This is a genomic window from Micromonospora endolithica, from assembly GCF_003626595.1.
In the GTDB taxonomy this organism is placed as follows: domain Bacteria; phylum Actinomycetota; class Actinomycetes; order Mycobacteriales; family Micromonosporaceae; genus Micromonospora; species Micromonospora endolithica.
This window is the reverse complement of sequence record NZ_RBAK01000019.1, coordinates 1-94934: the sequence shown is the minus strand read 5'-3', so window position 1 is coordinate 94934 and position 94934 is coordinate 1. Positions and strand designations below refer to the sequence as shown.

Genomic DNA, 94934 nt, shown 5'->3' with positions numbered 1-94934 from the left:
CGGATGGCCTTCGGATTCCACTCAGCAGACGCCCTCATCGCCCTGGCCATGCTCAGCCTCGGCGGCCACCGACCCCAACTCCCCGGAAGATGATCACCACCGACCCACGAATCAAGCAGAAGACCCACTTTTTTGACATGTGCAGCATGGGGACGATGGTCGACTCGGTGGCCGCACTACCGCAATGCGAAGCCGAATCCTGCGGCCGACCCTTTCTGGTGGCCGACCGTCACGGCAAGGAGGTTCGATCCGCGACGGCGCGAGCGGGTGTGGTCCGCCGGTCATGACGGCCAGTGCGACGGCGTGAAGGTCGGTTAGTCGTCGTGAAACACCGTGCGGTCCGAACGGCGGACTCCGAAGCCCTCAGCGTTGGCAGTCTCCTGCCGCCGGCGCGCCGTCGACTTCGGCGGCACCACGCTCAGCGAGGAGGGCCGTCAGTCCACCGCGTCCACGTCTGGTGCGACCGCCGGCTGTCCGCCGCCGCCCGCTGCGCCCTGCCCGCTGCCCACCCCGGACGCTGCGCCCCCGAGATGCGGCGTTAACAGGGGGCCCTTCCTCTACCGCAGGCGTTAATAGGGTGCCCTTCCTTGCACCTCAGCTGGTGATGTCTTTGCGGGTGAAGCGGTAGTAGGCCAGGCTCCAGAAGAGGGTCGCGTAGGCGACCGCGGAGATGGTGCCGCGGACCACGTCGTCGGTCTGGATCGGGGTGGAGAGCAGACCCAGCCAGGCGGTGCTGAAGTGGGTCGGCAGGAACGCCCGGATGGCACCGAGCGCGGTGATCTGGTCCAGGATGCTGGACAGGATCCAGAGCAGCACGGCGCCGCCGACCGCGCCGAGCGCGGCGTCCGTCGTCACCGACAGCAGGAACGCCAGGCCGGCCACCACCAGCAGGACGACCGCCAGGTAGCCGAGCACCATCAGCAGCCGCAGCAGCCCCTCCCCCGGCTCCAGTTGGGCGGCGACGGTGCTGCGCAACGGCTCCCAGCCGTACCGCAGGGTGCCGATGAGCAGGGCGGTGCCGGCGAGCAGCAGCAGGGCCAACGCCGAGTACGCGAGCGCGACCAGCAGCTTCACCGTGAGCAGCCGGGCCCGGGGCACCGGCACGGCCAGCAGGTAGCGCAGGCTCCCCCAGCTCGCCTCGCTGGCGACCGTGTCACCGCAGAACAGCGCCACGACCACGACCAGCAGGAAGGACGCCGAGACGAAGATGGTGAACAGGGTGAAGTTCAGCCCGCCGCTGGTGGCGAACTCGATCAGGCTGCCGAACTCGCCGCGCCCGTTGTCGTCGTCGTCACCGGTGTCGAACTGGAAAGCGATCAGGATGATCAGCGGCAGCAGCACCATGAACCCGAGCGCGAGCTGGGTACGCCGCCGGGACGCCTGCCGGCGGAACTCCGCGACGAACGGCATGGTCGCCGAGGGCCGGTAGCCGGCCGCCGCGCCGGACGGGTGCGCCGGCCCGGCCGGCCCGCCACCGGTGCCCGGTGCGGTCTCCTCGCGCGTCGATCCCGCCATCACCGGTCCCCGCTTCCCCGAGAGTTCTCGCCCACCAGGGCGAGGAACGCGTCCTCCAGGCGGCGCCGGGGCACCACCCGGTCCACCCCGATGCCGGCCCGCACCAGCTCGGCCACCACCTCGCTGCGCGCCGTGCCGTTGGTGTCCACCACGAGCTGGCCGTCGGTGTCGGGCAGCACCCGGACCCCGTCCAGGCCGTCCAGCAGCGTCCGGGCCGCGGCCGGGTCGCTGACCTCGAAGAGCACGCTCGGCGACTCGCCGACGATGTCCTCGACCGGGCCGGAGGCGACGATCCGGCCCTTGTTGACCACCACCGCGTGGGTGCAGGTCTGCTCCACCTCGGCCAGCAGGTGGCTGGACACCAGCACCGCCCGGCCGTCGGTGGCGTACCGCTGGAGCACCCGGCGCATCTCGGCGATCTGCGGCGGGTCCAGGCCGTCGGTGGGTTCGTCGAGGACCAGCAGTTCGGGCAGGCCGAGCATCGCCTGCGCGATGGCCAGCCGCTGCCGCATCCCGTGGCTGTAGTTCTTCGTCCGGCGGTGCACCGAGTCGCCCAGGCCGGCGATCTCCAGCGCCTCGTCGAAGTGCGCGTCCGCCCACGGCCGGCCGGTGGCCCGCCAGTACGCCTTCAGGTTGTCCAGCCCGGACAGGTGCGGCAGGAAACCGGGCCCCTCGACGAGCGCGCCGATCCGGGACAGCACCGGCGAGCCGGGCACCAGCCGGTGCCCGAAGACGTAGATCTCACCGGCGGTGGGCTGGGTCAGCCCCATCAGCACCCGCAGGGTGGTGGTCTTGCCGGCGCCGTTCGGGCCGAGCAGGCCGACGACCTGACCGGGGTGCACGTCGAAGTCGACGTTCGACACGGCGACGAAGCCGTCGGCGTACTCCTTGCGCAGCTCGCGCACGGCCAGCGGGGTGCCCGCGTACGCCGGGTGGATCGAGGTGTCCTGGCGACGGTTCCGGCGGCGGGCGACGGCGACGACCACGACGAGCCCGACCACGATCGCGGCGAGCAGGCCGGCGAGGACCCAGCGCCAGACGACGGCGGCGGTGGGGATCGGCTCGCCGTCGACGGTGGGCAGGCCGACCACACCGTCGGCCAGCGCCACCGTGTGCACGGCCGGCTCCACCGGGGTCGCGTACGCCTGGTCGGAGGTGGCCACCACGACGCGCAGCCGGTGGCCGGCCTCGATCCGGCGGACGATGCCCGGCAGGGTGACGGTGACCGGCTGCGCGGCGTCGATCTCGCGCGGCAGCCCGGTCAGCCGGACCGGCGCGACCAGCCCGTTGGGCAGCGTGGCCGCGCCGTTGGGGTCGACGTCGTAGAGCTTGACGAACAGCACCGCCTCGCCGGTCGCGGAGGCGGCCCGGATGCGGACCGTCGGCGCGCCCACCACGTCGACCGCGTCGGGCAGCGGCGCGGACTCGAACCGGGCGTGCTGCCCGGGTATGTCGCCGGCGACGCCGCCCAGCAACGACGAGAGTTCACCGGCGAAGGGCACCGAGGAGATCGCGGCCGGGTTGCCGGCCGGCGGGTTGGCGACCGGCTGCGGCGGTCCGGCGACGACCACGTCACGGCGGCCGGTGCCGGCGGTGCCCGGATAGTCGGTGGTGCGGTATCCGGTGGCCACCAGACCCCGGTCGAGGGCGTCGAAGCCGGCGATCCGCGACCAGGTGAAGTCGTCACCGGGTGCGTCGCCCTCGCCCTTGACGTAGTGGTCGAGCCACTGGACGGTCAGGAACTTCACCCGGTCGGAGTCGGTCTGCGGCCCCTCGCCGCCGTCGTGGCCGCCGGTGAACCAGGCGACCCGCACCGGCGTGCCGTTCGCGGCGATGCCGCGCGCGTTGGCGTCCGCCTCGGTGAGCGGGAAGAGGGTGTCCGCCTCGCCCTGGACCAGCAGGGTCGGTGCCTTGATCCGGTCGAGCACCCCGGCCGGGCTGGACCGGCGCAGCAGGTCCACCGCGGCCTGGTCGGCGCGGCCGGTGGTGGCGATGCGCAGGTAGGCGGCGCAGACGTCGGCGGCGAACCGCCCGCACGACGGGTCGGCCGCCCGGGCCGGGGCGGCCCCCGGACCGGTGCCCGGACCGCCGCCCGGGCCCGGGCTGGGCGGCCCGGCCGACTCGGGTGCGCCCTCCGGCTGGGCTCCGGTCGCACCGGAGATGCCGGCCGGACCGGTGCCCACGCTGCCGCCACCACCGAAGAAGAGACCGGCCCAGCCGGACTTGAACACGCCCTGGGTGGCGTCCTTGCCGGTGCTCTCCGGCAGGAACGCCCGGGACAGGTCGTTCCAGGTGATCATCGGGACGATCGCGTCGACCCGCTGGTCCCGCGCGGCGAGCAGCAGGGCGAGCCCGCCGCCGTACGAACCGCCGACGACGCCCACCGCCGGGTCACCGGCGGCGTCGGTACGGATCTCCGGCCGGGCGGCGAGCCAGTCCAGCAGCCGCTCGGCGTCGCGCACCTCGTGGTCGGGGTCGTCCAGGTGGATCTGCCCGCCACTGCGGCCGAAGCCCCGGGCGGTCCAGGTCAGTACGGCGTACCCGCGACCGGCGAACTCCTCGGCGTCGGACCGCACCGACTCCTTGGTGCCGCCGAAGCCGTGGGCGAGCAGCACCGCCGGGACCTTGTTGCCGTCGGAGGCGTCCGCCGGCAGGTAGAGCGTGGTGTCCAGGTCGACCGGCTCGTCGCCGGTCGGCCCGGAGCGGACGGTGAGCATCGCCGAGGAGGTGCGGACGTCCGGCCCCTGGGGTCGTACCGCCCAGACCACCGCCCCCACCAGCAGCACGGCGACCGCCGCGGTGGCCACGGCGCGCCGACGGGTGGGCAGGGCACGCCGGATCCACGCGGCCGGCGAGGGCGATCTCATGCGACACACGCTACGGTCCCGATCCTGAGCGTTGGCTGAGATCCTCCGTACGTCCGTCCGGTTGCTCCGATCGGCGGCCGGACCGGTGCGACCGCAGAAGGTCCAGACCCATCCCACCAGCATGAGTTCGGATCACGTGAATTCCGATCTACGGTGGAAATCGTCTTCGATCCATACATGTCGCGCCGAGGAATCACACGGACGGTATCCGCCCGGTCCACCGCAGGTGACCTCGTCCGAACTGACGCAAAACTGACTCACCGACGGCGCGAACGCCCCTCGCGGCTTCGGTTAGTTTCCGGTCCGGTGCATGGGACCCGATCGGCGAGCACCGACCCGCACCATTTCCGCACCCCCGCCGGAGGAGACCGACCATGACCGTCCCCGCGCCGCGGGTCCGCCGGCGACCGTCCGCAGCCGGTCGCGCGCTGCCGCTGCTGCTGGTGGTGGCCCTGCTCGCGCCGCTGGCCCTCCTCTTCGTCCAGACCTGGCGGCTCACCGGCGACGACCGGGACCTGGTGGTGTCCGAACGCCTCGGTGTCGAGTACCTGCGCGCCCTGGGGCCGGTGACCGACGCGCTGGTGGAGGCCCAGTCGGCCGCGGTCGCCGGCCAGCCGGTGTCCGCCGACGCGCTGACCCGGGCGGTGGAGAACGCCGCCTCGGTCGACGCCCGGATCGGCGCCGAACTGCGCAGCCAGGAGCGCTGGGCCGGGCTGCGGGCGAAGCTGGAGGCGCTGTCCGAGCGGGGAGCGGGCAACCCGGAGGCCGCCTTCGCCGCGTACGGCGAGACCACCGACCTGCTGTTGGCCCTGCACCGGAAGGTCCGGGAGACCTCCGGCCTGGTCCGCGATCCGGCGTCGGACTCCTTCTTCCTCCAGGACGGCGTCGGCAAGGACCTGCCAGAGGCCATGATCGCCGCCGGCCGGCTCGCCGACCTCACCCTCCTCGCCGCCCGCCGGCCCGCCGCCCAGCAGGCCCGCACCGTGGCCGAACTCGCCGCCGTCCGGGTCGCCGCGCTCGCCCCGGCCACCGACATGGTCACCGACCTGCGTGCCGCGGTGGACAGCTCGGAGAGCACCAACCTGGGCGCCAACGTGCTCACCCCGCTGGACACCTACCAGCGGGCGGTGGAGGCGCTGGCCGCGTACTCGGCGCCCGCGCCGGGTACCGGTCAGGTGGACCCGAGCCAGCTCGGCGGCGCCCGGAACGCCGTCCAGGCCGCCGGCAAGCAGCTCCAGCCGGTCATCCTCGGCGAGCTCGACGCGCTGCTCGCCGACCGCCTCGACCAACTGGACCGGGACCGGCGGCTCGCGGTGGCCGCCACCGCCGTCGCGGTCCTGCTGCTGGGCGCGCTCGTCGCGATCCTCGTCGCCGCCGCGCGGCGGGCCCGCCGCAACGCGGTCGAGGCCCGGCACGTGGCGGAGGACTCCGGTCCGATACCGGCCGTCGCGTGGCAGCCGCCGGCCGGCCGGTCACTCCAACCGGCCGGGGTGGGTCCCGAGCCGGCCACCTCGCAGTGGGGACCCTTCGATGCTGCTCGGTAGGCTCCGGATCCGCGGAAAGCTGGCCCTGCTGGTGGTGATGCCGCTGCTCAGCATGGTCGGCCTCGCCGTGCCGGTGGTGCTCGACCGGGTGGCCGCCGCGCAACGGGCCGACGACATCGCCGACCGGGTCCGGGTCGCCAGCCGGATCGGCACCCTCGTGCAGGACCTGCAACAGGAACGGATCCTCTCCGTCGGCCTGCTGCTCGGCCGGGTCACCCGGGCCGAACTGGTGCAGAAGTCGGCCACCGTGGACGACCGGGTCGCCGACCTCCGGGCCACCCCGGACGGCCAGTTGCCCGCCGAGGTCCGGCGCGCCCTGGAGGGCGTACGCGACCTGACCGACCTGCGGGCCGCGGTACTCGCCGGAGCCGCCACCCCGGACCAGATCATGGCCGCGTACGGGCCGGTCAACATGGGACTGATCGAGGCGCTGCGGCTGCCCTTCACGGTGGACACCAACACCTCGGCCGGGCAGCAGGTCCTCGCCCTGGACGGGTTGCTGCGCGCCGACGAGGGGCTGGGCGCCTGCGCGACGCTGATCGTGCTGGTCAAGGCGACCAAGGCGCCCACGGCGGTGACCGCGTACGTGGCCTGCATGTCCGCGCTCCAGGTCGACAACCAGCGGTTCCGCAGCCTGATCACGCCGGAGCAGTTCAAGCTGGCGATGCTCAACGACGCGGCGGTGCAGGCCCGGACCACGCCGGACTTCCTCACCGCGAGCGTGATCGACCCGGTCGGGGCGGTCGAGGGCGTGCCGCTGGACGCGCTCTTCCCGTCCTCCCGCTCGATGATCACACTCGGCCAGTTCGTCGAGAAGAAGATCGTCGCCGACGTCATCGCCGAGGTGACCGCCGAACAGCGGGCGGCGCTCACCGCCGCGTACCTGGTCGGCGGGGTGACCGTCCTGATCCTCGCGGTGGTGGTGCTGCTGAGCGTGGCGGTCGCCCGGACGGTGGCCCGCCCGCTGACCCGCCTCACCCGGTCCGCCGACCGGGTCGCCCGGGTGGCCGAGACGGAACTGACCCGGGTCGCCGACGACGAGTCCGAGGCACCGCAGCCGGTCCGTCTCGACTCGGTCGACGTCCGGGCCCGCGACGAGATCGGCGACCTGGCGCGGGCCTTCGAACGGGTGCAGACCACGGCGGCCCGGCTGGTCGAGCGGCAGGTGGCCGGCCGGCGCAACGTGGCGCAGATGTTCGGTCACGTCGGCCGGCGTACGCAGAACCTCGTCGGCCGGCAGATCGCGCTGATCGACCGGCTGGAACGCCAGGAGGCCGACCCCGGGCGGCTGGAGGACCTGTACCGGCTGGACCACATCTCCAGCCGGCTGCGCCGCAACGCGGGCAGCCTGGTGGTGCTCTCCGGCTCGGCCGGCGACGACGCGAACGTCGCACCGGTGCCGCTGGCCGACGTGGTGCGGCTGGCCCTGGGCGAGATCGAGGACTACACCCGGGTGGACGTGCAGGTCCCGCCGGGCGTCTCGGCGGCACCCGGCACGGTCGGCGACCTGGTCCTGGCGCTCGCCGAGCTGATGGAGAACGCGACGGTCTTCTCCCCGCCGCACACCCGGGTCACGGTCGCCGGCGAGACCACCGGCATCGGCGTCCGGCTCACCGTGATCGACCACGGCATCGGCATGACCGAGGAACGGCTGGCCGAGGAGAACGCCCGGCTGACCCGGCGGGAACGACTCGACCTGGCCCCGACCGAGGTGCTCGGCCTGTTCGTCGTCGGCCGGCTCGCCCGCCGGCACGGCTGGGCCGTCGGCCTGGTGCCGACCGCCGGCGGCGGGTTGACCGCCCACCTGGAGATCCCGCAGTCGGCGCTGGTGATCCGCCGCGCGGACCGGGCCGGCGCGACCGTCGCCCGGGCCACCGTGCCGGGGCGGGAGCGGCGCTCCCCGGGCATCCTGGACGCGACCCGCGGCGGACGCACGCTGGCCGCCGTCGGTGCCGCACCGGAGACACCGCCGGCCGGCGGGCCGGACCTGTCGCCGCTCGGCGGGTTCGACCCGGCGCTGCTCAGCCGGGCCACCCGCAGCATGGAGTCCGGCCCGTCCTGGGACGCCTTCGGTTCCGGTGGCGCCCCCGATCCACACCCGCCGGCCGCCCCCACCGGCGGCACCGCCTTCCTGGACATCAGCGTGCCGGGCCCGGCCCCCGAGGTCACCCGGGACCTTCCGGTGGCCGGCCGGCCACCGGCCGACCTCGGCCTGGCACCCCCGCGCACGGCGGGTGGGCCGCCGGCGGCCTTCGCCCCGGCGGGCGTGCGGCAGCGGGTGCCGGGCGCCAACCTGCCGTCGAGCCGACCGCCGGTGGGTCCGGTGGACGCCACCCACGCCGACCCGGCCGCCGCGCGCGCCCTGGTCGAGGCCTTCGAGTCCGGGGTACGCCGGGCCGAACTGACCCGTCCGGCGGGAAGCGCGACGACCGCCCGGCCGACGACGCCGGACCGGCCCCGGCTGACCCGCCGGGTCCCCGGGGCCAACCTGACCGTCGCCCCGCCCCGCCCACCGACCGTCCAGGATCCCGGCGACCCCGCCGAGGTCCGCGACCTCATCACCGAGTTCGAGGCGGGCGTCGCCCGGGCTCTGCGTGAGGTCAGTCCACACCGCCGCAACGAAGAGGGATCGACACGGTGACCAGCCCCTTCCTGCACGACAACATCGATCACCAGGCCCAGTCGGGCGCGGGCGGGGACCTCAGCCCGGAGGCGCGCACCTTCAACTGGCTGCTGGACTCCTTCACCTCCAGCACGGCCGGGGTGCTGGAGGCGATCGCCGTCTCGTCGGACGGGCTGCTGATGGCCATGTCCTCGATCAAGGACCGATCCAACGCCGAGCGGCTGGCGGCCGTGGTGTCGGGCATGACGAGCCTCGCCGGCGGCGCCGCCAGTTGGTACGCGCTGGGCGGGCTGAACCGGGTGATCGTCGACATGGCCGAGGGCTACCTGCTGATCAGCGCGATCAGCAGCGGCTCGGTGCTGGGTGTGGTCGCCGACCGCTCGGCGAACCTGGGCACCGTCGCGTACGAGATGACGCTCTTCGCCGGCCGGGCCGGCGGCGCCCTCACCCCACGCCTGATCGCCGAGTTGAAGAACGCCGTCCAGCAGTGACCGGAGACGTCGCCGGCGAGGGACCGGATCCGGAGAGCGGCTTCCGGATCCGTCCCTACCTGCGCTCACCCGTGCCGGCCGGCCAGCCGGGCACGGTGGGCCTGCCGGCGGCGTCGGCCAGCACCGAGCCGGATCCGGAGCGACCCGCCGGACCCCGCCCGTTCGTGCTCACCGCCGGCCGGGTCGCCGGCGCGGACCCGGCGATCGGGCTGGAGACCCAGGTGACGGCGCGCCCGGCAGGCTCCTGGACGACACCGCCGACCCGGCTCGCCCCGGAACTTCAGGCGATCGTGGCGCTCTGCGCCGAGCCGATCTCGGTCGCGGAGATCTCGGCGACGATGCGGATGCACTTCGGCGTGACCCGCGTCCTGGTCGGCGACCTGCGGGCCGCCGGGCACCTGGACGTGCACGTCGGCGTCGCCGACGAGGCTCTCGACCCCGACATCATCCTGCGAGTGATTGATGGACTCCGTGCGATCTCCTGACTGGTCGGTCGCCCCGCTGGGCGGCCTCGCCGCCAACAGCGCCGCCGCCCGCTACGGCACACCGTCGGGCGGTCACCCGCCGGCCGCGCGGGGCCCGGCCACGCCGCCTCCGCCGTACCGGCCGCCGGGCCCGGTGCCGGACACCGGCTTCGCCGCCCGGCCGGCCGGCGAGTCGCCCGCCGCCCCGCCCATCCCGGTGAAGCTCCTGGTCGCCGGTGGCTTCGGAGTGGGCAAGACCACCACGGTCGGCGCGATCTCCGAGATCGCCCCGCTGACCACCGAGGCCGAGATGACCAGCGCCGCGCTGGGACTCGACGACCCGGGCGTACGGTCGGCTAAGACCACCACCACGGTGGCGATGGACTTCGGCTGCGTGACCATCGACCGCAGCCTGAAGCTCTACCTGTTCGGCACGCCGGGCCAGGCCCGCTTCGGCTTCATGTGGGACGACCTGGCTCGCGGCGCGCTCGGGGCGCTCGTCGTGGTGGACAGCGCCCGGTTGGACGACTGCTACCCGGCGATCGACTTCTTCGAGCGGGCCGGGCTGCCCTTCGTGGTCGGCGTCAACGCCTTCAACGGCCGGGTGGCACACGACCTGACGGCGATCCGGTGGGCGCTGGCGATCGGCGACCACGTACCCCTCGTGCAGTTCGACGCCCGGGACCGGCTCTCGGTGCGGGACGCGCTCCTGGTCGTCCTGGACCGCGCGTTGGACCGGGCCACCCGGGAGCGAGAGACCTGATCCGAACGGCGGGCAGACCCGTTTCATGGAAAGGGGTGGTCGTGGTGAGAGGTGGGCTGGACGAGACGTTGGCCCGGATGGCGCGGCGCGAGGAGGCGCTGCGGCGGCGGGCGGCCGAGGAGGAGACCGCCGCGCCGCCCGGTGCCGCCGGGGCGCCGGACCCGGCGGCCACCGCCACCGGCGGCGTACCGACCGTCGGCGCGGCCCCGGGCACCGGCCGGAACGCCGGACCGGGCTGGGCGGACGGCCGCCCGGTCGAGCCGGCCCGGCAGCCGGCCGATCCCGGGCACCTCGCCGACCCCGCCGGGCCGGCCGCGGGCCTGCACCGGGCCGACGACACCCGGTGGCGGGACCCGGTCGAGCAGGTGGCCGAGGTGGTCCGCCGGGTGGTCGCGGAGCACCCGGGAATGGCGGTCAGCGTGCGGATCGAGCAGGACGGGCAGGCCTACCCACTGCGGGTCTCCTGGTCGGGAGGGATCGTCATGGTCACCGCGCCGGAGGCCACCGCCCCGCCGCCGGTGTGGCCGATGTCGGTGAAGACCGTGTCGGCGTGGACGCCCCGGGACGGGTCGGACGCGGACCCGGCGGCGCGGCTGGCGGAGATGATCCGCCAGGACCCCTCGCTGCTCGCCGGCGAGCAGGGCGGCTGACGTCCCGGTAACCACCCGACGGGACAGCGGGGGCTAGGGTCGGGCGGTGGCGGTACCCGAACTGACCCTGACCGCGAGCCTGCGGCCGGCGGCGCTGGACGCCCGGCGCGGCATCGTCCGGCTGCACCCGGAAGTGCTCACCGCGCTCGGCCTGCGCCCGGGCGATCCGGTCCGGCTGGCCGGCCGGCGGGTGAGCGCCGGTGTCGTGGCACCGGCCGAGCCGGACGCCGGCACCGCGCTGCTCTACGCCGACGACCTGGTGCTGGGCAACCTCGGCATCCGCGACGGCGGCGCGGTGACGGTGACCCCGGTGCCGGTCACCGCGGCCCGCCGGGTGGTCCTGGCCGGGCCGCCGTCGGTGGTGGCGGTGGTGTCGCCGGAGATGCTGCGACTGGCGCTGCTCGGCAAGATGGTCACCGCCGGTGACGACGTGTCGCTGCTGCCGCAGGACGTGCTGCCGGACGCGTCGGTGCGCAGCCTGGTCGAGGCGGCGCGGCGCAGCCTGTCCAACCGGGTCGGGTACGCCTGGACGAGCACCCTGCTCACCGTGGCCGCCGCCGAGCCGGACACCGCCGCTCTGGTCACCATGGACACCGTGGTGGGTTGGCAGCACGGCGCGGTCACCCACGGCTCCGGCGGTGCGGCGACGGACCACCGCACCGGCGGCGGGACGATCCGGTCCGACGACGCGACCGGCCGGCCGCACGGCGAACCTGTCCGGTCCGGTGCCGGCGCGGCCACCGCGGTCCGGCCGGCCGGCCGGGGCCCGGCGGACGCCGAGGCGGGCGGGACCGCGCTGCCGGACGCGCCCTCGGTGGACGAACTGCCCGGGCTGCGGGCCCAGGCCGAGGAACTGACCGAGCTGCTCGACCTCGGCTTCCACCACCGGGAGGTGTTGGGCCGGCTCGGCACCACGGTGTCGCTCGGCGTCCTGGTCGAGGGCCCGGCCGGCTCCGGCAAGTCGGCACTGGTCCGCGCGGTCGCGGCCCGGGTCGGCGCACGGGTACGCCCGCTCTGGGCACCCGAACTGGCCGCGTTGAACAACCAGGCGGCGGCCGAGCGCCTGCGCGACGCCGCCGCGGCCGTACGCGCCGACGGGCCGGCGGTCCTGCTGGTCACCGACGTGGAGGCGCTGGCCCCGGCGGACGACCCCGGCCCGGTGGCCACGGTCTTCCGTCAGGTGCTCGCCGAGACACTCCGGGCCGGGGCGGCGGTGGTCTGCACCACCGGCCGCCCCGAGGCGGTGGACCCGGCGCTGCGGGCGCCGGACCTGCTGTCGCTGCGGATCGGCGTACCCCTGCCGGACGCGGTGCTGCGCCGGGAACAGTTGACCGTGCTGACCCGGCAGGTGCCGCTGGCCGAGGACGTCCGGCTGGACGAGGTCGCCGGCCGTACGCCCGGTTTCGTCGCCGCCGACCTGGCCGCGCTGGTGCGCGAGGCCGGCGTGCGCGCGGCGCTGCGGCAGAAGTCCGCCGAGCGGCCGACGGTGACGATGGCCGACTTCACCGCCGCGCTGGAGGTGGTCCGGCCGACCACGATGGCGTCGTCCACCCTGGAGCTGGCCCGGGTGACCCTGGACGACGTGGGTGACCTGGTCGAGGTGAAGCAGACGCTGACCGAGTCGGTGCTGTGGCCGCTGACCTACCCGGACACGTTCGCCCGGCTCGGCGTGCAGCCGCCCCGGGGTGTGCTGCTGTACGGGCCGCCGGGCTGCGGCAAGACCTACCTGGTGACCGCCCTCGCCGGCTCCGGCCGGGCGAACGTGCTGTCGGTCAAGGGCGCGGAGCTGCTGTCGAAGTGGGTGGGCGAGAGCGAGCGCGCGGTACGCGAGCTGTTCCGCCGGGCCCGGGAGGCCGCTCCCACGCTGATCTTCCTGGACGAGGTGGACGCCCTGGCGCCGGTACGCGGTCAGGCCACCGACGGCGGCACCACCGACCGGGTGGTCGCGGCGCTGCTCACCGAGCTGGACGGGGTGGAGACGCTGCGCAACGTGGTGGTGGTCGGCGCGACGAACCGGCCGGACCTGGTCGACCCGGCGCTGCTGCGGCCGGGCCGGCTGGAGCGCCTGGTGTACGTGCCGCCGCCGGACGGCCCGGCCCGGACGGAGATCCTGCGTGCCGCGTCCCGGAACGTGCCGCTCACCGACGAGGTGGACCTGGCCGCGCTCGGCGGGGAGTTGGACGGATTCTCGGCGGCGGACTGCGCGGCGCTGGTCCGGGAGGCCGCGCTCGCCGCGATGCGGGAGTCGCTGGCCGCCACCTCGATCACCGTCGGGCACGTCGCCACCGCCCGCGCCCGGGTCCGCCCGTCGCTGGATCCGGCGCAGGTCGCCTGGCTGGCCGCGTACGCCGAGGGCCGCCAGGGGTGATCCTCAGTCGGTGGGCAGCAGGGGGCCGAGCGGACCGAGGTCGATGTTCAGATCCTCGGGTGACAGCCCGAAGTGGTCACGGAGCAGCGCCATCTGCTCCTCCAACGCCATCAGCGTGGTGCCGATCCCCTCGATCTGCTCCTCGGTGAGGTCACCCAGGTCGACCCGGCGCAGCGCCTGCCGTTCCATCAGCTGTCGCAGCAGCTCGACCACGGTCAGCACCAGGCTGGCCAGGCCCCGCTCGACGGAGTCCCGGTCGACGGCGACCCGCCGGTCCAGCGGCGTCACCCGCAGCGCCTGCCACGCCGGCGCGCCGAGCGCGGCGACCAGATCCGCCGCCTCGTCCCGGCCGGTCACGCCGGCCGTCCCTTGATCGCACCGGGCCGCTCGGGCTGCCCGGCGGTCAGCTCGGGTGCGGTGGGAAGCGTGGGCAGCTCGGGCGCGGCCAGCGCGCCGACCGAGGCGACCAGGGCGCGCAGCGAGACGCGTACCAGGTCGACGTCCGCGATCGACAGGGTGATGTCGCCGGAGATCACCACGCCGGTGGCGAGCACCCGGTCGAGCAGGTCGACCAGGGACACCGGCCGGGCCGCCAGCGGGTCGTCCGCGCTGCTCGGCGCGAGCGCGGTCACCGCCACGCCGGCCCCCGCGCCGCGTCCGCGGCCGGCTCCCGGACCGGATGCGCCGGCTCCGTCGTGGGTTCCTCCGCCACGAAGGAGTACGCGGGCCACGGGCCGGTCGGCTCCAGCCGGATCTCCGGGTGCCGGTCGCCGAGCGTACGCAGCAGGGCGGCGAAGCCGTCCACGCCGGTGGAGTCGAGCAGGTACGCGCCGTTGAGCACCATCGCGGTCGCCGCGCCGGAGAGCCGGCGGTCCTGCGGCGCGTGCCGGCGGGCGGCCACGGCGTACCCGGTCAGCGCGTCGTGCACGGCGGCGGCGGCCTCGGCGGCGACCCGCTGCCCCTCGTCGCGGGCGGTCAACTGGGCCCGTCGTCGCCGCAGGTACGCCGCACCGGCCCCGCCGCCCCCGCTCGGCGCGGCCTCGGCGCGGGGCGTCGCGCCGGGCACCAGGTAGCCCTTGACACCCCACTCCTCGCGGCCGTCGAGCCGGTCCAGGGTGGCGGTCAGCTCGGCACACCGTTCGACCAGCACCCGGGCGAGATGGTCGTCGTCCCGGTGCACGGTGGCCAGCCGGGCCGGCACCACCGCACCGGCGCGGGACAGCCCGTCGACCACCGCGTGGTGCACCCGCGCGGTCCGCTCCAGCCACGCCAGGTCCTCCAGGTTGCGGCGCATCGCCTCCTCGCCGTACCCGCTCAGCGACACGCCACTGACGACGGCGGCCAGGCCGGCGGCGCGCACCACGCGGACCGGTACGCCGTCCAGGCCGGCCGTCACGGCCAACGCCGCCGGCGTCACCTCCCGGACCACGCCGTGCAGCCAGGCACCCGTACCCGGGTCGCCGCCGGTGGTCCGAGGTTCAGCCGTCGCACTCATCCCACTCCTCCCTCGCGGCGGCCCGCCGGGCCACCCGGGGCCGGCGCTCCGCCTCCACCTGCTCGGGGTCCCGGGGCCCCGGCTCCACCGGCGGGCGGGCCCGGGAGCTGAGCCACGGGTCGTGCTCCCACCAGTCGATGCCGATCTGCCGTGCGGTGTCCACCGAGGCGATGACCAACCGCAGCTTGAGCGTCAGCAGCTCGATGTCGAGCAGGCTCACCCGGATGTCCCCGGCGATCACGATGCCCCGGTCGAGCACCCGCTCCAGGATGTCGCCGAGGTTCGCCGGCTCGTGTCCGGCGGGTAGCACCTGCCCGGAGTTCTGCACCACCGACGGCTGCGCCGACACCTCAACCCACCTCGCCCTTCCCGCGTTGGTAGCGGCGCACCCGGCGGTAGCCGAGCAGCCCGCCCTCGACGTCCAGCTCCACCTCGTACAGCCCGAGCAGGTCGGTGGAGGCGGGGATGCGGTGGTCCTCGACCAGCTCCACCCCGACCACCCAGCCGTCCCGCACCGAGGTCAGCGAGGTGGTGCCCACCGGGTCCCGGCCGGTCAGCTCGACGAGCTGCCGCAACCCGGCCCGGGCCGCCTCGGCCGCCGACACCGGCTCCAGGTACTCGTCCTCGTCGTCGTACCGGTCGTCGTCCCCTCCGTCGGGGCGCGGCTCAGCGCCGCCGCGGCTCAGCTCCGCCACCTGGCCCACCTCCCCCCGCACCGGTCAGCCGGTCCAGCACCCGCTGCTGGCCGCGGTCCCGCTCGGCGGGGCTGATCTCGCCGGCCGCCGCCGCGGCGTCCAGTTCCTCCAGCTCCCGGCGGACCGTGGCCGGGTCCAGCTGCCGCGACTCGGCCTCCCGGGCGACCACCTTGACCACCGCGGTCAGCCCCCGCACCGGCGCGTACGGCAGGGTCAGCAGCGCCCACAGGAGATCCACCGCTCAGCCCGCCAGTTGGTGGGCGCTGACGAAGTCGTACGGGGCCAGCGGGCCGAGCAGGCGGAGCCGCATCAGACCGATCCGCTGCCGGGCGAACTCCTCCGCCGCGTCGACGAACTCGTCCTCCCGGTCGCCGTCCACCAGGAACGCGACGTGCACCGAGTCCAGCTCGCTGCTCGGCGGGCGTACCGCGTTCGCCACCGACGTGCCGGCCAGCGCGTCCACCAGCTCCCGGTTCTCCGTCTCGCGACGCAGCTCCACCGCCTGGCTGATGATCTCGCCCAGCCGGATCCGCTGTTCCCGGCTCGCCTGCTCCGGACGTCCCCGCACCTGCCCGGCCAGCTCGGCGGCGGCCGGGTTGTCGGCGAGCACCGCGCGGATCAAAGCCTGCTCGTCGAAGCGGCCGTGCAGGGTGTACTGGAGCCGGCCCTCGTACTCGTCGAGGGCCTCGGCGAACCGGTCGTGGTGCGCGTCGAGCAGGTCGGCCACCGCGTCCGGCCCGGTGACCACCGTCCCGAACCGCACCGGCAGCACCGGCGCGACCGCCGCCGTGCCGTCCAGCAGTTCCTGGTACGCGGTCAGGTCCGCCGGCCGTCCCAGCGGCTCCCCCAGCCCCACCTCGCTGACCAGTGCGGCGAGGTCACCCCGCCGGACGACGGTCACCTCGGCCGGCGGGTCGCCGACCCCCTCGGCGTCGGAGGTCGGCTCCACGTCGGACGGCACGATGCCGTACACGAACAGTCCGTTGTCGGCCATCTCAGCGCTCCCGTCGGCGGGGTCGGTCCCGGACCGCCCCGGTCGCGTCGTCCACCACGTCACCGGTGGTCCGTCCCAGCTCCCGGGCGGTGCCACCCACCTGGCGGGTGGCACCCCCCACCGTGTCGCCGAGGCCGGCGGTGACCTCCCGGGCCGCGCCGGTCACCTCACCGACCAACCCGGCCAGTCCCCCTTCCGCGTCGGCCGAGAGGTCCAGCCGGTCGGTCATCTCGGCGAACTTCAGGTACGTCTCGATGCTCGACACCACCACCCGGGCGTTGATCTCGACCAGCGGAATGCCGACCACGCCGACGGTGACCTGGGCGTCGATCACCACGCCCTTGTCCAGGACCGTTTCCACCACGTCGGCGAGCCCGGACGTGGCGCCACCGCGCTCCAGGGCCCCGCCGTCGGCCGGACCCGCGTTCGCCGCGACGCTCATTCCTCGCGGTCCTCCCGTCGACGGCGCACCACCGGGCGGCGGGGCGCGTCCGGAGCGCGACGGACCGCCGGGCGGGGGCGCTGCGACTCCTCGCGGGGCTCCCGCTCCGGACGTTGCTCCCGCTCGGGGCGGGGCTGGGGACGGCGGGCCCGCTCCGGGGCACGGCGGCGCGGCGGCGGAGGCGGCTCCTCCTCGAACTCCTCCTCGTCGTACCCCTCGTCGAAGTCCTCGCCGTCGTGGTAGGCGTCGTACTCCTCCTCCTCGGGAGGACGGCGGCGGGTGGGTGGCCGGCGGCGCCCGCCCCCGGCGGACTCCTCGGCCGGTTCCTCGCGCTCCCCGGCCTCCCGCTCCTCGCGGACGGCGGTGTCGTGGTCCTTGACCACCTGCGAGTCCTCGATCTCGCCGCGCCAGCCCTCGACCGACTCGGGGTCGAGCACGGTCGTGGTCATCACGTGCCGCACGAAGTGCTTCAGCTCCAGCCGCACCCGCCGTCCCTGGGCACGCCACAGGTTGCCGGTGTGCTCGAAAAGTCCCTGCGGGTGGTACTCCAGCACGACCAGGATTCGGGTGAGGTCCGGCGTCAGCTCGTGGAAGCTGACCGTGCCGTCGACCGAGCCCTTCTCGCCCTTGGACCGCCAGTGGATCAACCGGTCCGGGATCTGCCGGACGATCGTCGACTCCCAGGTCCGGTGCGACCAGAGGACCTGCGCCTTCCAGGTCATTTTCTCGTCCGAGTCGTTCTCGGCCTGTTCGACCTTCTTCATGAAGCTCGGGAAGTCACCGAACTGGGTCCACTGGTTGTACGCGACCCGGACCGGAACGCCGACCTCGATCGTCTCCACGATGTTGGTGACCTTCATCTTCTTGCCACCGCCGCCGCTCTTGCCGCCCCTGCCGCTCTTGCCGCCGCCGAAGGCCGCCATCACCCTCTCCTTACCGCCGGCCACTCCGGCATGGAACATCGCCTTCATCGGTGAGCCACCCTCGGCGAGCTTCTGCGCGCCGGTCGCCGCGGAGATCAACCCGGGTCCACCGCCCTGCTTGGCGTACTCACTGAGCCGCCCGGTGGCGCCGGTGATCCGGTCGGTCACCGCCTGGACGGCGCGTTCGCCGATCGCCTCGGCCAGGTTGCGCACCTCGCCGGCGAGCTGCGTGCGGACCTTTCCACCGAGGCCACCCGTCTCCGGTGCCATGCTCACCGCCCCCGCCGCTGGTCGCCGTTCGCAGGCCGGCCGCCGTTCGACCGGCTGCCTTCCGGCTGGTCGTTGGTTGCCTGGTCGTCGTCTGCCTGGTCGTTGTCGGGGTGATCGTCGTCGGGCCGGTCCGGGGACCGGCCCGATCCGCCCCGGCGGCGTAGCGAGTCCGCGGAGCCGCGCAGCCTGCCGCTCACCGCGTCGATCCCGCTGCCGGCGGCGGCGGTGGCGGCGTTCTTCGAGGCCGACACCAGGGGCCCACCGAGCCGGCTGAGGTTGCTCAACTGCGGCGACGACTGCAACAGCCGTGACCCCAGGCCGGTCAGCCCGCCCGGGTTCTGGCTGGCCCGACCGGCCGCGACGGCGGCAGCGAGCACCAGTGCCTTCCGCAGCTTGCGCCGGCGTCCGAGCAGGTAGCCGACACCCACCGCGACCCCGATCCGTGCTCCGCTGTTCATCGGTTCTCCTTCGCTCCCCGGGGCAGTCGGCACCCGACCGGCGCGGGGCCGGAAAAGAACAGCCACCGGGGAATCGCAGAAATGGCCCGCGTTCAGGTGCCCATGTGAGCGGACCCGGCAGGCAGTACCCGACGGAATATGCACGAAACATGCCCCGGGAACTGCGACCAGGAATTCATCGAACCGGTCCGGACAGCGGAGATTCGGACACCATGGCCTCCCTGAACAGCGATAACACCAGAAGGCGGTTTACGTCAGGAATCGCTCAGAGTGCCGGAGGCGTCGAGTCGAGGGAGATTTCGGCGCGCACCTTGCCGTCGTTCTCGAGCAATTTGGCGCCGCACTTTTCGAGCACCTTGAGGGCCCCGAAATTGTCCTCGGTGGTTTCCGCGACGACCAGTCGCATGCCGGCCCCGGCCGCCTGGATCAGCAACGCGCGCAGGGCGGCGAGGCCGATGCCCTGCCCCCGGGCGGACCGGCCGAGCCACATCCCGGTCTCCACCGTTCCCGGCTCGTCGCACCGGGTCATCCTGATCATGCCGACCACCTCGCCGCCGGACAGGATCGCGAACATCAGGGTCCGGCTCGGCCCGTCCAGGCCGCCGAAGCTCGCGCGGTGGAACTCCCGGAACGCCTCCCGGCGGGCGAGCGACCACCCGGCCGGAGCCTCCACCGGCGGCATCACGTCGCCGGGCTCCGCCTCGGCCGCCGCTACGGAGAGCAACGGCTCCAGGTTCTCCTCGTCCACCGGCTGCAACCGGACCACACTCGCCACGTGCCGCAGTCTGCCGTGCCCACCGGGTCGAGTCCACCCCAACGACGGGTGACTGGCGGTCCGGCGGCGGGTACGGGCCGGTCGGCCGGCAGCCGTGTTCCGCCTCACGCTCCGCTGTCGCCGAACTCGCAGAGGACCACCGAGGCGTCGTCGGCGGACTTGTACCGGCGCAGCCGGTCGGCATGGTCCCGTTCGGCGGCGCGGACCCGCCCGACCAGTGCCTGCGGGCCCTCGACGGTGGCCACGTCCAGCAATCCCGCCCAGTCGAGAAGCCCGAACTGGTCGACCACGGCCGACACGCCGTCACTGAGCAGCGCGGCCCGCCGGAGCGCGCCGGGTCCGCGCAGGGGCACCGTCCCGGTCAACGCGTGGTACGCCGCATCCGGGTCCGCCGCCGCCACCCAGTAGCCGTGGGTCCGGTTCATCCGCTGCCGCTGAAGATTCACCGCGTGCCGGAACCGGGTGGTCGGGTCCCCCGCGCCGACCGGGATCTCCTCGACCGTCGCGCGCAGGTCGGCCATCGCGGCGTCCAGCCGGTCGTCGGTCACCACCGTGACCTGGTCCCCGGTGTCCAGCACCAGCGGACTGTCGCAGAGCACCAACCAGTCCACCTGGTCGCCGCCGTCCCGCAGGAGGCAGACCGTGCTCGACAGGGCACCCGGATGCGCCAGGTCGCACCCACCGCCGTGGTCGGCGCGGACCGCCAGGATCGCCGCGGCCAGGTTGCTGACCAGGGTGGCCGCGGGGCGGGTCGCCTCCGCCACCGCGAGCCGGGCGGCGAGGTGCCGCACGTACCACGACGGACTGTGCACGCAGCCGGTGTCGAATCCCTCCGGAACCGTCGCCCCGTCGAGCACCCCCACCAGCGGGCCGACCTGGAAGACGAGGTCCTCGTTGAGCGTGCGGTCTCCGGCCGGCGCCGAGGCCGAGCGGACCCGCATGGTCCGCACCTGCGCCGAGTGTCGGGGCTCGTCCACCGCCTCCGCCACGCGGTAGCCCACCCGCGACCCGGCCGGGTCGGTCACTCCCATCGCCCGCACTCCTTCCGGCCCGACCGCCTCCGCGGCCACCGAGCCGACTCGTCGCCGGTCGGCGAAACCTGCCTACCCGTGGCCGTGCCGCTGATGCATCGCTGGTTGGCGAACAGCGGGATTCCCACCCGTGACGGACGGTAGCGTCAACGGCGACGGCCCGCGGGCCGACCGTCGCGACAGGGGGATCGCAGATGTTGCAGCGCTTGCACGAGGCCGGGCTCAAGGCGGACCACGCGTACGTGGCCGGGTTCGTCAGCATCGGACTGTCGTTCACCAGCTGGTTCCTCTCCAAGCACCTGGAGAGAGCGGGCGTGGCACGGGCCGACCGGTGGGGCATCTTCATCGGTGAGTGGGCGCCGACGTTCTTCGCCATCGGCAACGGCCTGCGGACGTACGAGAAGCACTGAGCCGTCAGCGACGGCGGTTACGGGCCCGGGAGGAGCGCAGCCGACGCAGCCGGCCGATCAGCAACGGCTCGGCGGCCAGCGCCGCCGGGTTGTCGAGAAGCCCGTTGAGCAGTTGGTAGTACCGGGTCGCGGAAAGGTTGAACCGGTCCCGGACGGCCTGCTCCTTGGCACCGGCGTGCCGCCACCACTGCCGCTCGAAGGCGAGGATGTCGCGCTCCCGTTCGGTCAGCCCGACCGTCGTGCCGTCCGACGCGACCGAACCGGGCACCGCCGCGCCTTCGGCGGCGGTCGGTTCCGGCATCGTGCTTGCCGACCCCGGTCCGGCCTCCGTCGCGGTCGCCGGGTCCAGTGCGGTCGTCGTCTCCGCCCCGGTCGTCCCCGGCGCGGTCGTCGTCTCCGACCCGGTCATGGTTTCCGGGGCGGTCGCCACGTCCGGCGCGGTCGCGGGGGCCGGCGCGGTCGCGGGGGCCGGCGCGGTCGCCTGCTCGGGTGCCGAGCGCGGCGGTGGGACCTTACGACGAGCCCGCTCCGCCTCCTTCGCGCCGGGCGTCCCCAGGGTGTCGGCGGCCCGGGCGGAGACCTCACTGCTCCCGGAGGTGCCGGCTGCCGCGGAGGTGTCGCCGCTTCCGGACGGCTCGGTGCGGGCCGGGGCGGCCTCGGGCTGCATGGCGCTCCTCGCGGGGGCGGACGGCGGCAAGCGGTGCCGCCGACCTTGGGGGATCCTCAGCCTAACCAGGGCCGATCCCGACCGCATCCGCCGATCGCGCCGCACCCACCGTGGCGTTGCTCCGGCACCGAGGCACCCGGCAGTCCCCGATACGGCAACGACAGCTCCCGCTATCCGGGATCCACGCTTGATCCACTCGCCTTCAGTGAAGCCGGGGCATCGAAGTCCGCTGGATACCCCGACTTCACCGAAAGCGAGTGGACCCTGGCCGGCCGACCGGGGCCGGGTGGGGAGTGGGCGGGGTGTCCGGAGACCCGGGAGGGCGTCCGGACACCCCGCGCGCGGTCAGGCGACGTCGCGTCGGCGCATCGCCCAGAGGGCCGCCACGAGGAGCACCGCCATGCCGACCCCCAGCAGCACCGACGACTGCTGCCAGGTGATCACGAGCTTCTCCGGTTCACACGAGCCGAAGTAGGTCGCCTCGCACGACTCCCAGTTCTCCAGGGTGACCGTCTTGCGCATCCACGCCGCACCGTACGTCGGCAGCAGCCACGCCTCGGCGAACTTCACCCCGGCCAGGTCCAGCAGGATGGCCAGGCCGAACTGGCCGACCACCATGAGGGCGACGACGCCGCCGAGGGCCATCGCGGTGTGTCGTCCGAGTGAGGCGAGCGCGAAGCCCACGACGGTGGCGACCACCGCCAGCGCGACGCCGCGCAGGCCGGTCAGGGCGAAGGACTGCCAGACGCCGGAGGTCACCTTCGCGGTGCTGCCGCGCAGGGTGGCGACCAGCCAGAAACTGCCGAACCAGAGCGCCGTCGTGGTCACCGCCAGCGCGAGCAGGCCGGTGAGCAGCGCCGCCAGCTTGGTCAGGAGTACGGTGAGCCGCTTCGGCCGCCACAGCAGCAGGTTCATCATGCCGCCGGTGTTCCACTCCGCACCGACGAACGAGGCACCGACGATGAACCCGACGAGGGCCAGGATCGCGGCCAACGGCAGCAGTGTGTCGCCGAAGCTCTCGCGGAAGTCGAAGGTGGCGGGCATGAACCACGCCGCCGCGATGGCCTCCCGCGGCGGCGGGGTGATGGCCGAGCAGTCCTCGGGGAACTGTTTCGGGTCGTCCGTGCCGCCGGCCTTCACGCGTTCGCACTCGGCCCGGTACTGCTCGGCGCTCTGGACGTCCCGCTGCCACTGCGCCTCGGCGGATCGCTCGGCCTGAGCGCGGGCGGCGGCGTCGATCTTCTGGTTGGTGAAGAAGACACCCGCCACCACCGCGGCCAGCACGAGCAGGCCGAGGACCGTGGTCCAGCGGGTGAAGCGCCGCTTGACCAGCCGGCGCAGTTCCGTACGGTAGAGACTCACGCGCCCCAACCTCCCCCGGTGGTGCCGGGCTGACCCGCCCCACCGACCTTCGTGGACTGGTCGACCTGCCGGTGCTGGCCGGGTACCGGCGCGGTGGCGGTCAGTTCGAGGAAGACGCTCTCCAGGTCGACAGCGATCGGGGCCAGCTCGCTGACGTACAGGCCCTGCTCGGCGAGGAGCCGCGTCACGGTGGCCGGCTTGTCGACGCCGGCGAGCATCAGGTGGTCCGGCTGCCCGGTGACCCGGATGCCGGCCCGGGTGAGCGCCTCGGCGGCGGTCGGCAGGTCGGTGACCGCCTCCAGGCGTACCCGGACCGCGCCGGAGGAGTGCTGCGCGAGCACCTCCTCGACCGGGCCGAACGCGACCCGCCGGCCGAGCGAGATGATCGTGACCGAGTCGCAGATCAGCTGGATCTCGCCGAGGATGTGGCTGGACAGCACGACCGTCATGCCGGACTCGGCGAGGTCGCGCATCAGCGACCGCATCTCCCGGATGCCACCCGGGTCGAGGCCGTTGGCCGGCTCGTCGAGGATCAGCAGCCTCGGGTTCTTCAGCAGCGCCGACGCGACCGCCAGGCGTTGCTTCATGCCGAGCGAGTAGGTCTTGACCCGCTCGCCGGCCCGGTCGCGCAGCCCGACCAGTTCCAGCACCTCGTCGACCCGGGTGGCGGGCACCTCACCGGCACCGGCCAACAGGGACAGCGTGTCCCGGGCGGTGAAGTGCGGGAAGAACTGCGGGCTCTCCACGATGGCGCCGATCTGACCGGCGACTTCGGGCAGCGCGGCCGGCACCTCGTGGCCGAGGATCGTCATCCGCCCGCCGTCCGGCCGGATCAGGCCGAGCAGGGTCCGCAGGGTGGTCGTCTTGCCCGATCCGTTGGGGCCGAGGAACCCGTGCACCTGTCCGGCCTCGACCCGCATGTCGAAGCCGTCGAGCGCGTTGCGGGTGCCGCGCCTACGGCTCTTGTAGGTCTTCCGCAGACCTTCGATCTCCAGGACAGCCGGCACGGCTGCACCTCCCCCGATGTTATGGGTGACGACGGACACCATACGCGGTATACAACCGAGCGCAATACCCGGTATGCATCGACACGCCGGGGTCGGTTGTTAAGAGGGGGCCCTTCCTCTACCGCAGGCGTTAAGAAGGGGCCCTTCCTTACACCTCAGGCGCAGATGACGTGGACGCCGGCGGCGCGGAACGCCTCGACCACCTCGGGGGCGGCGCCGGCGTCGGTGATGAGGGTCTCCACCCGGTCGACCGGACAGATCCGGGCGAACGCGTGCCCGCCCAGCTTCGACGAGTCGGCGATGATGACCACCCGCTTGGCGCGGGCCACCATCAGGTTGTTCATCGCGGCCTCGCCCTCGTGGTGCGCGGCGGCACCGAGCTGCGGGTCGATCGCGTCCACGCCGAGCAGGGCGACGTCCAGGGTGACCTCGCGCAGCAGGGCCCCGCCCAGCGGGCCGACCAGCTCGAAGGACTTCGGTCGGACCACCCCGCCGGCCACCACCACCTTCATCCGCGAGCGGACCAGCAGCTCGTTGGCGATGTTCAGGGCGTTGGTGACCACGGTGAGCTGCGCGCCCTCGGCACTGGTGTTGAGGTCGGGGCGTACCGCCAGGGCACGGGCGACCTCGGTGCTGGTGGTGCCGCCGTTGAGGCCGACCACGGTGCCCGGGGACACCAGCGCGGCGGCGGCGGCCCCGATCCGTTGCTTCTCCGCCGAGTGCTTGGCGGTCTTGTAGCGCAGCGGCAGGTCGTACGACACGCCGTTGGCGACCGCGCCGCCCCGGGTCCGGGTGATCATCTGCTGCTGGGCGAGCTGGTCGAAGTCACGCCGGATGGTGGCCTGGGAGACGTCCAGCCGCGAGGCGGCCTCCTCGACGCTGACCCGGCCGTTGTCGGTCAGCATTTCGAGCAGGGCGTTCCATCTGGCGTAACGGTCCACCCGGGCCCTCCAGGTACTGCACGGTAGGTGATTGAATGCGTGCACAGTAGTGCGCGAAACTACGAGCGCGCAAAACCCTGACCTGCGCGGTCGCGGGCCCGGTTGCCACCGAGCCGGGGTATCGCGCAGAATAGCGCGCGAAAGACGGGTCAAACGAGCCGTATTGCGCAGCGCTCCCCTGCGGAGGAGAGTTTCTCATGTCGTACGTCGACGCGGAGATCGCCAGTCAGCCCGACTGTTGGCGGGAGGCGGCGCTACTGGCCGGCGCCGTCGCCGACGACCTCCCCCGCCCGGGCGAGCGGGTCGCCGTCGTGGGTTGCGGCACGTCGTGGTTCATGGCGATGGCGTACGCGGCCCGCCGGGAGGCCGCCGGCCAGGGCGAGACCGACGCCTTCCAGGCGTCCGAGTTCCCCGTCGGACGCCGGTACGACCGACTGGTCGCAATCACCCGCTCCGGCACCACCACCGAGGTCACCGAACTGCTCGCCACGCTGCGCGACCGGGTGCCGACCACCGTGCTGGTCGGCGATCCCGCCTCGCCCGCCGTGGAGCTGGCCGACGCCGCGGTCACCATGCCGTTCGCCGACGAGCGCTCGGTGGTGCAGACCCGCTTCGCGACGACCGCGCTGGCGCTGCTCCGCGCCCACCTCGGCGACAACATCGGCGCGCTCTCCGCCGACGCCGAGGTGGCTGTCCGCGCCCCACTGCCGATCGACCCGACCCGCGTCGAGCAGGTCACCTTCCTCGGTCGGGGGTGGACGGTCGGGCTGGCCCACGAGGCGGCGCTGAAGTGCCGCGAGGCGGCCACCTTCTGGGCCGAGGCGTACCCGGCGATGGACTACCGGCACGGCCCGATCTCGGTGGCCGCTCCGGGCCGGCTGGTCTGGGCGTTCGGCGAGCTGCCCGACGGCCTGCCGGAGGACGTGGCCGCCACCGGTGCGGCGTTCGTGCACAGCCGCACCCACGGCACCCGCACGGTGCTCGGTAGCTGGGCCGCCGGGCGTACGCCGGTGGACCCGATGGCAGATCTGATCCTCGCCCAGCGGTTCGCCGTCGCACTGGCCACCAGCTGCGGCCTCGACCCGGACGCCCCCCGACACCTGACCCGCTCCGTGGTCCTCACGTGACCGATCTCGTCGTCGCGCTCGACGTCGGCGGCACCGGCATGAAGTGCGCCCTGGTCCGGCCGGACGGCACCGCCGTACACACCGAACGGCACCCCACCGGTGCCGGACGCGGCCCGGCGGCGGTGGTCGACACGATCCTGGCGGTCGCCGAGGGGCTGGCCGACCGGGCCCGCACCGAGGGGCACACTCCGGTGGCGGTCGGCATCGCGGTCCCGGGGGTGGTGGACGAGGCCGCCGGGGTCGCGGTCTGGTCGGCGAACGTCGGCTTCCGGGACGTACCCCTGCGGGACCTCGCGGCCGCGCGGCTCGGCGTGCCGGCGGCGCTCGGCCACGACGTGCGGGCCGGCGGTCTCGCCGAGGCCCGGCTGGGGGCCGGGCGCGACGCCGGGCACGTGCTCTTCGTCGCGATCGGCACCGGCATCGCCGCCGCGCACATCGTCGGTGGATCGGCCGCCACCGGCGCGCACGGTGCCGCCGGGGAGATCGGCCACATCCTGGTACGTCCCGACGGCCCGCGCTGCGGCTGCGGCCGCCCCGGCTGCCTGGAGGCGGTCGCGTCGGCCGCCGCGATCGGCCGCCGCTACACCGAACTGGCCGCCGCCGCGTCGCTCGACGGTGGACGGCTCAACGGTGGACCGGCCGGCGGTGCGGTGACCGCCGCCGAGGTGGCCGCGCGGGCGGCGGCCGGCGAGGAGCTGGCCGGGCGGGTGTGGCGGGAGGCGATCGAGGCGATCGCCGACGGGCTCGCCACCGGCCAGGCCCTGTTCGACGTGGAGACGGTCGTCGTGGGCGGTGGACTCGCCCAGGCCGGCACCCAGTTGCTCGACCCGCTCCGTGCGACGCTGCACGAGCGGATGACGTTCCATCGGGAGCCCCGCCTGGTCGCGGCCGCCCTCGGCGACGAGGCGGGCTGCCTGGGAGCGGCCCTGCTCGCCCTCGACGGCATGCCCGCCCTCAACAGTTAAGGAGACGTGATGGCCCTCCGGGTGAACGGCAAGGTGGTGACCCCGACCGGTGTGATCCGGCAGGGCTGCGTCGAGGTGGACGGGGACCGGATCAGCGCGGTCGCCGAGTACCCGTCGGTGCGCGACGGGCACTGGATCCTGCCCGGCTTCGTGGACATCCACACCCACGGCGGCGGCGGGCACACCTTCACCACCGGTGACGCCGACTCCGCCCGCGCGGCGGCCGCCTTCCACCTGCGGCACGGCAGCACCACCCTGCTGGCCAGCCTGGTCAGCTCCCCGTTCCCGCTGATGCGCGACGCCACCGCCGCGTACGCGCCGCTGGTCGGCGAGGGCGTGCTCGCCGGCATCCACTTCGAAGGGCCGTACCTGTCGGCGGCCCGCTGCGGCGCGCAGAACCCGGAGTTCCTCCGGGACCCGTCGACCGACGAGCTGACCGAGCTGATCGAGCTGGGTGCGGGGGCGGTCCGGATGGTCACCCTCGCCCCGGAACGGGACGGCGCGCTGGAGGCGATCAAGCTGCTGGCCGGCCGCGGAGTGGTCGCCGCGGTGGGGCACACCGACGCCACGTACGACCAGGCCCACGCGGCGGTGGCGGCGGGCGCGAGCGTCGGCACCCACCTGTTCAACGGGATGCGCCCGGTGCACCACCGCGAGCCCGGCCCGGCCGTGGCGCTGCTGTCCGCCCCGAACGTGGTGTGCGAACTGGTCGCCGACGGGGTGCACCTGCACGACGGCATGCTCGCCTTCACCACCGCGACGGCCGGGCCGGAGCGGACCGCGCTGATCACCGACGCGATGGCCGCCGCCGGCATGCCCGACGGGGAGTACGAGCTGGGCGGCCAGGCCGTCACCGTCGCCGACGGGGTGGCCCGGCTGGCCCGGGACGGCGCGATCGCCGGCAGCACCCTCACCATGGACGCCGCCCTGCGGCACGCGGTGGGCGCCGGCATCCCGATCGCGGACGTCGCCCGGATGGTGGCGACCACCCCGGCCCGGGCGATCGGGCTCGGCGACCGGCTCGGTGCCCTCCAGATCGGGCTCCGCGCCGACCTGGTCGTCCTGGACGACGAGCTGAACGTCGTGCGGGTTATGCGCGGCGGCTCCTGGGTGGAGTGAGCCGGAGCGACCGGCCCCGCCGGGGAGGACCACCCTCGGGTGCGCCCCTTTCGAGCTGATGTCGTCGATGACTCAGCCGCGGCCACACCCGCCTCGCCCGCAACGCACGGACGCGAGTTGTCCACGACATCAGCGCGAAAGGGGCCGCGGCGACCCGGCGCGTGGTCCGAGTCGTTCACGACATCAGCCCGAAAGGGCACGCGACGACCCCGCGCCCGGACCGAGCCGTTCACGACATCAGCGCGAAAGGGCACGCGACGACCCGGCGCACGGCCCGAGCCGTTCACGACATCAGCGCGAAAGGGGCCGCGACGACCCGGCGACCGCCCCAGGCGGCCGGACGCCGCCGCGCCCGACCGACGCCCGCCGGGCGCGCCCGGGTCACGCCGGGTCAGCCGGCGGTGAGCGTGGGGACGTCCACCCCGAGGACGGCCTGCTCGTCCGGGCGGTGGGCGAGGACGTTCGACAGGTAGGACTGGACCGCTGGCGCCATCCCCACGTCCCGGCCGGCCTGCTCGGAGAGCAGCCACTTGTGCTCGATGATCTGCGCGAAGATCTCCTGCGGCTCCAGCTTGCGGCGCAGGTTGGCCGGGACCGCCCGGACGACCGGCTCGAAGACCTCGGTCAGCCAGCGGTGCGCGGCCTGCTGCTCGTCGGTCAGATCGCTCTCCGCCCGGTACGCGTCGAGGTCGTTGAGCAACCGCCGGGCCTGGTTCTCCTCGGCGTCCAGTCCGGTCAGCCGGAGCAGCCGCCGGGTGTGGTAGCCGGCGTCGACCACCTTCGGCCGGACCAGGTAGCGCCCGTCGTCGATGGTCGACATGGCCACCTCGGCGACGTCGAAGCCCAGCTCGTTGAGGCGACGGATCCGGCCCTCGATGTCGTGCCGGGCCTCCCGCTCGACCTGCTGCTCGTAGGTGATCTCGTGCCAGAGCCGCTCGTAGCGCTGCACGACCTCCTCGCAGACCACCTCGGGGTCGATCGACTCGTGCAGCAGCCCGGCGGCCTGGAGGTCGAGCGCCTCACCGAAGATGTTGACCCGGGCGATCTCCAGGTCCTCGGCTCGTTGCCCCTTCGACAGCGAGCTGTGCAGGGCGCCGGTCTCCGCGTCGACCAGATACGCGGCGAAGGCGCCCGCGTCCCGGCGGAACAGCGTGTTCGACAGCGAGCAGTCGCCCCAGAAGAAGCCGGTCAGGTGCATCCGCACGATCAGCGCGGCGAGCGCGTCGAGCAGTCGGCCCATCGTCTCCGGCCGCAGGGTGTGCGAGAAGAGCGCCCGGTACGGCAGCGAGAACTGGAGGTGCCGGGTGATCAGCACCGACTCCAGGGGTTCCCCGTCCTCGGTCTGCCGGTCGGCGACGATCGCCACCGCCTCCACCGACGGGAAATCGATCCGCTCCAGCGCCCGGAGCAGGTCGTACTCCCGCTCGGCGATCCGCTCGCGGGTCTCCTTGAACGCGTACACGAACTCGCCGAGCCGGACGAACCGCACGATGTGCCGGGAGATGCCCTGCGGCAGCGCGACCAGGTGGTGCGCCGGCCACTCCTCCAGCGGCGTCGACCACGGAAGGTCGAGCAGCGCAGGGTCGACGAGGGCCGAGGTGATCCGCACGGGACAAGTGTGACGGCTGTCCCCGCCGAACGCCGCTTTTCGTGGCTGGGCCCACAGGCACGCCGGCCCGTCCCGGTCCGGCACCGGGAGCGGCCGGTAGCGTGGGCGCGTGCGGGAAACCACGACGGTACGGCCGAAGCCGCTGCTCCGGCCGGTCCGCCCGGCCGGCTGGTGGTTCGACGCCCTGCTGCTCGCCGTGTTCGTGGCGCTGACCGGGGCGCTCGCCGGCGGGCTGCTGCTCGACCTGGACCTCACGGTCAGCGCCTGGGCGTTCGACCACGACCCGGCACCGCTGTACTGGACGGCCCGGGTGTTCAACCTGCTCGGCCAGGGCGGCTGGCTGCTGATGCCGGTCTCCGGGGCGCTGGCCCTGGCGGTGGCGTGGCGGCGGCACTCGGTCCGCCCGCTGCTGTTCGTGGCCGGCGCGTTCCTGCTCACCACCCTGACCATCGGGCCGCTGAAACTCTGGACCGACCGGGCCGCGCCCACCGCCAGCGTCAAGGAGCCGTTCCTGGCGCCCGAGGAGGCGGTGGAGATCTTCAACCGGTTGCCCGCCGGGGCGTACTCGATGTCCTACCCGTCCGGGCACGTGGCCAACGCGATCGTCTGGTACGGCGTCATCGCCGCCCTGCTCGTGGCGTTCACCGCGGGGCGGCTGCCGGTAGCCGCGTACCGGCTGGTGCGGTTCGCGCCGCCGGCGATCCTGCTGGTCACCACGACGTACCTGAACTTCCACTGGCTCACCGACGGGCTGGCGGCCCTGGCGCTGGGCCTCCTGCTGGACCGGATCCTGCACCGGGTGCGGTGGGACGACGTCCCGCTGCCCGGGTGGCTGCGGGAATGGGACCGGCCGTTCACCTCGTACCCCTAGGTTGTCTCCTCGTGGACCGACTGGCGCGCCGGCTGGGCGTACGCGATGCGGTGGTGATCGGTCTCGGCGCGATGCTCGGCGCGGGCGTCTTCGTGGTGTTCGCCCCGGCCGCGGCGGCGGCCGGGGGTGTCGGGCTGTTGGTGGCGTTGGCGCTGGCCGGCTTCGTCGCCTTCTGCAACGCGACCAGTTCGGCGCGGCTCGCCGCCCGCTACCCGGAGTCCGGCGGCACCTACGTCTACGGCCGGGAGCGCCTCGGCCCGTTCGCCGGGTTCCTCGCCGGCTGGGGGTTCGTGGTCGGCAAGACGGCGAGCTGCGCGGCGATGGCGCTGACCATCGGGGCGTACCTCTGGCCGGGGCAGGCCCGGGTGGTCGCGGTCGGCGCGGTCCTGGCGGTGACCGCGGTGAACCTGCGGGGCGTCGCGAAGACCGCGACAGCGACGAAGGTCCTGGTGGTGGTCGTCCTGACCGTCCTGGGGGTGGTCGCGGTGGTCGGCGCGACCGACGTCTCCGCCGGCCGGCTCGCCGCCGACGGCGGCGTCGACCGGGGGGTGCTCACCGCCGCCGGGTTGCTGTTCTTCGCGTTCGCCGGGTACGCGCGGGTGGCCACCCTCGGTGAGGAGGTACGCGACCCGGAGCGGACCATCCCCCGCGCGGTGCCCATGGCGCTCGGCGCGGTGCTGGCGATCTACCTGGTGCTCGCGGTGGTCACACTCGGCGTGCTCGGCGCCGACCGGCTGGCCGCGTCCACCGCGCCGCTGGCCGACGTGGTGACCGCCATCGGGCTGCCCGGCCTGGCCTGGGTGGTGCGGGCCGGCGCGGCCGTGGCGGTGATCGGGGTGCTGCTCTCCCTGCTCGCCGGGGTCGGTCGGACCACCCTGGCGATGGCCCGCCGCCGCGACCTGCCCGGCGCGCTGGACGCGGTGCACCCGGTGCACCGGGTGCCGCACCGGGCCGAGCTGGCGGTGGCCGGCGTGGTGATCCTGATCGTGCTGCTCGGCGACGTCCGGAACGCGATCGGCTTCTCCAGCGTCACCGTGCTGGTGTACTACGCGATCACCAACGCGGCGGCGCTCACCCTCGGCCCGGACCCGCACCGGAAGCTGCCGGTCCGGGCGCTCGCCGCACTCGGACTGGCCGGGTGCCTGCTGCTCGCGGTCAACCTGCCACCGGCGAGCGTGGTGACCGGCTTCGCGGTGCTGGCCGTCGGCGCGACCTGGTACGCCCTCCGCCGGCGATCCTGACGGTCAGTCCTCCACCTCGCGGGGCGCCGGTGCGCCGGCCGGCGGAACGGGCGCCGCCGGCTGCGGCGGGGCGGCCTCGCGGAGCAGGGCGTTCAGGCCGGCGCGCCGGGCCACCACGGTCAACCGGTCACCCGCGACGACGACCAACCGGTGGTCGGGCGACCAGTCGTACCGCTGCCCGGCGCGCGCGTGGGCGAGCAGTCGGACGCTCTCCGGTCGGTCGACCACGGCGAGCGCCCGGCCGTCCAGCGCCGAGCCGGCGGCCACCGGGACCTCGGTGACCAGGAGCGCGTGCCGGCCCACCGGGATGGTGGCGAGTACCGCGCGGTCCAGCAGGGCCGCCACGAACGAGGGCGCGGCCAGGTACGACACGCTGCGCGAGATGCCGATGCCGAAGGCCCGTTGGACGCGTTCGGCGAAGTCGCCGTCGAAGAGCCGCAGCACCACCCGCAGTTCGTCGTTGAGGATCCGCCCGTTGAGGGCCGCCCGCAGGTTCGCCCCGTCGTCGGTGGACACCACCACCAGCGCCTGGCAGGTGGCGACCGACGCGACCCGCAGCGTCTCCTCCAGCGCCGCGTCCCCGACCACCACCGGTACGCCGAGCCGCCGGGCCAGCGGTACACCGCGCGCGTTCGGGTTCTTGTCGATGGCCACCACCTCGACGCCGAAGTCGTGCAGCTGCGCCATCACCCGCATGCCGATGTTGCCCAGCCCGACGACCACCACGTGACCGGTCCGCTCGGGCAGGATCCGGCCGGTGTGCAGGGCGAGCCGGGCGTTGACGATGCCGTCCACGACCACCGCCGTGATCAGCGGGATCAGCGCCAGCCCGGCCAGGTTGAGGACGACCTGCATCACCTGCTGCGGGACCGGCTTGGCCGGGTCCGGATCCTGCCCGCTCAACGTGGTGACCAGCGTCAGGTAGAGCGCCTGGCCCCAGCTCACGTGCGCGGTGCCCGCGTACAGGCCGCCGAGGGCGGCGATCACCGCGAGCAGCACCAGCACCGCGATGCCGATCTTGCGGGTGGCGAAGCTGCGCACCGCGCGGACCAACATCGCCACCGGTCGGCGTCGCCGCCGGGCCCGGCGCAGCCGGCGCGCGGCCAGCTCGGTGCCCGGGGGCGCGCCGGTCGCCTCGGCGAGCACCACGTCGGCGTCGGCGTCGCCGGCCGGGAGCACCCGGACCGCCTGCGGGTCCCGGGTGTCGGCCACCCCGCACACCACGTCCTCGGGGCGTACGTCGTCGCGCTCGGCGACGTAGAGGGTGCGCCCGCCGTGCCGGAAGTGGGTCGGGGCCACCTCACCGAGGGCGGCGGCGACGAACGCCGGAGCGGCCATCGACGCGTCGGACAGCACCGCCGAGTCGGGGAAGATCTGCCGGACCCCGTTCGCCAGGCCGGTGGTGAACATCCGCACCACCAGGCGCAGCCGCGGCTCCACCTCCTGGGCGCAGAGCGCCGCGTGCATGTTGCCCACGTCGTCCTGGTGCAGCAGCGCCAGCCCGTCCGCGCCGACCAGCCCGGCCCGGCGGAACGTCGCCTCGTCCAGCCGGTCGGCGCGGATCACGTCGACACCCTCGATGTCCCGGCCGTCCGGGCCCTCCGACCGGCGGCGCTCCGGGACGACGAGGGTGATCCGCAGTCGCCCGGCCGGTACCTCGGTGGCGAGCAGCGCCCGCACCACCCAGTAGGCGAGCGGGTCCTGGCCGCAGATCACATAGTGCGTCCGGACGTCCGGACCGACCCAGCGCCGGCCGGCCCGCCGCGCACGATCGAGCAGGGGCTCCGCCATGCGCCGCATGGTAGTCAACCGGTCGCGACGAGCGCTGCCCGTGATCATGAAGATTGCCGGTCCGGTCGGCGGGTAGACCCCCGGCATGCAGACGTTCCTCCCGTACCCGGACTTCCTGGCCAGCGCCCGGACGCTGGACCAGAAGCGGCTGGGCAAGCAGCGGGTGGAGACCATCCAGGTGCTGCGCGGGCTGACCCGCCCGACGTACGGGTGGCGCAACCATCCGGCGGTGAAGATGTGGGCCGGCTACGAGGAGGCGCTGACCCGGTACGGGCTGGACATGTGCGCGGTGTGGACCGAACCGGGTCGGGCGGACACCTGCGCGGCGACCATGGTCACCGACCTCGCCGCCGCCTGCGGCCTGACCCTGGTGCGCACCCAGGGCGAGCTGGCCGACGCCGGGGAACTGCCACCCTGGCTGGGCCGCGCCGACCTGCACCTGAGCCACCGCTCGTCGCTGCTGCGCAAGGACCCGGAGCACTACCGACCGCTGTTCGGCGACGACGTGCCGCCCGACCTGGAGTACGTCTGGCCGCCCTCCGACCGCGAACGCCGCTGCCTCGGGTGAAAGGAAGGGCCCCCTATTAACGCCTGCGGTAGAGGAAGGGCCCCTTCTTAACACCGCAGCCCCCCGACCCGCCCCCGAGCGCACCGGACCAGTGTTAACAAGGGGCCCTTTTACAACGCCAGGCGTTAAGAAGGGTCCCTTCCTTGCACATCGGGCAGACTGGGGACCTCGTCTTGGAGAGGGTGCACATGGCGCTGTCGCAGGTGTTCGGTCGGCTCATCGGCGTACGCGAGCACGAGGTCGACCCGGGCGGTGGCGGCGCCGACCGCGTACCGCAACCGGTCACCGCGGTCGTGGTGGGCGGCGGGATCGCCGGCATGTCGGCCGCGGTGGTGCTCGCCGAGCGCGGCGTCGACGTGACCGTGCTGGAGGCCGCGCCGACTCTCGGTGGACGCCTGGGCGCCTGGCCCGAGGCCCTGCCCGACGGGGTGCAGCAGAACGAGCACGGTTTCCACGCGTTCTTCCGGCAGTACTACAACTGGCGGTCCATCCTGCGCCGCGTCGACCCGGACCTGGCGTTCCTCAAGCCGATCCCGGGTTACCCGATCCTCAGTGAGCGGTGGCCGACCGAGGAGTTCGGCAAGCTGCCGCCGGCCCCGCCGGCGAACCTGCTCGCGCTGCTGCTGCGCAGCCCCAGCCTGCGCCTCGGCGACCTGCGCGGGATGGACCGGGACGCCGCCCTGCCGCTGCTCACCTACGATCCGGTGCGCACCTACGCGGAGTTCGACGACACCACCGCCGATGAGCTGCTCTCCTCGCTGAAGCTGCCGGACCGGGCGCGGGCGATGTTGTTCGAGGTCTTCTCCCACTCGTTCTTCAACCACGAGGCGGAGATGTCGGCCGCCGAGATGATCGCCCAGTTCCACTTCTACCTGCTCGGCAACCCGGAGGGGCTGGCCTTCGACTGCCCCGACGAGGACTACGCGACCGCGATCTGGCAGCCGCTGACCCGCCACGTGGAGAAGCACGGCGGCCGGGTGGTCACCGGCGCGCCGGTCACCACGGTGAGCCGCGACGCCGACGGGTGGCGGGTGGCCACCGCGGACGGCACGTCGTACCCGGCCGGGCACGTCGTGCTCGCCGTCGACCCGCCCGCGCTCGCCGCGCTGGTCGCGGCCTCCCCCACGCTCGCCGAGGTCGCTCCGGAGCTGGCGGCGCGGATGCCCGCGTTCGGCCAGGCCGGTCCGCCGTACGCGGTGGCGCGCTACTGGTGCGACGGGGACGTCGACCCGGGCCGGGCCGTGTTCAGCGGGGTGTCCCGGCAGCCCACCCTGGACTCGGTGACGCTCTACCACCGGCTGGAGAACGAGTCCCGCCGCTGGGCCGAGCGCACCGGCGGCTCGGTGGTCGAGCTGCACGCGTACGCCTGCGAGCCGGGCGTGCCCGCCGAGGAGCTGGCCGAGCGGATGCGCGCCGAGCTGATCGCGCTCTGGCCGGAGGCGGCCCGGCTGCGGGTCCGGGAGCTGCGCGCCCGGGTGGAGGCGCAGGCGCCGGCCTTCACCCCGGGCAGTCACGCCTGGCGGCCCGGCGTACGCACCGACGCCGAGGGGCTCTACCTGGCCGGGGACGGCATCTCCACGGAGTTCCCCAGCGCGCTGATGGAACGCTCGGCGGCCACCGGCATCCTCGCCGCGAACCACATCCTGCGGGCCACCGGCGGCGCGGCGGAGCCGGTGCGCTCGATCCGTCCGCGCGGGCTGCTGGCGGGACGCGGCTGAGCCGCATCGAAATCCGTTGCCGGCCCTCCGGGCCCGCCCTACCGTGATCACGCAAGGTCAACCACCGCTCCGGGAGCCCCGCATGTCGAGGTCGTACGACACCTTCGTGGCGTCGACGCTGCCCGGCGCCGGTTGGCGGAGCGAACACCACGGGGGCGGTCGGCCCGGCTGACACGTACGACGGACCACGTCGAGCCGCCCGCTCCCCGCCGGACCGGGCGGCTCCTGCGTGCCCGGCCACCTGTCGACGTCACCGGCATTCCGCCACGGCGGGAGCCGGTGCCGCCGACCTGGGTGGCGCCGGCGAGGCGGTGACCGGACCGGGGCCGGCGGGAACGGGGGGCCGCGCAGGGCTACGCCCGAGGGCGGCACCCGCCGGCCCCCTCCGTCCACACCGTGGGGCCGGACGGGTCAGGGTCGGTTCTCCTTGACCCGGGGGACCGGTCGCTCGTCGGCGCACCGCACGGTGACCACGCTGCGGTTGCCGGTGGACACCAGTTCCACCCGCACCTCCCGGGCCGGGCCGGGGGCGTACGTGTCGATCTGGTAGCCGGCGACGGGGACGACGGCCACGATCTCGGCCATCTTGTCGGCGCAGCGCACCGACACCCGGCCGCCGCGCGCCGCGACGTCGACGGCGGATTGTCCACCGGTCGAGGCGCTCGGGGTCGGGGAACCGCTGGTCGGGGCCGCGCCGGAGGGTGTCGCACCGGCGCTCGGCTGCTCCGGGGCGGACGACCTCGGGGTGGGGGACCGGCCGGCCGACGGTCCCTCGGCTGCGATCCGGGTGGACGTGCCGGAAGGCCGGGGCCGGTCGCCGGGCACCGGCTGCCCGACGGTGGCCGCGTCGCCACTGCCGAATCCGGTGTCCGGTCGTTCGGCGGCGTCGGGCGGCCGGAACGGTGGCTCGCCGAGCGTGCCGGCGAGCGCCACCACACCGACGATCGCCGCGCCGATCGCCACCGTCGCCCGGGACCCGAAGCGGACCCGGCGCGCCCCGGCCGACGGGGCGACCCGGCGCGGGCTGGCCGGCGACCGCACCGTCGGGCCGGCCGGGTACGGCGTCCCGGGGCCCGGCGGTGGCATGCTCGCCGGCACGGTCGGTTCGCCGTTCTCGGGCACCCTGGCGAGGGCGCCGGTGAGGATCCGGGCCACCTCGGCGGCGCTCGGCCGGTCGGCCGGATCCTTCGCCAGGCACCAGCGGTGCAGGCGGACGACCTCCGGTGGCACTCCGGCGAGGTCGGGCAGCCGCCCCGGCTCCTCGTACGCGTGGGCGCGCAGCATCCCGGTCCGCGTCTCCCGCCGCCAGGGCAGCCGGCCGGTCAGTTGCCGGTGCAGCAGCAGGCCCAGCGCGTAGACGTCGGAGGCCGGCAGCACCTCGCCCGCGCCCAGCCGTTCCGGCGCGAAGTACGCCGGGGTGCCGAGCAGCCGCCCCTCGGGGTCGATCTCCGGTGTGCCGGCGATCGCCGCGATGCCGAAGTCGACGACCTTCGCCCCGGTCCGGGTCAGCATCACGTTCTCGGGTTTGACGTCCCGGTGCACCAGCCCCTCGTCATGGGCGGCGGCGAGCGCGGCAGCCACCTCGGCGCAGATCCGCAGCGCCTCCCTCGGCGGCAGCGGTCCCTCGGTGAGACGCTCCGCCAGGGTGGTGCCGGTCAGCAGTTCCATGACGACGAAGGGAACCGGCTCACCGGCGAGCGGGGACTCCCCGTAGTCGTAGACGTTGGTCACGTTGGGGTGCGACAGCCGGGCGGCCGCCTTGGCCTCGGCCCGGATCCGCCACCGGGCACCCGGGTCGGTCGCGACGAGCACCTTGACCGCCACGTCGCGTTCCAGCACCTCGTCGTGGGCCCGCCAGACCACGGACATGCCACCTCGGCCGAGACGCTCGTTCAACCGGTAACGGCCGGCGAGCAAATGGTGACGCTCCACAGCGGACAGCCTGCCGTACCGCACCGGCCCGGCACCACCCGGGCATCGGATTTCGCCGATCGAGCGGGTCTACTGGCGGCTCTCCTTGATCTTCGGCACCGGCCGGCCGCGCTCGCACTTCACCTTGATCTCGCTCTCGTTGTCCGCCGAGAGCAGGACCACCTGCACCTCGTCGGCCGGGCCCGGGTCGTAGTCCTTCACCTCGTAGCCCGGTCTTGGGACCAGGCTGACGACGGTGGCGAGTTTCCCGACGCAGAGAACGGTGACCACGCCGCCGAGGGCGGTGATCGGGCTGCCGGCGGTCGGGTCGGGGGATCGCGGTGCGGCGGGCGTCGGGGAGGCGGCCCGGGTCGGTGCGGGGCCCGCCCCGCCGGAGGGTCCGGCACCGCTCCGTGGCGACGTGGTCGGTCCCGCCCCCGACGGCGCCGGCACCGGTACGCCGGACGGCGCGGGACCGGGCCCGACGGTTCCCGCGCCGATGCCCGTCGGTCCGGGACCGCCGGTGGCGGCCGGCCCGGGTTCGCCGCCGCCGGCCGGTCCGGGACCACCGGTGCCGGTCGGTGCCGCCGGGTCGGACCCGGTCGGGGACGGGCCGGCCGTCCGATCCCCGGTGCGGCCGTCACCCAGCGGGTCGGTCAGCGCGGCGGTGACCGCCAGGACGGCCGCCGCGACGCCGGCCACCACCAGCGCCCGGCGACGGGATCGGGGCCGCTCCGGCGGCACCGCCGGATCCGGCCCGCCCGCGCCGGCCGGTCCCACGTGCCCGGCCGGTCCCGTGGCCCCGGTCAGCCCGGCCGCGTCGACCAGGACGCGCTCCGCCTCGGTCGCCGACGGCCGGTCCGCCGGGTCCTTCGCCAGGCACCGCCGGCACAGGTCCCGGACCGCCTCCGGCAGTCCGTCGACGTGGGGCAGGTCCGCCGGCTCGACGTAGACATGGGCCTTGAGCATCTGCGTGGTGGTCTCGGAGTGCCAGGGCAGCCGGGCGGTGAGCACCCGGTGCAGGAGGAGCCCGAGGGCGTACACGTCGGAGGCGGGCACGACCTCGCCGGCGGTGAGGCGTTCCGGAGCGAGGTAGGCGGGTGTCCCCATCAACCTGCCGTCCGGGTCGATCTCCGGTGCGCCGACGGCGGCGGCGATGCCGAAGTCGAGCACCTTCGCCCCGGTCGGGGTCAACATCACGTTCGACGGCTTGATGTCGCGGTGCACCAGCCCCTGCGCGTGGGCGGCGGCCAGCGCACCGGCCACCTCGGCGCAGGCCCGTAACCCGGCGTGGGGCGGCAGCGGCCCGGCGGCGAGCCGCCGGGCGAGCGTCTGGCCGGACAGTAGTTCCATCACGACGTACGGCACCGCGCCGGTGGGCGACGCGGACTCGCCGTAGTCGTAAACGTTGGTGACGTTGGGGTGCGACAGGCGGGCCGCCGCCCGCGCCTCGGCCCGGATCCGACCCCGGTCGGCGGCGTCGGTGCCGGCCAGCAACTTGACCGCCACGTCCCGGCCGAGCACCTCGTCGTGTCCACGGTGGACAACCGACATGCCGCCGCGCCCGAGGACCTCCCCGAGCACGTACCGACCGCCGAGCGTCTGTTGGCTCTGCACCGTCCCAGCCTGCCAGAGCGGACGGCGGTCGGCACGACGGACCCGTCGACCGGGGTCGATCCGGCTCAGACGTCCGCGCGTAGCGCCGCCACCAGGGTCGGCAGCACGATCGCCACGTGGAAGGGGAGCACCAGGGCCCCCGCGACCAGCCCGGCCCCCGGCGCGGGAAGGTCGATCTGCGTCCAGAGCAGCACCACCGCCAGGCCGAGGACGAGCAGGCCGGACCCGACCTTGTACGCGGTCGCGTACACCTCGCCGCGTACCTGCGCCTGCCGCTCGTCGAGGACCTCACCGGTCAGTTCCTCGACGCCCCGGGTGGACGCCTTGAGCGCCCCGAGGAGCAGCACGAAGGCCACGACGACGACCGCCATGCCGACGGCCGCTCCGACCGGCGAGACGTCCATCAGCAGGAACAGGCCGGCCTCCACCACCAGCAGGGCGATCAGCCCGGCGGCCAGCCGGCGGCGGGCCACCGGGTTGCGGAACTTCTCGAAGCGCGGGTCGTCCAGTCGCGCAGCCCGTCGCTCCTGGTATGTCGTGCCGGTCATGCCATCTCCTTCCGTTCGCCGTAGACCTGCTCCGACAGGGGTCGGAACGGTTCCAGCGAGAACACCGCTTCCACCGGGAGCCCGAAGACCGCCGCGATCCGCATCGCCAGCACCACGCTGGGGCGGTATTCGCCGCGTTCCAGGTAGCCGATGGTCTGGTAGTGCACACCGACGGCGTCCGCGAGCTCCTTGCGGCTCATCCCGCGTTCGGCCCGGAGCAGTCCGATCCGGGTGTACAGCTCGGGCTCGCCTTTGTTGTCCGTCAACCTCGGCATGTAGCAAATGTACTACATGCCGATGCGTGAAGGCTAACTGGCGGAAGGGGTGGAGGGTGGGTCAGGCCGGATGCCGGCGGAGGAACTCACGAGCCAGCCGCTCGTCCCGTCGGGTCGCCACCAGGCCCAGCACACCGACGATCCCGAGGACCGCCGCCATGACCGACCAGAAGGGGGCCCACTGGAGGAACGCCTGCCCGAACTGGGTCACGATCAGCCCGGCGAACGGAACGAAGTGCGCCCGTTGGCCGGCCATCTGCTCGGCGACCTCACGCAGCAGGGGACGGTCCTCGTCCCGCACCGGAGCCTTCCCCTTGACCTGCCGACCCAGACTCCATCGGCGAGACCAACTCAACGCCCAGAGCGGGCTCTGGGCGTTGCGCTTGTACCGGCCGCTGCGCAGCAGCCAGACGAAGCCGCCGAACACCACCACGAGACCGACCGCGAGCAGCACCAGGCCGACGATCCGGGCCCAACCGGGCGGGTCTCCCTCGAACAGCGAGGAGTCGGTGTCGAAGAGGTTCAGCAGGCCCGCCACGAACCCGCCCAACAGGCCGACGGCGATCACCGCCATCGCCGCCAGCAGGAATCTCCGGCGCCCCCGCCGGACTCCATCCCGTTCCGTCGTCGCACCGTCCATCATGGAGCCCCCGTTCGCCGTGGTCGACGGCTGCCGTCGTACCCGTCGACGGGGGTCGGGTAAACGCGGTCAGCGACCGGCCGGCGGCACCCAGCCGAAGCGCGGCGGCCGGCGCTCGTGGAAGGCCGCGACCCCCTCGCGGGCCTCGCCGCTGGCCCGCACCTGGCCGTGCCACCAGGCGACCCGGTCGGCGTCGGCGCGACCGTCCACGATCTCCTTCGCCGCCGCGACGGTGAGCTGCGAGCGGGCGGTGATCGCGGCGGTCAGCTCGTCCACCCGGCCGGCGAGCGCGTCGCCGGACAGGACCTCGTCGACCAGGCCGACCCGCAGCGCCCGCCCGGCGTCGACCAGCTCCGCGGTGAACAGCAGGTGCTTGGCCGCCGCCGGGCCGACCAGCCGGGCCAGCCGGCGGGTGGTCGGCGCCGGGTAGACCAGACCCAACCGCGCCGGGGGTACGCCGAACCGGGCGTCCTCGGCGGCGATCCGGAGGTCACAGGCGACCGCCAACTGGCAGCCGCCTCCCACGCAGGCACCCTGGACGGCGGCGACGGTCGGCTTGGCGAACCCGGCCAGCCGCTCCTCGGCGGCGACCGCGATGCTGCCGTCACCGGCGTCCAGCAGCTCGTCCAGGTCACCCAGGTCGGCGCCCGCGCAGAACGTGCCGTCCGCCCCGGTCAGCACCAGCACCCGGACCGCCGGGTCGGCCTCCAGGTCGTCCAGCAGTCGCGGCAGACGCCGCCACATCGCCGTGGTCATCGCGTTGCGCCGCGCCGGGTTGTGGATCACCACCGTGGCGACCGCACCGGTCACCTCGACGAGCAGGTCCGCGTCCGCCACCGCCACTCCCCCTCCACCCGGCCGCCCGGCAGCGATCGGTGCGGCCGGGTGCGGCGGCCGTCCACGCCGCCGGTCCGGCGACGGTCCACGCCGCGATTGCGGCCACGATCCACGTCGCCCGTGCGGCGACCATAACGGCGCTGGCCGGAAGGGGCGGCGGCGGGTGCCCGGGGTAAACCTGTCGCGGCTGTGTGATTCGCCTATTGGCCGGCCGCCGCCGCGCGAGCCAGCATGGAGCCCATGACACGTGCCCTCATCGCGCTGACCAGCCACCGCCAGCTCGGCAACACGGGCAAGGAGACCGGCTTCTACGTGGGCGAGGCCGCGGAGCCGTGGGAGGTGTTCCGCGCCGCCGGATGGGACGTCGACCTGGCGTCGGTAGCCGGCGGCGAGCCCCCGCTGGACGGCCGGGACGAGAACGACAAGACCCAGAACGACTTCCTGGCCACCGCCGGCGTGCAGCACACGCCCCGGGCCGCCGAGGTCGACCCCTCCCGGTACGACGTGATCGTCTTCGCGGGCGGCCACGGCACCATGTGGGACTTCCCCGACAATCCGGACCTCGCCCGCATCGCCGCCTCGATCTACGAGCGCGGCGGCGTGGTGGCCGCCGTCTGCCACGGCCCGTCGGCCCTGGTGAACCTGAAGCTCTCCGACGGCTCCCACCTGGTCGCCGGCAAGCGGGTGGCCGGCTTCACCAACGACGAGGAGCGCGCCGTCGGCCTCGCCGACGAGGTGCCGTTCCTGCTCGCCGACAAGCTCACCGAGGCCGGCGCCGTCCACGTACCGGCCCCCGACTTCACCGAGCACGTGGTCACCGACGGTCGCCTGGTCACCGGCCAGAATCCCCAGTCCGCCCGCGCCCTGGCCGACGCCGTGGTGCAGGCGGTCCGCGCCGCCTGACCGCACGCTTCATGATCGTGCTCGATCCACGAAGTAGTGGCCTCGCCCGCCCAGCGAGGCCACTACTTCCGTGTTCGGGCGCGATCACGTGCCGGCTACGCGCGGTCGTCGGGTGCCGGCCACCGCTCACACTTGGTACTCGGGTGGCAGGCCGGTTCCCCGCAACTCCGCCGGCAGGTGGGCCGCGTCGTTGAAGGCGACCAGCCGGGGCGGCAGGCCGTCGGTGTAGCGGATCACGGTCAGCCCGCAGTTCAGCGGGTTGAGCCCCAGCCACCGTGGCTCCGGCGCGTCCAGGGCGTCGCGAACCAGCCACCCGACGAGGAACGCGTGCGTCACCACCAGCTCGGTGACGTCCCCGGCGTCGGGCGGACGACCGAAGTGCCGCGCCGCCGCCGCCGTCACGCGCGGCCCGTCGACCCGCTCGGCCTCGGTGAGACCATCCAGGAACCGGGCGTACGCGGACGGCAGGCCGGCCGGATCCGTACGGTGCGGCAGGTGGTCGCCGGCCAGGTCGGTGGCGTGCACCGGCACCCCGGGCAGTGAGCGGGCGACCAGCGCGGCGGTCTCGGCGGCCCGGGGCAGCGGACCGTGGTGGACGGCCGCCAGCGGCACCCGGGACAGCCGCTCGCCGAGCAGCACCGCCTGCCGCCGGCCCCGCTCGGAGAGCCCCGCCCCGTCCTGCTCCTGCTCGCCGTGGCGGGCCAGGAGCAGCAGTCGGGTCGGCACGACGCAGAGGGTATCCGCCCGGGGATCAGCCGCGGGGGAACATCTGACCGATGCGGATCCTGTTGCCGAACGGGTCCCGGATCCCGAAGTCGATCCCGTACGGGCGCTCCATCGGCTCGTCGGTGATCTCCACGCCCTTGCCGACCAGGTCCTCGTACGTCTTGTGCGCGTCGTCGGTGGTCATGAAGAGGTAGCCGCCCAGCGCGCCCTTGGTGAGCAGCTCACGGACCTGCTCGGCGGTGGCCGGGTCGAGGGCCGGCGGACCCGGCTTCTCCAGCAGGATCTCCCGCTCCGGGTCGCCGGGCAGGTTCACCGTCAGCCAGCGCATGAAGCCGAGGTCCTGGTCGGTGTTGACCTCCAGGCCGAGCTTGCCGACGTAGAAGTCGAGCGCCTGGTCCTGGTCGAGGACGTAGATCTGGGAGCGGGAAATCGCGTTCATCGTCATGCCGGAAACGCTAGACCCCCACCCTGACCTGCGCTTATCCGAAACTGCTCGGTCTGGTCCAGGCTTTGGTGAAGCAGCTCGGCACGGCGACGGAGGGAGCCCTGCGCCTCCGGTACTCCGTCGGCGACTCCCCGACGATCTGCTTGAACGTGCGGCTGAACGTGCCGAGGCTGCCGAAGCCCACCGCGTAGCAGACGTCGGTGACGTCCCGGTCGGTCTGCACCAGCAGGTACATAGCCCGCTCCACCCGACGGCGCTGGAGGTAGCGGTGCGGGGTCTCCCCGAAGGTCGCCCGGAACGTGCGGATGAAGTGCGCCTCGGAGACGTGCGCGATCCGGGCCAGGGCGGGGACGTCCAGCGGCTGTGCGTACGCCCGGTCCATCGCGTCCCGGGCCCGCAGCATCGCCCGGTTCGACTCCTCCACCGCCCTGCTCACGGCCCCACTCTAGGGCGTGCGGCCTCGGGTGGACGCACCCCGTGGAAGTCGCTGACCAGCGCCGCCACCTCGCGCCGCGACGGTTCGCTCGCCTCGCCTCACGTATAGATGCTCTGCCCGGCCTCGAATGCACACGGTTCAGCCATCATCACCCCGATGCGCTCCTCAAGAGCACTCCTGAGGGATGTCGAACCCATATGCTCGATGGGATGGACCACTTCCAGGTCTGGACGAATCAAACAGGGGCGGAATGCGCCCTCCGCGTCGACCCGCAGAACGAAGACGCCCTCACCGCAGCGCTTCTTCAGGGCACATCCGTTGCACATCCCGGTGAACAGCAGCCCGTTGCGCACATCTTTGACCATCCAGCGCTGCCCACCGGGTCCTTTGAACACGGATATTCGGCAACCGGTCCGATCCCTGGTGACACTGGACAGGGTCGACAGACTCGACAGCTTTTCGATGATCGGGTCCGACGAGGTGTCGCACAGTTCTTCCTGCTGGAGATCCCAACGAGTGCCGATAAGGTCGATCACCAGCAGGTTGGTACCCATCTCGAACGACTTCTCGAGCACGGCGTCGAACTCTCCGAAGTTTTCGGAGGTGACCGAGAAGTTCATCGTCGTCGGCACCCCTATCTGTTGGAGAAGGAGCAACATGCCGTCGAGCCGCGCGCTCGACCACGCGCGCCCCAGCAGCGCCTTGCCCACGGAGTCGTCGGACGCGTGCACGCTGATCTTGACTTCGTCCACGCAACCGGCCTCCAGCTCTGGGACAACCCGGTCAAGAAGGAGGCCGTTGGTGCACAGTGCTCTCCGCAGCCTGCGCCCGCCCAGGACGCGCAGGATCCCGGCTATCTCCGGGTGGACCAGCGGATCTCCGCCGGTCACGTCGATTTCGTAGCCACCAATCTCAACGAAGGCGTCGACCAGCCGGTCGAAGGTCCCAACGCTCATGTGAATGGGACGCCAGTGCGACTGGATCCCCTCCTGATGACAGAACTTGCAATGGAGTTGGCAGGCGTGGGTGACAGAGACACGCAGGCGTCCCAACATGCTGCTGAACCTACCGACCGCGTCGTCCGCCGCATCGCTCATGATGAGACCTCCACCTGTTCGCCAAGAAGCCGGGAGCCCTGCTACGTACGCTGCGCCAAGAAGTACCTCAGGTGCGGTGTGGCGCACGATGTGGCGAGAGCGGAAAGGGGCACGATCGTGAAGTACGATTCGGACGTGAATGCCGTCACCAGCTCGGACTCTAGGTAGGCCCGCCCGTGGTGGTGCTCGAACACCCGCCCGTGCTGCAGGTCGTCCCGCGAGTATTCGATGCGGTACGCGCCGGCAGCGCGGTCGGTCCACTCGACTCGGGCGCTCAAACCGACGCTCTGCCATCGCTTCGCCTCGATGTCGAACCAGTCCGACCGCAGGGCAGAACGGTCGATCATGTCGAACAGGAAGAGGCCACCTCGTCTGATGTTCGCACCAAGCCTCCGAATGAATTGAAGAAGGTCTGCCTTCTCGGCCAGATAGGCAAGAGAGAATGAGAGACACACCGCGCCGTCGTGTGGCGTCGCGAGGTCGAGCTGCCGGATGTCGGAGTGAACAAACGACACCGCCTGATTCAACCGCTGCGCCTTGGCTTCTGCAATCGCCAGCATCGATGCCGAGGTGTCGACAGCGGTCACGGTGACGTTCTCGTGCCGTAACAGCGCCGTGGTGACGTTGCCGGAGCCGCAGGCCAGATCGACCACGGAGATCGTACGGCCGGGGTGCAGGCCCTTGAGCCGCCGCACCAGGTACTCGGCGGCGATCTCCTTGCTCTCGACCCGGGAGAGACGGTCGTAGACATCCGCGAGGAGAGCGTAGGGATCAAGCTGCCTGGCCATCGGCCACCGTCCGCGCCTTCGCCATCAGCAGGTCGTGCAGCCGCACCGCATCCTCGACCGGCCACGCGAAGAGGGCCCAGAACTCTCGGCTTGTCAGGTCCGGGTCCTGGAACTCCGGCCTGTCCATGAAATCGTCGTTCGGGGCCACGACAACCTTCGTCAGACTGTATTTGCTGCCGATCCCGAAGGTCGACCCGAGGATGGAGCAGCGGACAGAAACCTTGAGTCCGTCCTCGGAGGGGTCATACCCTGCCCCGATGTCGTCCAGCTCCGGATCATAGTCAAGCCCCTTGACCAACAGGGCCGAATCGCGCAGGTAGGGGAGAGCAACCTCGTAGAGGCGCGTGTGCCGCCGTCTCAACTTCAGCACCATGCTCATCGAAAGGTCGGTCACGATGATGCCGGAGGTGTTGACGAGCAGGATCGCCAGCTTCCGCTCCGCCTCAAGATAGATGGCGACAGGCGACAGCAGGAGTGTCCTCGGGTCAGGCGACGTTATCCGCAGCACCACGTATGCGATGAGCACGCCGAACAGGACGGTGCCGGCGAATGCCTGGGTAACTGCGACCGGCTTGCTCAGGCCCGACGGTGCCAAATTGTCGTAGTCGACCGAAAGTTGAGTGATGAAGCTGTAGTAGAGCCGGTCTCCGAAGGATCCAGCTTCCTTGATCTCCCCCAACCCAGCTACCGCCAGCAACTGGTAGCAGACGGCGTAAAGAATCGCGATGAGACCGTAGAAACCCGTAAAAATCGCGAACAGCCAGGCTAGGCGGTGTCTGATCAATGCGTAGTGGAACCTGGCCCGCCGAGTGATGCGGAATCGTCCCGGATCCATGTGGCTATTACCGAGGGGCATCGATTTTTCCTCTACATGAATCTCGCACTGCTCCCGCTGGTTTCCCTGTCATTCGCATATCGCGCGATACGCGCGTACAAGTTGTCGAAACGCGGCAGAAAATCGCTCGCCCGGACGACCACCCGGCGGGATCGGGCAAGTCCCTGTTTGTCCAGTTGGTAGGCATGACACGATGGACTGGACCCGTCAACGAAGATCCCCAGCAAATCGGCTGCGGGGACGACGACGAGTTCGTCGATCTCCACCGGATCAAAATTCAGGGTGCCAGGATCCTGGTCGGTGACGACGACGTAGACATCGGCGAAAATTCGACTCAGCACTCCTGGCGCCTCATACATGTCTACACGTCGTCCCACGTGCACGAGGCTGTCGGCGGACACCTTGAGTCCCAATTCTTCCGCGAGTTCGCGTGCGGCCGCAGACTGCACGGTCTGTCCAGCGACCACGTGCCCGGAAGCGCTGATGTCGAGCACGCCCGGGGACACGGTCTTGGTGCGCGAACGTCGTTGAAAGACGACAGCGGGAACACCCTCGACTTTCGCCAGTACGAAGACCTGCGCGCAGACGTGCCAGATCCCGAGGCGATTAGCCAACTGGCGACCGACTATGCCGATCGGGTTGCCCCGGTGATCGACCGCTTCCACCAGCTCGTCATTACTGACGCGACTATCCGCGTTCTCCATCATTGACGCATCCTAGCCCCGGGGGGCAACGCCGTCGACCATCTGCTCGGCCTGGAACCAACTCGGGCGAATATTGCGAACAGCACGTGGCGAGGCGCCTGGTACATACCGCCAGAAAAAGTGTCCATGATCCGACAGGTGCAGGACGGAATGCTGTCGTCAGTCTATGTGCACCTTACGGCTGGGGGGTGTCCAGATCTTGCGTCACCACATGATCCCGGATGCCCTACTCCATGCCCCGCCCATCACTCCCTGGCGGGGAAGGCTGCTCGTCCAGAGATCACGTCGAAGCCCCTGACGGACTACGGCGGATCCAGAGCGTCGCGCCCGCTTCATCTTCCGGTGGACGATTGCCGTGGCGGCCGACATGGCGGCAGTCCAGACCAGCACCTCGTTGGTGCCTCCATCCGCACGGTAGTAGAACCTCACGGTGCCAGGTCCGTCCGGAGCGTCCTCGTGGCATCCACGAACGCCGACCAACGTGACGCAGCCACCACCAGGACCGGCCCGCACGGCTCCTTGGAGTCGCGGACGCCGACCGGGTACGGGGTCAGCGCGACCTCCACGCACTGCGCGTTCTCGTTCGGACTGCGAGTGCTCTTCCGGCAGGTCACGCTGCTCAGGAAGCCACGGTCCAACCTCTGGCCGCCAGCAGTGCCTCAGCGGGAAACGCCTTGTGGGATATGGAGCCCCCGGCCGGGATCGAACCGGCGACATCTCGCTTACAAGGCGAGTGCTCTGGCCAGCTGAGCTACAGGGGCGTACGTGCCGACGTCAGCATAGCGACCAACGTCCGGTTTTCCCCCGCGGCAGGGGTCCCGAGCACGGGAAACGTCGAGAACCCGACCGGCGACGGTTGCGCGGAGCGTCGATTGATGCCTCGCCGTGCCCGACTGACCGGTATGTGTATGCGGTCCGTCCCACCCGGTGTCGCCCGCCTTGGCAGTACGGGCAAAGCCGTTTACCGTGCAGTGACACGGATGACATCCCGGCTTGCCGGGGCGCCCTCCGTGGGCCGGTCCGGTAACGGGCCGGTCGCTCCTTCACTCGGATCGTCCGGCACGTTCCTGCCGGTGAAAGGAAGCGTTCCCCCATGGCTACGGTCACGTACAGCAAGGCGTCCCGGATCTACCCGGGCACCGAGCGCCCCGCCGTCAACCAGCTCGACCTGGAGATCGGCGACGGCGAGTTCCTCGTCCTGGTCGGCCCGTCGGGCTGCGGAAAGTCCACCAGCCTGCGGATGCTCGCCGGCCTGGAGGACGTCGACGAGGGCTCGATCTACATCGACGACCGGGACGTCACCCACCTCCCGCCGAAGGCCCGCGACATCGCGATGGTCTTCCAGAACTACGCCCTCTACCCGCACATGACGGTGTACGAGAACATGGCGTTCGCGCTCAAGCTCCGCAAGACCTCGAAGTCGGAGATCGACCGGCGGGTCAAGGAGGCGGCGGCGCTGCTCCAGCTGGAGGAGTACCTCAGCCGTAAGCCGAAGGCGCTCTCCGGTGGTCAGCGCCAGCGGGTCGCGATGGGCCGCGCGATCGTCCGCGAGCCGCAGGTCTTCCTCATGGACGAGCCGCTGTCGAACCTCGACGCCAAGCTCCGGGTGCAGACCCGTACGCAGATCGCCTCGCTCCAGGCGAAGCTCGGCATCACCACCGTCTACGTGACCCACGACCAGGTCGAGGCCATGACCATGGGTCACCGGGTGGCGGTCATGCTGGACGGCGTCCTCCAGCAGGTGGACACCCCGCGGGCCCTCTACGACACCCCGTCGAACGTCTTCGTCGCCGGCTTCATCGGCTCCCCGGCCATGAACATCAAGACGGTGCCGCTCAAGGAGCAGGGCGGCGAGTTCGCCGACATGTACATTCCGCTGACCCGCGAGCAGGTCGCCGCGGCCCAGGCGGAGGGCGGCAACGGCAAGGTGACCGTCGGCTTCCGCCCGGAGGACTGCGACATCGTCAGCGCCTCCGAGGGCGGCATGCCGGTCGTGGTCGAGCTGGTCGAGGACCTCGGCTCGGACGCGAACGTCTACGGCCACGCCGCGCTCGAGGGCCACGACGAGCGCTTCGTGGTCCGCACCGACCGGCGCACCATGCCGAACATGGGTGAGACCATCTTCGTCAAGCCGCGTACCGGCCAGAGCCACGTCTTCCACGCCAGCACCGGCTTCCGGATCTGACGTACGACGAAAGGGGCGGCCCGCTTCGGCGGACCGCCCCTTTCGTGTGTGCTGGTGCGGTCAGACCTCGGCGGCCCGGCGGCGCGCCACCTCGGCGAGCGTCACGGCGGCGGCGACGCTCGCGTTGAGCGACTCGACGTCGGAGACCATCGGGATGCTGACGGTCAGGTCGCAGGTCTCGCCGACCAGCCGGGACAGCCCCCGGCCCTCGGAACCCACCACCACGACCAGCGGGCCGACCGCCACCTCCAGGTCGTAGAGGTCGGTGTCGCCGTCGGCGTCCAGGCCGACCACCATGAACCCGGCTTCCTGGCAGGCCTTGAGCGACCGGGTCAGGTTGGTGACCTGGGCGACCGGGACCCGCGCGGCCGCGCCGGCACTGGTCCGCCAGGCGGTCGCGGTGATCCCGGCGGCCCGACGCTCGGGTACGAAGACACCCTGCGCGCCGAACGCGGCGGCGGACCGGATCACCGCGCCGAGGTTGCGCGGGTCGGTGACGCCGTCCAGCGCCACCAGCAGCGGGGCCGTCTGCTCCAGCGCCGCCGCCACCAGGTCCTCGAACGGCTCGTACGCGAACGGCGGCACCTGGAGGCCAACGCCTTGGTGCAGCACACCGCCGGTCATCCGGTCCAACTCGGCGCGGCTGATCTCCAGGATCGCGATGCCCCGGTCGGCGGCGGTGCGGACGATCTCGTTGACCCGGTCGTCGGACTCGATGCCCTGCGCGGTGTAGAGCGCCGTCGCCGGCACCTGCGCGCGCAGCGACTCCAGCACCGGGTTGCGGCCGACCAGCAGTTCCGGGGTGTCCTTCGACGGGTTGGACCGGCGGCCCGGCGCGACCCGGGGGCCACCGCGACCGGCGGTGGGCTTGCCGCCCCGGCCGGCACCGGCTCGACCGCCGCCGGCCGGGGTGCCCCGGCCGCCGCCCTTGCCCCAGGTGGTGTCCTTGCTGCCCGGCTGGCCGATCTTCGGGGCGCGCCCCTCCTCGGCCGCCGCCCGGCGCTCCTTGTCCTGCTTCCAGGCGGTGCGCTGGGGCAGCTTCTCGGTGCCCGAGTATGCCTTGTGCCAGGGCCGCTCGTCGGCCGGCAGGGTCTTGCCCCGCCCGGCGAGGGAGTCCTTGTTCTTGCCGCCGGAGCCCTTGGGGGCGCCCGCCTTCGGCGTCAGCCGTCGGCCACGGCGCTGCGAGTTGCCGGCCATCAGTCCTGCTCTCCAATAGTCCAACGGGGGCCCTGGGGGGTGTCCTCGACGACCACGCCGGCCTGCCGGAGCTGGTCGCGTACGGCGTCCGCGGCGGCCCAGTCCTTCCGGCCGCGCGCCTGCGCGCGCTGCTCCAGGGCCAGCGCGATCAGGGAGTCCACCACGCCGCGCAGGTCGTCCGCGCGACCGCCACCGGTCCACGCCGGGTCGAGGGGGTCCACCCCGAGGATATCCAGCATCGCCCGGGCCTCGCCGAGTGCCGTGCGGACGGTCACATCGTCGCCGCCGGCCAGGGCCGTGTTGCCGTCCCGGACCACCTCGTGCAGGACGGCGAGCGCCGCCGAGGTGTTCAGGTCGTCGTCCATCGCGGCGGCGAACGCCGCCGGCAGGGCACCGAGCTGACCCGCGCCGACCCGCTCGGCCGCGCGCCGCACGAAACCCTCGACCCGCCGGTACGCCACGGCCGACTCGCGCAGCGCCTCCTCCGAGTAGTCGATCACCGACCGGTAGTGGGCCGCCGCGTAGTAGTAGCGCAGTTCCACCGGCCGTACGCCCAGGGAGCCGACGTAGCTCAGGTCGAGGCTGTTGCCGGCCGACTTGCCCATCTTCGCGCCGCCGATGCTGAGCAGGCCGTGGTGCACCCAATAGCGGGCGAACGGCAGCCCGGCCGCCCGGGACTGGGCCAGCTCGTTCTCGTGGTGGGGGAACGTCAGGTCCAAGCCACCGCCGTGGATGTCGAACTCGGCACCCAGGTAACGCCAGCACATCGCCGAGCATTCGATGTGCCAGCCGGGACGGCCCTGGCCCCACGGCGACGGCCAGTGCGCGTCGGCCGGCTCGCCCGGTTTGGCGCCCTTCCACAGCGCGAAGTCGCGCGGGTCGCGCTTGCCGCGCTCCGGCGCGTCCCCGGCGGACTGCATGTCGTCCGGTGACTGGTTGGACAGCGACCCGTACGCCGGCCAGGACCGCACGTCGAAGTAGACGTCGCCGGAGCCGTCGGTGGCCGGGTAGGCGTGCCCGTCGGCGATCAGCTTGGCGATCAGCTCGTGCATCTCCGGGATGTGCCCGGTGGCCCGGGGCTCGTACGTCGGGGGCAGCACGTTCAACGCGCGGTAGGCCGCGGTCAGCTTCAGCTCGTTGGCGTACGCGATCGACCAGAACGGCCGGTCCTGCTCGCCCGCCTTGACCAGGATCTTGTCGTCGATGTCGGTCAGGTTGCGGATGAAGGTGACCTCGAAGCCGCCGGAGACCAGCCAGCGCCGCAACACGTCGTAGTTGACGCCCGAGCGAAGGTGACCGATGTGCGGCGGGCCCTGGAGGGTGAGACCACACAGGTAGACGCCCACCTTGCCGGCTTCCCGGGGGACGAAGTCCCGCACCGATCGGGTGGCGGTGTCATACAGGCGTAGCGTCACCGGACAAGGGTATCGGTCCGCGCTGCCGAGGGTCGGCCGGAGCCGGGTCGTACGCTGCTGGCGTGGACACCACGGCCGGATCCGGCGGCGAGATCGCCCAGACCCTCGACCGGGGTCTGCGGCTGCTGCACCTGGTGGCCGACGCGCCGGGCGGGTTGACCGTCACCGAGGCGGCCCAGCGGCTGGGCATCGGCCGCGCGGCGGTGTACCGGCTGGTCGGCGCCCTGGCCGGGCACGGCATGCTGCGCCGGGATCCGGAGGGCCGGCTGCGCCTCGGTGCCGGCGTGCTCCAGTTGGCCCGGCGGGCCCAACCCCTGCTCGCCGAGGGCGCGCTGCCCGCGCTGCGCCGGCTCGCCGAGCAGGTTGGGGCCACCGCCCACCTCACCGTGGTCGAGGGCGGCGAGGGGGTGGCCCTGGCGGTGGTGGAGCCGAGCTGGACGGCGTTCCACGTGGCCTACCGGACGGGCGCCCGGCACCCGCTGGAACGCGGTGCGGCGGGACGGGCCATCCTCGCCGGCCGGTCCGGCGCCGTCGGCCCGGTGAGCACCGTCGGGGAGTTGCAACCCGGGGCGTACGGGGTGGCCGCTCCGGTGCTCGGCGTACCCGGCCTGGAGGCGAGCGTCGGCGTGGTGGCCCTGGCGCCGCTGGAGGTGGCGACGGTCGGTACCCAGGTGAGTGCCGCCGCCGAGGCCGTCGCCGCCGCCCTCGGCGGTTCTTGATCGACTCGTCTTCACTGAAGTCGGGGCATCCTCGTAGTCGGGACACCGCGACTTCACTGAAGACGAGTCGATCTTCCGAATACCACACTCGGGCGGCTCGCCGACGGTTGTCCACAGGGGGCTTCCGGGCGGGGGTGGGTGGTTGTCCACAGGGGTGTCGGGGTGGACGGCCGGCGACGCAGGCTGTCGCCATGCCCCCTCGACCGCACCGTCCCGCCGTACTGGCCCGGCAGGTCTTCCGCGGCTCGGACGTGATCGCCCGCAACCTGCTCACCGAGCACCAGTTGCGCAGTTCCGCGTGGGTGCGGCTGCGACACGACGTGTACGCCGACGCCCGCCTCGAACGGGACCACGGTCTCGCCTGCCGGGCCGCCGCGCTGCGCCTGCCGGCCGGCGTGTGGATCGCCGGTCCCTCGGCCGCCTACCTGCACGGCGTCGAGCACGCCGCGAGCTTCACCGACGACGTGCACGTGCTGGTTCCCGGCCACCGCCGAATCGGCGCGCAGCAGGGGATCCGGCTACACGTGACAGGTGCTCCCGGCACGCTCGCGACGCCCGCGACCGGGCACGCCGTGACAGGTGCTCCCGGCACGCTCGCGACGCCCGCGACCGGGCAGGCCGGAGCGCGGGCTCCGGCCTTGGCCCGGACCTCACCCGAGCGGGCGGCGTGGGAGACGGCGGCCTGGTTGGATCCCGTCCGGGCGATCGGCATCATCGACGCGCTCCTCGGTCGGGGCCTCACCACCCCCGCCGCGCTGATGGCGACGGCGGAGCAGCACCTGGGCCGGCCCGGGTCGAGGCGGGCCGCGTGGCTGTTCGGCCTGGCCGACGGCGGTGCGCAGTCGGCGCCCGAGTCGCACCTGCGGTTACGGCTGGTGCTGGCCGGGCTGCCCCGACCGGTCACCCAGCACCCGGTGCGGCTGCCGTGCGGCCGGGTGGTGCACCCCGACCTGGCGTGGCCGGAGCACCGGGTCGCGGTCGAGTACGACGGGCAGTGGCACGCCGAGGCCGACCGGCTGCACGTCGACCGGGCCCGCCTCAACGGCCTGGTTGCGGCCGGCTGGCTGGTGCTGCACGTGACCAGCCGCCGCCTGCACCGGGACTTCCCCGGAGTGCTTCGCGAGGTGCGGATCGCGCTGGCCGCCCGAGGCTGGCGCAGGTGAGGCCGCCTCTTGATCCGCTCGACATCCCTGATGTCGGGGTGTCCCGTCGCCGGGAAACCCCGACATCACGGAACCCGAGTGGACGCCGCCCCACCTCGTGATCGGGCGGGACGCCGAGGGCCCGGCCGACCGTGGTCGACCGGGCCCCGGAGGGTGCACCCGTTACGGGCGGGCGTTCGGCTTGAGGGGGGTCTTCACCGCCGCGTAGGCGTCGACGATCCCGTAGCCGTAGAAGCCGTTGAAGTTGAGCCCACCGGCGCAGTACGCGTCGTAGGTCTCGTCCCGGCCCTCGTTGCGGTACTGCTGGAGCCGCGGCTCCGGGCAGGCGTGCTCGGCGGCGGTGCGGTAGAGGTGCTGCTCCACCACGTCCGGGCTCAGGCCGAAGCCGCCCCGGCGCTCCACCTTGCCGAACCGGCTGACGATCAGTGCGGCCACACCGGCGGCGTGCGGCGCCGCCATCGAGGTGCCCTGGAGGTACGTGTAGTACCCACACTCACCGTTGGCCTTGCACTCCTTGAACACCGACTCCTCGAAGCCCTCGACGATGTTGCCGTCCGGGTCGACCGAGCCCTCCTCCTGCAGCACCTTCTTCGGGTACGTGGAGAGGATCATGTTGGCGTCGGTGCGGAAGGTGTCGGTGCCGAAACCGTCCCGGAACCAGCCACCCGGGGCGGCGACGGAGATCTGCTCGGTGCCGTAGTTCGAGAAGTCCGACTTCTTGCCGGACGGCCCGACCGAGGAGACGCCGATGACGTGCGGGCCCTCGGCGGGGAGGTCCCAGCAGCTCTCGTTGTCGATCGGCCGCGGGTACGGGTCGGCGCCGTAGTCCGGGCTCGACTCGTCGACCCGCGGGTTGCCCAGGTCCTCGTTGTTGTTGCCGAGCGCACCGACCAGGGTGACGCCCTTGTTGTGCGCGAAGGTCAGCGCCCGCTTCATCGCCTTGATGATGGCGCGCTGCTCGGCCTGGTCCTCGGGGGAGTCGGCCGGGTTGGCGGTGCAGTTGTAGAGCCACGGGTCGACGTAGAACGACATGTTGACCACGTCGAGCCCGGAGCGGCCGGCGTGCAGCAGCGAGTTGACCACCGGCTCCAGGAAGAAGTAGCCGGAGTCCTGGCCGCCCTTGAGTTCCACCAGGGAGACCTTCGGGGCGACACCGGAGAGGCCGAAACCGTTCGCCGCCGCACCGATCGTGCCGCCGACGTGCGTACCGTGACCGCCGTCGTCGGTACCGACCGCGTCCACGCAGCTCGGCACCTCGCACTCACCGTCGATGTCGACGATGTCCGGCGCGAAGTTGCGCGACAGCGTCCAGTCGAAGTTGGGCGCGATGTCCGGGTGGCTGGCGTCCAGACCGGTGTCCAGCACGCCGACGGTGACCCGCCGGTCACCCGGCTCGATCTTGCGCGCCTTGTCGGCCCGGATCATGTCCAGACCCCACAGCTTGTCGTCCAGCGGGTCCAACTTCTTGGCCCGCTTGGCGGCCGTGCCCTTCTGCGCGACGGCGGCCAGCAGGTTCTCCTGCTCGACCCGGTCGAGCTTCGGCTTGCGGCCGATCGCCTTCTGCTCGGCGGCGCCGACCAGGGTCTTGGACGCGGTCGCCTTCGCCGCGAAGTCGGCCCGGTCGCTGGTCACCTGGAACATGCCGACCTCGTCGGACCGGGATACCACGGTCCCGCCGGCCGCCTTGATCGCGGCGATGGCGGCGTCGACGGTGGTGCCGTCCTCGGCCACCACGGTGAACGTCCGGGAGTCGGACGGGGCGGCGGCAGCCGGCACGCTCAGCCCGGTGACCGTCAGTGCCAGCACCGTCGCGGTAGCGACGGCGCCAGCGGTGAAGCGCTTGCTCACCACATGAAATCCTCTCGTTGAGGGACGTGCAACGCCATCAGAACAGGCCGATGTGGTTTACGCCAGACAGCTATCCGTTTCCATCCGTTAATTCGGCTTGCTCCCGGAGTCACCGATCACTGACCAGGGCGGGTTCGACCGCCGGGTCCGGGGTCGGCTCGGGTTCGCGTAGCTCGTCGAGGCGGACCAGCGCGGCCCCGGCGACGATCAGCGCACCGCCCAGGAGTTGCTTCACGGTCAGCAGCTCGTCCAGCACCAGCCAGGCGATCAGCACCGCGAACAGCACCTCGGTCAGGCCGACGAAGGACGCCAGCCGGGCGCCGAGGATGCGGGCCGCCGCGATCCCGGCGAGGTACGCGACCACGGCGGCGATGAGCACCAGACCCGCGACCGGCACCCACCACGAGGTGGTCTGCCCGGCGAACTCGACGTCACCGAAGGTCGCCCGCAGCGGCAGCAGGCCCACCAGACCGAGCAGCAGCAGGAGGACCGCTCCCACACCCATGCCGCCGGCGGCCAGCACCACCGACGGGAGCCGGGGGTCGACCCGCCCGGCGAGGACGTAGTAGCCGGCCAGCCCGAACGCCGCGCCGAGTCCCCACAGCACGCCGATCGGGTCGAGGCGTTCCGCGCCGGCCAGGTCGAGCACGAGCACCAGTCCGGCCAGGGCGGCCACCGAGCCGACCACGGTGAGGCGGCGGGGACGCTGGCCGTGCACCAGCCACATCCAGCCGACCACCACGACGATCCCCAGGTATTCCAGCAGCAACGCGAGCCCGACCGGCAGGTAGCGCACCGCGTTGAAGAAGCACACCTGCGCCAGTGCGACGCCGAGCAGCCCGAAGACGCCGACCATGGTGAGGTTGTCCCGCAGCACCGACCACCGGCCGCGCAGGGCCAGCAGCGCCGGCACCGCCACCACCAGGGCGGCGAGGCCGACCCGCGCGATCACCAGCGCCTCGGCCGACCAGCCGGCGTCGATCAGCGAGCGGGCGAACGTGCCGGAGGTGCCGAAGGTCAGCGCGGAGAGCGCGGCCAGGGCGAGGCCGGCACCGCCGAGCGAGGGTTGGCGCATCGGTCTCTCCTTGGCGAAACGAGGGTGTCATGGCCAAACTAGAGTTACGCCGATGACGCTACGGGCGTGCGATGACAGGAGTCAAGATGCTTTTCGCCCATGACACCGACTGCTCGCTGACCGCCGCCGCCGCGCTCGTCAACACCGACGGCCGGGACGGCGAGGGGCTGCCCGACGTGGCCGCGCTGGACGAGTTCTTCACCGCGCACTCGTACACCGGTCGGCACGAGCACACCGAGACCGAGTTGGCGGCGGTCCGCCGGCTGCGTCCGCGGCTGCGCCGGGTCTGGCACGCCGACACCGACGAGATCGTCGCCATCGTCAACGGGCTGCTGCGCGAGCACCGGGCCCTGCCGCAGCTCATCGCCCACGACGACGAGCCGTACCACTTCCACGCCGTACCGCGCGACGCCCCACTGGCCACCCGGATCGCGGTCGAGGCCGCGATGGCGCTGGCCGACCTGGTCCGGATGGGCGAGCTGTCCCGGCTGCGCGTCTGCGAGCACCCCGACTGCGACGACGTGCTGGTCGACCTCTCGAAGAACCGGTCCCGCCGCTTCTGCGACGCCAACTGCGGCAACCGCGCCGCGGTCAGCGCCTACCGCGCCCGCAAGGCCGCCGCCCGAGGGTGAGATCCACTCGCCGTCGCCGACATCGGATCAAGTGGATCACCGCCGCGGGCGGGCCAGTCACGGCCGGCCCGGCACCGCGGCCACGAAGACCCGCCAGGAGTACGCGTCAAAAGCCAACGCCGGCCCCGCCGGATCCTTGCTGTCCCGCACCCCGACCACCCCGGAAAGGTTCGTCGCCACCTCGACGCACTGGTCGTTGGAGCCACTTCGACGACTCTTGCGCCACTGAGCGCCGGTCAGCTCCATGATTCCGCCAGCTCCCTCAACCGCTCGATCGACTCCTGCGGGGGCAACGCCACGGCGAGAGTAGCCTCCCAGGTCCGTTGCAGTCGCACGAGATCAGCCGACCGGTCCAGTTCCTGCCCTCCGACCTGACCGCCGAGGAAGGCGAGTTCCGCCCCGCCGGCCATGCTGGCGAGGATGAACGGACCGTTCAGACCCGGATATTCCTCCGCCGATAACGGCACGACCTGGATCCGGACGTGCGGGTGCTCGATGGCGAGACGAGCGAGATGAGAGACCTGATCGCACATGACTTTCCGACCGCCCACAGCCCGCCGGAGCACCGACTCGTCCATCACCCCCACCAGCTTGGGTGGACGCTCGGCAAGAAGCACGGCTTGACTGTCCAGCCGTTCAGCGAGCCGCCGCTCGACTTCCTCGGGGTCGAGCAGGGGATCGGACTCGAAGACCGCGCGCGCATACGCCTCGGTCTGCACCAGACCTGGAACGTGCAGCGGGTCGAACCAGCGTAGTGCCCACGAGTCCGCCAGGATGGCCCGCCAGCCGCGCTGCCAGGGTTGGGTGCGGTCGAGGCTTACCAGGTCGGTGAGCATGCGGGTGAAGAGGCCACCGGTGTCCAGGGCCCCGTCGACCAGTTCCACGTACTTGCCGGTGGGCGGCTGCTGGCCGACCTCCACCGCGCTGACCATCGACGGCGAGTAGTTGACGGCCTTGGCCAGATCCTCCTGACTCCACCCCCGCCGGACCCGTGCGCGGCGCAGTTCCGCCACCAGGAACGCCGCCGCGGTCATCTGCCCACCCGCCATCGCCAACCGCCCTCCACCGTCGTACCCGACCCGCTCCAGCCGGCCGCCACCGCCGCACCGTCCGGTCGCAGCACCACCCCGGAACCGACCCTCGACACTTCCGACCGTAGTGGGCCGAGCAGCAGAGTGTGAAGGGCGGCGCGTCGGCTCGTCCCCCGGTCCGGTACGCCGCACGGGACCGCCCGGCATCCCCGGGTCGGGCGGTCCCACCGCCGCGCGGTGACCGCGTCGGGGTGAGAGCGCCGACGGATCAGCTCGAAAGGACCCGCCATGCCCGTGCCCGCCGCCCACACCGCGCTGCGCCCGCTCTGGCTGTGCCGGGCCTGCGCCGCCCCCTGGCCGTGCGCGACCGCGCGCCTCACCCTCTGCCGGGAGTACGCACACGACCCGGTCGCGCTGCGGGTCTACCTCTGCACGCTGCTGTACGACGCGGCGGCCGACCTGTACCGGCTCAATCCGTACGACGGGCCGGACCCGAAGGACCTGTTCAACCGGTTCCTCGGCTGGGTGGCCCGGCTCAGGGATGGGTCATCCGGAGCAGGTCCAGGGCCTCCGCCAACTGCTCCTCGGTGAGCTTCCCGGAGTCGACGTGACCGCGCGCGAGCACCACCTCCCTGATGGAGATCTGCTTGGCGAGGGCCTCCTTGGCGATCGAGGCCGCCTCGTCGTACCCCAGGTGGCGGTTGAGCGGGGTGACGATCGACGGCGAGCCTTCCGCGTACGCCAGGCAGACCTCCGCGTCCGCGACCAGGCCGACCACCAGGCGGTCCGCGAAGAGCCGGCTCGACGCGGACAGCAGCCGGATCGACTCCAGCAGGTTGCGGCCCATCACCGGGAGCATCACGTTCAGCTCGAAGTCACCCTGGGAACCGGCGAACGCCACGGTCGCGTCGTTGCCGATCACCTGGGCGCAGACCTGCCGCATCGCCTCGGCGACCACCGGGTTCACCTTGCCCGGCATGATCGAGGAGCCGGGCTGGAGGTCGGGGATGCGCAGCTCGCGCAGGCCGGCGCGGGGGCCGGACCCCATCCAGCGGATGTCGTTGGCGATCTTGTATAGCCCGACCGCGATCGTCCGGAGCTGGCCGGAGACCTCCACCAGCGCGTCCCGCGCGCCCTGCGCCTCGAAGTGGTTGCGGGCCTCGGTCACCGGCAGCCCGGTGGACGCCCGCAACTTCTCGATCACCCGGGCGGCGAAGCCCAGCGGGGTGTTGATGCCGGTGCCCACGGCGGTACCGCCCAGCGGCAGCTCGGCGAGCCGGGGCAACGCCGACTCCAGCCGCTCGATGCCGTAGCGGACCTGCGTCGCGTAGCCGCCGAACTCCTGCCCGAGGGTCACCGGTGTGGCGTCCATCAGGTGCGTACGCCCCGCCTTGACGACCGTCTCGAACTCGGCCGCCTTGCCCTCCAGCGCCTCCGCGAGGTGGGCCAGCGCCGGCAGCAGGTCACCGGCCACCGCCTCGGTCGCCGCCAGGTGGATCGACGAGGGAAAGACGTCGTTGCTGGACTGCGAGGCGTTCACGTGGTCGTTCGGGTGCACGTCCCGGCCCAGCTCGCGGGTGGCCAGGGTGGCGATGACCTCGTTGGTGTTCATGTTGGACGACGTGCCCGATCCGGTCTGGAAGACGTCCACCGGGAACTGGTCGTCGTACCCACCGTCGGCCACGTGCGCGGCGGCGGCGGCGATGGCGGCGGCGACGTTCGCGTCGATCACGCCCAGGTCGCCGTTGACCTCGGCCGCCGCCCCCTTGATCTGGGCCAGGGCCCGGATCTGGGCGGGCTCGATGCCCCGGCCGGAGATCGGGAAGTTCTGCACCGCGCGTTGCGTCTGCGCCCGCCACAGGGCTTCGGCGGGCACCTCCACCTCGCCCATCGAGTCGCGTTCGATCCGGTACCCGGTTGCCTCTGGAGTCGTCACGCGTTCCATCCTGCCGCGCCCGGCCGGGACGTGCAGATGATCGCTCAGTCCAGGTCGGCGAGCAGCCGCTCCACCTCGTCCGCCTCGGGCGCCGGCAACTGGCGGAACAGCGCCAACGCCCGGGACCAGTGCCCCCGGGCGGCGGCCGGGTCGCTGTCCCGGAGGCAACGGGCGATCCCGTCGTGCGCGCGCGCCTGCTCGCCCCGGAAGTTGAGCCGCACCGCGTCCGCCAGCGCACGATGGTGCAGGTCGCAGGCGCTGGTCGGGTCCCCCGCCACGCGCAGTGCCCGCGCCAGCAGGTTCCGGGACACGCACTGGCCCTGCCGGTCCCCCACCTCGGTCATGGTGATCAGGGCTTCCCGGTGCAGGTCCACGGCCGCCTGCGGGTGGCCCGTCGACAGCTCGATCGCACCCAGTTCGTTGAGCAGCTCGCCCACGCCGTACCGGTTGCCGAGCCGGCGCTTGAGCGTCAACGCCACGGTCAGCCGACGCCGAGCGGGCCCGTGCTCACCGAGGCGCGCCCGAGCCATGCCGATGTGGCCCATCGCGATGACGACGTAGGACAGCTCGCCGAGGGCGCGTCCCATCGCGAGCTGCCGGCGGGACAGCGCGAGGGCCTCGGCGGGCCGACCCGCCATCAGCAGGATCGCCGACTGGTTCGTGTAGAGCGCCACGATGCCGTGGTCGTGGCGCTCCCTGCGCAGCAGCACCAGCGCCTTCTCCAGGGACGCGAGCGAGGCGCGGATGTCACCGGAGGTTGCCAGGACGATGGCCATGTTCTTGTGGGAACCCGCCTGGGCGAGCCGGTCGCCGAGCCGTTCCCGCAGGCGGAGAGCGACATCCATCGAGGCCAGCGCCTCCCGGTGCCGGCCCAGCCGGTAGTAGCCGGAGGCCAGGTAGTTGTGCATCGTGGCGATCGCGGCGTCGTCGCCGAGTCGTTCCGCCGCCCGCAGCCCGGTCCGGTGGACGGTCACCAGATCGTCGATCTGGCCACTCGCCAACCAGTAGCTCCAGCCGGCTCGGACGAGCTGCCAGCACTCCGCGAGACGCCCCTCCCGCTCGGCCAGCCCGACCAGCCCGGTCAGGGTCGCCCGTCTCTCGTCCAGCCAGTCGACGCCGTGCGCGACGATCGCTTCGACCACGTCCGGCCGGTCCACCGGAGGCGGTTCGAAGGAGGCGCGGGACGCCGACCGGTCCACCAGGCTCCCGATTCGCCCGACGACGTGGAGGTAGGTGTTGAGCATCCGGTCCAGCGCCGCGTCCCGGTCGGCGGCCACGGCGGGCTCGGCCAGAAGGTACCGGGCGTAGTCGCGCACCAGATCGTGGAAACGGTAACGGCCCGGGTCCGGCTCCTCGACGAGATGGGCGTCGACCAGCTCGTCGAGGAGGTCCTGCGCGAAGGTCAGTGGCAGATCGGCCAGTGCGGCGGCCACCCGGTTGTCGATCCGCTGGCCCGGGTGCAGGCCGAGGAGCCGGAACATCCGCTGCGCACCCGCGCTCAGCTGCGCGTAGGACAGCGCGAAGGCGTGGCCGACCGAACGCTCGCCGGCCGCCAGCTCGGCCAGCGGGTCCCCGCCGACGCTGAGGCGTTCCGCCAGGTCCGCGATCCGCCACCGCGAGCGGTGCGCCAGCCGGGCACCCGCCAACCGGATCGCCAGGGGCAGGTACCCGCACCGCCGTACCACCTCGGCCGCCCCCGCCGGCTCCGCGGCGACCCGCTCCCGGCCGGCGACCCTGGCCAGCAGCTCGACCGCCTCGTCCGGGTCGAGCACCGGCAGCGACGACGGCCGACCCTCGTCCAGGCCGATCAGGCGCCGTCGGCTGGTGATCAGGGTGAGGCAGCGCCGCCCGCTGGGCAGCAGCGGCACGACCTGGTCGGCGGTGGCGGCGTTGTCGAGCACCACGATGGCGTGCCGGTCGGCCAGTTCGCTGCGCCAGAGGATGGTCCGCTCGTCGACGTCCGGCGGGATGCGGTCGCTCGGCACCCCGAGCTGTCGCAGCAGCACGGCCAGGGCCGCCGCCGGTGACAGGGGTTCCCGGTCACTGTGTCCGTGCAGGTCGATGATGAGCTGCGCGTCCGGGTAACGGTCGGCGAGCCGGGCGGCGAGGTGCACCGCCAGAGTGGTCTTGCCGCTGCCCGGCATCCCGTCGATCAGTTGGATCCGGGCGTCGTCCTCCTCGATCTCCTTGAGCAGCCGGGCGACGGTGTCCTGCCGGCCGGTGAAGTCGCTGATCGCCCGGGGCAGACCCCGGACCGGGGCCGCCGTGGCCCGCGGCGCTCCCGCCATCGCCAGGTCACCGGCGAGTACGCGCTGGTGCAGCTCCTGCAACGCCGCGCCGGGCTCGATGCCCAGCTCCTCGGCGTAGAGCCGCCGACCCTCCCGGTAGACGGTGAGCGCCGCGGCCTGCCGGCCCACCGTGGTGAGCGCGAGCATCAGCTGCGCCCGCAGCCGCTCCCGCAGCGGATGCCGCTCCACGCTCTCGTGCAGCTCGTCGAGCAGGTCCGCCGCGTGGCCGAGACGAAGCTCGACGTCCACGTACTCCTCCAGCGCGGTGAGGCGCTGCTCGTCGAGGGTCTGCGCGCGGCGGCGCACCGTGTCGCTGGTGATGCCGGACAGCGCCGGGCCGCGCCACAGCTCCAGTGCCGCCCGGTAGCGCCCTCGGGCGTGATCCGGGCGGCCGGCGGCGAGGGCCGCACGGGCGTCGTCGACGTGCCGGCGGAAGACCATCGCGTCCAGGTCGTCGTCGTCGACCCTGATCCCGTAGCCGCCGGGGTCGGTGACGATCATGTCGGCCGACAGCCCGAGTGTGGTGAGGCGTTGCCGCAGCCGGGAGACGCAGATCTGGAGCTGCGTACGCGCGGTGACCGGTGGTCGTTCCGCCCAGATCGCGTCCACGAGTTCGTCGGCGGGGACGATCCGGCCGTGGCGTAGCAGCAACATGGCCAGCACCGTCCGGTCGCGACCCGCGGTGACGGTGGCCTCGCCGCCGCCGACCCGCAAGGGCCCCAGGATCCCGAACCGCATCTGCTCCCCCGCCGGCTGTGGTCCCACTACCAGCAGAGTAGTCCGGCCGTGACACGCCGCCCATGGGCGGTGATAGCGATCCGATAGCGGATCGACAGCAGTGGGCCGCAGACTCTTGCCGGGTTGTCGGCGACGACATCCGACGGGGGCGGTGCGCCCGTCCGGCACCGATCCGGGCGGGCGCACCGATGTCGATCAGTTCCTCAGCGGCGGCCGAGGGTGAGGACCGGCTTGGTCACCTCGGCGAAGAAGTCGTTGCCCTTGTCGTCGACCACGATGAAGGCCGGGAAGTCCTCCACCTCGATCTTCCAGACCGCCTCCATGCCCAGCTCGGCGTACTCCAGCACTTCGACGTGCTTGATGCAGTCCTGGGCGAGCCGGGCGGCCGGGCCACCGATCGAGCCGAGGTAGAAGCCACCGTGCTGCCCGCAGGAGCGGGTCACCTGGGCAGAGCGGTTCCCCTTGGCCAGCATCACCATCGAACCGCCGGCGGCCTGGAACTTCTCCACGTACGCGTCCATCCGGCCGGCGGTGGTCGGGCCGAACGAGCCGGAGGCGTAGCCCTCCGGGGTCTTGGCCGGGCCGGCGTAATAGACGGCGTGGTCGCGCAGGTACTGCGGCATCGGCTCGCCCGCGTCGAGCCGCTCGGCGATCTTCGCGTGCGCGATGTCCCGCGCCACCACCAGCGGACCGCTGAGCGACAGCCGGGTCTTCACCGGGTACTTCGACAGCTCGGCGCGGATCTCGTCCATCGGGCGGTTGAGGTCCACGTGGACGACCGTCTCGGCGTCCAGCGTCTCGTCGGTGACGTCGGGCAGGTAGCGGGCCGGGTCGGTCTCCAGTCGCTCCAGCCAGACACCCGACGGGGTGATCTTGGCAACCGCCTGCCGGTCCGCCGAGCAGGACACCGCGATGGCCACCGGGCAGGACGCGCCGTGCCGGGGCAGCCGGACCACCCGGACGTCGTGGCAGAAGTACCGGCCGCCGAACTGCGCGCCGATGCCGAAGTTGCGGGTCAGCTCCAGCACCTCCGCCTCCAGCTCCAGGTCGCGGAAGCCGTGTGCGCTCAGCGAACCCGCGGTGGGCAGCGCGTCGAGGTACTTGGCGCTGGCGTACTTGGCGGTCTTCAGGGCGTACTCGGCGGAGGTGCCGCCGATGACGATCGCCAGGTGGTACGGCGGGCAGGCGGCGGTGCCGATGAGCCGCAGCTTCTCCTCCAGGAACTGCATCATCCGCGTCGGGTTCAGCAGCGCCTTGGTCTCCTGGTAGAGGTAGGACTTGTTGGCCGAGCCGCCGCCCTTGGCCATGAACAGGAACTTGTACGCGTCGGGGTGCCCGTCCGGGTCCTCGGCGTAGAGCTCCACCTGGGCGGGCAGGTTGCTGCCGGTGTTCCGCTCGTCCCACATGGTCAGCGGGGCGAGCTGCGAGTACCGCAGGTTGAGCTTCGTGTACGCCTGGTAGACGCCCCGGGAGATCGCCTCGGCGTCGCCACCGTCGGTGAGCACGTGCCGGCCGCGCTTGCCCATCACGATCGCGGTGCCGGTGTCCTGGCACATCGGCAGCACCCCGCCGGCCGCGATGTTGGCGTTGCGCAGCAGGTCGAGGGCGACGAAGCGGTCGTTCGGCGAGGCCGCCGGGTCGTCGATGATCGACCTCAGCTGGGCCAGGTGCGCCGGGCGCAGGAAGTGGGCGATGTCGTGCATCGCCTCGGCGGTCAGCGCGGTGAGCGCGGCCGGCTCCACGGTGAGGAAACGACGGCCCCCGGGGCCGTTGACGACGTCGACGCCCTCGTCGGTGACCAGGCGGTACTCCGTCTGGTCCGGACCGGTCGGCAGCAAGGGAGCATACGAGAACGCGGCGGCACTGCTCATGAGCGGAAAGCCTAGGGCAGGACCGTCGATCAGTCCCACCCGCCGGGTACGTCCTGGGACGCCGCTCTCACCCGTTCGGGTCAGCCGTCCTCACCCGGGGGCGGGTCAGCCGTCCTTACCCGGGTCGGGGTCCGGGCAGGCCTCCCGCTTGGGACCGCAGCTGTCCTCGGGCACCGGGACGTCGCCGGTGCCGGCCGGGCCGGGTGCCGGGTTGTCGCCGGATCCGGGCGGCGCGCCGGCCGCCCCGCCGAACCGTACGTAGCCGATCTCCCGGCCCTCCCCGATGATCATGCCGTTCGGGCCGACCGCGAGGGCGTTCGCCGAGGTACGCAGGACAGCCAGTTCGGCACCGGTACGCGGGTGCAGCGCGATCACCCGGGACGGTTTCTCGTCGACGATCAACGCCGCGTACGGGGTGAGCGCCGCGCTCGCCTTCGGACCGGCCGGGCGGCTCCACCGGATCCGCCCCCCGCCCAGATCCCGCCCGCTGACCGAACCCTTGTCGGCGGCCCGGACCAGGGCGTACCGGTCGTCGACGGCGAGCACCCGCTCCTCGTTCGCGCCGATCAGGAGCAGCCGGCCGTCGTACCCGTCGAGGACCGCCTCGCGGCCGTCCGGGGCCACCCCGAGCAGCACGTTGCGGGCACCCTGCGGGTCCTGGCGTTGCGCGCAACCCGCGCCGTCGGCGGTCCGCAGGTTGAGGCCGGGACGCTGCCACGTCTCCCGCCCGCTGGCCGGGTCCCGGGCCGAGATGTTGAAGTAGCACGTCCCGTCCTGGGAGCGGGCGCTGATCCGCAGCAGTCGCCCGCCGACCACGGACAGCCGCTCCTCGCGGCCCGGCTCGACGTCGGCGAGCACCCGCCCGGTCGCGGTGTCCAGCACGTGCACGCGACCGTCGATCGGGAAGCCGAGCAGGCCGGGCGCCGGTTCCGGGCCGGCCACCTCCTCGTCGACCCGCAACGCGTCGAGGCGGCGGGTGTCCAGCAGGCCCGGGTTGTCGCCGAGCAGCCCACTGCGGACGCCGGGGACGAACGCGGTCCACAACGGAGCGGTGCCGCGCGGATCCCAGGCGCTGATCGTGCAGTCGGTGGGTTGCACGCAGCGCGCGTCCAGCAGCAGGTTGCGGTACGTCCACACGGCCACCGCGTCACCGTTGCGCCGCCGGGTGACCCCGGTGGTGGGGTCGAGCACCTCGTACCCCTTGACCAGGAGCTTGCCCACGACGACGACGGCGTCCCGGTCGGCGCCGGCGACCGCCGACCAGTCGGCCTTGCGCTCCCACAGCTTGCCGCCGGTGGCCAGACCGCGGGCCTCGACCCGGGTCCGCTGCTCGACCACGACGGTGTCCCCGGCGATGGTCACGCTGCGCGGGGTGCCACCGACGCGTTGCTGCCAGACCACGTCCGGCTCGGAGATGGGCTGGCTGCGGTTGGCCCAGTCCCACAGATTGGGGAACGGGTTCCAGACCCCGGTGGCGGCGAGCACCACCACGGTGATCAGCCCGAGCAGCAGCCAGCCACGTACGCCGAGGCCGCTCCCCTTCGCCACCGGCCCACGGTAGCCACCCGCGGCCGACTACGCCCCCGCCCACCCCGCGTGTCGCGTAAGGAAGGGCCCCTTTTTAACGTCTGGTGTAGAGGAAGGGCCCCTTTTTAACGCATCGGCGCGGCGGGCGGCGCGGCGGCGGGCGGCGCGGCGGCGGGGGACAGCACCCGCCACAGGGCGAGTGTGCAGACCAGCGAGGCCGCCCCGGCCAGCGCCATCACCACGCCCGGCGCGATCACCTCGCTCAGCGCGCCGGCACCCGCCGCGGCCAACCCCTGCACCGCCATCAGACCGGTGCTGAGCAGGCCGAACGCCTGCCCGCGTCGGGCCTCGGGGACCGCGTCGAGGAACCGCCGGGCCAGCCCGAGCTGGTAGGCGAAGCCCGCGGTGGACACCGCGAACAGGGCCGCCGCCGGCCACAGCGCCGGTCGGGCCACGAAGACCAGCATCGGTACGCCGAGCAGCAGCGCCAGCCACGGCGTCCACCGCTCCCGGCGGCGCGGCGCGACGAACCGCCCGACCAGCAGGTCACCGACGAGCATCCCGAGGGCGCCGGCCATCAGCAGCACCCCGGCGCTCGCGCCCGGTCCCAACCCGGCGGCGTACGGGACGGCGACCCCCTCGGCACCGACCAGCAGCGAACCGGGCAACCACTGGGCCAGCAGGAGTCCCCGGATCCGCCGATCGCCGAGGAGCGCCCGGTTGACCCGCCACGTTTCCCGGACCGCGCCCCGGCCGCCGGTCGTCCCCCCGGCGCGGGCCCGGGCCGGACGGACGGGCAGCCCGAGCCGCACCAGCAGCGCGGAGAGGGCGCAGGTGGCGGCGGTGAGCCAGAGCGCGCCGTACGGGCCGACCAGCCCGAGCAGCAGTCCACCGACCGCGAACCCGGCGACCTGGGTGCCGCCGGAGGCCATGGTGAGCAGCGAGCGCCCCAGCACGTACGCGTCGCCGTGCAGGATCTCCGGCAGCAACGCGGCGCGGGCGGCGCTGCTCACCGGGCCGAACAGGCCGACGACGGCGACCAGCCCGAGCATGGCCCCGGGGGCGAGCAGGCCACTGGCGAGGACCGCCACCATGGCCAGTCGCAGCAGGTCGTACCCGACGATCAACGCCCGGGGCGGCCACCGGTCGGCGAGCGCCAGGAGGAACACGCCGCCGAGGGCGTGCGGCAGAAACCCGGTGACGTACGCCAGGGCCGCCAGCAGCCCCGAGCCGGTCCGCTCGTAGACCAGCACCGACAGGGCGAGCATCTTGACCGTCTCGCCGATGAGGAAGATGCCGAAGCTCGCGAAGAGGGCGCGGAACTCGGCGACCGCGAACACGTCCCGGAAGGTGGCGGTGCGTTCGGCGGAACCGGCGGCGCTGGTCGTGGTCACCGGGCCAGCCTGCCGGCCGCCGGCCGACCGCCCTATCCTTTCGCTGTCGGACGAAAGGTGCAGCGTGCGGATCGAGGTGACCCCGGCCGACATCGCGGCCAGCCGGTACGCGGTGTCCCCGCTGGGCGAGGCGGTGTCGGCGCTGCGCCTGTGCGCCGGTCAGGTCTCCGCCCCCGCCCTGGCGCCCTGGGTGGCCCGGGCCCGGCCGGCGTACGAGCGACTGCGCCGGGAGAGGCCGGCGGTCGGCGCGTTCCTGGCCCTCTGGCGCCGGGGCGGCTACAACGCCGACTTCATCCAGCCCCCGCCGGCCGGCACCGGACGCACCTTCGCCGACGAGCTGGCCGTGGTGCGGGCCACCCCACTCGCCCAGGCGCGCGACGAACTGCGCGACAACCTCGCCGGTCACCGCACGCCGCCGACGTACGCCCGCCGGATCTTCGATTCGCCGCAGGTGGTGGACCTGCTGGCCGACGCGATCGAGGCGGCCTGGACGACGCTGGTCGAACCGGAGTGGCCCCGGCTACGGGCGATCCTGGAGCGGGACCTGCTGCACCGGGCCGGCCGGCTGCTGGCGTACGGCTGGGGGGCCGCCGTCGCGGACCTGGACCCCCGCCTGCGGTGGGTCGCGGACGGCGACCTGGGTGCCATCGAGGTGGCCGACGCCGACCGGCGCACCTGTTCCCTGGCCGGTCAGGGGCTGCTCTTCATCCCGACCGTCTTCGGCTCAATGATCAACTATGTGGATCCGCCGTGGCCGTTCGCGATCGTCTACCGGGCCTCCGGCGTGGCAGAGCTGCTCGGGCCACCGGACCCGGCCCGGCCGGACGACGCCCTGGACCGGTTGCTCGGCCGGGGCCGGGCCGCGGTCCTGCGGGCCCTCGCCGTACCGGCGACCACCAGCCAGCTCGTCGCGCAGCTCGGCCTGAGCCTGGGCGGGGTCGGCGACCACCTCGCCGTGCTGCGCGCCGCCGGCCTGGTCGCCGGCATCCGCGCCGGCCGGACCGTCCGCTATCGGCGCACCCCGCTCGGCGACGCGCTCGCCGGACGCTGAGGTGTTAGGAAGGGGCCCTTCCTCTACACCAGGCGTTAATAGGGGGCCCTTCCTTACTCCTGACGCGCGGCGGAGCGGACCAGCGGGAGGACGCGGTAGGGGATCTGCTCGGCCAGCGCGATGATCGTCGATGCCCGGCGGATCCCCTCGTAGGAGACGATCTGGTCGATCACCCGTTGCAGGTCGGTGTTGGAGCGGGCCACGATCCGGCAGAGCAGGTCGCTGGAGCCGGTGATGGTGTGCGCCTCCAGCACCTCGGGGATGGCCGCCAGGTGCCGGGTGACCGGGTCGTGGCCGTGCCGCTGGCTGATCTCCAGGGTGACGAAGCTGGTCACCGCGAACCCGATCGCGGCGGGTGACACCTCCGGCCCGAACCCGCCGATCACGCCCCGTTCGACGAGCTTGTCCAGGCGGGCCTGCACCGTGCCCCGGGCCACCCCGAGCCGCCGGGAGCACTCCAGCACCCCGATCCGGGGTTCCTCGGCGAGCAGTTCGATCAGCCGCGCGTCGAGCGCGTCGAGCTGTACATCCTGACCAGTGTTCACGGGTAAAGACCCTACGCCTTGCGCAACCTGACCAGCGAAAATCGTAACGGTTGCCCAGTGGCGGTGGACAGCGCGATATTCGCCGAAGATGACCGGAAAGGGCGGCCCACGAGGCCGGCCGGTACGCGAGGGAGGCCACCATGACCCAGGCGATCGACCGACCCCAGTCGACCGAGGACGTCGACATCGACGTGCTCGTCGGCGCCGTCGACCACGACATCAGCCACGACCCGTTCCCGGTCAAGGGACTCGACCACGTGCACTTCCTGGTCGGCAACGCCAAGCAGGCCGCGCACTACTACTCCACCGCGTTCGGCATGACCTGCGTGGCGTACCGGGGCCCCGAGCAGGGCTACCGCGACCACGCGCAGTACGTGCTGACCAGCGGCTCGGCCCGCTTCGTGCTGACCGGCGCGGTCCGTCCGGACGCCCCCGGCGCGGAGCACGTCACCAGGCACAGTGACGGCGTCTCCGACATCGCGCTGGAGGTTCCGGACGTCGACACCGCCTATGCGCACGCCACCGCGCAGGGCGCGACCGGCCTGGTCGAGCCGCACGACGTCAGCGACGAGCACGGCACCGTCCGGATGGCCGCCATCGCCGCGTACGGCGACACCCGGCACACCCTGGTCGACCGGTCCCGCTACACCGGCCCGTTCCTGCCGGGCTTCGTGGCTCGCCAGCCGATCGTGGACCGGCGGCCGATGATCGAGGCGGGCCTCCAGCCGAAGCGCTTCTTCCAGGCGGTCGACCACGTCGTCGGCAACGTCGAGTTGGGCCGGATGGACGAGTGGGTCGACTTCTACAAGCGGGTGATGGGCTTCAGCAACATGGCGGAGTTCATCGGCGACGACATCGCCACCGACTACTCGGCGCTGATGAGCAAGGTCGTCGCGAGCGGCACCCGGAAGGTGAAGTTCCCGCTCAACGAGCCGGCCGTCGCCCGCAAGAAGTCGCAGATCGACGAGTACCTGGAGTTCTACCAGGGCCCCGGCGCCCAGCACATCGCGGTGGCCACCAACGACATCCTGGCCAGCGTGGACGCGATGCGGGCGGCCGGCGTCGACTTCCTGGAAACCCCGGACTCGTACTACGACGACCCGGAGCTGCGGGCCCGCATCGGCAAGGTGCGGGTGCCGATCGAGGAACTCAAGTCCCGCAAGATCCTGGTCGACCGGGACGAGGACGGCTACCTGCTGCAGATCTTCACCAAGCCGGTGCAGGACCGGCCGACGGTGTTCTTCGAGCTGATCGAGCGGCACGGTTCGTTGGGCTTCGGCAAGGGCAACTTCAAGGCGCTGTTCGAGGCCATCGAGCGTGAGCAGGAGAAGCGCGGCAACCTGTGACGCGGTGCCGGCCGGCGTCCGCCGGCCGGCACCCAGCTTTCCGGGGCGGCCCCCTCGTTAAGGTTGCTGCGTGAACGAGCACAGCGAGGCGGCGACGTGAGCATCGCACCCGGTTGGTACGTGGACCCGGTGGACCAGGGTGTCCGGCGGTACTGGGACGGCGAGGGCTGGATCGGCGCGCCCATCCCGGTGGACGCCACCCCGCCCGACGGTCCGCCGCCAGCCGAGCCGTCCGCTCCGGCGTCCCCGCCGGCACCGTCCCGGCCCAGCTCGGGAGCACCGGGACCGGAACCGGCAAGCCCGGGGACCGGCCCGGGCACCCCGCCGACCGGCCCGGGGCCAGTCGGGGGGCCGACGGGCGGACCGTACCCGTACCCCGGACAGGCTCAGCCGGGCCAGCCGCACCCCGGTCACGGACAGCCACAGCCGGGCTATGGTCCGCACGGCTGGACGCCGGGGATGTGGCCGGGTCGCCCGCCGGAGCCCCGGCCGCACGGGCTGCCGCTGGCCGGGTACGGCGCCCGGCTGGTCGCCCGCCTGATCGACTTCGCGATCGTCTTCGCGCTCAACGCGGTCGTCAACGGCTGGTTCGTCTGGCGGCTGGTGCGGGAGTTCGAACCGACCTTCGCGGAGTGGTGGCGCCGGGTCCAGGCCCGGGAGGTGACCGACGACCCGCTGCCCCAGCCGGGGCAGCAGGCCGAGGGGCTGCTGATCGTGATCCTGTTGATCGCCGCCGCGCTGTGGCTGGCGTACGAGGTGCCGGCCATGGCGTCCGGTGGCCAGACCCTCGGCAAGCGGCTGGTGGGCATCCGGGCGGTGCCGCTCGCCGCCGACGAGCCGCTCGGCTTCGGCCGGGCCCTGCGCCGGTGGAACACCCTGGGCCTGCCCACCCTGCTCTGGCCCTGCTTCTGCCTCGGCTTCGCGCTGCAACTGCTCGACGCGTTGTCCCCGCTGTTCGACCATCCGATGCGCCAGGCGCTGCACGACAAGCGGGCGCAGACCGTGGTGGTCCAGGACCGCACCCGTACCGCCCCGAAGGACCGCTCCGAACCCCCGGGAGACACCCCATGACCGACACCGGACGCCCGCAGCCGGCGCTGCGGCTCACCCGCGCCGACCTGGACGCGCTGCCCAACTACGTACCCGGTCGCAGTCCCGCCGACCTGGCCCGCGAGCTGGGCCTGCCGGAGGCGATCAAGCTGGCCAGCAACGAGGTGCCGTACGGCCCGCTGCCCGGCGTGGTGGAGGCGGTCGCCGAGGCCGCCGCCGGCGTGCACCGTTACCCGGACATGGGCGTGGTGGCGCTGCGCCAGGCCCTCGCCGAGCGGTACGGCGTGGACGTCGACCGGATCGCCACCGGCTGCGGATCGGTGGCGCTGGCCGAGCACCTGGTCCGGGCCACCTGCCTGCCCGGCGACGAGCTGATCTATTCGTGGCGCTCCTTCGAGGCGTACCCGATCATCGCGGCGACCAGCGGCGCGGCCAGCGTGCGCATACCCAACGACGCCGGGCACGGTCACGACCTGGGCGCGATGGCCGCGGCGGTGACCGACCGGACGCGCATGATCCTGGTCTGCAACCCGAACAACCCGACCGGTACGGCGGTGCGCCGGGCCGAGCTGGACCGGTTCCTCGACGCGGTGCCGGACGACGTGCTGGTGGTGATCGACGAGGCGTACCGGGAGTTCGTCACCGACCCGGAGGTGCCGGACGGGCTGACCTACCTGGACCGGCCCAACGTGGTGGTGCTGCGGACGCTGTCCAAGGCGTGGGGCCTGGCCGGCCTGCGGATCGGCTTCCTGGTCGCCTCGCCCACCGTCGCGGCCTCGGTGCGCAAGGTCGTCACGCCCTTCTCCACCAGCATGGCCGCCCAGGCCGGCGCGCTGGCGGCGCTGGCGCAGGCCGCCGAGGTCGAGCGGCGCTGCGCGGCGGTCGTCGCCGAGCGGGACCGGGTCACCGAGCGGCTGCGCAAGCTGGTGCCGGACGTGCCCTCAAGCCAGGCGAACTTCGTGTGGTTGCCGCTCGGCGACGGCGCGGTGGCCTTCGGCAAGGCGTGCGAGTCGCGGGGAGTGATCGTGCGGCCGTTCCCCGGCGACGGCGTCCGGGTCACCATCGGTACCCCGGTGGAGAACGACGCCTTCCTGGCGGCGGCGGAGGCGGCGCTCGCCTGACGGCGCGGCCCCGGATCGGAGACCGGGCCGGTCCGCCATCCCCGTGCGGACCGGCCCGGACACCCCCGGTCCCGATGACCCGACACACCATATGCGTTTAATGTCCCAATTGTCCAAGCGGCGCGCTAGGTCGCGGCGACGATCACCGGCTCCGAGTTGTAGAAGTAGCGCTGATCGTCCCCCTGCGGGTCGACCGGCCGGCGCAGCCGCTCCACCGCCACGAAGCCGGCCTCCGCGTACACCTCACCCGGCACCCAGCCGACGCCGTCCGACCCGATGTTCAACGTGAACCAGGACCGCTGGACCCCGGTGGCCGGGTCCACGGTGACCAGGTCGTTGGCCGGCGTCAGCAGGTGTACCCGGCCGGGCTGCACGGCGACCACCCGTGCCTGACCCAGGTCGCCACGACGCCACCGCTCGGCACCGGTCCGCGCCGACCTGCCGACCAGCGCGCCGTCGGTCACCGCGACCGCGACCTCCCCGGCCAGTTCCGCGCCGGGCGCGTCCAGCGCGGGAGCGGCGGCCGGCGCGGCGTCGCCGAGCAGCCAGCCCTGCCCGGCGTCGTCTCCCGGCCCGGCGGTCCGCAGACCGGCGCAGTCGGACCGGCCGGCCCGGCAACCGACCAGGGTCACCACCAGCTCGCCGGGGGCTCCCGGCGGTCGCCACCGGGATCCGGCCGTCCCGGTGCGGACGTCGATGAACTCCACCGCGGCGGGGCCGGCGCAGGTGTCCACGGTGACCAGCCGCCCGTCCGCCGTGGTGCCGATCGCGTCCCGGCAGTCCGGGTCGACGTCGGTCCGCCAGAGTGCCGTGCCGGCGTCCGGATCGACGGCGACCGCGCCGCCCCGACCGACCGCCACGACGACCGGACGGCCGCCGGCCGGCTCGGTCACGAACAGGCCGCGGGGCTCCCACACGGTCGCCGCACCGGTGCGCCGGGCCGTCCGCTCACCGACCGGTTCCGGTCCGTCGGCCCGCCAGGCCACCCGGCCGGTACGCGCGTCCAGGCCCACCAGCCGCCCGTCCGACCAGCGACTCACCACCGTGGTCCCGCTGGCCACCACCCCCTGAAGGGAGGCCGGCCACCGCCGGTACGACCAGTACGGGGTGGTCCGGTGCCGGCCGTCCACCGGCCGGTCGGCGTAGACCTGACGGTCGCCCGCGTACACCCGCAGGCGCCCGTCGACGATCAACGGGGCGACCGGCAGCCGGGCGACCACCCCGGGCGCGGCGGTGGGCGCCGGCGGGTACCCGCCCCGGGCGGGGGTGCTCACCTCGGCGGGCGCGAGGACCCGCCAGGCCACGGCACCGGACACGACGGCGGCGAGCAGCACGGCCGCGGCCAGCACGAGCGGTCGCCGGCCCTTCTCCAACCCCATGCGCACCTCCGCCCGGCACCCTACCGAGCAGGCTCCGCAGGGCCCCGTTCAGGCCGCCTCGCTGGTGCGCCGGCGGGTGGCGGCCACCAGGTCGGCCAGGTCGCGACGCAGCGCTCCCTCCACCGCCCGGGCCGCGAGGCCGCCGAGCAGGAACGCCACCACCCGACCGTACGGCGCGACGGGCACCGCCTCCTGGGTCACCGTCACCGCGGTGCAGCCGCGCCGACGCCGCCGCACCGACCGCAGCGTCCAGGTGATCCGGTAGTCGACGCCGGAGCCGGGCGAGCTGAGCACCAACCGCCGGGGCGGCTCCGCCTCGATCACCAGGAACTCCTCGACCAGCGGCGAGCCGTCGGGGTGGGAACGGGTCTCCCGCCAGGCGGTGCCGGGCCCGAACCGGCCGGTGGTGAGCACCTCGACCGGGCCGAGGGCGTCGGGTCGATCGGACCGCAGGCCCAAGTCGGTGAGCAGACGCCACAGGTCGGCGGCGTGCGCCTCGACGAACCGCGTAACCGTCACCGTCGACATGCCACCTCCCGTGGCGTCGACGGTACGCCGGGTGAGCGCGCTGCGGGGCCCCCGGAGCGGAAAATCCCGCGCCCGGGAACCCCGTACGCGTCACCCGTGCTGCCCGGTCAGGGCCGGAAGTGGCCGGTGCGGATCGCCCGCACGAACGCCGACCACCCCGGCGGGCTGACCGCCAGCGTCGGACCGGCCTGGTCCTTCGAGTCGCGTACGCCCACCACGCCGCGCGCACCGACCAGGTTGTCGGCCACCTCCACGCAGAGGCCCTGGTCGTTCGAGCGGCTACTGGTACGCCAGACCGCGCCCGCGAGATCGTTCATCGTCACCCTCCTGTCGACGGGACGCCAGCCGGAGCCGGGAACCGGACGGGGGGCCGACCCGGTCCGGCGCGGCAGGCGTCGGAATCCGGGTGATCAACGGGGCAGTGACGGCTCCGAATCGGACGTCCTGTGCGACCGCCTCAGCGAGCCGGCAGGATCGTGCCGGTCACCTCGCCCAGGGCCACGGTGGTGCCGTCCGGGCCGGGCGCGGTGGCGGTGATGGTGACGGTGTCCCCGTCCTCCAGGAAGGTGCGGGTCGCACCGTCGGCGAACACCACCGGCTCGGTGCCGCCCCAGCTGAGTTCCAGGAACGAGCCGACCTGCGCCCGCTCCGGCCCGGAGACGGTGCCGGAGGCGTACAGGTCGCCGGTGCGCAGGGCCGCGCCGTTGACGGTGAGGTGCGCCAGTTGCTGGGCCGGCGTCCAGTACATGGTGGCGAAGGGCGGCTCGGCGACCCGTTCGCCGTTCCACTCCACCGCCAGGCTCAGGTCCAGCCCCAGGTGCGGGGTGTCACGCAGGTAGTCGACGACCGGCGGGTCCTGGTCCGGCGCCGGGACGAACGCGGCCCCGAGTGCCTCCAACGGGGTGACCCAGGCGGCGACCGAGGTGGCGAACGACTTGCCCAGGAACGGGCCGAGCGGCTGGTACTCCCAGGCCTGGACGTCGCGGGCGGACCAGTCGTTGACGAGCACCACGCCGAAGACGTGATCGGCGAAGTCGTCGACCGCGACGCGGCTGCCCAGCGGGCTCGGCACGCCCACCACGAAGCCCACCTCGGCCTCGATGTCGAGGCGTACGGACGGGCCGACGACCGGGCCCTCCGGCGTCGCCCGCTGGCCGGTGGGGCGCACCACCGGCGTGCCGGAGACCACCACCGTGCCGGCCCGGCCGTGGTAGCCGATCGGCAGGTGTTTCCAGTTCGGCAGCAGCGGCGGCTGACCCGGCCGGAAGATCTGCCCGACGTTGGCGGCGTGCTGCTCCGAAGAATAGAAATCGACGTAGTCCGCCACCTCGAAGGGCAGCAGCAGCTCGACCTGCTCCAGCGGGACCAGCAGCGGCTCGACGTCGGCCCGGTGGGCGTCCTCGGTGAGCAGCTCGGTCACCCGCTGCCGGACCGCCGTCCACTGCGGCCGGCCGAGGGACATGAAGTCGTTGAGCGAGGGTCGCCCGAGCGCCCCGGCCGCGAGCACCAGCCCGGCCGCCTCCGCGCCACCGAGGTCCAGCACGAAGTCGGCGACGCGTACGCCGACCCGCGGCTGCTCCGCCTCCCGACGGAACACCCCGTACGGCAGGTTGTGCACCCCGTACGCCGAACCGGCCGCGCCAGTCACCCAGCTCATGCCGGCCCTCCGCTGCGCTCCGTGCCGCCATGAGGCACCACCGCACTGCCATGATGATTCACTCGCTGACGCTCGCTCATGCCGGCCCTCCGCTGCGCTCCGTGCCGCCATGAGGCACCACCGCACTGCCATGATGATTCACTCGCTGACGCTCGCTCATGCGTCGAAGCCCCCGTTCACCAGCCCCAGCCGGATCAGATCGGTCAGTGGTTCCAGGATGCTGCACGAGCCGAAGCCGACCCACAGCGGACGTGCCCCCTCGGCCCGTTCCGGTAGCTGCTGGAGCAGTGGGCGCGGGTCGGTCGCGGTGAGCAGCTCGGTGACCCGGGACGGGTCGGCGCCCTCGGCGGCGGCGAAGGTCGCGGCCAGCACGTTGACGAAGCCGTGATGGGTGAAGCCGGTCTCCGGGTCCAGGTGCCGGACCGCCTGGTGCAGACCGGCGGTCAGCTTGAACGGCACCTCGCGGTCGCGGCAGGCGCAGATGACCGCGGCCAGCTCGGCCGGGGTGGGGAACAGCTCGGCGGCCAGCCCGCCGGTGCGGAACTTCGCGGCGACCGGCACACCACCGGCGCGGGCCTCGGCGAGCACGTCCAGCGCCCCGGCGAGCCCGAAGGTCAGCGGCAGCTCCGCGTACACGGTGAAGCGGTCGGCGGACCCGGCCAGCGCGACCAGCTCGGCCAGGCCGGGCAGCGGGTCCTCGCCGCGCTTGGCGACCGCCGCCTCGACCTGGCGAACGGTGATCCGGCCGTCGGCGTCGGCCAGCACCCCGTCGAGGCGGGCGAGCGGCACGTCGCCGATCACGCCGACGGCGATCCGCTCCTCGGCGGCGAGCCGGTCGGCCAGCTCACCGAGCCGGGAGGCGGGTACGAGCAGCGGGCCGACCAGGTCGGCGTACCAGGAGGCGCGGTGCGCGCGGTGCGCCACGACGGCCTCGGGCAGCGGCGAGCTGCCGGGCGGAAAGACGGCGGCGTCGTCCACCAGGCCGTTCAGCAGTGTGGGCAGCTGCGTTGACACGACACAAGAATGTACGGGACGCTACAAGGAACGGACAACTGCGTCCGATTATCGGACGCCACTGGTGGACGCAGGAGGCGAGATGCCCTACTACCGCAGCGTCGGCGAGGTGCCGCGCAAGCGCCACACCCAGTTCCGGCAGCCCGACGGAAGCCTCTACGCCGAGGAGCTGATGGGCCAGGAGGGCTTCTCCTCCGACTCGTCCCTGCTCTACCACCGCTACCCGCCGACCGCGATCGTGGCCGCCGAGGAGTTCACCCCGCCGGCCGTGACCCGCACGCCGAACCTCCCGCTCAAGCCTCGCCACCTGCGCACCCACAAGCTCGACGGCGGTGCGACCGACCCGGTCCTCGGCCGGCGGCACCTGCTCGCCAACGACGACGTCCGGATCGGGTACGTGCTGGCCGACCGGCCCTCCCCGCTGTTCCGCGACGCCACCGGCGACCACTGCCTGTACGTCGAGTCGGGCACCCTGCGGGTCGAGTCCACGTTCGGGGTCCTCGACGCGGTGGCCGGCGACTACGTGATCATCCCGACGTCGACGATCCACCGGCTCGTCCCGACCGGCGACTCCCCGGTGCGGCTGCTGACCATCGAGGCGAACGGGCACATCGGCCCGCCCAAGCGCTACCTCTCCGTACGCGGGCAGTTCCTGGAGCACGCGCCGTTCTGCGAGCGGGACGTCCGGGGACCGGACACGCCGCTGCTGGTCGAGGAGACCGACGTGGAGGTGCTGGTCCGGCACCGCCGCGGCTGGACGAGGTACGTCTACGCCAACCACCCGTTCGACGTGGTCGGCTGGGACGGGCACATGTACCCGTGGGCGTTCTCCATCCACGACTTCGAGCCGATCACCGGCCGGATCCACCAGCCGCCGCCGGTGCACCAGACCTTCCAGGGCCCCAACTTCGTGATCTGCTCCTTCGTGCCGCGCAAGGTCGACTACCACCCGGACGCCATCCCGGTGCCTTACAACCACCACAACGTCGACTCCGACGAGATGCTCTTCTACACCGGCGGCAACTACGAGGCCCGGCGCGGCTCCGGCATCGAGCAGGGCTCGATCTCGCTGCACCCGTCCGGCTTCACGCACGGCCCCCAGCCGGGCGCCGCCGAACGGTCCATCGGTGTCGACTACTTCGACGAGCTGGCCGTCATGGTCGACACGTTCCGCCCGCTGGACCTCTGTGACGCGGCCGGCGAGTGCGAGGACGACGGCTACGCCTGGACCTGGGCCCGCCGCCCCTGACCGGAGGAGTCGAGGCGGTCAGGTGAGGCGGCGGGTGAACACGGTGATCTCCGCCAGGGCGGCGGCGACGATCGCCAGGACCAGCGGCCACGGCGTGCCGACCAGGGCGTAGAGCAGGATGAAGGCCGGTGCGGCGGCGGTCGCGTACACGGCCAGCGCCAGGCTCCGGTCCGAGCGGAGCAGCCCGGGGAGGATGGTCCGGGCCAGGCCGGGCAGCTTCGCCGCCTGCCGCCACACCACCAGCGCCCCGCCGAGCGCCGCGGCGAACGCGGCGAACCGGGACAGACCCGAGCTGCCCGGTGCGAGGCACGCGATCAGCACGGTGGTGATCAGGGACCAACCGGCCGCGAAGATCACGAACTGGCGTACGCCGGCCGAGATGGTCCGGCCCGAGTCGACCCGCCCCGGGCTCATCGCGGCGGCGTCGGCGAGGTGTTCCAGCGCCTCGCTCCAGCGGCGCTGCTCCAGCCGGATCACGCCGATGTCGTGCCGTGCCTCGGCGAGCTGGGGGTCCAGCCGCAGCGCCTCCCGGTAGGCCCGCTCGGCCAGGTCGAACAGCTGCATGTTCGCCGCCACCAGGCCCAGCACCAGGTGCGCCTGCGGCTCCTCGGGGGCCAGCTCCACCCCGCGCCAGGCCGCGTTCAGCGCCGGCTGGCCGTTGCGCGAGCCGGCCAGGATCGCCGCGGCGCTCCGCTGGGCGTACGCGTCGTCCGGCCCGAGCGCCAGGATCCGGTCGGCGGTACGCGCCGCCTCGGCGTACTCCTCCTGGTCGGCCAGCGCCAGCGCCCGCGCGACCAGCGGCGGGATCTCGTCCGGGGCCACGGCGACGGCCGCGTCGGCGGCGGTGCGTGCCTCGGCCGGGCGGCCGGCCGCGAGGTGCACCCGGGACAGCGCGGTCAGCGCGTGCGCGTTGCCGGGTTCCAGGGCCACCGCGTAACCCAGCTCGGCCGCGGCCTCGTCGTAACGGCCCAGCTCGGCGAGGAGGAGGGCCCGCTCGACGTAGCCGTCGGCGGCGGACCGGTCGGAGGTGGGGTCACTGGACATCGCCGCGAGCCTAGGTGGCCGGGGTCTCGTACACCAGGGCCACCGCGATCCCGGCCAGCCCTTCGCCCCGGCCGGTGAAGCCGAGGCCGTCGGTGGTGGCGGCGGAGACGGTGACCGGGGCGCCGACCGCGTCGGAGAGCACCCGCTGGGCCTCGTCCCGGCGCGGGCCGATCTTGGGCCGGTTGCCGACCACCTGCACGGAGACGTTGCCGATCGTGTAGCCGGCGGCGCGTACCCGGCGGGCGCTCTCGGCCAGCAGCTTCACCCCGGACGCGCCGGCCCACTCGGGCTGCCCGACGCCGAAGTTGGCGCCCAGGTCGCCGAGGCCGGCGGCGGAGAGCAGGGCGTTGCAGGCGGCGTGCGCGGCCACGTCGGCGTCCGAATGCCCGGCCAGGCCGTCCTGGTCGGGCCAGAGCAGACCGGCCACCTGACACGGCCGGCCGGCGGCGAAGGCGTGCACGTCGGTGCCGATGGCCACCCGGGGAACGATCACGACCAGAGGGTACGCGTCACACCCCGGCGGCCAGCAGGTGCTCGGCCAACGCGAGGTCGAAGGGGCGGGTGACCTTGAGTGCGTACTCGGAGCCGGGCACGCAACGCACCGGCACACCGAGCTTCTCGACCAGGCCGGCGTCGTCGGTCAGCGGATCGGCGGCCACGGCGTGCGCGGCGGTGAGCACCTCCCGCCGGAAGCCCTGCGGCGTCTGCACCGCCCGCAGCGCGGACCGGTCGACGGTGCCGAGGACCAGTTCGGCGGCGTCGACCTCCTTGACCGTGTCGACCACCGGCAGCACCGGGATAACCGCGTCGTCGCCGGCCCGGACGGCCGCGGCGACCGCTTCGACCAGGGCGGGCGGGGTGAGCGCACGGGCGGCGTCGTGCACGAGGACGATGTCGGGGCCGGCCGGCACCGCGGCCAGCGCGGCGGCGACCGAGGCCTGGCGCTCCGCGCCGCCGGCCACCACGGTCACCGGGGCGACCGGCGCCAGCAATCGCCGGACCGCGTCCAGCTCGGCGGCCGGAGCGGCCACCACGATGCTGTGCACCGACCCGGCGGCGGCCAGCCGGCGGACCGCGTGCACGAGCAGCGGTTCGCCGGCCAGCAGCCGCAGTGCCTTGGGACGGCCGGGTCCGAGGCGTACGCCGGCACCGGCCGCAGGCACGAGGACCGCGACGTCACCGCGCGGATTGAGCTGCGCGGTCACGTCGCGGTCCTCGGTGGTTTGTTCGCTACTGATCGGGTACGACGATGCGGTGTGGACTAGGCCTCGGTCAGGACCTTGTCGAGCAGCGTCTCCGCCTCGTCCTTCGTGCTCTTCTCGGCCAGCGCGACCTCGCCGACGAGAATGTCACGGGCCTTGGCGAGCATGCGCTTCTCGCCCGCGGACAGGCCCCGCTCCCGCTCCCGACGCCACAGGTCGCGGACGACCTCGGCCACCTTCAGCGGGTTGCCGGACGCGAGCTTCTCCAGATTCGCCTTGTAACGCCGCGACCAGTTGGTCGGCTCCTCGGTGTGCGGAGCCCGGAGAACGTCGAAGACCTTGCCCAGGCCCTCTTCGCCCACCACCTCGCGCACACCCACGATCTCGGCGTTCTCAGCGGGCACCCGGACGGTCAGGTCACCCTGCGCGACTCTCAGGACGAGGTACTCCCTGGGCTCGCCCTTGATGACCCGAGTCTCGATTGCCTCGATGAGTGCGGCCCCGTGGTGGGGGTAAACAACGGTCTCGCCGACACTGAAAACCATAGGTTCGAAACCCCTTTCGCTGTGTCTAGGGTAACACGGTCAGGCACCGATGTCTCACCGCCGGCCTGACCGTTGGCGCAGCTCAGGGGCCCTGTGAGAGGTCTTTCTTCAGCTTGACAGACGGCCAAAAGGAAGGTTCGGCCACGCTGCGTAACGTGCAGGTGACGTCCCGGAACGGATGTGGCGGACGTCGAGATCAAAGGGCGATGCGCTCACCTCATGGTATCCCGTGGCACCGGAACGCGCCCAGGTGTAGCGACAGGAGGCCCGGTGCGGGAGGCTGGAGGGACGCCGCAGTCCGCTCACCGAGACGGTACCTGGGGGTCCGATGGGCAAACCCGACGCAGACGGCCCCGGCCTGCCGGACCTGCCTCCCGAGTGGGGCCGGGTGGTCGTGCCCGACGACGCCTCCGCGCTGGCCGCCGAGGCCGAGGAGATCCGCCGTGAGCTGCGCGAGCGGGTCCGGGTCGAGGCCCAGCGCCGGGTACCCCGCCGGCGGCCCGCCCGGTGGGCGGCCACCCGCTCCCCGCTGGCCCTGCCGATCCTGATCCTGCTGGTGGCACTGCTCACCACCATCGCCGGCCTGTTCGCGGTCACCTGGCACCGCCCGGCCCGCACCGGTCCGGTGCCGCCGAACGCCGCGCCGTACGCACCGCCGGCCGACCTGACCGGCCGACCGCTGCCCGCCCTCGACCTGGTCGACGCCGACCAGTCCCCGGTGCCGCTGCGCGGCCTGATCCCCGCCCTGATCGTCCTGGTGGACGACTGCGCCTGCGCCGAGGAACTGGCCGACGCCGCCACCGCCGCCCCGCCCGGCGTCACCGTGGTCACCGTCGACACCGACCCCGCCGTACGCGTGCCGACGCCGCCGTCCTGGGCGGACGTGCGCGCCCTCGCCGACCCGGCCGGTGGTCTGCGCGGCTTCCTTCAACTCCCGGCGCGACCCGGGGTCGCCACGGCCGTCCTGGTCGACCGGGAGGGCCGGGTGGTGCGGGTGGTTCCCGAGATCCGCTCGGCCGACGACTACCGCGCCGAGTTGAGCCGGCTGGCCCGCTGACCCGGCGTTCACGGAATGGCGACGAGCTGCGCCTCCATCCGCAGCGGCTCGGTACCGGCCGTGGAGAGCGAGACCTGGAACGGTCCACCGGTCGCGGTCATCTGGGTCGTCGTGGTCGAGCCGCTGCACCCGGTGGTGAACGGGTCGGCGGCCCGGCCGCCGTCCACCACCACGAGCAGCTCACCCGGGCCGGTGCAGCGGAACTGGAGCAGGTACCGGACCCCTTCCGCGGAGCGTGTCCGCCGGACGACCCCCCGCTCGGGGGTGAGGGTGCGTCGCTCCTGCCACACGGTGCCCGGGAAACGGCCCAGCCCGTCACCGTCGTCGCCCGGTATCACCACGGTGACCTGGCCCTCCCCGGGAGCGGTACGGGTGACGATCGCACCGGTGTTCCCGTCGAGGAGGACGGTCTCGTCCGCGACCGGACGGTCCGACGCCACCGCGACCGGACGGTCCGACGCCACCGCGACCGGGGGTCTGCCCGCCGGACCGGTGACGGGTTCGTTGGCCCGCCACCACCAGCCACCGGCCACCGACACGGCGAGGACCGCGACGGTGAGCGCGACGGTGCCGCCCCGCGCTCCCGGGTCGGTCGCCCCGGCGCCGGAACCCGTCGGCCGGTCCACCGCATCGGCGTCCATGCGCCCAGGGTAGTCGCGCGGTGGCCGTCGGCGCGCGTTCAGTCCTGCCGGTCGAGCAGCGCCGCGTAGAGGGTCAGCCCCGGCCCGAACGCCAGCATCACCACCCGCCGGGGTGGCGCGGCAGCACGGAACAGCCGGTCCAGGATCAGCAGCACGGTGGGCGACGAGCAGTTGCCGTGCTCGTCCAGGGTGGCGCGGGACGCCGCCAACCCCTCCGGCGGCAGGGAAAGCTCCCGCTCCACCACGTTGAGGATGCGCGGGCCGCCGGGGTGCACCGCCCAACCGTCCACCTCGGCCGTCGTGCCGCCGTGCCGGGCCAGCAGGTCGTCGACCAGGCCCCGGACGTGTCGGGAGAGCACCTGCGGCACCTTCGGCGACAGCCCCATCCGGAACCCGGTGTCGGTGACGTCCCAGGTCATGTGGTCGGCGGTGGACGTGTCGGTGACCGAGGTGACCTCGCGCAGCGCGTACCCCCGGCCGCCCGGCACCACCACGGCGGCGACCGCGGCGTCGGAGAACAACGCGTGCGAGACGATCTGCTGGGTGTCCACCCGGGCGGTGGACGGCTGGATGTGCAGGCTGGTCAGCTCCGCGCAGAGCAGCAACGCGGGGCGGCCCCGCGCGGTCACGAAGTCGCTCGCCGCGCCCAGCCCGGGCAACGCGGCGTAGCAGCCCATGTGGCCGACGAACACGCGCTGGGTGTCCGGCGCCATGCCCAGGTCGCGGGCGAGCAGAATGTCCAGCCCGGGGGTGGCGTAGCCGGTGCAGGAGCACACCACGAACAGCCCGATGTCACCGGCGGCCAACCCGGCGGCGGTCAGCGCGCGGCCCACCGCCTCCTTGCCCAGTGGCAGCGCCTCCACCTGGTAGCGGCGCATCCGCCGTTCGGTCGGCCAGTCGGACACGTCCTCCAGCAGCGGATTGACCGCCGCCTGGCGGCGGGTGACCCCGGAGTTGGCGAAGATCCGCTGGGCCAGTGCCCGGGTGGTGCCGGAGAAGTGCTTCGAGAAGAACCCCTCCCACAGCTCGTCCTGCGCGGCCGACGGCGGGTGTGCCGTCCCCAGCCCCGCGATCACCGGTACGGCCACGTCGTCCGCCTCTCTCCACCCGTCGCCGGGGATCTCACCATCGGGGTGCCGATCCGTCCCGGTCCGGGTCGCCACCGAGGACGGAGATGCCGAGCCAGTCCGCGCAGACGTCGGACGTCGCCGGGTGCAGCGAACCACAGCGGGCGTCCCGGTAGAGCCGTTCCAGCGGATGCCCCCGCCGTGTCGCCGACGTGCCGGCCGCCTCCAGCGTGGACGCCGCCACGTCCGCCGCCGTGGTGCCGGCGAGCAGCTTCGCCCGCCACACCCAGCGGTTGGTCTCCGCGTCGCCCGGCTCCGCGTCGACCCGGCGGGCCGCCTCGGCGACCACCAGCTCAGCCGCGGCGACCGCGGCGTCGGCCCGGCCCAGGCGGGCGCGGACCGCCGGGAGACCGGCGAGGCCACGGGCATTGAGGTGTTCCGCGGCCGCCTCGACCGCGGCGCGTGCCACTCCGACGTAGACGGCCGCGTAGCTCGCCACCAGCCAGTGCGGCATCAGTTGGGCGACCACCAGCGCCAGCCCCTCCACCCCGCCGAGCAACCGGTCGGCCGGCACGGTCACGTCCAGGTGCAGGTCGTGTGACGAGGTGGCGCGCATGCCGAGCGAGTCCCAGGTGGGCTCGACGGTCAGCCCCGGCCCGGCCGGCACCAGGAACTGGGACACCACCGAGGGGTCGGCCGCGCTGCGGGCGGCCACCAGGTAGCCGTCCGCGTGTCCGGCCCCGGAGCAGAACGTCTTGCTGCCCTTGATCCGCCAGCCTCCGTCGACCTGCTCGTAGACCGTGCTCAGCTGGGAGAGCCGGGCACCCGCGCCGCGCTCGCTCATCGCGACCGCGTACCAACTGCCCTCGGCCGCCGCCCGCAGCAGCCGGTCGCGGGCGACCAGCGCCTCGTCCGGTACGCCGAGCGCCTCGGCCAGTTCCTCGGTGACCGCGCCGAGCGCGCCGGTGACCGAGGCGTGCATGTTGAACACCAGCGCGGTCGCGCCGTTGCCCCGGGCCAGCTCGGTGGCGACCGCCGCGTACTCCGCGAAGGTGGCACCCGCGCCGCCCAGCTCGCGGGGGACCATCAGGCCGAACAGGCCGGCCTCCCGCAGGTCCTGGAAGTCCTCCACCGGGAAGGAACCGTCCCGGTCGTGCCCGGCCGCCCGGGCGGCGAGTCGAGGCGCCAACCGGCGGGCCGCCTCCAGCGCGTGCAGCGTCATCCAACCCCCTCTTCGGCGTACCCATACCCCGGGTCGCTCCGGCTATCCCCTTCGGACCCCCCGACCCTGGTAGAGCACGGCGGTCGACCAGGTCGGCACGATCCGGGGCGCCGGCCCGCCGGTGCCGTCCCCCACGCCGCGGGCCCGGCGGACCAGCCAGGCGAGCAGACCGCCGACGCCCGGCCGGACGCCGCGCAGCCGCAGGTCGACGCCGTGCCGGCGGGCCTCGGCGACCAGAGCGCGGGCGTCCACGAACAACCGTGGGTCGTGGATGCCGCGCGGCACCGTCGGCAGCCGCTCGGCGATCCGTACGGCGACCAGCCGGCTCAGCGCGGTGTCGTTGAGGGTGTCCAGGACGAGCAGCCCGCCCGGCCGGAGCAGGCGGCACGCCTCGGCCACCGCGGCCCGCCAGTCCGGTACGTGTTCCAGCAGCTCGCCGGCCGCCACCACGTCGGCGCAGCCGTCCACCAGCGGGACCGCGGTGGCGTCGCCGTTGACCACGGTGACCCCGTGCGCGGCGGCCTGGTGCAGGGCGGACCGGGTCAGGTCCACGCCCACGTGCCGGTAGCCCTTGCCGGTCAGGTGCGGGGCGAGCAGCCCGGCGCCGCAGCCGAGGTCGACCAGGAGCGCGTCGGGACGGGCCGCCGGCGGCACCATGGCCGCCCGGGCCCGCGCCAGCCAGTGCAGCATCGCGAAGGCCCCGTCCGGACGCCACCACTCGCCGGCCAGGTCGTCGTACTGGCGCGGATCGTTGCGTGGCAGGGTACGGCCCGCGTCTCGCATGGAACCGAGCGTGACACGACTGCCCACCAACGACCAGACTTCCCTCATGTCGCCAACGGTGCTAGGACGTGGCCTCGGCTTGCTCAGGGCGAGCCACCCGGAGCCGGCCGCCGCGGTGACCGCCGTCTCCGGGCTGCTCGCCTGGGGGGTCGGTCACCCACCGGCCGGCGTCGCGGCGGTCACCGTGACCGTGGCCGCCAGCCAGCTCGCGGTCGGCTGGACCAACGACGCGCTCGACGCCGACCGGGACGCCGCGGTGGGGCGTACCGACAAACCGGTCGTCACCGGCGCGGTCGGCCGGCGCGGCACGGCCGTCGCGGCGGTGGTGGCCGCGCTCGCCACCCCGGCGCTGGCTCTCACCCTGAACCCGGTCGCGGCCTTCTGGGTCACCCTCGCCCTGGTCTCCGCACTGCTCTACGACTGGCCGTTGAAGTCCACACCGCTGTCGGTGCTGCCCTACGCGGTCTCCTTCGGCGCCCTGCCGGCCTTCATCGTGCTGGGGCTGCCGGGCGCGCCGGCCCCGCCGGCCTGGCTGGTCGGCGCCGGCGCGCTGCTCGGTGCCGGCGCGCACTTCGCCAACGTGCTTCCCGACCTGGCCGACGACGCCCGGACCGGGGTGCGCGGCCTGCCGCACCGGCTGGGCGCCGCCGGCAGCCGGGTGGCCGCCGCCGTGCTGCTGCTCGCGGCGACCGCCACCCTGGTCCTCGGGCCGCCGGGGCCACCGTCGGCCGTCGGTCTGGCCGCGGTGGCGACCGCCGTCGTGGTGCCGCCGCTCAGTTGGTACGCGGGGCGCTCCGCCACCCGGGCCGGCGCCCGCCCGGTGGCCGCCTTCCGGGCCGTCATCCTGGTGGCCCTGATCGACGTCGTCCTGCTGGTCACGAGCGGTCGGGTGGTCTGAGGACCCCTCCGGCGGGTGGCATCCCCGGGTCGCCGTGCGGGGGTGGATCAGTCCCCACTACCCTGGAGCGCGGTCTGCGCGGGCAGGGCCAGCGGGCCCGGCGCACGACCGGGTGGGATCGTGACGAGGAGGACCGACGTGACGCGCTCGATCAGGGGTTCCCGGCGGGCGGCCCTGCTGCTGTCCGGGATGGCGGCGACGACCGGGTTGCTGCTCTCCGGATGCGGCGCCGGCCAGGTCGCCGAGACCGCCAACAAGGAGCCGTCGGTCCAGGGCGTGAACGTGTCGGCGGGCAACGGCGAGTACGCCGTCCGTGGCCTGTTGATCGAGTTCCCGGGCGTCGAGGGCTACCAGGCGGGGGCCAACGCCACCCTGAACGCCGTCATCTACAACGACTCGGAGAGCCCGGTCACCGTGACCGTGACCACCGACAGCGCCCGCGAGGTGGTCATCACCGGCGGCACGCCGTCAGCCATCCCCTCGGCGTCGCCGAGCCAGTCGCCGTCGGACAGCCCGTCCGAGACCGCCGCCGCTAGCGCGTCGGCGACGCCGTCGGAGCCGGCCTCGGAGTCGCCGTCGGCCTCCGGATCGGCCAGCCCGAGCGCCCCGCCGTCGGTCATCGAGACGCCCGCCGCGCCGGCCGGTCAGCCGGCCCGCATCGAGATCCCGCCGCTGAGCTACGTGCAGCTCAACACCGAGGCCCAGCAGACCCTCCAGCTGATCGGGCTGGACGAGTCCCTCCGCTCCGGCCAGAACGTCTTCGTGACCTTCGACTTCGGCAACGGCGCCTCGGTCACCGGGGCCGCGCCGGTCGCGGTGCCGCTCACCCCGGCCGCTCCCCCGTCGCCGATCATCGAGCGCGAGGGCGGCTACGAGGGCGGCGGGGAGGACGGCGAGCACGGCGGCGAGGGCGGCTCCGACCACTGACCGGCTCCTGTCCCGTACGACCCGGCACCGCCGGCGTGGTTGTCACCACGCCGGCGGTGCTTTCGTCGTACCCGGGGGCTAACGTCCGGGTGTGACCACCTCCCGTTCGCCCGCCCCGCGTGCCGGTGCCGGGCGCGGCCGGGCCACCGCCCGCGAGCCGCGTCCGGCCTACGAGTGCGACGCCTGCGGTCACCAGCCGCCCAAGTGGGTCGGGCGCTGCCCGGAGTGCGGCGAGTGGGGTTCGGTGGTCGAGTGCACGGTGACCGGCCCGACCGTGTCCGGGCGGGTGGTGAGTTCCCGGATGCCGGCCGAGCCGGCCCGTCCGATCGCCACCATCAGCGCCGCGCCGGCCCGCGCCCGCCCGACCGGGGTCAGCGAGTTGGACCGGGTGCTCGGCGGTGGTCTGGTCCCCGGCGCGGTGGTGCTGCTCGCCGGTGAGCCGGGGGTGGGCAAGTCCACTCTCCTGCTCGACGTGGCGCAGCAGTGGGCGGCCGGCGCGGGCAGCCCCTCGCTGGTGGTCAGCGGCGAGGAGTCGGTCAGCCAGGTCCGGTTGCGGGCCGAGCGGATGGGCACCCTGCACGACCAGCTCTACCTCGCGGCGGAGAGCGACCTGGCCGCCGTGCTCGGCCACCTCGACGCGGTCAAGCCCGGCCTGCTGGTGCTCGACTCGGTGCAGACGATCTCCACCAGCGGCACCGAGGGTGTGTCCGGCGGGGTGACCCAGGTCCGGGCGGTCACCGCCGCCCTGGTGTCGGTCGCCAAGGAACGCGGCATCGCCACCGTGCTGGTCGGGCACGTGACCAAGGACGGCCAGGTCGCCGGTCCCCGGGTGCTGGAGCACCTGGTCGACGTGGTGCTGCACTTCGAGGGCGACAAGCACTCCTCGCTGCGGATGGTGCGTGGCGTGAAGAACCGTTACGGCGCGGCCGACGAGGTCGGCTGCTTCGAGATGCACGAGGGAGGCATCAGCAGCCTCGCCGATCCGTCCGGCCTCTTCCTGACCCGCTACTCCGAACCGGTGCCGGGCACCTGCGTGACGGTGGCGATGGAGGGCCGCCGGGCCCTGCTCACCGAGGTCCAGGCGCTGATCGGGGCCACCGTCGCCGGTTCGCCCCGGCGCACCGTGTCGGGTCTCGACTCGGCCCGGCTGGCGATGGTGCTGGCGGTGCTGCAACGACGCACCGAGCGGTTGACCCTGCACGACCGGGAGGTCTTCGCGGCGACGGTGGGCGGCATCCGGGTGGTGGAGCCGGCCGCCGACCTGGCGGTCGCACTGGCGGTCGCCTCCGGCGGGCTCAACCTGGCCATCGCGCCGCACCTGGTGGCCATCGGCGAGGTGGGGCTGACCGGCGAGGTGCGTCGGGTGGGAGCGGTGCCGCGTCGGCTGGCCGAGGCGGCCCGGCTCGGCTTCCGGCTGGCACTGGTGCCGCCCGGCTGCGGCCCGGAAAGCACCGGGGCGGGCCCCGCACAGATGCGGGTGATCGAGGTCACCGACGTACGCGCGGCGCTCCAGGCGGTCGCCCGCGCGTCCGCGGAGTGACGGTGGGTGACCGGCGCACGGGATCGGCGGGGCGATACCGGACAGGCCGGTCAGCTGCCGCGGTCGGTCCCGCACACGGCATAGCGACACATCACAGTAACCACGACAGCACCCACCGCAGGGCAGTCCGTAGACTGTCCACGTGCCGATCGACCGCGACACCACCAAGCCTGCCGGCGCGACGCCCCACGCCCGCACCGGCGCCGTGGGTTCGCCGACCCGTACGATCAGCGTGACCGTCACCGGGGGCACCGCCGGCGGCGCGGGTGATCCGCTGCGGGCCAACCTCGCACTGATGGCGCCGGGCACCGCCCTACGCGACGGCCTGGAGCGGATCCTGCGCGGCCGGACCGGCGCGTTGATCGTCCTCGGCTACGACAAGGTCGTCGAAGGACTCTGCACCGGCGGTTTCCCGCTCGACGTCGAGTTCTCCGCCACCCGCGTCCGGGAGCTGTGCAAGATGGACGGCGCGGTGGTGCTCTCCAGCGACGGCACCCGGATCGTCCGCGCCGCCGTGCACCTGATGCCCGACCCGACCATCCCCACCGAGGAGTCCGGCACCCGGCACCGCACCGCCGAGCGGGTCGCCCGGCAGACCGGCTACCCGGTCATCTCGGTCAGCCAGTCGATGCGGATCATCAGCCTCTATGTGAACGGCCAGCGGCACGTGCTGGACGACTCGGCGGCGATCCTGTCCCGCGCCAACCAGGCCCTCGCCACCCTGGAGCGTTACAAGCTCCGGCTCGACGAGGTGTCCGGCACGTTGTCCGCCCTGGAGATCGAGGACCTGGTCACCGTCCGGGATGCCGTGGCCGTGGTGCAGCGACTGGAGATGGTCCGCCGGATCGCCGACGAGATCGCCGGCTACGTGGTGGAGCTGGGCACCGACGGCCGGCTGCTGGCGCTTCAGCTCGACGAGCTGATGGCCGGCGTGGACGCCGACCGCACCCTGGTCATCCGCGACTATCTCCCCACCGGACGCAAGTCCCGCACCCTGGACGAGGCGCTGGTCGAGCTGGACCTGCTCGGCGCCACCGAGCTGATCGACCTGGTCTCCGTCGCCAAGGCCATCGGCTACCCGGCCGCCTCGGACGCCCTCGACGCGGCGGTGAGTCCGCGGGGCTTCCGGCTGCTGGCGAAGGTGCCCCGGCTGCCGGCTGCCGTGGTGGACCGGCTGGTCGTGCACTTCGGCAGCCTCCAGCGGCTGCTCGGTGCCACCGTCGAGGACCTTCAGGCCGTCGAGGGTGTCGGCGACGCCCGGGCCCGGGGCGTCCGTGAGGGGCTGTCCCGGCTGGCCGAGGCGTCGATCCTGGAACGCTACGTCTGACGGCGGTCCCTCGCCGTCCGCCCTACCAAACGTCCGGCCCGCCCGCCGGCCCCGTCAGCCGGTGACGGTCAGGCGCGCCGGCTCGCTGAGCTTGGTGCCGACCCGCGCGAAGACCTGGTACGTCCCGGCCGGCGGGTTCGGCCCGGCGGCCACCCCGTCGGCGCACCGGGTGCTGTCCCGCCCGTTCCAACCCAGCTGGTAGGACCGCTCGAAGCCGGGCGTGAAGGACTGCACGTCCGAACCCTTGCCGGTGCCACAGGTGTCGGAGGACCAGATCGTCTCCGCACCGGACTTGATGAACAACTCCTGTACCTCGGCCCCGACGTCCCGGCTGCACGTCCGCTCGGACCGGTTCCTGATCTTCAGTTGCAGTTCGACGGTCGCTCCCCGGACCACCGACGAGGACAACGCCGCCGCGGTCACCGTGATCTCGGTGTCCGTACAGGTGCCGTCGTCCACCGCCGGTACCACCGGCGGCGGCGCGGCATCGGTCGGGGCGGGCCCGTCGGACGGTGCCGCCCCGGCCGAGCCCTCGGGGGCCGGCGTGCCGGTCTGCGGGGACAGCGGTGTGCCGCTCGTCTCCGGCGCCGCACCCGAGGTGGTCGCGCCCGGCGTCGGTTGCGCGTCCCCGGTCGTGCCGGGTTTCCGGTCCGACCCCGTGCACGAGTAGAGCAGGACAATCAGGAAGAGAAGCCCCGCTCCGAGTACGACGGCGCGTCGCCGCCAGTAAACGGCGGGAGGCAGGGGGCCGACCGTCAGACGCATGATGCCCCCACCGTAACGGCGCGCCCCACCGCTCGCCGCCGCGACGCGCCGGGGCGCCCACAGCTCACCTGAACCTCACCCTCCACAGTCGACGGTCGGCACCCGCCCGCGGTCGGTTCGACCCGCCGCCGCCACCGCTGCGGTAACCGCTCAGAGGTAGACCTTGCGCTGGTAGACGGCGTGCGCCCCGGCAACCCGGTCCAGGAAGAGCAGGCCGGCACAGTGGTCGATCTCGTGCTGGAGAGCCCGCGCCTCGAAGCCGTCGGTCACCAGCCGGACCACCGCGCCGGAGCCCGGCAACGCACCCTCCACCACCAGCCGGCTGGCCCGCTTCACGTCACCGGTCAGGTCGGGCACCGACATGCACCCCTCCCGGCCCGCCTTCCAGCGCGACGCCTCGACCACCCGGGCGTTGCACAGCACGAACGTGCCATGCACCGTCACCGACTTCGGATGACCGGTCACGTCGACCGCGAAGACCTGCGCGCCCACCCCGATCTGCGGCGCGGCCAGCCCCACACACCCCGGCGACACCCGCATCGTCGCCACCAGGTCGGCCGCCAGGCGTACGGTCTCGTCGGCCGTCGGGTCGACCGCACCGCCCGCCCGGCTGAGCACCGCGTCCGGCGCGGACACCACCGGCCGGACCTCCCCCGGCAGGCGCAGCGCCGCCGGGGTCCAACCGCCGAGACCGGCGTACGCCTCCGGGTCGCGTTCCTCTCCGGTCACAGCAGATCCGGATCGGCCGGACGCAGGGTCACCCCGACACCCAGGTCGGCCGCCGTCTCCGCAAGCCGGCCGGCGAGCGCGTCGGCGGTGCCGGACGGCAGGTCCACCTCCGCCACCACCACGTAGAGCGCACCGGCCAGCCGGGTGCTCAGGTCGGTCACGTTGCCGCCCGCCTCGGTGAGGACCCGGGTCATCGCCGCCACGATGCCCATCCGGTCCGCGCCGTGCACCGCCATCACGTACGGCTCGCCCGCCGGCGTCGTCTCCCCGTCCGGCGTCACCGCGCGTACGGTGGCCAGCAGTTGGCCGTCCGCGCACAGCGGGGCCAGCGCGGCCTCGACCTCCGCGGCGGTCGGGCCCACACAGATCAGGGTCATCGCGAAGTGCCCCCGCAGTCGGGTCATCGTGCTGTCGGTGAGGTTCGCGCCGAGTCGCGCGAGCACCTCGGCGACGTCGGCCACGATGCCCGGCCGGTCCCGGCCGATGACGGTGATCGCCAGCTCGTTCATCCGGGCATTCTCCCTGACCCACGCGGGGGGAGCGGCGGCGGCCCACCCGGGTCGCCCAACGATCGGGACGGCTCCGCGTGCGATCATCGGCGGTGCGATGACTGAACCGACGTTCGCCACCCTGGTCAGCCGGTGGTACGAGGAGAATGCCCGCGACCTGCCGTGGCGGGAGCGCGGAGTGAGCCCGTGGGCGATCCTGGTCAGCGAGGTGATGCTCCAGCAGACCCCGGTCGTCCGGGTCCTGCCCGCCTGGCAGGCGTGGCTGGCCCGCTGGCCCGATCCGGCCGCGCTGGCCGCCGACACCCCGGCCGAGGCGATCCGGATGTGGGGACGGCTCGGCTACCCCCGCCGGGCGGTCCGCCTGCGCGACTGCGCGGTGGCCATCGTGGAACGGCACGGCGGCCAGGTACCCGACCGCCTCGACCAGTTGTTGGCCCTGCCCGGGATCGGCACCTACACCGCGCGGGCGGTGGCCGCCTTCGCGTACGGCCAGCGGCACCCCGTGGTCGACACCAACGTCCGGCGGGTCGTCTGCCGGGCGATCGCCGGTGAGCCCGACGCCGGCCCCACCACCCGCCCCGCCGACCTCGTCGCCGCCGAGGAACTGTTGCCGATCGCACCGGCCGACGCCGCACTGGCCAGCGCGGCCTTTATGGAACTCGGCGCGGTGATCTGCACCGCCCGGGCACCGCGCTGCGCCACCTGCCCGGTCGAGTCGGTCTGCGCCTGGCGGGCGTCCGGACGTACCGCGCCGGCCGGCCCCACCCGCCGCCCCCAGAAGTACGCCGGCACCGACCGCCAGGTACGCGGGCTGCTGCTCGGCGTGCTCAGGGAGGCCACCAGCCCGGTCCCGCGCCAGCGCCTCGACCAGGTGTGGGCCGACGACGTGCAACGGTCCCGTGCCCTGGCCGGGCTGGTCACCGACGGCCTGGTGGAGCCGGTCGGCGAGGCGTCCTACCGCCTGGTCGGCGACGGGCCACCGCTGCCGGTGACCCTCGGTGGTTGACAACTGACCCTCGGCGGTTGACGACGAAAGGCCCGGCCCCCATCGGGGGCCGGGCCTTTCGTGGTGGTGTGGGTCAGGAGATGTAGCCGCGGGTGGCGATCCAGTCGGCGAGGTTGTCGATGCTCATCCGGTAGGAGGCCTGGTCGGGGTTGGCGGAGTCGGCGATGGTGACGGTTTCGCCGTTGTC

At 73.3% G+C, this 94934-nt stretch carries 94 protein-coding genes, 1 tRNA gene and 2 pseudogenes; 33 read left to right on the top strand and 64 right to left on the bottom strand.

The window, feature by feature from the left end; all coding sequences use genetic code 11:
* Positions 1-594: 594 nt before the first annotated feature.
* Both D7223_RS30305 and D7223_RS30300 read right to left on the bottom strand, forming a co-directional pair.
* Positions 595-1515 (bottom strand): ABC transporter permease, encoded by a 921-nt coding sequence (locus D7223_RS30305; protein WP_120732743.1) that lies wholly within the window; start codon positions 1513-1515, stop codon positions 595-597.
* Positions 1515-4382: an alpha/beta fold hydrolase gene (locus D7223_RS30300; protein ID WP_120732741.1), complete on the bottom strand. Its 2868-nt coding sequence runs from the start codon at positions 4380-4382 to the stop codon at positions 1515-1517. The genes D7223_RS30305 and D7223_RS30300 overlap by 1 nt, the downstream gene beginning before the upstream one ends.
* 374 nt (positions 4383-4756) lie before the next feature.
* Between D7223_RS30300 and D7223_RS30295 the strand changes: the two genes are divergently transcribed.
* Genes D7223_RS30295 through D7223_RS30265 form a run of 7 tightly spaced genes read left to right on the top strand, consistent with a single transcriptional unit; the run spans position 4757 to position 13285 of the window.
* Positions 4757-5926, top strand: a complete 1170-nt coding sequence (locus tag D7223_RS30295) for a hypothetical protein (RefSeq protein ID WP_120732738.1) — start codon at positions 4757-4759, stop codon at positions 5924-5926.
* Positions 5913-8567 (top strand): sensor histidine kinase, encoded by a 2655-nt coding sequence (locus tag D7223_RS30290; RefSeq protein ID WP_120732736.1) that lies wholly within the window; start codon positions 5913-5915, stop codon positions 8565-8567. Before D7223_RS30295 ends, D7223_RS30290 begins: the two co-directional genes overlap by 14 nt.
* Entirely contained in the window at positions 8564-9040 is a 477-nt protein-coding gene (locus D7223_RS30285) for a roadblock/LC7 domain-containing protein (RefSeq protein ID WP_186832326.1), read from the top strand. Before D7223_RS30290 ends, D7223_RS30285 begins: the two co-directional genes overlap by 4 nt.
* Entirely contained in the window at positions 9037-9525 is a 489-nt protein-coding gene (locus tag D7223_RS30280) for a DUF742 domain-containing protein (protein WP_120732734.1), read from the top strand. The genes D7223_RS30285 and D7223_RS30280 overlap by 4 nt, the downstream gene beginning before the upstream one ends.
* Positions 9503-10267, top strand: a complete 765-nt coding sequence (locus tag D7223_RS30275) for a GTP-binding protein (RefSeq protein WP_186832325.1) — start codon at positions 9503-9505, stop codon at positions 10265-10267. The genes D7223_RS30280 and D7223_RS30275 overlap by 23 nt, the downstream gene beginning before the upstream one ends.
* Positions 10268-10311: 44 nt before the next feature.
* A complete protein-coding gene (locus tag D7223_RS30270; protein ID WP_120732762.1) occupies positions 10312-10917 on the top strand; it encodes a hypothetical protein in 606 nt (201 codons plus the stop codon).
* 46 nt (positions 10918-10963) lie between these two features.
* Complete coding sequence (locus D7223_RS30265) at positions 10964-13285, top strand: AAA family ATPase (protein ID WP_120732733.1); 2322 nt, start codon at positions 10964-10966, stop codon at positions 13283-13285.
* 3 nt (positions 13286-13288) lie between these two features.
* On the opposite strand, the gene D7223_RS30260 is transcribed toward D7223_RS30265, so the two are convergent.
* The 12 genes from D7223_RS30260 to D7223_RS30205 form a co-directional block, all read right to left on the bottom strand.
* Positions 13289-13642, bottom strand: coding sequence for a gas vesicle protein K (locus tag D7223_RS30260; RefSeq protein ID WP_222622273.1), 354 nt, complete (start codon positions 13640-13642; stop codon positions 13289-13291).
* Positions 13639-13923 (bottom strand): gas vesicle protein, encoded by a 285-nt coding sequence (locus D7223_RS30255; protein ID WP_202864715.1) that lies wholly within the window; start codon positions 13921-13923, stop codon positions 13639-13641. Before D7223_RS30255 ends, D7223_RS30260 begins: the two co-directional genes overlap by 4 nt.
* Positions 13914-14780: a GvpL/GvpF family gas vesicle protein gene (locus D7223_RS30250; RefSeq protein ID WP_120732731.1), complete on the bottom strand. Its 867-nt coding sequence runs from the start codon at positions 14778-14780 to the stop codon at positions 13914-13916. Before D7223_RS30250 ends, D7223_RS30255 begins: the two co-directional genes overlap by 10 nt.
* Positions 14764-15129 carry a gas vesicle protein GvpJ gene (gene gvpJ, locus D7223_RS34420; RefSeq protein ID WP_120732729.1) on the bottom strand — a complete coding sequence of 122 codons (366 nt, stop codon included), beginning with the start codon at positions 15127-15129 and terminating at the stop codon, positions 14764-14766. The genes D7223_RS30250 and gvpJ (D7223_RS34420) overlap by 17 nt, the downstream gene beginning before the upstream one ends.
* 1 nt (position 15130) lies before the next feature.
* Entirely contained in the window at positions 15131-15475 is a 345-nt protein-coding gene (locus tag D7223_RS30240; protein WP_120732753.1) for a gas vesicle protein GvpO, read from the bottom strand.
* Complete coding sequence (locus tag D7223_RS30235; protein WP_120732755.1) at positions 15447-15713, bottom strand: gas vesicle protein GvpG; 267 nt, start codon at positions 15711-15713, stop codon at positions 15447-15449. The genes D7223_RS30240 and D7223_RS30235 overlap by 29 nt, the downstream gene beginning before the upstream one ends.
* 3 nt (positions 15714-15716) lie before the next feature.
* On the bottom strand, positions 15717-16469 hold the full coding sequence (locus tag D7223_RS30230; RefSeq protein WP_120732727.1) for a GvpL/GvpF family gas vesicle protein: 753 nt from the start codon (positions 16467-16469) through the stop codon (positions 15717-15719).
* Between the two features lies 1 nt (position 16470).
* Positions 16471-16911 carry a gas vesicle protein GvpJ gene (gene gvpJ / locus D7223_RS34415; RefSeq protein WP_120732726.1) on the bottom strand — a complete coding sequence of 147 codons (441 nt, stop codon included), beginning with the start codon at positions 16909-16911 and terminating at the stop codon, positions 16471-16473.
* Complete coding sequence (locus D7223_RS30220) at positions 16908-18104, bottom strand: SRPBCC family protein (protein ID WP_120732724.1); 1197 nt, start codon at positions 18102-18104, stop codon at positions 16908-16910. Before D7223_RS30220 ends, gvpJ (D7223_RS34415) begins: the two co-directional genes overlap by 4 nt.
* Positions 18105-18106: 2 nt before the next feature.
* Complete coding sequence (locus tag D7223_RS30215) at positions 18107-18562, bottom strand: hypothetical protein (protein ID WP_120732722.1); 456 nt, start codon at positions 18560-18562, stop codon at positions 18107-18109.
* Between the two features lie 265 nt (positions 18563-18827).
* On the bottom strand, positions 18828-19337 hold the full coding sequence (locus D7223_RS30210; RefSeq protein ID WP_120732720.1) for a GNAT family N-acetyltransferase: 510 nt from the start codon (positions 19335-19337) through the stop codon (positions 18828-18830).
* 104 nt (positions 19338-19441) lie between these two features.
* Complete coding sequence (locus D7223_RS30205; protein WP_120732718.1) at positions 19442-20368, bottom strand: hypothetical protein; 927 nt, start codon at positions 20366-20368, stop codon at positions 19442-19444.
* A gap of 194 nt (positions 20369-20562) precedes the next feature.
* Here D7223_RS30205 and D7223_RS30200 point away from each other — a divergent pair, with 194 nt between their 5' ends.
* Positions 20563-20778: a hypothetical protein gene (locus D7223_RS30200; protein WP_120732716.1), complete on the top strand. Its 216-nt coding sequence runs from the start codon at positions 20563-20565 to the stop codon at positions 20776-20778.
* Between the two features lie 4 nt (positions 20779-20782).
* On the opposite strand, the gene D7223_RS30195 is transcribed toward D7223_RS30200, so the two are convergent.
* The 4 genes from D7223_RS30195 to D7223_RS30180 form a co-directional block, all read right to left on the bottom strand.
* On the bottom strand, positions 20783-21187 hold the full coding sequence (locus tag D7223_RS30195; RefSeq protein WP_120732751.1) for a DUF3263 domain-containing protein: 405 nt from the start codon (positions 21185-21187) through the stop codon (positions 20783-20785).
* 603 nt (positions 21188-21790) lie between these two features.
* Positions 21791-22807, bottom strand: a complete 1017-nt coding sequence (locus D7223_RS30190) for an ABC transporter permease subunit (protein ID WP_120732714.1) — start codon at positions 22805-22807, stop codon at positions 21791-21793.
* Positions 22804-23814 (bottom strand): ABC transporter ATP-binding protein, encoded by a 1011-nt coding sequence (locus D7223_RS30185; protein WP_120732712.1) that lies wholly within the window; start codon positions 23812-23814, stop codon positions 22804-22806. The genes D7223_RS30190 and D7223_RS30185 overlap by 4 nt, the downstream gene beginning before the upstream one ends.
* Before the next feature lie 155 nt (positions 23815-23969).
* Positions 23970-24755 (bottom strand): DeoR/GlpR family DNA-binding transcription regulator, encoded by a 786-nt coding sequence (locus D7223_RS30180; RefSeq protein WP_120732710.1) that lies wholly within the window; start codon positions 24753-24755, stop codon positions 23970-23972.
* A gap of 197 nt (positions 24756-24952) precedes the next feature.
* On the opposite strand from D7223_RS30180, the gene D7223_RS30175 reads away from it, so the two are divergent.
* Genes D7223_RS30175 through nagA form a run of 3 tightly spaced genes read left to right on the top strand, consistent with a single transcriptional unit; the run spans position 24953 to position 27966 of the window.
* Positions 24953-25882 (top strand): SIS domain-containing protein, encoded by a 930-nt coding sequence (locus D7223_RS30175; protein WP_120732708.1) that lies wholly within the window; start codon positions 24953-24955, stop codon positions 25880-25882.
* Positions 25879-26847 carry an ROK family protein gene (locus D7223_RS30170; protein ID WP_120732706.1) on the top strand — a complete coding sequence of 323 codons (969 nt, stop codon included), beginning with the start codon at positions 25879-25881 and terminating at the stop codon, positions 26845-26847. The genes D7223_RS30175 and D7223_RS30170 overlap by 4 nt, the downstream gene beginning before the upstream one ends.
* A gap of 9 nt (positions 26848-26856) precedes the next feature.
* A complete protein-coding gene (nagA, locus tag D7223_RS30165; RefSeq protein WP_120732704.1) occupies positions 26857-27966 on the top strand; it encodes an N-acetylglucosamine-6-phosphate deacetylase in 1110 nt (369 codons plus the stop codon).
* Between the two features lie 391 nt (positions 27967-28357).
* Here nagA and D7223_RS30160 read toward each other — a convergent pair whose 3' ends face one another.
* Positions 28358-29575 carry a DUF4032 domain-containing protein gene (locus D7223_RS30160; RefSeq protein WP_120732702.1) on the bottom strand — a complete coding sequence of 406 codons (1218 nt, stop codon included), beginning with the start codon at positions 29573-29575 and terminating at the stop codon, positions 28358-28360.
* 109 nt (positions 29576-29684) lie between these two features.
* Between D7223_RS30160 and D7223_RS30155 the strand changes: the two genes are divergently transcribed.
* Positions 29685-30446 (top strand): phosphatase PAP2 family protein, encoded by a 762-nt coding sequence (locus tag D7223_RS30155; RefSeq protein WP_120732700.1) that lies wholly within the window; start codon positions 29685-29687, stop codon positions 30444-30446.
* A gap of 11 nt (positions 30447-30457) precedes the next feature.
* Positions 30458-31687: an APC family permease gene (locus D7223_RS30150; protein ID WP_120732698.1), complete on the top strand. Its 1230-nt coding sequence runs from the start codon at positions 30458-30460 to the stop codon at positions 31685-31687.
* Between the two features lie 3 nt (positions 31688-31690).
* Here the strand turns inward: D7223_RS30150 and D7223_RS30145 are convergent, their stop codons facing one another.
* Complete coding sequence (locus tag D7223_RS30145; RefSeq protein ID WP_120732749.1) at positions 31691-33487, bottom strand: potassium channel protein; 1797 nt, start codon at positions 33485-33487, stop codon at positions 31691-31693.
* 76 nt (positions 33488-33563) lie between these two features.
* Between D7223_RS30145 and D7223_RS30140 the strand changes: the two genes are divergently transcribed.
* Both D7223_RS30140 and D7223_RS30135 read left to right on the top strand, forming a co-directional pair.
* The gene (locus D7223_RS30140; protein ID WP_120732696.1) at positions 33564-34046 is read left to right on the top strand and encodes an MSMEG_6728 family protein; all 483 of its coding nucleotides are present in this window, start codon (positions 33564-33566) and stop codon (positions 34044-34046) included.
* A gap of 188 nt (positions 34047-34234) precedes the next feature.
* On the top strand, positions 34235-35764 hold the full coding sequence (locus D7223_RS30135) for an FAD-dependent oxidoreductase (RefSeq protein ID WP_120732694.1): 1530 nt from the start codon (positions 34235-34237) through the stop codon (positions 35762-35764).
* 411 nt (positions 35765-36175) lie between these two features.
* Here the strand turns inward: D7223_RS30135 and D7223_RS33240 are convergent, their stop codons facing one another.
* From D7223_RS33240 to D7223_RS30105, 6 genes are all read right to left on the bottom strand, one after another.
* Positions 36176-37696: a serine/threonine-protein kinase gene (locus D7223_RS33240; RefSeq protein WP_202864714.1), complete on the bottom strand. Its 1521-nt coding sequence runs from the start codon at positions 37694-37696 to the stop codon at positions 36176-36178.
* A 69-nt stretch (positions 37697-37765) separates the two neighbouring features.
* Positions 37766-39292, bottom strand: coding sequence for a serine/threonine-protein kinase (locus D7223_RS33235; RefSeq protein WP_238162289.1), 1527 nt, complete (start codon positions 39290-39292; stop codon positions 37766-37768).
* Positions 39293-39357: 65 nt separating this feature from the next.
* Positions 39358-39840 carry a hypothetical protein gene (locus D7223_RS30120; protein WP_120732692.1) on the bottom strand — a complete coding sequence of 161 codons (483 nt, stop codon included), beginning with the start codon at positions 39838-39840 and terminating at the stop codon, positions 39358-39360.
* Positions 39837-40115: a helix-turn-helix transcriptional regulator gene (locus D7223_RS30115; RefSeq protein ID WP_120732690.1), complete on the bottom strand. Its 279-nt coding sequence runs from the start codon at positions 40113-40115 to the stop codon at positions 39837-39839. Before D7223_RS30115 ends, D7223_RS30120 begins: the two co-directional genes overlap by 4 nt.
* Before the next feature lie 61 nt (positions 40116-40176).
* Positions 40177-40689: a hypothetical protein gene (locus D7223_RS30110; RefSeq protein WP_120732688.1), complete on the bottom strand. Its 513-nt coding sequence runs from the start codon at positions 40687-40689 to the stop codon at positions 40177-40179.
* A 135-nt stretch (positions 40690-40824) separates the two neighbouring features.
* On the bottom strand, positions 40825-41598 hold the full coding sequence (locus D7223_RS30105) for an enoyl-CoA hydratase/isomerase family protein (protein WP_120732686.1): 774 nt from the start codon (positions 41596-41598) through the stop codon (positions 40825-40827).
* A 234-nt stretch (positions 41599-41832) separates the two neighbouring features.
* On the opposite strand from D7223_RS30105, the gene D7223_RS30100 reads away from it, so the two are divergent.
* Positions 41833-42495, top strand: coding sequence for a type 1 glutamine amidotransferase domain-containing protein (locus D7223_RS30100; RefSeq protein ID WP_238162288.1), 663 nt, complete (start codon positions 41833-41835; stop codon positions 42493-42495).
* Between the two features lie 126 nt (positions 42496-42621).
* On the opposite strand, the gene D7223_RS30095 is transcribed toward D7223_RS30100, so the two are convergent.
* The 9 genes from D7223_RS30095 to D7223_RS30055 form a co-directional block, all read right to left on the bottom strand.
* Positions 42622-43221, bottom strand: coding sequence for a histidine phosphatase family protein (locus D7223_RS30095; protein WP_120732682.1), 600 nt, complete (start codon positions 43219-43221; stop codon positions 42622-42624).
* 25 nt (positions 43222-43246) lie between these two features.
* Complete coding sequence (locus D7223_RS30090) at positions 43247-43666, bottom strand: VOC family protein (protein ID WP_120732680.1); 420 nt, start codon at positions 43664-43666, stop codon at positions 43247-43249.
* A 34-nt stretch (positions 43667-43700) separates the two neighbouring features.
* Positions 43701-44102: a helix-turn-helix domain-containing protein gene (locus D7223_RS30085; RefSeq protein WP_186832324.1), complete on the bottom strand. Its 402-nt coding sequence runs from the start codon at positions 44100-44102 to the stop codon at positions 43701-43703.
* Between the two features lie 98 nt (positions 44103-44200).
* The gene (locus tag D7223_RS30080) at positions 44201-45199 is read right to left on the bottom strand and encodes a radical SAM protein (protein WP_158610944.1); all 999 of its coding nucleotides are present in this window, start codon (positions 45197-45199) and stop codon (positions 44201-44203) included.
* A gap of 41 nt (positions 45200-45240) precedes the next feature.
* Complete coding sequence (locus tag D7223_RS30075; protein WP_120732676.1) at positions 45241-45987, bottom strand: class I SAM-dependent methyltransferase; 747 nt, start codon at positions 45985-45987, stop codon at positions 45241-45243.
* Positions 45971-46843 carry an ion channel gene (locus D7223_RS30070; RefSeq protein ID WP_120732674.1) on the bottom strand — a complete coding sequence of 291 codons (873 nt, stop codon included), beginning with the start codon at positions 46841-46843 and terminating at the stop codon, positions 45971-45973. The genes D7223_RS30075 and D7223_RS30070 overlap by 17 nt, the downstream gene beginning before the upstream one ends.
* Before the next feature lie 11 nt (positions 46844-46854).
* Positions 46855-47529, bottom strand: coding sequence for an NUDIX hydrolase (locus tag D7223_RS30065; RefSeq protein WP_120732672.1), 675 nt, complete (start codon positions 47527-47529; stop codon positions 46855-46857).
* A 422-nt stretch (positions 47530-47951) separates the two neighbouring features.
* Positions 47952-48140 (bottom strand): DUF397 domain-containing protein, encoded by a 189-nt coding sequence (locus D7223_RS30060; RefSeq protein ID WP_420330354.1) that lies wholly within the window; start codon positions 48138-48140, stop codon positions 47952-47954.
* Positions 48141-48210: 70 nt separating this feature from the next.
* Positions 48211-48287, bottom strand: a tRNA-Thr gene (locus D7223_RS30055).
* A gap of 332 nt (positions 48288-48619) precedes the next feature.
* Between D7223_RS30055 and D7223_RS30050 the strand changes: the two genes are divergently transcribed.
* Entirely contained in the window at positions 48620-49711 is a 1092-nt protein-coding gene (locus tag D7223_RS30050; RefSeq protein ID WP_120732668.1) for an ABC transporter ATP-binding protein, read from the top strand.
* Between the two features lie 60 nt (positions 49712-49771).
* Here the strand turns inward: D7223_RS30050 and rlmB are convergent, their stop codons facing one another.
* Together rlmB and cysS are read right to left on the bottom strand one after the other, a co-directional pair.
* On the bottom strand, positions 49772-50908 hold the full coding sequence (gene rlmB / locus D7223_RS30045; RefSeq protein ID WP_120732666.1) for a 23S rRNA (guanosine(2251)-2'-O)-methyltransferase RlmB: 1137 nt from the start codon (positions 50906-50908) through the stop codon (positions 49772-49774).
* The gene (gene cysS / locus D7223_RS30040; RefSeq protein ID WP_120732664.1) at positions 50908-52323 is read right to left on the bottom strand and encodes a cysteine--tRNA ligase; all 1416 of its coding nucleotides are present in this window, start codon (positions 52321-52323) and stop codon (positions 50908-50910) included. Before cysS ends, rlmB begins: the two co-directional genes overlap by 1 nt.
* A 62-nt stretch (positions 52324-52385) precedes the next feature.
* Here cysS and D7223_RS30035 point away from each other — a divergent pair, with 62 nt between their 5' ends.
* Together D7223_RS30035 and D7223_RS30030 are read left to right on the top strand one after the other, a co-directional pair.
* On the top strand, positions 52386-53042 hold the full coding sequence (locus D7223_RS30035; protein ID WP_120732663.1) for an IclR family transcriptional regulator: 657 nt from the start codon (positions 52386-52388) through the stop codon (positions 53040-53042).
* Between the two features lie 191 nt (positions 53043-53233).
* Entirely contained in the window at positions 53234-54205 is a 972-nt protein-coding gene (locus D7223_RS30030) for a hypothetical protein (RefSeq protein WP_120732661.1), read from the top strand.
* 162 nt (positions 54206-54367) lie between these two features.
* Here the strand turns inward: D7223_RS30030 and D7223_RS30025 are convergent, their stop codons facing one another.
* Both D7223_RS30025 and D7223_RS30020 read right to left on the bottom strand, forming a co-directional pair.
* Complete coding sequence (locus D7223_RS30025) at positions 54368-56053, bottom strand: S8 family serine peptidase (protein ID WP_120732746.1); 1686 nt, start codon at positions 56051-56053, stop codon at positions 54368-54370.
* Positions 56054-56162: 109 nt separating this feature from the next.
* A complete protein-coding gene (locus D7223_RS30020) occupies positions 56163-57128 on the bottom strand; it encodes an EamA family transporter (RefSeq protein ID WP_120732659.1) in 966 nt (321 codons plus the stop codon).
* A gap of 86 nt (positions 57129-57214) precedes the next feature.
* On the opposite strand from D7223_RS30020, the gene D7223_RS30015 reads away from it, so the two are divergent.
* Positions 57215-57760 (top strand): CGNR zinc finger domain-containing protein, encoded by a 546-nt coding sequence (locus D7223_RS30015; RefSeq protein ID WP_120732658.1) that lies wholly within the window; start codon positions 57215-57217, stop codon positions 57758-57760.
* A gap of 57 nt (positions 57761-57817) precedes the next feature.
* Here D7223_RS30015 and D7223_RS30010 read toward each other — a convergent pair whose 3' ends face one another.
* Positions 57818-58006 (bottom strand): DUF397 domain-containing protein, encoded by a 189-nt coding sequence (locus tag D7223_RS30010; RefSeq protein ID WP_120732655.1) that lies wholly within the window; start codon positions 58004-58006, stop codon positions 57818-57820.
* Positions 57997-58809, bottom strand: a complete 813-nt coding sequence (locus D7223_RS30005; RefSeq protein WP_120732653.1) for a helix-turn-helix domain-containing protein — start codon at positions 58807-58809, stop codon at positions 57997-57999. The genes D7223_RS30010 and D7223_RS30005 overlap by 10 nt, the downstream gene beginning before the upstream one ends.
* A 270-nt stretch (positions 58810-59079) precedes the next feature.
* Between D7223_RS30005 and D7223_RS30000 the strand changes: the two genes are divergently transcribed.
* Complete coding sequence (locus D7223_RS30000) at positions 59080-59382, top strand: hypothetical protein (protein WP_120732651.1); 303 nt, start codon at positions 59080-59082, stop codon at positions 59380-59382.
* On the opposite strand, the gene D7223_RS29995 is transcribed toward D7223_RS30000, so the two are convergent.
* The 5 genes from D7223_RS29995 to D7223_RS29975 form a co-directional block, all read right to left on the bottom strand.
* Positions 59327-60727, bottom strand: a complete 1401-nt coding sequence (locus D7223_RS29995) for a class II fumarate hydratase (RefSeq protein WP_120732649.1) — start codon at positions 60725-60727, stop codon at positions 59327-59329. The genes D7223_RS30000 and D7223_RS29995 overlap by 56 nt on opposite strands.
* A gap of 44 nt (positions 60728-60771) precedes the next feature.
* A complete protein-coding gene (locus D7223_RS29990; protein ID WP_120732647.1) occupies positions 60772-63753 on the bottom strand; it encodes an AfsR/SARP family transcriptional regulator in 2982 nt (993 codons plus the stop codon).
* Positions 63754-63956: 203 nt separating this feature from the next.
* Positions 63957-65624, bottom strand: coding sequence for a fumarate hydratase (locus D7223_RS29985; RefSeq protein WP_120732645.1), 1668 nt, complete (start codon positions 65622-65624; stop codon positions 63957-63959).
* 105 nt (positions 65625-65729) lie between these two features.
* Positions 65730-67172 carry a PQQ-binding-like beta-propeller repeat protein gene (locus D7223_RS29980; protein ID WP_120732643.1) on the bottom strand — a complete coding sequence of 481 codons (1443 nt, stop codon included), beginning with the start codon at positions 67170-67172 and terminating at the stop codon, positions 65730-65732.
* Positions 67173-67276: 104 nt separating this feature from the next.
* The gene (locus D7223_RS29975; protein ID WP_238162287.1) at positions 67277-68545 is read right to left on the bottom strand and encodes an MFS transporter; all 1269 of its coding nucleotides are present in this window, start codon (positions 68543-68545) and stop codon (positions 67277-67279) included.
* A 64-nt stretch (positions 68546-68609) separates the two neighbouring features.
* Between D7223_RS29975 and D7223_RS29970 the strand changes: the two genes are divergently transcribed.
* Positions 68610-69596, top strand: a complete 987-nt coding sequence (locus D7223_RS29970; protein WP_120732639.1) for an ArsR/SmtB family transcription factor — start codon at positions 68610-68612, stop codon at positions 69594-69596.
* A 53-nt stretch (positions 69597-69649) separates the two neighbouring features.
* Here D7223_RS29970 and D7223_RS29965 read toward each other — a convergent pair whose 3' ends face one another.
* Positions 69650-70141, bottom strand: coding sequence for an Lrp/AsnC family transcriptional regulator (locus tag D7223_RS29965; RefSeq protein WP_120732637.1), 492 nt, complete (start codon positions 70139-70141; stop codon positions 69650-69652).
* Between the two features lie 140 nt (positions 70142-70281).
* Here D7223_RS29965 and hppD point away from each other — a divergent pair, with 140 nt between their 5' ends.
* The 4 genes and pseudogenes from hppD (at position 70282) to hisC (ending at position 73658) form a co-directional block, all read left to right on the top strand.
* Complete coding sequence (hppD, locus tag D7223_RS29960; protein ID WP_120732635.1) at positions 70282-71487, top strand: 4-hydroxyphenylpyruvate dioxygenase; 1206 nt, start codon at positions 70282-70284, stop codon at positions 71485-71487.
* Positions 71488-71583: 96 nt separating this feature from the next.
* A pseudogene (locus D7223_RS34370) lies at positions 71584-71682 on the top strand (DUF2510 domain-containing protein); the annotation flags it as partial.
* Positions 71683-71946: 264 nt separating this feature from the next.
* The gene (locus D7223_RS34365) at positions 71947-72558 is read left to right on the top strand and encodes an RDD family protein (protein ID WP_420330355.1); all 612 of its coding nucleotides are present in this window, start codon (positions 71947-71949) and stop codon (positions 72556-72558) included.
* A complete protein-coding gene (gene hisC / locus D7223_RS29950; RefSeq protein WP_120732631.1) occupies positions 72555-73658 on the top strand; it encodes a histidinol-phosphate transaminase in 1104 nt (367 codons plus the stop codon). The genes D7223_RS34365 and hisC overlap by 4 nt, the downstream gene beginning before the upstream one ends.
* A 125-nt stretch (positions 73659-73783) precedes the next feature.
* On the opposite strand, the gene D7223_RS29945 is transcribed toward hisC, so the two are convergent.
* From D7223_RS29945 to D7223_RS29925, 5 genes are all read right to left on the bottom strand, one after another.
* Entirely contained in the window at positions 73784-75037 is a 1254-nt protein-coding gene (locus D7223_RS29945; RefSeq protein ID WP_120732629.1) for an outer membrane protein assembly factor BamB family protein, read from the bottom strand.
* 48 nt (positions 75038-75085) lie between these two features.
* Positions 75086-75565, bottom strand: coding sequence for an SRPBCC family protein (locus tag D7223_RS29940; RefSeq protein ID WP_120732627.1), 480 nt, complete (start codon positions 75563-75565; stop codon positions 75086-75088).
* 107 nt (positions 75566-75672) lie between these two features.
* Positions 75673-75882 (bottom strand): DUF397 domain-containing protein, encoded by a 210-nt coding sequence (locus tag D7223_RS29935; protein ID WP_120732625.1) that lies wholly within the window; start codon positions 75880-75882, stop codon positions 75673-75675.
* Positions 75883-76022: 140 nt separating this feature from the next.
* Positions 76023-77222 carry a fumarylacetoacetase gene (gene fahA, locus D7223_RS29930; protein WP_120732623.1) on the bottom strand — a complete coding sequence of 400 codons (1200 nt, stop codon included), beginning with the start codon at positions 77220-77222 and terminating at the stop codon, positions 76023-76025.
* Between the two features lie 156 nt (positions 77223-77378).
* Complete coding sequence (locus D7223_RS29925) at positions 77379-78236, bottom strand: glycosyltransferase family protein (RefSeq protein ID WP_120732621.1); 858 nt, start codon at positions 78234-78236, stop codon at positions 77379-77381.
* A gap of 82 nt (positions 78237-78318) precedes the next feature.
* Here D7223_RS29925 and D7223_RS29920 point away from each other — a divergent pair, with 82 nt between their 5' ends.
* The gene (locus D7223_RS29920; protein ID WP_120732619.1) at positions 78319-79485 is read left to right on the top strand and encodes a homogentisate 1,2-dioxygenase; all 1167 of its coding nucleotides are present in this window, start codon (positions 78319-78321) and stop codon (positions 79483-79485) included.
* 18 nt (positions 79486-79503) lie between these two features.
* Here the strand turns inward: D7223_RS29920 and D7223_RS29915 are convergent, their stop codons facing one another.
* From D7223_RS29915 to D7223_RS29900, 4 genes are read right to left on the bottom strand one after another with little or no spacing between them, the layout of a single operon-like run.
* Complete coding sequence (locus tag D7223_RS29915; protein WP_120732617.1) at positions 79504-80529, bottom strand: tetratricopeptide repeat protein; 1026 nt, start codon at positions 80527-80529, stop codon at positions 79504-79506.
* A 10-nt stretch (positions 80530-80539) separates the two neighbouring features.
* Positions 80540-81022, bottom strand: coding sequence for a 2-C-methyl-D-erythritol 2,4-cyclodiphosphate synthase (ispF, locus tag D7223_RS29910; RefSeq protein WP_120732615.1), 483 nt, complete (start codon positions 81020-81022; stop codon positions 80540-80542).
* A 16-nt stretch (positions 81023-81038) separates the two neighbouring features.
* Positions 81039-81734: a 2-C-methyl-D-erythritol 4-phosphate cytidylyltransferase gene (gene ispD, locus D7223_RS29905; RefSeq protein ID WP_120732614.1), complete on the bottom strand. Its 696-nt coding sequence runs from the start codon at positions 81732-81734 to the stop codon at positions 81039-81041.
* 56 nt (positions 81735-81790) lie between these two features.
* On the bottom strand, positions 81791-82276 hold the full coding sequence (locus D7223_RS29900) for a CarD family transcriptional regulator (RefSeq protein ID WP_013288937.1): 486 nt from the start codon (positions 82274-82276) through the stop codon (positions 81791-81793).
* 328 nt (positions 82277-82604) lie between these two features.
* On the opposite strand from D7223_RS29900, the gene D7223_RS29895 reads away from it, so the two are divergent.
* A complete protein-coding gene (locus tag D7223_RS29895; protein ID WP_120732612.1) occupies positions 82605-83333 on the top strand; it encodes a TlpA family protein disulfide reductase in 729 nt (242 codons plus the stop codon).
* Between the two features lie 8 nt (positions 83334-83341).
* On the opposite strand, the gene D7223_RS29890 is transcribed toward D7223_RS29895, so the two are convergent.
* The 4 genes from D7223_RS29890 to D7223_RS29875 are packed head-to-tail and all read right to left on the bottom strand — an operon-like array spanning position 83342 to position 87046.
* Positions 83342-83974 carry a hypothetical protein gene (locus D7223_RS29890; RefSeq protein WP_120732610.1) on the bottom strand — a complete coding sequence of 211 codons (633 nt, stop codon included), beginning with the start codon at positions 83972-83974 and terminating at the stop codon, positions 83342-83344.
* Between the two features lie 38 nt (positions 83975-84012).
* Positions 84013-85062, bottom strand: a complete 1050-nt coding sequence (locus D7223_RS29885) for a type III polyketide synthase (RefSeq protein ID WP_120732744.1) — start codon at positions 85060-85062, stop codon at positions 84013-84015.
* Positions 85063-85096: 34 nt separating this feature from the next.
* Positions 85097-86263, bottom strand: a complete 1167-nt coding sequence (locus D7223_RS29880; RefSeq protein ID WP_120732608.1) for an acyl-CoA dehydrogenase family protein — start codon at positions 86261-86263, stop codon at positions 85097-85099.
* Positions 86264-86305: 42 nt separating this feature from the next.
* Positions 86306-87046, bottom strand: a complete 741-nt coding sequence (locus D7223_RS29875) for a methyltransferase domain-containing protein (RefSeq protein ID WP_120732606.1) — start codon at positions 87044-87046, stop codon at positions 86306-86308.
* A 46-nt stretch (positions 87047-87092) separates the two neighbouring features.
* On the opposite strand from D7223_RS29875, the gene D7223_RS29870 reads away from it, so the two are divergent.
* The 4 genes from D7223_RS29870 to disA all read left to right on the top strand — a co-directional run bounded on the left by D7223_RS29870 (position 87093) and on the right by disA (position 91738).
* Positions 87093-87944 (top strand): UbiA family prenyltransferase, encoded by an 852-nt coding sequence (locus D7223_RS29870; RefSeq protein WP_238162286.1) that lies wholly within the window; start codon positions 87093-87095, stop codon positions 87942-87944.
* 138 nt (positions 87945-88082) lie between these two features.
* Positions 88083-88871 carry a hypothetical protein gene (locus tag D7223_RS29865; protein WP_120732602.1) on the top strand — a complete coding sequence of 263 codons (789 nt, stop codon included), beginning with the start codon at positions 88083-88085 and terminating at the stop codon, positions 88869-88871.
* Between the two features lie 91 nt (positions 88872-88962).
* Positions 88963-90411: a DNA repair protein RadA gene (gene radA, locus D7223_RS29860; protein WP_120732600.1), complete on the top strand. Its 1449-nt coding sequence runs from the start codon at positions 88963-88965 to the stop codon at positions 90409-90411.
* Positions 90412-90553: 142 nt separating this feature from the next.
* Positions 90554-91738 (top strand): DNA integrity scanning diadenylate cyclase DisA, encoded by a 1185-nt coding sequence (gene disA / locus D7223_RS29855; RefSeq protein WP_120732598.1) that lies wholly within the window; start codon positions 90554-90556, stop codon positions 91736-91738.
* 54 nt (positions 91739-91792) lie between these two features.
* Here disA and D7223_RS29850 read toward each other — a convergent pair whose 3' ends face one another.
* The 3 genes from D7223_RS29850 to D7223_RS29840 all read right to left on the bottom strand — a co-directional run bounded on the left by D7223_RS29850 (position 91793) and on the right by D7223_RS29840 (position 93741).
* The gene (locus tag D7223_RS29850) at positions 91793-92503 is read right to left on the bottom strand and encodes a hypothetical protein (protein WP_120732596.1); all 711 of its coding nucleotides are present in this window, start codon (positions 92501-92503) and stop codon (positions 91793-91795) included.
* A 150-nt stretch (positions 92504-92653) separates the two neighbouring features.
* A complete protein-coding gene (locus D7223_RS29845; protein ID WP_120732594.1) occupies positions 92654-93232 on the bottom strand; it encodes a peptide deformylase in 579 nt (192 codons plus the stop codon).
* Positions 93229-93741 (bottom strand): glycine cleavage system transcriptional repressor, encoded by a 513-nt coding sequence (locus D7223_RS29840; protein ID WP_120732592.1) that lies wholly within the window; start codon positions 93739-93741, stop codon positions 93229-93231. The genes D7223_RS29845 and D7223_RS29840 overlap by 4 nt, the downstream gene beginning before the upstream one ends.
* A 97-nt stretch (positions 93742-93838) precedes the next feature.
* On the opposite strand from D7223_RS29840, the gene D7223_RS29835 reads away from it, so the two are divergent.
* Positions 93839-94747 (top strand): HhH-GPD family protein, encoded by a 909-nt coding sequence (locus tag D7223_RS29835; protein WP_120732590.1) that lies wholly within the window; start codon positions 93839-93841, stop codon positions 94745-94747.
* Positions 94748-94820: 73 nt separating this feature from the next.
* On the opposite strand, the pseudogene D7223_RS29830 reads toward D7223_RS29835, so the two are convergent.
* Positions 94821-94934 (bottom strand): annotated as a pseudogene (locus D7223_RS29830) (C39 family peptidase); the annotation flags it as partial.

Coding starts and splice junctions, on each gene's coding strand:
- D7223_RS30065 (WP_120732672.1), bottom strand. CDS start 47,529: ATGATGGAGAACGCGGATAGTCGCGTCAGTAATGACGAGCTGGTGGAA.
- D7223_RS30215 (WP_120732722.1), bottom strand. CDS start 18,562: ATGAACAGCGGAGCACGGATCGGGGTCGCGGTGGGTGTCGGCTACCTG.
- D7223_RS30075 (WP_120732676.1), bottom strand. CDS start 45,987: ATGGCCAGGCAGCTTGATCCCTACGCTCTCCTCGCGGATGTCTACGAC.
- hisC (WP_120732631.1), top strand. CDS start 72,555: ATGACCGACACCGGACGCCCGCAGCCGGCGCTGCGGCTCACCCGCGCC.
- D7223_RS30135 (WP_120732694.1), top strand. CDS start 34,235: ATGGCGCTGTCGCAGGTGTTCGGTCGGCTCATCGGCGTACGCGAGCAC.
- hppD (WP_120732635.1), top strand. CDS start 70,282: ATGACCCAGGCGATCGACCGACCCCAGTCGACCGAGGACGTCGACATC.
- D7223_RS29875 (WP_120732606.1), bottom strand. CDS start 87,046: ATGCGAGACGCGGGCCGTACCCTGCCACGCAACGATCCGCGCCAGTAC.
- D7223_RS30205 (WP_120732718.1), bottom strand. CDS start 20,368: ATGGGAGTGACCGACCCGGCCGGGTCGCGGGTGGGCTACCGCGTGGCG.
- D7223_RS29915 (WP_120732617.1), bottom strand. CDS start 80,529: ATGTCCAGTGACCCCACCTCCGACCGGTCCGCCGCCGACGGCTACGTC.
- D7223_RS30010 (WP_120732655.1), bottom strand. CDS start 58,006: ATGGAGCTGACCGGCGCTCAGTGGCGCAAGAGTCGTCGAAGTGGCTCC.
- D7223_RS29990 (WP_120732647.1), bottom strand. CDS start 63,753: ATGCGGTTCGGGATCCTGGGGCCCTTGCGGGTCGGCGGCGGCGAGGCC.
- D7223_RS30050 (WP_120732668.1), top strand. CDS start 48,620: ATGGCTACGGTCACGTACAGCAAGGCGTCCCGGATCTACCCGGGCACC.
- D7223_RS30300 (WP_120732741.1), bottom strand. CDS start 4,382: ATGAGATCGCCCTCGCCGGCCGCGTGGATCCGGCGTGCCCTGCCCACC.
- D7223_RS34365 (WP_420330355.1), top strand. CDS start 71,947: ATGTGGCCGGGTCGCCCGCCGGAGCCCCGGCCGCACGGGCTGCCGCTG.
- D7223_RS29850 (WP_120732596.1), bottom strand. CDS start 92,503: ATGCGTCTGACGGTCGGCCCCCTGCCTCCCGCCGTTTACTGGCGGCGA.
- D7223_RS29890 (WP_120732610.1), bottom strand. CDS start 83,974: ATGGACGCCGATGCGGTGGACCGGCCGACGGGTTCCGGCGCCGGGGCG.
- D7223_RS30020 (WP_120732659.1), bottom strand. CDS start 57,128: ATGCGCCAACCCTCGCTCGGCGGTGCCGGCCTCGCCCTGGCCGCGCTC.
- D7223_RS29840 (WP_120732592.1), bottom strand. CDS start 93,741: ATGAACGAGCTGGCGATCACCGTCATCGGCCGGGACCGGCCGGGCATC.
- D7223_RS29940 (WP_120732627.1), bottom strand. CDS start 75,565: ATGTCGACGGTGACGGTTACGCGGTTCGTCGAGGCGCACGCCGCCGAC.
- D7223_RS29945 (WP_120732629.1), bottom strand. CDS start 75,037: ATGGGGTTGGAGAAGGGCCGGCGACCGCTCGTGCTGGCCGCGGCCGTG.
- D7223_RS30120 (WP_120732692.1), bottom strand. CDS start 39,840: ATGACCGGCACGACATACCAGGAGCGACGGGCTGCGCGACTGGACGAC.
- D7223_RS30015 (WP_120732658.1), top strand. CDS start 57,215: ATGCTTTTCGCCCATGACACCGACTGCTCGCTGACCGCCGCCGCCGCG.
- D7223_RS30110 (WP_120732688.1), bottom strand. CDS start 40,689: ATGGCGGTGATCGCCGTCGGCCTGTTGGGCGGGTTCGTGGCGGGCCTG.
- D7223_RS29900 (WP_013288937.1), bottom strand. CDS start 82,276: ATGGTTTTCAGTGTCGGCGAGACCGTTGTTTACCCCCACCACGGGGCC.
- D7223_RS30005 (WP_120732653.1), bottom strand. CDS start 58,809: ATGGCGGGTGGGCAGATGACCGCGGCGGCGTTCCTGGTGGCGGAACTG.
- D7223_RS30295 (WP_120732738.1), top strand. CDS start 4,757: ATGACCGTCCCCGCGCCGCGGGTCCGCCGGCGACCGTCCGCAGCCGGT.
- D7223_RS30175 (WP_120732708.1), top strand. CDS start 24,953: ATGTCGTACGTCGACGCGGAGATCGCCAGTCAGCCCGACTGTTGGCGG.
- D7223_RS30100 (WP_238162288.1), top strand. CDS start 41,833: ATGACACGTGCCCTCATCGCGCTGACCAGCCACCGCCAGCTCGGCAAC.
- D7223_RS30290 (WP_120732736.1), top strand. CDS start 5,913: ATGCTGCTCGGTAGGCTCCGGATCCGCGGAAAGCTGGCCCTGCTGGTG.
- rlmB (WP_120732666.1), bottom strand. CDS start 50,908: ATGGCCGGCAACTCGCAGCGCCGTGGCCGACGGCTGACGCCGAAGGCG.
- D7223_RS30070 (WP_120732674.1), bottom strand. CDS start 46,843: ATGCCCCTCGGTAATAGCCACATGGATCCGGGACGATTCCGCATCACT.
- D7223_RS30140 (WP_120732696.1), top strand. CDS start 33,564: ATGCAGACGTTCCTCCCGTACCCGGACTTCCTGGCCAGCGCCCGGACG.
- D7223_RS30115 (WP_120732690.1), bottom strand. CDS start 40,115: ATGCCGAGGTTGACGGACAACAAAGGCGAGCCCGAGCTGTACACCCGG.
- D7223_RS30080 (WP_158610944.1), bottom strand. CDS start 45,199: ATGAGCGATGCGGCGGACGACGCGGTCGGTAGGTTCAGCAGCATGTTG.
- D7223_RS30305 (WP_120732743.1), bottom strand. CDS start 1,515: ATGGCGGGATCGACGCGCGAGGAGACCGCACCGGGCACCGGTGGCGGG.
- D7223_RS30200 (WP_120732716.1), top strand. CDS start 20,563: ATGTTGCAGCGCTTGCACGAGGCCGGGCTCAAGGCGGACCACGCGTAC.
- D7223_RS29880 (WP_120732608.1), bottom strand. CDS start 86,263: ATGACGCTGCACGCGCTGGAGGCGGCCCGCCGGTTGGCGCCTCGACTC.
- D7223_RS29935 (WP_120732625.1), bottom strand. CDS start 75,882: ATGAACGATCTCGCGGGCGCGGTCTGGCGTACCAGTAGCCGCTCGAAC.
- D7223_RS30000 (WP_120732651.1), top strand. CDS start 59,080: ATGCCCGTGCCCGCCGCCCACACCGCGCTGCGCCCGCTCTGGCTGTGC.
- D7223_RS29870 (WP_238162286.1), top strand. CDS start 87,093: ATGTCGCCAACGGTGCTAGGACGTGGCCTCGGCTTGCTCAGGGCGAGC.
- D7223_RS30030 (WP_120732661.1), top strand. CDS start 53,234: ATGCCCCCTCGACCGCACCGTCCCGCCGTACTGGCCCGGCAGGTCTTC.
- D7223_RS29985 (WP_120732645.1), bottom strand. CDS start 65,624: ATGAGCAGTGCCGCCGCGTTCTCGTATGCTCCCTTGCTGCCGACCGGT.
- D7223_RS30250 (WP_120732731.1), bottom strand. CDS start 14,780: ATGAGTGCGACGGCTGAACCTCGGACCACCGGCGGCGACCCGGGTACG.
- D7223_RS30090 (WP_120732680.1), bottom strand. CDS start 43,666: ATGACGATGAACGCGATTTCCCGCTCCCAGATCTACGTCCTCGACCAG.
- D7223_RS30220 (WP_120732724.1), bottom strand. CDS start 18,104: ATGGCACCGGAGACGGGTGGCCTCGGTGGAAAGGTCCGCACGCAGCTC.
- gvpJ (WP_120732726.1), bottom strand. CDS start 16,911: ATGAGCGTCGCGGCGAACGCGGGTCCGGCCGACGGCGGGGCCCTGGAG.
- D7223_RS30230 (WP_120732727.1), bottom strand. CDS start 16,469: ATGGCCGACAACGGACTGTTCGTGTACGGCATCGTGCCGTCCGACGTG.
- D7223_RS29895 (WP_120732612.1), top strand. CDS start 82,605: ATGGGCAAACCCGACGCAGACGGCCCCGGCCTGCCGGACCTGCCTCCC.
- nagA (WP_120732704.1), top strand. CDS start 26,857: ATGGCCCTCCGGGTGAACGGCAAGGTGGTGACCCCGACCGGTGTGATC.
- D7223_RS30145 (WP_120732749.1), bottom strand. CDS start 33,487: ATGCGGCGCATGGCGGAGCCCCTGCTCGATCGTGCGCGGCGGGCCGGC.
- D7223_RS29920 (WP_120732619.1), top strand. CDS start 78,319: ATGCCCTACTACCGCAGCGTCGGCGAGGTGCCGCGCAAGCGCCACACC.
- D7223_RS30195 (WP_120732751.1), bottom strand. CDS start 21,187: ATGACCGGGTCGGAGACGACGACCGCGCCGGGGACGACCGGGGCGGAG.
- D7223_RS30275 (WP_186832325.1), top strand. CDS start 9,503: ATGGACTCCGTGCGATCTCCTGACTGGTCGGTCGCCCCGCTGGGCGGC.
- D7223_RS29835 (WP_120732590.1), top strand. CDS start 93,839: ATGACTGAACCGACGTTCGCCACCCTGGTCAGCCGGTGGTACGAGGAG.
- fahA (WP_120732623.1), bottom strand. CDS start 77,222: ATGAGCTGGGTGACTGGCGCGGCCGGTTCGGCGTACGGGGTGCACAAC.